Here is a 113718-nt window from a genome sequence, read left to right as displayed (position 1 = left end):
TTGCGCCGTTCCCGTAGTGGTCGCCGTCAATGGGTTCTGCGTGGGCGGCGGCATCGGACTCGTCGGCAACGCCGACGTGATCATCGCCTCCGACGACGCCGTCTTCGGGCTACCGGAAGTAGATCGCGGTGCACTCGGCGCCGCCACACACCTGGCGCGTCTCGTCCCACAACACATGATGCGCACGCTGTACTACACGGCGCAGAACGTCACGGCACAACAACTGCAGCACTTCGGCTCGGTCTACGACGTGGTCCCGCGCGCGAAACTCGACGCCGCCGCCCGCGACATCGCCGGCAAGATCGCCGCCAAGGACACCCGTGTGATCCGGTGCGCCAAGGAAGCGATCAACGGGATCGACCCCGTCGACGTGAAGAGCAGTTACCGCCTCGAACAGGGCTACACCTTCGAACTCAACCTGGTGGGGGTCGCCGACGAACATCGAGACGAGTTCGTCGAGAGCGGCAAGCCCCGCTCCAACTCGAACAACAGGGAAGGCTGATACATGGCCACCAAGCGGGACAAGAGGATGTCGCTGGACGACGTCGTCGGCGAACTGCGCAGCGGAATGACGATCGGCATCGGTGGCTGGGGTTCTAGGCGCAAACCGATGGCTTTGGTGCGCGCGTTGCTTCGCTCGGAGGTCACCGACCTCACCGTCGTCACCTACGGCGGCCCCGACCTCGGTCTGCTGTGCTCGGCGGGCAAGGTGAAGAAGGCGTACTACGGATTCGTCTCACTCGACTCGGCGCCGTTCTACGACCCGTGGTTCGCGAAGGCGCGCACGGGCGGTGAGATCGAGGTCCGCGAAATGGACGAGGGCATGGTCAAGTGCGGCCTCGAAGCCGCGGCGGCACGGTTGCCGTTTCTGCCGATCCGCGCGGGCCTCGGTTCCGACGTCCGAGGATTCTGGGGTGACGAACTACGCACCGTCACCTCCCCGTACCCCGACCACTCGGGCAGATCCGAGACACTCATCGCGATGCCCGCACTGAATCTCGATGCGGCGCTGGTACATCTGAGCCTCGGAGACAAACACGGTAACGCCGCCTACACCGGAGTCGACCCCTACTTCGACGACCTCTATTGTGCGGCGGCGGAGAGGCGGTACGTGTCGGTCGAACGAGTAGTGGAGACCGAAGAGCTGGTGAAATCCGTTCCCCTGCAGAACCTCGTCCTCAACCGCATGATGGTCGACGGCGTCGTCGAAGCACCCAATGGCGCCCACTTCACACTCGCCGGCGACAGCTACGGGCGCGACGAGAAATTCCAGCGGCACTACGCCGAATCGGCGAAGGATCCGGAGTCCTGGCAGAAGTTCGTCGACACCTACCTGTCGGGCGGCGAGGACGACTACCAGGCCGCCGTGAAGAAGTTTGGAGAAGACGCATGAGCGAGACCATCACCGAGGTGACTCGCGCCGAGTACTGCGCCATCGCCTGTGCCGAAATCTTCTCCGGCGCAGGTGAGATCATGGCCAGCCCCATGGCGACGCTGCCGCTCATCGGGGCCCGGCTCGCCCGGCTCACCACTGAACCCGACCTTCTGATCACCGACGGTGAAGCCCTGATCTTCGCCGACACCCCGGCGGTCGGCGCCAAGGCTCCGATCGAGGGCTGGATGCCGTTCCGGAAGGTGTTCGATGTCGTCGCGTCCGGACGGCGCCACGTGGTCATGGGCGCCAACCAGATCGACCGGCACGGCAACCAGAACCTCTCGGCGTTCGGTCCGCTGCAGCAGCCGACGCGCCAGATGTTCGGTGTCCGCGGCGCGCCTGGCAACACCATCAACCACCCCACCAGCTATTGGGTAGGCAAGCACTCGTCGCGGGTGTTCTGCGACAAGGTCGACATCGTCTCCGGGGTCGGCTACGACCAGATCGACCCCGAGAACCCCGCATACCGTTTCCTCCACCTGCACCGTGTGGTGAGCAACCTCGGCGTCTTCGACTTCGGCGGACCCGACCACACGTTCCGCGCGCTGAGCCTCCATCCGGGCGTCACCGCCGACCAGGTGGCGGAGAACACGTCGTTCGAGGTGGCAGGGTTGGACGAGGCCGGGGTGACCCGCGAACCCACCGAGGAAGAACTGCGGCTGATCCGCGAGGTCCTCGACCCCCGCAGCCTGCGCGACCGGGAGGTGTCGGTATGAGCAGTATCAGAACAGCGCTGACCGAGTTGGTCGGTATCGAACATCCGGTGGTCCAGACCGGGATGGGCTGGGTGGCCGGACCTCGACTCGTTGCCGGTACCTCGAACGCCGGTGGTCTCGGCATCCTGGCCTCGGCGACCATGACGTACGACGAACTCGCGGCGGCGATCGCCAAGACCAAGACGTTGACGGACAAGCCTTTCGGGGTCAATATCCGTGCCGATGCCACCGACGCCCCGCACCGCATCGACTTGCTGATCCGGGAGAAGGTGCGCGTCGCCTCGTTCGCGCTCGCCCCCAAGCAGGAGCTGATCGCGAAGCTCAAAGCGGCCGGGGTGGTAGTCATTCCGTCGATCGGCGCGGCCAAGCACGCGAAGAAAGTGGCGTCCTGGGGTGCCGACGCGGTGATCGTGCAGGGCGGCGAAGGCGGCGGACACACCGGCCCGGTCGCCACCACCCTGCTGTTGCCTTCGGTGCTCGACGCCGTCGACATCCCGGTCGTCGCGGCGGGCGGGTTCTACGACGGTCGGGGACTCGCGGCAGCGCTGGCGTACGGCGCCGCCGGGGTCGCAATGGGTACCCGGTTCCTGCTTACCCAGGAATCGACCGTGCCCGACTCGGTGAAGCAGGAGTATCTGGCCCGCGGATTGCAGGACACCACCGTCTCGCGGAAGGTCGACGGCATGCCTCACCGGGTGCTCAACACCGAACTGGTGAACAGCCTCGAGCACTCCGGAAGTGTGCGCGGACTCGTGGCCGCCGCCCGCAACGCGTCCAAGTTCAAGGCCATGACCGGAATGAAGTGGTCGACGCTCGTCAAGGACGGTCTCGCCATGAGGAAGTCCAGCGACCGCAGCTGGCAGCAGATCATCATGGCCGCCAACACCCCGATGCTGCTCAAGGCCGGGCTCGTCGACGGCGACACCGCCGCCGGTGTCCTGGCGTCGGGTCAGGTAGTGGGGCTGCTGGATGATCTGCCCACCTGCAAGGACCTCATCGACGGCATCGTCGCGGACGCCGTGAAACGCATCGACGCACTGGGCGCGCTACGTCACTGAGACCGGTGCGCGGCTGCCCGGACCCCTGCGCGAACGGGACGTTCGTTCGATCCAACGCAACGGACGTCCCGTTCGTACCTCGCGAATATCAGCTGGACGCGGCCTTCGCCTCGATCCGCGCCCGGACCTCCGGCCGTCGTAGCGGCGGGACGGTCTGGGGCGGCTGTTTCCGAGGTGGCAGCGCGGCCAGCAGTGTGGTGGTGGCCGCGGTGACAACCGCTACCGCCTCCTCGAACGGCTCACGGTTGGCGTCCGACACTTTCTGAATCCCGCTGACCTTACGTACGTATTGCCGCGCCGCCGCTTCGATCTCCTCGGCGGTGGCTGCCGGCTCGAGTCCGCGCAGTTCGGTGATGTTTCGGCACATAGCTCGACGATAACTCCCCTCTGGGGGCGAATCGCGACTAGGGCGCCGACAGAAACATTCTCCCGGGCTCGGCAGGCGCCGGTTCGACCGGGGCGACCGAGGTACGCGACCGCGCCGCCACGACTGCGGCGCAGAGGAGAACCACGCCGACGAGGCATTGTGAGCTCCCGACCACCTCACGCACTGCCGACTCCACCCATCCCGAAGACGAGGACTGGAGTACGAAGTTCGGACCGATCAGGAAGACGAGGGTTGCCGCGCCGACCACCGGCCGCCAGCTGCGGTACTGGGGAGCGACGAGGATCGGGATCAGAAGGATGCTGTACGCCCAGTGATGCGTGACAGCGAAGGGTGCCGCGAGCAGAGACGCCAACGCGACGATCGACAACGCAACCACGTGTTCCCCCGACCGGGTGAACCGTTGAGCCGACCACGCGGCGGCCGCGACCACGACGACGACGCACGCCATCCACACGACGCTGGCAAGCCGGCCCTCGACTCCCAGCCGGGCGATCAGACCCGTGAGGGCTTGGTTCCGAAAGAAGTCCGGCGGGCCCGCGCGGCCGGTCGCGAAGAATTCGGTGGTCCAGAACCACACCGACGACTGCGGCAGAAGCCAGAAGCCCAGGCCGATGGTGGCGAGAATCGCGGCGAAGGCACGCGCGATGGAGCGATAGTCCCGGCGGACGAGGAGCACCAGCAGAAACGCTGCGGGGGTGATCTTGACGGCGGCCGCCAGACCGATCGCGACGCCGCGGAATCGCCGAGGGATCACGCCGGTGCAATCGGCGACCACCAACGCCATCAGAATGATGTTGACCTGTCCGAAGCCGAAGTTGGAGCGCAACGGCTCGAGCAGCAGGACCGGCCCCAGCGACATCAGTGCGAGAAGTTCCGGACGGCGCATGTCGAGCTTGCCGAACACCACCCTCAGCATCCACCACACCAGTCCGATGTTCAGGGCGCACCACAACACCTGCAGAACGGCCGGGTCGAGTTCCGCCATCGGCGCGAAGAGGATGGCCGCAAAGGGCGCGTAGATGAATCGGAATCCGGAACTGCTCGGGAAGTCCGCGGAGTAGAGCGGAAGCCCGTTGACGAATGCGTATCCGGCGTCACGGAAGACGGAGAGATCCATCAGATAGCCCGTCGCCGCCTCGTACTCGCGGTAGGCCACCAGCGCCAGCGAGAAGACGGCCGCGAGGACCGCGACGGCGTGGAAGCCATATGTCCTGAACTTCGATTCACTTCGTAACAAGGATCTGTTCTCTCATGATCGGCGTCGTCGTCAATGTCCTACCGTAGCGGTCCGTGACCCAATCGTGACAAAGATGGGGTGACGGCGCCCGAATTGCCCGCTTCACCACGTGCGCGATTCGCTTCGGTCGGCAGAAACCCGCCCCTTGCGTTCCCGACCGGGAGCACACTGAATCGAGACCATCGAAGCTGGAGGGTGGGACTGTGACCGCGACACCTTCGACCGCCGGGCCACGACGGGTGTCGGCACCCCGCGGGCCGAAACTCACCACGCTCGGCTGGCAGCAGGAAGGCGCGTTGCGGATGCTCATGAACAACCTCGATCCCGAGGTTGCCGAGCACCCCGACTCTCTCGTCGTCTACGGCGGGACCGGCAAGGCCGCGCGCAACTGGGACGCATTCGACGCGATGGTCAGGACGTTGAAGACCCTGCAGTCGGACGAGACAATGCTGGTGCAATCGGGGAAACCCGTCGGGGTCTTCCGCACGCACGAGTGGGCTCCCCGGGTACTCCTCGCCAACTCCAACCTGGTGGGCGACTGGGCCAACTGGGAGGAGTTCCGGCGGCTCGAGGCGCTCGGACTGATGATGTACGGCCAGATGACGGCAGGTTCGTGGATCTACATCGGAACACAGGGCATTCTGCAGGGCACGTACGAAACGTTCGGCGCGGTCGCCCGCGCTCGCTTCGGCGGCACCCTCGCGGGAACGATCACCCTGACTGCGGGCCTCGGCGGGATGGGCGGCGCTCAACCCCTCGCGGTCACGATGAACGAGGGCGTCGCGATCTGCGTCGATTGCGACGTCACCCGTATCGATCGCCGGCTCGCGCTCGACTACCTCGACGTCAAGGCCGCCGACATCTCGGAGGCGCTGGCCCTCGCGATCGAAGCCCGCGACGCGAAGCGCCCACTGTCCATCGGACTCGAGGGCAACGCTGCCGGGGTGTTCCCCGAGTTGCTGGCCGGAAAAGCGCCCATCGACATCGTCACGGACCAGACCTCGGCGCACGACCCGCTGTCGTATCTGCCGCTCGGGGTCGAGTTCGGTGACATGGCGAGGATGGCGGAGAAGGACCCGGTGACGTTCACGGAGGATGCCCGAACGTCGATGGCCCGCCACGTGGCCGCGATGGTGGGTTTCCTCGATCGGGGCGCCGAGGTATTCGACTACGGCAACTCGATCCGGGACGAGGCGCGCAAGGCCGGTTACGACCGCGCGTTCGATTTCCCTGGTTTCGTTCCCGCGTATATCCGACCGCTGTTCGAGGAGGGCCGTGGACCGTTCCGCTGGGCGGCGTTGTCCGGTGATCCCGCGGATATCGCCGCCACCGACTCCGCGATCCTCGACCTCTTCCCGGACAACGAGCACCTGCGCCGCTGGATCACCCTGGCCGGTGAGCGAGTGGCCTTCCAGGGTCTTCCCGCACGCATCTGCTGGCTCGGGTACGGCGAGCGGCACCTCGCGGGCCTCCGGTTCAACGAGATGGTTGCTTCGGGTGCAGTGTCGGCGCCCATAGTGATCGGCCGCGACCACCTCGATTCGGGGTCGGTCGCCTCGCCGTACCGCGAGACCGAAGCGATGGCGGACGGCTCCGACGCCGTCGCCGACTGGCCTCTGCTCAACGCACTGCTCAACACCGCGTCCGGAGCGTCGTGGGTGTCGATCCACCAGGGCGGCGGAGTCGGGATGGGGCGTTCCATCCACGCCGGGCAGGTGTGTGTCGCGGACGGCACCGACCTCGCGGCGCAGAAACTGACGCGGGTGCTCACCAACGACCCCGGCACGGGAATCGTCCGGCACGTCGACGCCGGTTACGAGCACGCGGCCGACATCGCCCGGGAGCGCGGTGTGCGCATACCCATGTCCGAAGGGTGAGTGCGTCGTGACGGCGAACCCCACCCGCTCGACGATCCTCACCAACATCGGCACTCTGGTCACCAATGACCCGACCGTCGGCGCCGGTCCGCTCGGGCTGATCCGCGACGCCGCCGTCGTGTTCGACGGCGGCACGGTGGCGTGGGTGGGTTCTTCAGGAGCCGCCCCCAGCGCCGATGTGGGACACGATCTCGGTGGCAGGGCCGTCCTCCCTGGATTCGTCGAGAGCCACGCGCACCTCGTGTTCGGCGGGGAACGCGCGGAGGAGTTCGCCGCCCGCATGGCCGGGCAACCCTATGCCGCAGGCGGAATCCGCACCACGATCGATGCCACTCGCGCCGCGACGGACGAGGAACTGCAGTCGAATTCGCGGCGACTTCTCACCGAAGCGCTGCGGTCGGGCAGCACCACCGTCGAATGCAAGACCGGATACGGCCAGACGGTGGAGCACGAACTGCGCTGTACCAGGATCGCGGCGTCGATCACCGACGAGGTGACGTTGCTCGCCGCCCACGTGCTGCCGCCGGAATATGCGGGACGCACCGACGACTATGTCACCATGGTGTGCGCGGAGATGATCGGCGCGTGCGCAAGCCAGGCCAAGTGGATCGACGTCTTCTGCGAGAGAGGCGCTTTCGACCGGGACCAGGCGCACGCGGTCCTCACTGCGGGCGTGGCGAGAGGCCTGATCCCGCGGGTTCACGGCAATCAACTCGGGCACGGACCGGGGGTGCGATTGGCAGTGGAGTTGGGAGCCGCGTCCGTCGACCACGTCTGCTACACCGCGCAGCCCGACATCGAGGCTCTTGCCGAAAGTGCAACGGTAGCAACCCTTCTGCCTGCAGCGGACTTCTCGACCCGCAACAAGTACCCCGAGGCCCGCGCCCTGCTCGACGCTGGGGTGACGGTGGCACTCGGCGCGGACTGTAATCCCGGTACGAGCTACACCACCAGCCTGCCGTTCTGCATCGCCCTCGCGGTGCGCGATCTGCACATGACGCCGGACGAGGCGGTCTGGGCTGCCACTGCCGGGGGTGCCCGGGCACTGCGACGGGACGACGTCGGGGTGCTGTGTCCCGGCGCCCGCGCCGACGCCCTTGCGCTGGATGCGCCGTCGTATCTTCACCTCGCCTACCGCCCGGGCGTTCCCCTGATCACCGATGTGTGGCGCAGCGGCGTCCTCGCGTACTCCGCGGCACGGTAGTGAGGTGCTGGTCGTGAACCTACCGATTCCGGTGTCCACTCCCCCGCAGGGATGGTCCGGGCGAGTGGACGGCACCACGTCGAAGCATTTGCGCTGGCATCAGGCGGTCACACCGTTCGACCCCGCGGCCGAACCGGGCGCGACGGTGCTTCTCGGTTTCGCTTGTGACGAGGGCGTGGCGCGGAACAAGGGGCGCCGTGGGGCGGCGACCGGCCCGGACGCGTTGCGGTCCGCACTCGCGTCCATGGCGCTGCCTCATCCGATCCGAGCGCACGACGCCGGCACCATCGCAGTGGCCGGCGATCGGCTCGAGGCCGGTCAGGACACGCTCGCGGCGGCAGTCACGACGGTTCTCGACGCGGGCCACTTCCCGGTTGTCCTCGGCGGCGGACACGAAATGGCGTACGGGACGTATCTCGGTCTCGCGCGGTCCTCGCTGCGGACGCCGGATCGGCGGGTCGGAATCCTCAACGTCGACGCCCACTTCGATCTGCGCCCCGATCCGGTGGCGAGTTCGGGAACGCCGTTTCGTCAGATTCTCGAGCACGAAGGTGCCGCAGGAACCGCAGTGCAGTACTCGGTGATCGGCATCGCCCAGCCGAGTAACACGGCAGCGTTGTTCGACACCGCTCGGCGACTCGGTGTGCGCTATCTGTCGGACGACGACTCGTTCGACCGCACAGCCGTGCACACCTTCGTGGCCGGATTCTTGGCAGAGGTGGACCTTGTCTACCTGACCATCGATCTCGATGTTCTGCCCGCTGCAGTCGCACCGGGAGTGAGCGCCCCCGCTGCGTTCGGTGTACCCGTCGAGACGGTGCAGTTCATCTGCGATACCGTCTCCGCCAGTGGCAAACTCGCCGTTTGCGATGTGGCCGAACTCAACCCTGTCTACGACATCGATCAGCGCACTGCACGCACCGCGGCACGGCTGATCCATCGATTGGTGGTCGGTCAGTCGAAGTGACGCTGCAGGCGCCGGTGCCGGTGACCGAAGAGGGCGTGCAGCACGCGACCGATCACAGGTGCCATCCATGCCATCGGAATGCGTGGTTCGAACGTGATCCGGTCACGAATCCGGGTACGACCGTCGTCGCATGCCGTGAGGGTGCGTTCGTGTTCCCAACGACGCATGCTCAGCATCGTCGACTTCTCGTGGAACCGTCGTCCCCGATCGAGTTCGGCGATGGTCAGGGCGTCGTAGTCGAAGGGCAGAACGCCGAATAACCTGAGCCAGGCGCGGCCGAGGGGTTTACCCACGGGGACAGTGTCGACGGTGAACGACTCGGCGCCGCGGGGCAGGCTCATCGTCAACCACGGCCGCAACTCGTCGTTGATGCCCTCGGGGCTCACGACACGATCCCACACCCGGTCGATCGGCGCGTCGATGGTGGATTCCCGTTCGATGATCATGTGGTTCATCCGAGCCGCCCACCGAGCATGCCCGTCAGCGAGCGCAGACAGAGGTCCCGTAGTTCGCTTTCCCGGATGGACGGGTGATCGAGCCAATCCATGCACACCGCACGGACGAAGGCGATCCACCCGCGCACCGCGACGCCGATCAACTCACGCTCGCCTGCCGGTGGGTCGAGGGCGTCGACAATCCGGCGTTGTTGCGCCTCGAGTTCGCGCTCGACGATGGCCCGGATATCGGCGTCCGCCGACAGAGCGCCGAAGTTGACCGCCCGCACCCCGTGCCGATGGCTGGCTACGTGATCGAGATACGCGTCGAGGCCGGCCGCCACCTGCTCTTCGACGGGAAGCGACGGGTCGGGTGCAGTGGCCTCGAGTAGCCGTTCGGACTCGCGCTCCACAATTGCCGCGAAGAAGTCCCGTTTCGTCGGAAAATAGTGGTACATCAAGCCACGGGACACCTCGGCGAGTTCGGCGACCTCCTCGATCCAGACGTCCTCGTATGGCCGTTCGGCGAACAGGCGCGCGCCGATGTCGAGTAGCTGTGCCCGCCGCTGTTCGGGGCCGAGGCGGCGGCGAGCGCTGGTCATGCTGACTCACGCTACTACTTGACACCGATTCAGTAAGGCGTACCTTGCGTACTAGACACCAATTCAGTAGTGCACGACACACCGGGGGCGATATGAGCGTCGGATCACTTCGAGAGCACCAGGCCGCGACCATTCCGCATCCCCGCTGGCGGCTCCCGTTACTGGGTGATGTGCTCGGCATCAACATCCGCACCCCGCTGCAGAATTCGATGGAGATCGGAAAGACGCTCGGGCCCATCTTCGAACGCGACGTCCTCGGTAATCGCTTCGTGTTGGCTTCCGGCGCCGACATGGTGGCGGAACTGTCGGACGAGTCCCGTTTCGCCAAACACCTCGCTCCCGGTGTCGCCTCGTTACGCGAGCTGGGCGGAGATGGGTTGTTCACCGCCTACAACCATGAGCCCAACTGGAGCAAGGCGCACAACCTGCTCGCACCGGCCTTCACGAAATCCGCAATGCGCTCGTACCACCGCACGATGCTCGACGTCGCCGGCGAATTGACCGAGTACTGGGACCGCCGCACCGACGGTGCGCCAGTGGACGTGTCCTCGGACATGACCAAGCTGACCCTGGAAACGATCGGCCGCACGGGCTTCAGCTATTCGTTCGACTCCTTCGAGCGTCCGCGTCCGCATCCATTCGTGAAGGCAATGGTCGGTGCCCTCAGCCATTCACAGCGGACGACGTTCGTGAAGTCGTCCGCACTCGGGCGACTCCTGACGCGCCGGGCCGATCGCCGCAATGCGGAGAATCTGGCGTACCTGGCCGAAGTGGTCGACGAGGTGATCCGGGCCCGCCGGGACAGCGGTGAAACCGGCCCCGAGGACCTGCTCGAGCTGATGTTGCGGGCGGCCCGAGAAGACCACCCCGACAAGATCGACGAGCTGAACATCCGGCACCAGGTGGTCACCTTCCTCGTCGCAGGACACGAGACGACCTCTGGCGCCCTGTCGTTCGCCCTCTACTACCTCTCTCGCCACCCCGACGTGCTCGCGAAAGCCCGCGCTGAGGTCGACGAGGTCTGGGGCGAGAAGACACCGGCGTTCGAACAGATAGCCAAACTTCGGTATGTGCGACGAGTACTCGACGAATCATTGCGACTGTGGCCCACGGCGCCCGCCTACGGCCGGGAGGCCACGGTCGACACCACCCTCGTCGGCAAGTATCCGATGAAGGTCGGTGACTGGGTCCTCGTCCTCATCCCCGCGCTGCACCGCGACCCCGTGTGGGGGGACGATCCCGAGGCATTCGATCCCGACAACTTCCTGCCCGAGCGCATCCGGTCCCGGCCGGCGCATGTGTACAAGCCCTTCGGTACCGGCGAACGCGCCTGCATCGGAAGGCAATTCGCCATCCACGAGGCGGTCCTGGTTCTCGGCACGATCCTGCGTCGCTACGACATCGTTGGCGACCCGGACTATCGACTGAAGGTCGCCGAGCGCCTCACCCTCATGCCCGAGGGCTTCACTCTCCAGCTCCGCAGGCGCTAGACCCGGCGGGCCAGAACTTCCGTCACGACGTGTTCAGCAATGGCGAGGGACGACGTCGCACCCGGTGAGGGCGCGTTCCGGACGTGAACGACGCGTTCCGACCCGGTGATGACGAAGTCGTCCTCGAGGCTGCCGTCGGCGTTCATCGCCTGAGCGCGGATACCCCGGGGTCCGCGCGTGACGTCGGAGCGGCGCACGTCGGGCACGTACTTTTGCGCCTCCTTCACGAACTGGCCTGTGCTCAGGACGGTACGGGCCTCGCGGACCGCCGCCGCGGTGTTGTGCACGGCGAACCGCCAGAACCCGGGAAAGCCCACCGCCGACATCACGTCCGACGCCGACCATCCCCGACGGTCGTACGCCTCCCGCCCGAACGAGAGAAAGGCGTTCGGTCCGAGCATGATTCGCCCGTCGATCCGCTTGGTGAGGTGGACTCCGAGGAACGGGTAGCGCGGATCCGGAACCGGGTAGATCAACCCCTTCACGAGCGAGGACCGCTCGGGTTCGAGCAAGAAGTAGTCGCCGAAGAAGGGCACCACGCGAGGCGATCGCGGTTCACCCGACATCAGCGCCACCCGGTCGGACTGCAGTCCGGCGCACGTGACCACGAGGTCGAAGACCTCGCTGCCGTTCCGGGTGGTGACCACGGTTTCCGCGGTCCGGCTGTCCAGGCCCACGACCTCCCGGCCGAGCAGCACGCGTCCACCCGCGGCGGCGATGTCCGCGGCGAGAGCCTCCGCGACCGCCACGTAGTCGATGATCGCGGTGTGCGGCGAGTGCACGGCGGCGACTCCACGCGCGTGCGGTTCTATCTCGGGAATCTCCTCCCCCGGGACCTTGCGGATGCCGGGGACCCCGTTGGCGACCGCTCTGTCGAAGATGGCGTCCATCCGCGCCACTTCGGACGAGTCGTGGGCGACCACCACTTTCCCGCATTCCTCGTAGGCGACGCCCTTGCCCTCCGCGTACTGCTGCAGGAGGGTGACGCCACGGCGGCACAGGCGCGCTTTGAGGCTGCCCGGTGGGTAGTACAGGCCGGCGTGGACGACGCCGCTGTTGTGTCCGGTCTGGTGGGCCGCGACCCGGATCTCCTTTTCGAACAGCGTCACCTCGACGGCGTCCATCCGGTGCAGAAGTTCCCGGGCGACCGCCAGACCGATGATGCCGCCGCCGATGACTGCCGCACGAACCTTCGCCATGAGCACCCTCCGTATACCGTTTTCGAGATATCGTCGATGGTATGTCGACCACCCCTCGACGAACGTCTCGCAGTCGGCGGTGGCACGGCTCGAAGGCGGCGACGTCAATCCCCGCCTGTCGACGCTCGAACGGTATGCGGACGCCGTGGGCCGGAGGGTCGACGAGGCGCCCGACTACGGGTTGATCGACGCCGTCACCGGCGCACGCTCCGTCGACGGCGAGTAAACCGGCGGGCGCACTCCTTTTCGGCTCCCGCGCACGTTTTCGGGCGCAATTTCGGGTGCGCGAACCGAGAAAGGGTGCGTCTGTGCCGCCGGACGTCCACGGAAGAAGACCCTTGCGCCCGGGACCTCGACCGGAGAATCATCCGAGGATGACGGTCGAACGATCGCGCATCACGGTTCACGGGGTCGTGCAGGGCGTCGGCTTCCGCCCGTTCGTCTCCCGGCTCGCCGACGACCTCGGTGTCGGCGGCCACTGCGGCAACGACGACGTCAGCGTCTTCATCGAGGTGGAAGGTCCCGCCGCGTCGTTGTCGGAGTTCACACGCAGGCTCCGCGCGGACGCACCGCCGATGGCGGTCATCGTGGATGTGGCCGTCGAATCGGCACCGCTGCGGGGAGACGATTCGTTCCGGATCATCGACAGCCGGCACGTCGCCGGTGCGAGAACACTCGTATCACCCGACGTGGCTACCTGCGCCGATTGTCTTCGCGAACTGGCCGATCCGCACGATCGGCGGTTTCGCCACCCGTTCGTCAACTGCACCAACTGCGGGCCGCGGTTCACGGTGATCACCGACCTCCCCTACGACCGGCCCAACACCACGATGGCCGAGTTCCCGTTGTGCGAGCGCTGCCTGGCCGAGTACCGCGACCCCGGTGATCGCCGGTTTCATGCCCAGCCGGTGTGCTGCCCCGACTGCGGTCCGCACCTGTTCGCCGATGTGGACGGTGAGCGGCTGGTGGGCGACGACACCGTGCTGCTCGCCGTGCAGCGGGCGTTGCAGGACGGCAGGATCGTCGCGGTCAAGGGACTCGGCGGGTTCCATCTCGTGTGCGACGCCACCGACAGCTCGGCGGTGGCGACCCTGCGTAAGCGGAAGCATCGGCCGGACAAGCCCTTCGCGGTGATGGCGGCCGACCTCTCGGTGGCCCGGGAACTGTGCCGGATCTCCGAGTTCGAGGCCGCCGTGTTGCAGCATCCCGCCCGGCCGATCGTCTTACTGCGCAAGCACCATTCGACCTCCGTGTCGCCGGGTATCGCTCCCGGCATCGACGACCTCGGCGTGATGCTTCCCTACACCCCGCTGCACCATCTGCTGTTCGCGCACACACCGGGGGGCCGGGTGACGCCGCCGCGGACGCTGGTGATGACCTCCGGCAATCTCAGCGGTGAACCGCTGTGCTTCGACAACGACGATGCGCGCACCCGGCTCGGGAGCGTCGCGGACGTGTTCTTGATGCACGACCGCCGCATCGCCGTGCCGTGCGAGGATTCGGTGTTGTCGGTGCACGGTGACGCCGTCCTGCCGATCCGCCGCTCCCGGGGATATGCACCTCTGCCCGTCGTGCTACCGGCGCGCAGTCCCGAGGTGCTCGCCGTTGGCGCCGAGATCAAGAACACCTTCTGCCTTACCCGGCAGGACTACGCATTCTGCTCGGCCCACCTGGGCGACATGGGCAGCCTCGAAAGTCTGCGGGCGTTCGAGACGTCGGTACAGCAGTTGACGCACCTCCACGGCATCTCCCCTGAGGCGGTGATCGCCGATGCGCATCCCGGATACTCGACCCGTCACTGGGCGCAGCGTTACAGCGAGCGGACCGGCACGCCTCTGCACACCGTGCAGCACCATCACGCACACATCGCGTCACTGATCGCTGAACAGGGATTGCTGGGCACCACGGTGCTCGGTGTCGCCTTCGACGGCACCGGGTACGGCTGCGACGGCACGGTGTGGGGCGGTGAGCTCCTCCTCGTCGGCCCGGACGTCCTGACCACCCGGCGCCTGGGTCATCTGCAGCCCTTTTCCATTCCCGGCGGTGATGCTGCCGTCCGCAATCCGGCCCGGGTGGCCCTCGCCCTGCTGCACGAGGCCGGGATCGGTAACTTCGACGGACTCCCGTGCACGCAGGCGATCCCGGCGGCGGAACGTGCGGCGGTCGAGTCGCAACTGGTGTCGGGCCGGGGTTGCGTCAGAACGACCAGCGTAGGCCGCCTGTTCGACGGGGTCTCCTCCCTGCTCGGTGTTCGCCATCGCATCACGTACGAGGGGCAGGCCGCCATCGAACTCGAGGCGCTCGCCCGCACCGCCACCCGCCCCGCACCGCTGACGATGGACGTGGAAGGCGACCAGATCCGGCTGCATTCACTACTGTCCGGATTGATCGCGGGTGTCCGCGAGGGGACGTCTCCTGCGGACCTCGCGCTCGGCTTCCACCACGCTTTGGCCGAGGCCACCGCGACGCTCGTCGGCCTCGCTGTCGCCACTACCGGCACTACCACGATCGGACTGACCGGTGGAGTATTTCAAAACCGTTTATTCCTCGGTCTGTTGAGAGCACACTGGAAGAGCGGCGGTTATCGAGTCCTCACCCACCACCGGGTGCCTCCCAACGACGGAGGACTCTCCCTCGGCCAGGCGGTGATCGGTGCCGCGGCGACCATGCGCGGACCGTGACGTCGGTAGCCCCGACCGGCCGGCCCGGGGACGGGAGCGAAGTCAATGACGACCACCGAAGCGGGCGGCCACCTCGTCGACACGGACCTGTCGGCAGACCTTGCCGCCGCATCACTTGCCCTTGCGCGCAGATTCCACGACGGTGCGACGCTCTGGGTGATCTCGCCCCAATGGGAGCCACATGCCCATCACGTCGCGGTCGAATTCGTTCATCCCGTGATCATGGGCAAACGCGCGTTGCCGTCGGTTGCTCTCGTCGAGCCCGACCCCGTGGCGCAGTCCCGCGTCGCAAGCCGACCCGGTGACGTCTTGCTGGCGGTCGCGTCGGCCGGCGAACCTGCCGTCGTGGACGCGATGCGGCGCGCACCCGCGTGGGGCGTCGAGACGCTGTGGATCGGGGCGGGCCCCCGTCCACCCGCCGGAGCGGCGAATCACATCCTGTGGGTCGATTCCGACGACCCGATGGTCCCGGCCACCGGGCGATTCGTCCTGATGTACCACCTGCTGTGGGAACTCACCCATGTCTGCTTCGAGCATTCGGGCCTGCTGAAAGCCGACACCGAAGAGCGCACCGAGACCGGCTGCGTCACCTGCAGCGACGAGGGCCGCCTCGGCGAAGTGGTACTGGAGCCCGCCGACGCACTCGGACCCGCACTCGTGCGCACCGCCACCGGCGAGGAATGGGTGGACGTCAGCGTGTTACCCGACGTGCGGCCGAACGATCTGGTCCTCGTCCATGCGGGAGCGGCGATCACACGACTCGACGACGGCGAGCTCCCCCATGCAGAGCAGGAGAGGGAAGGATGACCACGCACGACTCCGAAAGCACCAGCTTTCTCTACCCCTTCATCGACTCCGAGGAGACGGACGCGAAGAGCCTCCTCGACGATCTGGCCGCCTCAGCTCGCGGTAAAGCAGCGGAAAGTGCACGGTTGCAACGTGCCTCGCTCGACGAGTACGGCGAGCCGTTGACGGCGGCCGGCATCGAGATGGCCGACAGGTTTCGTCGCGGCGGCCGCCTCTACACGTTCGGCAACGGTGGCAGCTCCACCGATGCCGCGACCCTGGCGACCCTCTTCAGTCGTCCTGCGCGCGGACGCCCCGTCGCGGCGTGGTCCCTCGCCGCCGACCAGGCGGTGGTGACGGCACTGGCCAACGATGTCGGATTCGACCTCATCTTCAAACGGCAGATCATCGCCCACGCCCGCGACCGGGATGTGGCCATTGCGCTGTCGACCTCCGGCAATTCCGACGACCTGATGACTGCGCTGACCGAGGCGAAGAGCAGGGGCCTCCTGACCATCGGATTCGCGGGGCACGAAGGCGGGCGGATGGCGGTTGCCGACTACCTGGACTTCTGTTTCACCGTCCACTCGCAGAGCATTCACCGCATTCAGGAGAGTCACGCGATGCTCGGGTACCGGTTGTGGTCCGTGGCCCAGGAGCACCTCGCGAGACCAGGAGCGTATGCATGAGCACCGAACCCGCCACCTCCGCTGAGCGCGAAGACCGCGTCCTCGAACGCATCGACAAGTTCCGTCAGCGTCGGCCGCGATTGCTGGACGAGGTGGTGACCCTCGCGCACGGTGCCGGCGGCAAGTCGTCGGCCGCACTCGTCGACGCCGTCTTCGTCGAGGCGTTCCGCAACGACGAACTCGAACAGCTCGGGGACGCCGCGGCCCTGGCACTGCCCTCCGGTGAGCGGATCGCCTTCTCGACCGACTCGTATGTGGTGCAGCCGCGGCGCTTTCCGGGTGGATCTATCGGTCACCTCGCCGTGCACGGCACGGTCAACGATCTCGCGGTCTCGGGTGCGCGGCCTCAGTGGCTGTCGGCGGCATTCGTCATCGAGGAGGGCTTTCCCATCGCGGAGTTGAAGGAGATCGTCGCCGACATGAGTGAGGCGGCGATCCTGTCGGGAGTGCAGATCGTCACCGGCGATACGAAGGTGGTCGGCAAGGGCGCAGCCGACGGCGTGTACATCTCCACCGCAGGCGTCGGTGTGATTCCCGAGGGTCGGCGCTTGTCGCCGGGCCTCGTCCGGCCCGGCGACAAGGTGGTGCTGTCCGGCACGATCGGGGAACACGGAATGGCGGTCATGCTGGCACGCGGTGACCTCGCGATCGAAGCCGACATCGCCTCGGACACCGCACCGGTGAACGGATTGGTGGAGACGCTTCTCGCAGCGGCGCCCTCGACACGATGGATGCGCGACGCCACCCGCGGCGGCGTCGGAACAGTCTGCAACGAACTGGCCAAGGCCGCCCAGGTCGCCGTCATCATCGACGAGGAAACCCTGCCGATCCAACCGCAGGTGCTGGGCGCGTGCGACATGCTCGGTATCGACCCCCTGTACGTCGCGAACGAAGGCAAGTTCGTCGCCATCGTCGCGGCGGACGAGGCCGAGGCCGCCGTGACGGCGATGCGGGCGCACCCCCACGGAGCAAATGCGGCGGTCGTGGGCGAGATTCTGGTGGAACCGCCAGGCATCGTCGCTCTGCGAACCTCGTTCGGCGGCAGCCGGATCGTCGACATGCTCGTCGGCGATCCGCTCCCCCGGATCTGCTGAGAACGCTCGGAGAGGAGAATCCCGATGTGCCTGGGAATACCCGGTCAGGTGGTCGACATCGTCGACGCCCAACAGCATCTGGCCAAGGTGGACGTGAACGGCGTCCAGAGAACGATCAGTGTGCGACTGCTCGCCGAAGACAACCTGGTGGTCGGTGACTGGGTGCTCGTGCACGTCGGGTTCGCGATGGCGAAGATCGACGAAATCGAGGCGCAACTCACCTTGAACCAGGTGCAGAAGATGGGCGCCGATTACGTGAACGAGATCGACGCGTTCAACTCGTCCGAGATCGCCTGAGAGTCAGAGGTAAGAGATGAAGTTCGTCGACGAATTTCGCGACCCTGCAGCGGCGAGGGCCCTGGTCAAGTCCATTACCGAGCTGGCGCGCGGTGACGAGTTCAAGTTCATGGAAGTGTGCGGCGGCCACACCCACACGATCTACCGTCACGGCATCGAGCACCTGCTGCCCGAATCGGTGGAGCTCGTGCACGGACCCGGGTGCCCGGTATGCGTCATCCCCATGGGTCGCGTCGACGACGCCATGTGGCTCGCGGAACAGCCCGGTGTCATCTTCACGACCTTCGGCGACATGATGCGCGTGCCGGGGTCGAAGGGCAATCTCATCGAGGCCAAGGCGCGGGGCGCGGACGTCCGGTTCGTGTACTCGCCGCTCGACGCTCTGAAGGTGGCCATCGACAACCCGGACAAGCAGGTGGTGTTCTTCGCCGTCGGCTTCGAGACCACCGCGCCGTCCACCGCCGTGACCTTGGTGCGGGCTCGTGCGCTCGGGGTGACGAACTTCAGCGTGTTCTGCAACCACGTCACGATCGTTCCGCCCATCAAGGCGATCCTGGAGTCGCCGGACCTACGGTTGTCCGGGTTCCTCGGTCCGGGTCACGTATCCACCGTGGTCGGACTGCGACCCTACCGCTTCGTGTCCGAGGTGTACGGCAAGCCGATGGTCGTCGCGGGCTTCGAACCCCTCGACATCCTTGCCTCGGTGCACATGCTGCTGCAGCAGATTCGGGAGGGACGCTGCGAGATCGAGAATCAGTACAAGCGGGTGGTGCGCCCGGAGGGCAACGTACAGGCGCTGAAGTTGATGGCCGAGACCTTCGAACTGCGACCACACTTCGAGTGGCGTGGTCTCGGATTCATCTCGCAGAGCGCACTGAAGGTGCACCGGAACTACGCGGAGTTCGATGCCGAGGAGAAGTTCTCGATGCCGGGCATCCGTGTGGCGGACCCGAAGGCATGCCAGTGCGGTGAGGTACTCAAGGGTGTCATCAAGCCCTGGGAGTGCAAGGTGTTCGGGACGGCCTGCACACCGGAGACGCCTATCGGGACCTGCATGGTCTCCCCGGAGGGCGCCTGCGCCGCCTACTACAACTTCGGCCGGTTGCACCGCGAGACGGCGCAGCTGCTCGGGCAGCGAGCCTGACAGTCATGGTGTCGCTCGAACATTCGGTGCTGCCCGGGCACCGCCTGTTCGCGCAGTACGCGCACGCCCCGAACGCGCTCGGTTACTGCGGTCCTCCGGGTTCGGAGCGACTGCAGGCGATCGCGTGCGGCCAGGCCACCGACGTCGACGTGCTCGCGATGGCACGGCAGTTCAGCGGCGCCTGGCCGTATCAACAGGTGATCGCGGAACTCACGGGCATTGCCGACCAGTTGGACGAGCGGGTGGTCCGTGCCTATTGGACGGCCGACGAGCTCACCGACCGCATCGACCGCGCCCAGTTCGGCGCCACCCTCCTCGCACGGCTGGCGTCGACGGCGGGGCACTACTGGAAACACCTCACCGGGGATCTCCTCGTCGAAGCAGCTCCGACTCACAACTTCCATGTCTTCGGCGTCTACCCGTGGTCGCGGCTACTGGGCACCGGGATGCCGCAACCGCTGCGCGTCCTCGAGGCGTGTCGCATCAGCTGGGGCGAGGTGGCGGGGTTCACCGCCGACCGGGCAGTGGTCCGTTCACGACTGCTGGTATTCGAACACGGGCAGCTCTCACTCGGACCCGAACGGGAGGCGCCCGCCGACTACACCGTCCCGGAGGGTGCCTTCGTTGCCGATCTCGCCGTCGGCGATCTTGTGGCCGTGCACTGGGATTTCGTCTGCGACCGACTCGACGCCGCCCAGGTCGACCGCCTCGCGCAGCAAACGGAATGGCAGTTGTCGCAGACCAACCGACGGCTCGGGTAGCGCTACGCATCGGGTGGTGGCATCGAATCGCCTAACATGTTGATAGCCAAGATTTTCGAACCATCTCGATAGATGTAGATCTGCGCCCCAGCGCGTACACGATCGCGACCTTCGATCACATCCGACAAGTTTTCCTATCGTCGCTGGCCATCACGACCACCCGTGATGGTCGACGACGAGCCGCCGCACCGCGTTCACCGTGCCGTCACCGGCAGCTGGTGTCGTTCAGCCAGAACGACGACGGACGTGAGGAGACGTGGGTGGCACGGATAAGACTGGACGGGGTATCCAAACGGTTCGGTACGACGCCGGTCGTGCAGGATGTAAATCTGGACATCGCCGACGGTGAATTCCTGGTCCTGCTCGGGCCCAGCGGGTGCGGCAAGTCGACGCTGTTGCGGATGATCGCCGGACTCGAGTCGCTGTCGGCGGGGCGGATCCTGCTCGATGATCTCGATGTCACCGCTACTCCGCCGCGGCAGCGGGACGTGGCGATGGTGTTCCAGAGCTACGCCCTGTATCCGCATCTGACCGTCGCGAAGAACATCGGCTTTCCGCTGCGCGCCAGAGGCCGCTCGCGGGAGCAGATCCGTAACAAGGTCACTGCCGTGGCGGCGGCCCTCGGTCTGGTCGAGCACCTCGACCGGCGGCCGGCGGCCCTCTCTGGCGGGCAGCGGCAGCGGGTCGCTCTCGCACGTGCGATCGTGCGCGAGCCGGGCGCATTCCTGATGGACGAGCCGCTGTCGAATCTCGATGCGGCGCTGCGCAGTGCCACCAGGACCGAGCTGACCGATCTTCACCGGCGGCTAGGAGCCACGTTTCTTTATGTCACCCATGATCAGGTCGAGGCGATGACCATGGCGTCGAGGATCGCTCTGCTCAACAGAGGCCGGATCGAACAGGTCGGCACCCCCTCGGAGTTGTACGACGCCCCGCGGTCGACCTTCGTTGCCGCATTCCTGGGGTCCCCACCGATGAATCTGTTCGACGCGACGATCGTCGACCGGGCGGGCGAGCTGCATGTCGTTTCGGACGGCCTCGACGCTCCGCTCGGGCTGCCGGCGAACGCGGCATCGGGGCCACGGGAGGTCACGGTCGGGATCCGACCCGAACGGCTGCACCTCGACAGCCCCGGCGCCCGCTTGCGCGGTGTCGTCACCGCAATCGAGAACCTCGGCGGTGAGGAAATCATGCACATCGGCGCGGGCGCCACCAATTTCTCGATGCGGGCTCCTCGGCCCGTGCCGGTGCGGACCGGCGACACTGTCGGGCTGCATGTCGAATCCCGCGACATTCACCTGTTCGAATCCGGCACGGGGCGCCGCCTGCTCTGGCGGCCCCCACATGAGCACGGAGCATCGGCCCCCGGTGCCTCCTCACTATCGGTGGCCTGAGCCGGCCACTCGATTCACTTCGCCTTCCACTAGTAACAGGAGAAATCAGTGAAGAAGACCCTGCCCGCGCTGGTCGCGCTCGTGACCAGTGCTGCGGTCCTTACCGCCTGCGGCGGCCTGGGCACCACCACCACGGAGTCGTCGCCGAGCAATTCCGGTCCGGTGCCCGACCTGGGACCGGACCAGAAGGTGTCCATCGTGTTCGAAAGCTACAACTACGGAATGGCAGGAGCGTGGACCGACACCTTCAACGCCCTGATCGCCGATTTCACCAAGCTGCACCCCAACATCAGCGTTACCGCCCAAAAGCCCCAGGGCAACAGCCCCAACCCGGCCACCGATACGATCTCGAGTATCCAGAGCCAGACGGTCGCGGGGACCCCGCCCGATGTCGCCCAGCTCGGTTTCAGTGACCTCGACTTCACGATTCATCAGTTGGGCGCGCAGTCGCTCGACGCCCTGGTGGGCGCAGAGACTGTCCAGAAGAACTTCGATGGCGCGAAGCACCCGTACGCGCCGACGGCGCGCACGCTCGGCGACTGGGACGGCGCTACCTACGGCGTCCCGTTCGTCTTCTCCACCCCGGTGTTCTACTACAACGCCACCCTGTTCGAGCAGGCCGGACTCGACCCCACCCACCCCCCGGCATCGTGGGAAGAGGTCGCCGATGCAGCGGAGGCCATCACTGCGAAGACCGGCAAGGGCGGGGTATACCTCGACTGCCTGACCAAGACCGCCAAGGATTGGTGTTTCCAGAGCCTGGTCCGCTCGAACGGCGGACAGGTGATCTCCGATGACCGCTCCACGCTGACCTTCGCCGACGACCCGTCCGTACAGGTGGCCACCATGGCGCAGAACCTGGTGCGTACCGGTGCCACCCCGAAACTGAGCCAACAGCAGGGCTACGAGGCCTTCGCGCGCGGCGACATCGGCATGATCCTCGAAAGCAGCGCGATCCAGGGCACATTCGTCAAGGGCGCCAAAGACAAGTGGGACCTGCGCGCTACCACGATGCCCGCCTTCACCGGCAAGACCACCGTGCCGACCAACTCCGGTGCCTCCCTGTTCACGTTCGCCTCCGACCCCGCGAAGCAGCGGGCATCGTGGGAGCTGATCAAGTACCTCACAAGTGAAGCGGCGTACACGAAGATCGCGCAGGGCATCGGCTACCTGCCACTGCGCACCGGGCTCGTCGACGATCCGGCCGGTCTGCAGGACTGGGCACAGAAGAGCCCATTGCTCGCTCCCAACCTCGCCCAACTCGGATCGATGGAGCCGTGGATCTCGATGCCTGGCAACAACTATTTGCAGATCCGCGACGGCATGATGGACGCGGTCGAGGCGATCGTCTACCAGGACGCCGACCCGAAATCCACCCTCGAGGCCGCCCAGAAGCAGGCCAGCGCGCTTCTGCCCGCCGAATGAGCACCGCCGCAGGAGGGTCCGGCGACGATCTCACGATCATCCAGCTGACTGACACCCATGTCACCGCCGCAGGAGCGCTCGTCCATGGCGCCGTGGACACCCTCGACACGCTACGGCGCACGCTCGACCGGATCGTCGGATCCCGGCAACGGGTCGACGCGCTGGTGCTGTCCGGTGACCTCAGCGACAACGGCGCACCGGAGGCTTACCGGCGACTGCGCGACGTCGTGGAGCCCGCAGCGACTGCACTCGATGCCGAAATCGTCTATGCTATGGGCAATCACGACGACCGCACGGCCTTCCACACCGAACTTCTGGGCCCCGGTTCGGGCGACCTCGCCGCACCGTACGACGCCGTGCGCGAGGTCCGCGGTCTGCGGATCATCGTTCTCGACAGCACCACCCCCGGCAGGCATGAGGGCTGGCTCACCGAGGAACAGCTGACGTGGCTCGGTGACCAACTCTCCCGACAGAGTGAGCGCGGCACTCTCCTCGTGCTGCATCATCCCCCGATTCAGTCTCCGGTCACGACCGTGAACTACCTGCGATTGCAGGAGCCGCACCGACTCGGCGCGGTCCTGGCAGGATCCGATGTGCGGATGGTTCTGTGCGGGCATGCGCATCTGACCGGTGCGGGTGCGGTGGCGGGAATTCCGGTCTGGGTGGGTCCGGCGTTGTCGTATCGGGTCGACCCGATGGCCCCGGTCGGTCGTCACCGCGGCCATGCCGGGTACGGATTCAGCCGGATCGATATCCTCGGCTCCGCTGTGGTCGCCACCGCGGTGGAGGCAACGCCTGCCGAACTGGTCTACGACATCCCCGAGCAGGACATGCTCGACCGGTTGCGCGCGCTCGCGCTCGAAGTGCGCTGAGGAGAACATCGTGTTCGTTGCCGTACCGGATCTCGCCCACGCGAGAATTCCCGAACAGGCACCGGTGGCGGTCCCGGTCGTCCGTGTCCACCCACTCCGGAGGATGGTTCGGACGGCCGAACCGTACCTGTATCTCGCACCGGCAGTTGCGCTGCTGATCGTGTGGACCTACCGACCACTGCTTCAGGCCGCCCAGCTGTCGACGTACTCCTGGAACCTGCTCCCCACGACCCCGATGGTCCCCGTCGGCGCCGACAATTACCGGCGGCTGCTCGAACTGCCGGCCGTCGGGGACTCGGTCTGGCGGACCGTCGTCCTCATCGTCGGTCTGCTTCCGTTCACCGTGGTGATGCCGGTGGTGGTCGCGTTCGCGACCCGCGGCATCCGCGGGCGCTCCCGCGCGCTCTACCAGAGCCTGATCTTCGCGCCGTTCCTCGTCGCCCCGGTGGCGAGTGCGGCCGTGTGGCAGTGGCTGCTGGATCCCGGCGCAGGCGTGGTGAACCGCATCCTGGGATCAGACACCAACTGGATCCGCGAGCCGGCCACTGCCCAGTGGGTGATCGTTCTCATCACCGGTTGGCACTTCATGGGGTTCGCTGTGCTGGTGGTCTCGGCGGGTATGGCCGGCATCAGCGGTCACTACGCCGAGGCGGCGCAGGTCGACGGCGCCACCCGGCGACAGATCGATTGGTGGATCACTCTGCCGCTGCTCACCCCCACCCTGGTGTTCCTCACTTTGATGACCATCCTTCTCAGCGCCCAATGGACGTTCCCGCTGATCGACACCTTGACGCAAGGCGGACCGTCCCAGGCCACCACCAACATCTACTACCTGTTGTGGGACCTCGGTTTCCATAGTTTCGACGCCGGGCTCAGCGCGGCTGCCGGAGTGCTGCTGTTCGTCGGATTCGGTGTCGTGGCCGGGATTCTCGTGTGGCTCTCGGAAAGGATCTCGTTCCATGACGACCACTGATCAGCCCACAGCCGAACCGCCGTGGCGCCGGGCACGCGGACATGCCGTCCTCATCGCCGTCGCCCTCGTCTGCGTGTTCCCCATTTACTGGCTGCTCGTCACCTCATTTCGCCGGCCCGAGGACGTCGGCTCGCTCTCCCCCGTTCCGTGGCCGCTGTCGATCGGCAACTACCTCGACGCCACGGAGAAGGTCGACGTCGCCGGTTTGCTGGCCAACACCTTCGCGGTGTCCCTCGCGTCCGCGGCCGGACAGCTGCTCGTTGCCCTGCTCGCGTCGTACGCATTCGCGATGTACACGTTCCGGTTCCAGCGGCTGCTCTATCTCGCGTTCGTCGGCACCTGGCTGGTGCCGTTCCAGGTGACGATGCTCCCGAACTACGTATTGCTGTACCAACTCGGTCTGATCAACACGCTCGTCGGGGTGATCGTGCCGACGCTGTGCTCGGCTCTCGGGGTGCTGATGCTTCGGCAGCACATGGCCAGCTTCCCCAAGGAACTGCTCGCGGCGGCGAAGATGGATGGCCGCTCGTCCTGGTCGATTCTGTGGACCGTTGTGGTACCAAATCTGCGTCCCGCCCTGGCGGCGCTGACGATTCTGCTGTTCATCAACGCCTGGAACGAGTACTTCTGGCCGGCGGTGGTCCTGCAGCGCAGCAACGCTGTCGTGCAGTTGGGGCTGCGGAGTTTCATGGGGACCGAGGGCAACGACTGGGGGCCGATGATGGCCGTGGCCGGGTTGGCCTGCCTTCCCGTCTTCGCACTGTACGTCGTTCTGCAGCGGCACATCGTCAATGCGTTCGTCCGGTCCGGACTGAAGTAGGTCCGGAAAAGACCGCGGGTCCGGACCCGTCACCAACCGGTTCCAGTCCTGAATCAAATAGCAACGAGCCTGTTTTCGATCCTCGACGACTGTTCGCCATGGCCGATACAGTCGAGAAAGGAGAACACCGCGGGATTGGTTTCCTCCGCGCGCCACACGGCATACAAGTCGATCGTGGGGATCGGGTCGAACAATTTCACTGCCACCGTGCTTGTGCCCATCGCGAGTAGCCCCCCGGAGGACGCGCGCGGCAGGGAAGCGAATCCCACCAAAGATTTGACCGACACCATGTGCGCCGTCGCTCCCGGATCGTCCGCCAGCTGAACGACGTTGAGCGAGATTTTACTGTCCGACGCGGCGCCGAAAATCGAGTCGTACATGGCCGGGCACTGCTCGCGAGTGAACAGAACGCAAGATTGGTCGGCGAGTTCGGCGAACGGTACACCAGGCCGCCCGGCCCAGCTGTGCCCTTCACCGACAACAGCAACCAGCGGAATATTGCGCAGCACGAGTCGGGACCGGAACTCCGCGGTGCGGTGATGTCCGTATACCAGGGCGATGTCGAGGCCGCCGTCTGCAAGATCGTCGAGTTGCGGCCCAGTACGCTTCTCCCACAAGGACACTACGACTTCGGAATGGGCCGCACTCATCCTCGCCAGAGCGGACGGCAGCACGTGCCGACTGGCGGGCATGTTGTATCCGACATTCAAGGTGCCGGAGCGTCCGTCCGCGGTCGCCTTGGCAATCTGTGCCGCCTTGTCCACCTGAGCGATGATCAAACGGGCCTGGGCCTCGAACTCCCTGCCCGCGGCCGTCAACTTGACCTCATGGGAAGTACGCGCCACCAAACGCACCCCGAGGGACTTCTCCAGTTTTTGCAGATGCGCACTGAGCGAAGGCTGGGTGAGATGTAACCGCGCTGCAGCGCGTCCGAAATGTAACTCCTCGGCGATTGCGATGAACGAGACGAGATGTCTGAATTCCACAGTCACTCCCCGATAGCTCCTGCCCGAAAGACTAGCGGCGTGCCATAACTCCACGTGAACTGTGCGCGCACGTGCCGAGCAGTGCTCATGAGCACTGCGTAAACCTGGCTCGTTCAACTAGCAGGCCGAGGACCGGATTTTTGCTGCTCACGTTTCCCCTGCCTGCGCGATCGACGAGCAGCCGACTACTGGATTGGCCGTTCGGTGCTCGCACGCCACGCGCGTCCGAACTCCCGCGTCATCAGCGGGTAGACGATCAGATACCGGAACGGCTTGATCGCTGCCATATAGGCGGTCCCGACCATTCCGTTCCGCTTCACCAGAATCGCCATCTGGCCGCGGTAGCCGCCCACCCCGTCGGGGACCCAGCTGAGGTGGAGAACCCCGTGGACTGTCCGGTTGACGGCCTCGAGTGCCCACTCGTCTTCGAGTTGGTACAACGAGGCGAAGGGGAGCGTGTCGGAGTCGGGGCCGGACGGACCCTCGCGCAGATCCGCCGGTAACCGATCGCTCAGAGACGGGGCCGACCCACTCGGACCCGTGCCCTGATCGTCCACCCCGAACAACCTTCCGAGCTGGAAGCGAATTGCGAACAATGCGCGCACGGGCCAAGGCCCTCGGCTCATCGGGTCGAACGACGCGACCACCTGCACCAGCCGAGGAAAGTCGTCCGGACCACCAGGCGTCGGTAACTCCCACACGTCCTCGAGCCGGAAGTCACGGGTGAGGTCGTGGATCCGCCACGACCGGGATGTGTGCTCGGTCTTCGGCAGCTTCATCTGCGAATCGTATGGCGCCCGGCAACGTCTGTATACGCGCGATGCGCGCCTAGCCGCCGTTCCTAGCCGCCGTGTGCCCCGGGGACAGACACTCCGCGCGATCCGAACCAGCCGACCGGATCGATCTTGGTGCCGTTGGCCGTCCACACCTCGTAGTGCAGGTGCGGTCCGGTCGACTGGCCGCGGTTGCCCATGGTGGCGATCTGGTCGCCTGCTCGGACCTGCTGTCCGACCGAGACGAGCGAAGTGTCGATGTGGCCGTACACGCCGATGGTGCCGTCGTCCTGCTTCAGGCGGACCCACAGCCCGAATCCCGAGGCGGGCCCGGACTCGATGACGGTGCCGTTGGTGACAGCCCTGATCGGGGTGCCGATGGAGCTGGCGATGTCGATGCCGTTGTGGTTCGTGCCCCACCGTGGGCCGAAGCCCGACGTGAACGCGCCATCGGCCGGGAACACGACGCCCGGTCGACGCGCCGCTTCCTCGGCCGCAGCTCGTTCAGCTGCCTCGCGAGCCAGCCGCTCGGCCTCGGCCTTCGCCTGCGCAATCCGCTCGACCTCACGCTGGGTGGCGCGCTGCAGTTCCTCGGTGAAGTCGGTGAGGCCCGTGCGCGGAACCTGCAGGACCTGGGGTGCGGTCGAGAGCGACACGCTCGCCTCCGACGCGGCAGGCGCTACGTCGGCGGATGCACTGCCGGCGGTCGCGGAGGCGATCGTGCCTCCGGCCACGAGCAATGCACTGGCGGCCAACGGGACCGCTATCAGTCGGCCACGAACGGTCTTCGTGGAACGGCCGCGCAGGGCGCGCCGGGATGGCGGGTCGATTTTCCGGTGTCGAGACAAACCAGATTCCTCTGTCGAGCGGCGGAGCCGGTAACGAATTGATCACGGTTTCGTCACAGGCTACTACGCGTTCGACAGATTCCGGCGCGTGGAGTTGACATACCCATCCAGACCAGGACTCGACAGCAGAAACTGCCCGAATCATTAGTCACATGGACACCACGGGCACAGATCGGCACCAGCTGTCACTGCAGGACGTGACCGACCTCACAGGTTTGGGTAACGGATCGACGTCGGTTCCGGCATCCGACCGGCGGGGAACAGAACGCTCCCCGCCCTCGGCGTCCGTAGAACGCGGTCAGATGCCGACGTAGGCCGCGAGGTGCTCGCCGGTGAGTGTGGAGCGGGCCGCAATGAGATCCGACGGCGTGCCCTCGAACACGATTGTGCCGCCGTCGTGGCCGGCGCCGGGACCGAGATCGATGATCCAGTCGGCGTGCGCCATGACCGCCTGGTGGTGCTCGATGACGATGACCGACTTGCCGGAGTCGACGAGCCGGTCGAGCAGGCCGAGCAACTGCTCGACGTCAGCGAGGTGGAGGCCGGCTGTCGGCTCGTCGAGGACGTACACGCCGCCCTTCTCGGCCAGGTGGGTGGCCAGCTTGAGTCGCTGCCGCTCGCCGCCCGACAGCGTCGTGAGCGGCTGGCCGAGGGCCAGGTAACCGAGCCCGACGTCGGCGAGCCGGACGAGGATCTTGTGCGCAGCCGGGTTCTTCGCCTCGCCGTCCCCGAAGAACTCCTCGGCCTCGGCCACCGACATCGCGAGCACTTCACTGATGTCGCGGCCACCGAGGTGGTAATCCAACACCGCTGCCTGGAACCGCTTCCCCTCGCACTCCTCGCAGGTGGTGGCAACACCGGCCATCATCGCCAGGTCGGTGAAGATGACGCCGGCACCGTTACAGGTGGGGCAGGCGCCCTCGGAGTTGGCGCTGAACAGGGCTGGCTTCACCCCGTTGGCCTTCGCGAACGCCTTACGGATCGGGTCGAGCAGTCCGGTGTACGTCGCCGGGTTGCTACGCCTCGAGCCGCGGATGGCGCCCTGGTCCACCGACACCACTCCGTCCCGTTTCGCCAACGAGCCGTGGATCAGTGAGCTCTTACCCGACCCGGCCACACCGGTCACCACCACCAGTACGCCGAGGGGTACGTCGACGTCGACGTTCTGCAGATTGTGCGAGTTGGCGCCACGGATCTCCAGCGAGTCGTCGGAAGTGCGCACCGACTTTTTCAGGGCGGCCCGGTCGTCGAAATGGCGGCCGGTGATGGTGTCGCTGGTTCGCAGCCCCTCGATGGTGCCCTCGAAGCAGACGTGGCCGCCCGCGGTACCGGCACCCGGTCCGAGGTCGACGACGTGATCGGCAATCACGATCGTCTCCGGCTTGTGCTCCACGACGAGGACCGTGTTGCCCTTGTCCCGTAGACGCAACAGCAGATCGTTCATGCGCGCGATGTCGTGGGGATGCAGGCCCGTGGTGGGCTCGTCGAAGACATAGGTGACGTCGGTCAGCGAGGACCCGAGATGGCGAATCATCTTGGTGCGCTGAGCTTCACCGCCCGACAGCGTGCCGGACGGACGATCCAGGCTCAGGTAGCCCAGCCCGATCTCCACGAACGAGTCGAGGGTTGCGCTCAACTTCTCGAGCAGCGGCGCCATCGACGGTTCCTTCAGCCCGCGCACCCACCCGGCGAGGTCACTGATCTGCATTGCGCACGCGTCGGCGATGTTGATGCCCTTGATCTTCGACGATCGAGCTGCCTCGCTGAGCCGGGTGCCGTCGCACTCGGGGCAAGTAGTGAACGTGATCGCCCGCTCCACGAACGCTCGAATGTGCGGCTGCATCGCGTCGACGTCCTTGGACAGGAACGACTTCTGTATCTGGGGGATCAGCCCCGTGTACGTCAGATTGATTCCCTCGACCTTGATCTTGGTCGGTTCCCTGTAGAGCAGGTCGTGCAGTTCCTTCTTGGTGTACTTGCGGATCGGCTTGTCGGGGTCGAAGTAGCCGCAGCCGCGGTAGATGCGGCCGTACCAGCCGTCCATGCTGTAGCCGGGGATCGTGAGCGCACCCTCGGCCAGGGACTTGCTGTCGTCGTAGAGCGCGGACAGATCGAAGTCGGTGACCGATCCCCTGCCCTCACAGCGCGGACACATGCCACCGGTGATGCTGAAGCTCCGCCGCTCCTTCGTCTGCTGGCCGCCGCGCTCGATGGTGACCGCGCCCGCGCCCGAGATCGAGGCGACATTGAAGGAGTACGCCTGCGCCGAGCCGATGTGCGGCTTTCCGAGCCGGCTGAAGAGGATTCGGAGCATCGCATTGGCGTCGGTGGCGGTTCCGACCGTGGAGCGGGGGTCGACGCCCATCCGCTGCTGGTCGACGATGATCGCGGTGGTCAGCCCATCGAGTACATCGACGTCGGGCCGGGCCAGCGTCGGCATGAAACCCTGCACGAAGGCGCTGTAGGTTTCGTTGATCATCCGTTGCGACTCCGCGGCGATCGTGCTGAACACCAGGGAGCTCTTGCCCGAGCCGGAGACACCGGTGAACACCGTCAGCCTGCGCTTCGGGATTTCGACGCTGATGTCTTGGAGGTTGTTCACGCGCGCACCCTGCACGCGGATCAGATCGTGGCTGTCGGCAAGATGCAGCGCGGGCGACTCCGGCTTTTCCCGTCGCTTCACTCGCCCCGGCGTGTCCGTCCTCGTGGCCGTGCTCATCGTGTCTCCCCTTGGTTCGGCGGGCCGCCGTCGCGGTCTCCGTCAGCGTCGTGCGCGGGCACCTACTCGGCACCGTCTGTGCAGGTCAGAGCGGCATCCAGGTCGCCGCGTGGAAGGAAGTGTGCGGAGATGGTGATGCCCATGGCAGTCACGTTAGCTGCGGCTCCGGGGCCGGCGCTTCTCGATTCCTGATCGGTCTGGTCACCTGTTTCACCACGCAGGACGGCATCCCCGCCGTCGTCTGCGCCGCATCGCGGCGATAGACACTGGGCGGAACACCGACCAACTCGGTGAAGCGAGTACTGAAGGTACCCAGCGACGCGCACCCGACCGCGAAACAGACGTCCGTGACGCTGAGGTCGCCACGACGCAGCAGTGCCATCGCGCGCTCGATACGCCGCGTCATCAGATAGGAATACGGCGACTCGCCGTAGGCCAGCCGGAACTGGCGGCTGAGGTGCCCGGCCGACATGTTCACGCCGCGGGCGAGCGCCTCGACGTCCAGCGGCTGCGCATACTCCCTGTCGATCCGGTCACGAACGCGGCGCAGCCGTGCGAGGTCTTGCAGGTGCTGCGCGGAGGCGGGTCTGCTGGTCACCTGCTCGATCGTGCCACGCCGCACCAGCGTTGCCCAGCACCGCCGATGTCCAAGCCGCGGCGATGCCGCACGAGTGGGCGAGTTCTCGGTAGTTCCGTCGGCTTCAGGGCCCACCACCCTCGAAGCACCGGAGGCGCCGGCAGCGGCACCGCCTCCTCGTCGACTCGTCGATCCGGCTGTCACACCGGTCCGATGGACATGCACGGCACGCGATCACCGCTGTAAATAGCTATGCTTGCGTCTCCGGTGGCCGGCAGCATCCGGCGCGGGAGATACGCCCCGGCGGCATGCCTTGACGCCGGGCCTTCGTTACGGAGGAACGTCATGTCCGCTGAAGTCGTCCCCACCACGCCGTCGCCTGCCACGCCCGAAACCGCCACCGGACACATCCGATTGACTTCGCACAGCGGCGGCATCGGGGCCCTGCCGATCCATTGGGGAGCACCCACGGCGGCCGAGCGCGGACCGGTGGTCGGCACCACCACCAACCGCGCCCACCGCAACGTGATCGGGACGCACAGCGGCTCCTACAGCATCTACCGGGCACTGGCGGTGGCTTCGGGCGCGCTGTCGCGAAACCACAAGGCCGACCTCACCAACACCGCGCCCACGAACATCATCGGCCCGTACCCGCAGTGGAGCGCGCCCGGCAAGATCGTGAGCCTGGACCCGTGGGGTGCCACGGTGGCGGAGGTCTTCGGCGCCGAACTGGCGGCCGGTCACGACATCCGTCCCAGCATCGCCGTCACCAAAGCTCACGTGATCCTGCCGGAGGTCATGGAGGCCATCCAGAAGGGCCGCCTGCGTCCGGACGGCCGCTTCCTGCTGCCGAGTGGCGCTGCGCTGGTCACCAAGGCGGCAATCGAACCCGTCTGGCACCTGCCGGGTGTGGCGGAGCGTTTTCACTGCAGCGAGACTGATCTGCGCCGCGTGCTGTTCGAGGAGACCGGCGGCATGTACCCCGAGCTCGTGACGCGCTCGGACCTCGAGGTGTTCCTGCCGCCGATCGGTGGGCAGACCGTGTACATCTTCGGTGACGCTCGCGATCTGGCCGATCCTGCGGTGGAGCTGACCGCGCGCGTGCACGACGAATGCAACGGCTCCGACGTGTTCGGCTCGGACATCTGCACCTGCCGCCCATACCTCACGCATGCGATCGAGGAGTGCATTGAGGGCGCGCAACGCGGCGGCGTGGGCTTGGTGTCCTACTCCCGCAAGGAGGGCCGCGCGCTGGGTGAGGTAACCAAGTTCCTGGTGTACAACGCCCGCAAACGCCAAGTGGGCGGTGATACCGCGGACCAGTACTTTGCCCGCACCGAGTGCGTGGCAGGCGTGCAGGACATGCGCTTTCAGGAAATGATGCCCGACGTGCTGCACTGGCTGGGCGTGCGAAAGATCCACCGCCTGGTTTCCATGAGCAACATGAAGTACGACGCCATCACCGGCTCGGGCATCGAGGTCGGGGAGCGAGTGGACCTCCCCGCGGATCTGATTCCAGCCGACGCGCGTGTGGAGATCGACGCCAAGATGGCGGCCGGTTACTTCACTCCCGGTGTGGTGCCGGACGCCGACGAGTTGGCGAAGGTCAAGGGCCGAGAGCTGGACGGATGAGCGTGATCGGCATCGGCCCCCACCTCGACACCCGGCGGGCCGAGGATGCGGCCGCGGTTCTGCGCACCACGTCCGCCGTGCGGGAGCGCGCGCAACTGCTGTTGTCCCGTGCGCGCGAGGGCGATTCGCACTGGTTCAGTGTGCACGACGATGCGTTGCAGACGGCCGCGACCGAGGTCGTGGATGTGACACGTGCGCGTTATCCCGACCTCGCAATCCCGTACCACAGCCGCTGGCGCCATTTCGAGGCCGGCGGTGTAAACCGCAAGGCCGAGCTCGATGCACGGCTGTCGGGTCTGGACACTCAGGACCGCGCCCGCGCGATGATCGACCTGGCCGTGGTCAGCGTGCTGCTCGACGCCGGGGCAGGTCCCGACTGGCACTACGACGAGGCGGCCAGCGGGCAGCGCTTCGCCCGTTCCGAGGGGCTGGGCGTCGCGAGCTGGCACGCGTTTCTCGGTGGCCTGTTCTCGAGCGACGCGGAACACTCGCTGCAGGTCGATGCAGCCGCACTGCGCGGCCTGGTCACGGACCGGCTGGCCGAGTTCTTCCAGGCCGGCTCGTCCAATCCGTTGGTAGGCCTCGAAGGTCGCGTGCTCCTGCTGCGCCGACTGGGCGAAGCGCTCTCCGCGCAGCCCGAGGTGTTCGGCCCCCGCGGGCGGCCGGGAAGCCTCTTCGACGTGCTGGTTGCGCAGCGGGGTGCGGGCACTGCGACAGTCGCGGCACATGACATTTTGTCGCACGTTCTGGTGTCGCTGTCGGGCATCTGGCCGGCTGGCAACACCATCGGGACCCAACCCCTGGGCGACTGCTGGCGCCACGAGGCGGTGGTCGGCCCGGGCCTGACCCGAGGCTGGGTTCCGTTCCACAAGCTGTCGCAGTGGCTGACGTATTCGCTGCTCGAGCCCTTCGAGTGGGCAGGCGTGCGGGTCGTCGGGCTGGACGCGCTGACCGGCTTGCCCGAATACCGGAACGGCGGTCTCCTGCTCGATACCGGGGTACTACGTCTGCACGATCCGGCCTGGGCCGCGCGTCGCTGGACGGCGGGTGACGAAGTGGTGGTGGAGTGGCGCGCGCTCACGGTAGCCCTCCTCGACGAACTGGCCCCCCTGGTGCGCGAGAGACTCGGCGCGAACGCGGAACAGATGCCGCTGGCCTGCGTACTGGAAGGCGGCACCTGGGCTGCGGGTCGCAGTTTGTCGCAGCGCACGAGAGGTGGGCTGCCACCGCTGTCCATCGTCAGCGACGGCACGGTCTTCTGAAGCGAAACGAGGACGGATACATGGGCACAGTACACGTGATCGATCACCCACTGGTGCAGCACAAGCTCACGATGATGCGCCGTAAGGATGCCTCCACCAACAGCTTTCGTCGACTGGCGAATGAGATCTCCGCGTTGATGACCTATGAGGTTCTTCGCGATATCCCGATGCAGGACATCGAAATAGAGACGCCGATGGAAATTACGACCGGCAAGGTCATCGACGGTAAGAAACTGGTCTTCGTCTCCATCCTGCGCGCGGGCACCGGCATCCTGGACGGCATGCTGACCATTGTGCCGGGCGCGCGCGTGGGCCATATCGGTCTGTACCGCGATCCCAAAACCCTCGGAGCCGTGGAGTACTACTTCAAGATGCCCAGCGACCTGCACGAGCGCGACGTGGTGATCGTCGACCCGTTGCTGGCCACCGGCAACTCCGCCGTGGCGGCGGTGGAGCGGCTGAAGGAATGCAGCCCCAAAACGATCAAGTTCGTCTGCCTGGTGACCTGCCCCGAAGGCATTGCCGTCCTGCAGAATGCCCACCCCGACGTCCCGATTTACACCGCCTCCGTCGACCGCCAGCTCGACGAACACGGATACATCCTCCCCGGGATCGGGGATGCAGGCGACCGCATCTTCGGCACCAAGTAGCGGCCACGCCACGTGCCCGGTCGGAGCACTAGCGTTGCCCTCGAGCGCTGACTTGCGCCGCCGCGGCATCCGCTTGCGCAAACGAGTTCTAATCCTGCCGCTGCTTTCGTGCCCGCAGGGGGATGATTCCGCGCGCGTTTCGGATGATGATTGTTTTATCGAAACGAAACACCGAAGAGTGGGGGAAGCCCAGTATCACCGAACCGGTCTGGGGAAGCCGGCAAAATTGGACCAGAGGTGGATCTAGAGATGAACACTTTTGTACTGCGCACGGTTATTGCGGCGGCCTCGATTACTGTCGCACTCGGCACCGGCGTCGCATCGGCGGGACCTACCCTTCACGGAGACCCACACAATCCCGGCACGCAACTGAACGTCCACTCGAACGATCAGAATAGTTACTCGTGTGGGACCATCGGGGTCGCCGGCGCCGGAGTCGGAACGGCACCCCCGAACGGCAGCGGACAATCCAACGGTGTCTATTTCGGCAGCGGCCCGGTTCAGGGAGGTTGCGTAGGTAGCGATGGATCTGTCCACTTCCCATCCGGTCATGCCCATTGACACTCGATCGGTACACAAGCGCCACCTCCCTCTGATCCTCCGATAGAACGCTGGGTCGGTCACGGTCTCGTCCCGCACCGTGGTCCCGTCTGAGACCCGTCGATTGTGCGTCACCATCGACGGGTACTCGCTTACCGAGAAACAGACGGAGGATTATGAACCCTGAGGTCCATCATGAGCCCAGTGAAGTCAGTTACGACGAGCAGTTCTACCCAGCACGACCACGACCATTACGTCCGTCCGTGCGACGCAGCCCACGCGTGGACACCCAGTCCGGTGACGCGCACCCGTCCAATCCAGCTTATGTCGATTGGCTGATCAGACAGTCCATCCTCCACGACGCAACCAAGATCGCCGAGCAACTGTCCGGTAAGGGCAGCATGTGGCAGAACCCGTATGCGGATCCGAACCCGCGAGCGGCTGTCGAGCGTGCTCCTGTCTGGTTCACCGCGTATCCCATCTCGATCATCACTGCTCCCGGCGCCAGCTTCTTGGCCTCCCTCGGCGATGAAGCACTTTGGCAAGCCTTTTCGCAGATCGGGGTCACCGCAGTCCATACCGGCCCCGTCAAGCAGGCCGGCGGAATCAACGGTTGGCAATCCACCCCGTCGGTGGACGGCCATTTCGACAGAATAAGCATGCAGATCGACGCCGCCTTCGGAACCGAGGAAGAGTTCCGGCGCCTCTGTGTCGTCGCCGCAGCGTATGACGGCACCGTCATCGACGACATCGTCCCGGGCCACACCGGCAAAGGTGCTGACTTCCGCCTGGCAGAGATGGCGTATGCCGACTATCCGGGGATCTACCACATGATCGAGATCGAGCCCCCGGATTGGCATCTGCTCCCCCGCGTGCCGGAGGGCCGGGATTCGGTCAACATCGACGCCGAAACCGAAGCCCAGCTGGCGCGTGCCGGCTACATCATCGGCCAACTTCAACGCGTCATCTTCTACGAACTCGGTGTCAAGGAAACGAACTGGAGCGTCACCCCGGTGGTCACCGGAGTAGACGGTACCGACCGGCGGTGGGTGTACTTGCACTACTTCAAGGCCGGGCAACCCTCCATCAACTGGCTCGATCCTTCTTTCGCGGGTATGCGCCTGGTGATCGGAGACGCCTGCCATTCACTGGCCGACCTCGGGGCGGGCGCCCTGCGGCTCGACGCCAACGGCTTCCTCGGGGTCGAACGGCGAACAGAGGGACCTGGATGGTCGGAAGGGCATCCACTGTCGGAAGCGGCCAACCATCTGATCGCGAGCATCGTTCGCAAAATGGGCGGTTTCACCTTCCAAGAGTTGAACCTCACCATCGACGACATCAAGGAGATGGGGACCAGCGGCGCCGATCTGTCGTACGACTTCATCAACCGGCCCGCCTATCACCATGCGCTCGTCATGGGCAACACCGAGTTTCTGCGCTTGACCATGAATCTCGCGCGCGATCACGGCGTCGATACCGCATCACTCGTCCATGCGCTGCAAAACCACGACGAGTTGACGTTCGAACTGGTGCACTTCGCCACCCTCCACAAAGACGATGAATTCGTCTACGGCGGCGAACCGATCAAGGGATCCCATCTCGGCGACCGCATCCGCAGAGATTTGTGCGAGCGTCTCACCGGACGTTGGGCGCCGTACAACCGGACCTTCACTACCAACGGAATTGCCTGCACCACAGCCAGTGTCATCACGGCCACGCTCGGAATCCGGGACCTCGACCGCATGACTGCCGATGACATCACCATGGTCAAGCGCGCTCACTTACTGCTCGCGATGTACAACGCCTTACAGCCCGGGGTGTTCGCGTTGTCCGGCTGGGATCTGTGCGGACTGCTCCCGGTACCGGTCGACGAAGTGGCCGACCTCGTGCGCGAAGGGGACACGAGGTGGATCAACCGCGGCGCCCACGACCTCATGGGTGTCAATCCGGAAGCCACCCGATCGGACCCCGGGATTCCGCGCGCCACCAGCCTCTACGGCACCCTGCCCGAGCAATTGGGCGACCGGGAATCGTTCGCTTGCAAGCTGTCTCAGATCATCGATGTCCGCAACCGCTTCGGAATAGCGACAGCCGTTCAGATCGATGTACCCACGGTCTCACACAAGGGGTTGCTGGTCATGGTGCACCAGCTCGCTGACATGAGCACGCAGGTGACGGTCTTGAACTTCACCTCCGAGGAAATAACCGCAACTGTCCAATCGCAGTATCTACCCGCCGGCGCGGCCGCGTACAACCTCTTCACCGACGAAGCTGTAGGAACCGTCGACGAACTCCACAGCTTCCCGGTGACGTTGCATGCCTACGAGGGAGTCCCCGTCATCCTGAAGGGTCCTCGAAGCGACGACACACTGATGCAATGACACCGGAAGAGGAGGTCTTTTACTTCTGGCCGGCGTCGGCGGTCCGGGCTCGCCCCATCAGCTCGAGTCCGGCCATCGCCTTCTCGGCGCCGGCTTCGTCGACCTTTTCCATGGCGAACCCCATGTGGATCACGATCCAGTCGCCTGGCCCCAGGTGCACATCGTCGTCGAGCATGCCGATGTTCACGCGCCGCTCCTCACCGACCACATCGACGAGAGCCAACTGGTTGCCGTACCCCTCGAGCATGCGCACCACACGGCCGGGAATACCGAGACACATGATTCAACCCTCCTTCCCCTCCGCTTGCAGGGCGGCACCGACGTTCAGTAGTTGGTCCACAACGTCGAACACCGCGTCGACGGCAGGCCCCACGGCGGCTTGGACAGGTGCCGACAGTCCGATGCCCTCCTCGGTGTTCTCGACCTGACAACCGAGCACCACCGTGCGCGGGAGGGCGCCGCCCAGCGCATGCAGGCTCGCGAAGACGGCGCCGGGATCCATGCTGTGCGCGTCGAGGGGGGCAGCCGGAACCGAGTCGGCCTGCACTTCGACGGCACTCAGCGCGCCGGGAGCACCGCGATTCGGAACGGCATCGACGAGGAGTAGAGCACCCCACCCGTCGAGCAGTTCGTAGGCCAGATGCGTTCCCCGAATGCCGAAGTCGACAGCGCGGACACCCGGCGGCAATGACCTGGCCGCGACACCACGCAGCACTTCGGGGCCGAACCCGTCGTCTCCGAAGAAGATATTGCCCACCCCGGCAACAAGAACTCGCCTGTCCACCGTCATGGAACACCTACATCTGCCGGATACGCATATACCGCTTGATGTCAGGTAGCGAGACAACCGCCGCCACGACGCCGGCAACCGCCAGCATCGCCAACGCGGCCGTGGTGACCTCTCCGAGAACCTTCATGACTGTTCATCCTTTCCGGTGTCCGTCGATATGGGCTCCACCTCATCGGGGGCGAAGTACAGATACCGTCCGTACCACTCGTGCATGTCCGACGCCGGGTCGTCCTGCAGCACGACGCCGATATGGGTGTCACCGTCCACGTCGGCGTGGACGGTCACGACCCGGGCGAGTTGCCCGGCGAAGAACAAATCCTGGGCGTCGGCGCGACGCGACGGGTGGAGACGCACCACGCTGCCGTTGGTGACCCGCACGCCGTCGACGATCACCCCGTCGACGTCCGGCCGGACCGCGGTATCCGCCTCCGGATCCCACCATGGCACGTCATCGGTCAGTTCCGGGACGAGACCCATGTCCGGCAGATGCGGATTCCGCAGGATGCCGTGCATCTGTGCGAGCGTCGACGGCGACATCTCGTCGCAGCGGTCGATGATCTGCGCCGCCAGCGGGTCGGTGGCCCGGGCCTGTCGCTTCTCTTCCTCGGTGAGAGTCATGATGCGGAGAGTGAGGATCTCGTCGATCTCGGTGGCATCGAACAGCGCACCGTCACTCTGTTCCGCAATCTCCGGGTGGTCGTACAAGATGATCGGTGACGCCAGCACGAGGTCTGTTTCACCCGGGAGGCCGGCGAGTACGGGATAGCACCGGTGCTGTTCGCATGCGGACGCCAGGTGCTCGGCCTCAGCCGGGGGTTCGAGTAGCGACACGAACTCCGTGCCCTCTGCCGCGAGTATCAGATGAGCACCGATCAGCGACTGCCGGATGGCGCAGTCCCGGTTCAGACCGGACTCGGTGGCAGTGACGTTCTCCACCTCGAGCCGAAGCCGGGTGAACCCGTCACTGTCCTCGCACTTCACCGTCACGACGGCGTGCGCCGGCCACCGGGTACGCACCACTCGACCTGCGAGCGACCCGTCCGCAGCACGAAGCTCCTCCACCGCGGAACCCCCATCGACCTGGACGTCGAGACGGCGGCCACCCGCACTCTCGCCGAGACCCACTGCGCCCAGGTCGAATTCACGCTCTACGGCCTCGTCCCAACTGATCCAACTGGTCCCGTCGACCGTCAGTTCGTCGACGGGAGAAAACTCGGCTCCCGCTGCATCCGTTACCCGCTCCACGCCCCGCACCTGAAGCTGCAGGAACCGAAGGGTGATGCCGACGGCCGCATCCCCGGCCGCCCGCAACAACGTCGAACAGGACATCGTAGATTCCTCGCCGACGCCGGCGTCCACCGCTCCCGGTGGGCCCACTACCCCGAATTGCCATCGAGACTGGTTCTTCGACGAACTCGCACGATACGGGTAGAGCAGGTAGCCCTCGTAGAGCACTGCGTCCGCGACGGCACGCACGCGCTGCAGGGACGCCGGGGAGATCACGCGATCACCTCCCCGGCTCCCTGCAGCAGGTCCGAGACGGCGACGTCCATCCCGATCAGACCGTGCGCCGACTTGTACCGTGCGAGCGCCGCAAGCGTGTCCTGGTCGAGGCGTAGCCAGCCCGTGTTCGGGTAATGCGCCTGGACGAGGTCCCGCCAGACGGTCACCGGCAGTTCGTAGGTGGCCTCCCGGTCCCAGGGAATCCGCTCCACACCGAATCCGGCAACTCCCCGGGTGAAAACGGTGCCGCTGAACAAGAACGTCATCGGGATCGGCGATCCTGCGTCCTCGAGAGCGTGTAGGTACTTCGATGCCGTCACCTCGAAGTCGTAGGTACACGGAAGAGGAAGGTCCACCACGGTCGACCCGGTGAAACCCTGGGCCACCGTGCTGGTCTCCATCCACTGGAAGGGCTTCAAGGTGGTTGTCCACCGCGCCCGCGGACCGAACAGGTCGAGCAACCCTTCGGCCTCCTTGTCGGTGTACCGGCGGCGCTGCGGATCGAGACGCACTTGACACCGGACGGCCATGGCATGCACGACGGCACCCGTCGTCTCCGCCACCCGCAGGCGCGCAGTGAGATTGGGGACTACGGCGTACGGTTCGGGGAGCACCTCCACGACGTCGAACGACAGCTCGGTCACGACGGCTCCTTCGCGACGCGACTACGCGCCCGCACCGTGTCGAAGAACGTCTCGATGGCGCGGCGGGCATCCTGCCCGCCGTCGAAACCTCGCCACAGCCGCCGAAGCTCCCCCACCAGTTGGTAGCAGGCGTCGATCGGGACGAGAAAACACTCGGGCTCGCCGCCGCGCTCTGGTACTCGCAACAACAGCGCCTCGGTATCGGCCGAAAGCTGGGTGAGCGCCGGGTTGGCGGCGAGCACGTCGTCCCAGGCGGCGAGAGGAAGTTCCGATTCGGTCGCTCCGGCCGGTCCGGGATAGAACGCGATCGTCCTGCCCAGGGCGGAGTTCCGGAACACGAATGCGAGCCCCACCGGAATCTCCAGTTCGTCCCAGCGACCCGGTGCCAGTGCGAAGTTCGGGAAGGACAGATAGCGATCGGGGACCGCACGGAAACGTAGCTCCGCCGCTTCGTCGGTGAACAGCAGATAGCATCCACGGCACACGCACATCAGGTGTCGTTCCGCCACATTCACCACGTGCTGGTGCGCGTCGGCGATCGGGACGGCGCACATGTCACACCGTTCGCCTTCCATGATCCGCGGACGTTCGGAGGCGATGCGCTGCAGAATTCTCAACCCTTTTCCGGACGCACCCATCACGCCACCTCCGCGGCTGGTACCGCCACGGAGACCACGCCGTCGCGTACCAGAACCGGCAATGGAGCGAGGGATTCGGCCTCGGGGTCACCGTCGAGTCGCCTTCCTGCGCCCCGGGGATCGAAATGTGCTCGGCACGTGGGGCAGCGGAGCACGGCGTCTCCGACCTTGCCGCCGGCGCGCCGCTGCAGGGTGGCCCCGGCCAGCGAGTTGGTGCATGCCGCGCAGCGGTCACGGAACGCGAACAGCTGCTCCCCGATCCGGCAGACCAGCACCGGCAACCCCGCGAGCGAGAACCCGCCGACCTCCCCCGACGCGAGGTCAGCGATGTCGGGCGCCGACACCCACGCCCCGGTTCCCGACTCCTGAGCATGAACGTGCGAGAACAACGACTCCGTCGCGATCAGCCCGGACCCGGCCTCGGGTTTCGCGCCGACCACTTCGATGTCGACCGTCTCGGGCGCGGCGGCGAACACGGCATCCTTGACGGCGAGTTCCAAAGTCACCGCTGAAGACGGGCAGCTCTGGCAACTGCCCGTCAAACGCAACTGCACCACTCCCTCGGCGACACCGAGCAATTCGACATCACCGCCGTGCGAACCGAGATACGGACGCACACTGTCCAGCGCTGTGGCCACCCTCGTCTCGACGTCGTGAGGGTGCAGACCGTTGACCAACAGCAGGCTGGCGACGAGTTCGTCGGCGGCGAGCCGGTCGACCAGTGCGCCGTCCTGCTGGGCGACGATCTCGAGCACCCGCTGCAGGCCGGCGCCGTACAGCTCGACGACCTCCCGGACGAGTTGCTCGGCACGTTCTCGGGCAACCGCGCCACCCGCCGAACTGGCATCCAGGAGGGCGTCGATCCTTTCGCCGGCGCTCCGCCAACGATCGGGGCCGTCTACTCCACCCTCCTCCATGCCTGCCTCGTCACTCGCCGGTCACGGACTGGGTGGGCGAATGCAACTTCTCCAGCGTCTTTCCCTCACCCAGGTACATGTGAACACCACACGGCAGGCACGGATCGAAACTGCGGACGGTCCGCATGATGTCGATGCCTTTGAAGTGGTCCCGGTCGTTCTCCTCGAAGATGGGCGACTTCTGCACCGCATCCTCGTAGGGTCCGGGCGTTCCGTAGCTGTCCCGGGGATTGGCGTTCCACGGTGTCGGGGGATACGGATGGTAGTTCGCGATCTTGCCGTCACGAATCACCATGTGGTGTGAGAGAACTCCGCGCACGGCCTCCGTGAATCCACATCCGATTCCCTCGTCGGGGACGTCGAACTTCTCCCAGGTCTTGGTGTGCCCGGCCCGGATCTCGGCCAGTGCCTTCTCGGCGAAATGCAAGGCACACGCCGCCGCGTAAGCCTGGAAGTAGCTCCTTGCACGGTTCCGTTCGATCGTGTTACTGCCGTGCCGCGGAATGTGCCACTCCAGCTCGACCGGGCCCTTCAGGGCAGTCTTCGGCAGGTTGATCTTCACGCTGTGGCCCGTCGACTGCACGTAGCCGACATCCACCAACTGTGCCAGAGCGGTACTCCAGAGTCGGGCCAACGGACCGCCACCGGTGTCGAGGGCCAGATAGTCCTTGCCGTCGTACCATCGCGGCGACATCACCCAGCTGTACTTCTCGTCCATGTCCCGCTTCTGCGGATGCGGGTTGGTGTGCTGGTTCCACGGATGCCTGCGGTCGACCGGGTTCCCGAGCGGATCGTTCTTCACGAACATCTCCTGGTCGGTCCAGTCGTCGTAGTACGAACTGCCCAGGAGGATGCGGATACCGAGGTTGATGTCCACGAGCGAGGTCGTCACCAGTTTGCCGTCCACCACGACGCCCGGTGTGACGAACATGGACCGGCCCCAACTCTCCATGTCCTTGTACTCGAAATTGCACACCGCCGGATCCTGGAACGAGCCCCAACAGCCGAGCAGGGTGCGACGGAGTCCGACGTTCTCGTATCCCGGAATCGCCTCGTAGAAGAAGTCGAACAGGTCGTCATGCATGGGGACGACCTTCTTCATGAATTCGACGTAGCGCATCAGGCGAGACATGTAGTCGGTCATCAACTGGACCGTCGCCGACGTGCCCACACCACCCGGATACAGCGTGGACGGGTGAACGTGCCGGCCTTCCATCAGGCAGAACATTTCCCGCGTCCAGCGGCTGACCTGGAGCGCCTCCCGGTAGAACTCGCCGGTGAACGGGTTGAGCGATCGCATGATATCGGCGATGGTCCGGTAACCGTGGTCGCCGGCGTGCGGCGCCGGAGTGTTCTCCGCCTGCGCGAGCACCCCGGGATTCGTCTCCGAGACCATCTTCTCGCAGAAGTCCACACCGACCAGGTTTTCCTGGAAGATGTTGTGGTCGAACATGTATTCCGCTGCTTCACCGAGATTGACGATCCACTCGCCGATATGCGGCGGCTGCACCCCGTACGCCATGTTCTGGGCATAACACGAACACGTGGCGTGGTTGTCGCCGCAGATACCGCAGATGCGGCTGGTGATGAAGTGGGCGTCGCGCGGATCTTTTCCCTTCATGAAGATCGAGTAGCCACGGAAAATCGAAGACGTGCTGTGGCACTCCACGACTTCCTTCTGCTTGAAGTCGATCTTCGTGTAGATACCCAGGCTGCCGACGATGCGTGTGATCGGATCCCACGCCATCTCCACCAGGCCATCGGTTTCCGTCTTGTGCGAAGGATCCGGAATGATCGTTGTCATCGACGTACCTCTCAGAGGCCCGAACTGGGCTACCAGGTGCGAGTGGCGCCTGTGGTCAATTTCGTGCCGCGGCTACGCCACTGCGGCTCTTTGTCCAAGGTGTTCTTGGTAATTCTGCGCAGACTGCGGATCGCGGAGCCGTACAGACCGGATGCGGTCGTGGACAGTCTTCCGCCGGGCGGCTCGTCCATGAACGGCATGAACTTGTCCGGGAATCCCGGCATCGTGCACCCGATGCAGATTCCGCCCACGTTCGGGCAGCCACCCACACCGTTGATCCACCCACGCTTGGGAACGTTGCACTTGACGACAGGGCCCCAGCAGCCGAGCTTGACGATGCACTTGGGCGAGCCGTACTCCGTTGCGAAGTCGCCCTGCTCGTAGTACCCGGCCCGGTCACAGCCTTCGTGGACCGTCATTCCGAACAGCCACTGCGGCCGCAAGGCGTCGTCGAGCGGAATCATCGGCGCCTGTTCGGTGGCCATGTACAGCAGATAGGTCAACGTCTCGGACAAATTGTCCGGTTGGATCGGGCAACCGGGTACACACACGATCGGAATACCCGCCTTCGATTTCCAATCCCAGCCGAGGTAATCGGGGACGCCCATGGCACCCGTCGGGTTGCCGGCCATCGCGTGGATACCGCCGTACGTCGCGCACGTACCGGCAGCCACGATCGCCGTCGCCTTGGGGGCCAGCTTGTCGAGCCACTCACTCGTCGTGACGGGCTGACCGGTCTCCGGGTTGTTTCCGAAGCCGCACCAATACCCCTCGTCGTGAAGTTGCTCGTTGGGGATGGAGCCCTCGACGACCAGCACGAAGGGTTCCAGCTCGCCGCGGTCGGCCTTCCAGAACCACTCGATGAAATCGTCGGCGCCACCCTCGGGCCCACATTCGAAGTCGATCAGCGGCCAGTGCACGGCCACCTTCGGCAGGCCCGGCAGCGCGCCCAGCGCGATCTCCTCGACACTGGGCTGAGTGGCAGCGGTCAATGCCACCGAATCCCCGTCGCAGCTGAGTCCCGCGTTGATCCACAACACGTGAATCAGGGTTTCCTCGGCGTTGATTGCTTCCTGTGTCGGCATAGCAGGTCGCTTTCCGGAACCGAACACGGCTCCTGTCGCCACCGGGGTCGACCGTCGGCCCACCTGTGTGACGCTAATCACTATTTAGCGCCTTTCGGCGTTCGTGTGTCAACGCCGCTCAGACACCTCGGGCCAGTCGCGCACCGGGCGTTACTGCGCCGCGATCCAGTCGTACCACTGCCGCATGCCCTGTCCCGTGGTCGCGGACAGAGCGATCGCCTCGAGATGGGGGTTCACCGATCGCGCATACTTCGTGCAGAGATCCACGTCGAAGTCGACGTACGGCAACAAGTCCGACTTGTTCACGATCACCAGGTTCGCCGCCGCGAACATGTGCGGGTACTTCAGCGGCTTATCGGTGCCCTCGGTCACGGAAATCACCACCACCCGGGACTGCTCCCCGAGGTCGAACAGGGCGGGGCACACCAGGTTTCCCACGTTCTCGATGAACAACAAGGAGTTCGGACCGGGATCGAGTGCCGACAGCGCATCGCGCATCATCTCCGCGTCCAGGTGACATCCGGCACCCGTGTTCACCTGCACGACAGAGCAACCCGTCGCCTCGATTCGCTTGGCGTCGAGCATCGTCTCCTGATCTCCCTCGATCACCGAGACCGGTCGGTCGCCTCCGATGTCGGCGATGGTCCGCTCGAGCAATGTTGTCTTGCCGGACCCCGGCGAGCTCATAATGTTCAGCGCGAGCACGCCCCGTTCGGCCAGCCAACCCCGGTTGCGCTCGGCCGTCAGGTCGTTCTTGGCCAGCACCTTCTGCTCGAGTGTCACCGTCTCGTGCTCATGGGTGTGCGGGTGCTCATGGGTGTGCGGGTGGTCGTGTTCGTGCGGGTGCTCATGGGTATGGGGCCGGCTGACCCTGGTACCGGTGTCGTCGCCGCATCCGCAGGTGGCACACATATGCGTCAACTCACTTCCATCGAGAGGATACGTAACTCGCGACCCGAGGTGACCTCGACATCCGCACTCCCACACGGACACAGCAACACCAGGTCGGTGAGCGAGAAGGTCTCGCCGCACTGGCGGCAGTGCGCGCTGCCCGGCGACTGGTCGATGTCGAGCCGGGCACCATGCGCCACAGTTCCTTCGGTGACCAACTCGAAACAGAACTGCATCGAATCGGCGACCACCGCGGTCAACGCGCCCACCTGAACCCGCACACTGTGGACGGTCCGTCCACCCGCTTTCTCGCAGACGGCATCGACGACGCTCTGAGTGATTGCAAGTTCGTGCATCACGACCCCGCTTACGGACTCGTCACCTGTGGATACGAGGGTAGTCCTCGCGCCCCTCCCCCGTGAGCACTTGTCAACCGAGGGCGGTCAACAATCACTCACAGCCGTTCGATGATGGTGGCGTTGGCGGTGCCGCCGCCCTCGCAAATGGTCTGCAGACCGTAGCGGCCGCCAGTGCGCTCGAGTTCGTTGAGCAGCGTTGCCATCAATTTGGTGCCAGTCGCGCCCAGCGGATGTCCCAGAGCGATCGCGCCGCCGTTCACGTTGACCTTCGCCGGATCGGCCCCGATCTCCTTGTTCCACGCGAGGACGACCGGCGCAAAGGCCTCGTTGATCTCGACCAGGTCGATGTCGTCGATGCTCAGTCCCGTCTTCTCCAACGCGTGGCGCGTGGCCGGAATGGGCGCACTCAACATGAAGATCGGGTCGGCGCCGCGGGCACTGAGGTGATGGATGCGGGCGCGTGGCGTCAGACCGTAGCGTTCGACCGCTTCAGGGGACGCGAGCAGGACCGCGCTCGCGCCGTCGGAGATCTGGCTTGCGACTGCGGCCGTCAACCGGCCACCCTCGGTGAGCGTCTTCAACGACGCCATCTTCTCGAGGCTCGTCTCACGCGGACCCTCGTCCGTCGTCACCTCCCCGATCGGGACGATCTCGCGGTCGAAGCGGCCCTCCGCGATCGCCGTCCTCGCGCGCTCGTGGCTCTGCAACGCCCAGCGCTCGAGTTCCTCCCGGCTGATGTCCCACTTGTCCGCGATCAACTCCGCGCCGTGGAACTGCGACACCTCCTGATCGCCGTAGCGCTCCGCCCATCCCGTCGATCCGGCAAACGGGGTGTCGAATCCATATTGCTGACCCACTACCATCGCCGACGCGATAGGGATCTGACTCATGTTCTGCACGCCGCCGGCGAGAATCAGATCGGCGGTGCCACTGAGGATCGCCTGCGCGCCGAAGTGCACCGCCTGCTGGCTCGAGCCGCACTGACGGTCGACGGTGACCCCGGGGACCTCCTCTGGATAGCCGGCCGCCAACCATGCCGTCCGTGCGATGTTGCCCGCCTGGCCGCCGATCGCGTCGACGCACCCGAAGACGACGTCGTCGACGCCGGCCGGGTCGATGCCCGTGCGGGCGACGATCGCCTCGATCACGTGCGCACCCAGATCTGCGGGGTGCACGCCGGACAGGCCACCGTTCTTCTTGCCGATCGGTGTCCGAACGGCGTCGACGATGTATGCCTCGGTCATGGAGAACTCCTAGTCGATGATTCTGGGGCTCGCGAGTCCGTCGAGGACGATCGAGAGGTACTGCTTGGCGACCGTGTCGACGGTCAGGGAGCCACCGGGCCGGTACCAGCGCACGGCAACCCAGGCGGTGTCGCGCATGAAGCGGAACGCGAGCTCGATGTCGATGTCGGGGCGGAAACTGCCGTCCCGCACACCCGCCTCGAGCACCCCGACCCACAGCTCGCGGAATTCGGTGTTCAGTTCCGCCAGATAGGCGAAGCGTTCGTTGGCGACGAGGTGCTTCACCTCGTCCTGGTAGATCGCGACCGCGGAATGCGACGCGTCGATCGCCTCGTACGACGTGGTGACCAGCGCTTCGAGGGTCGCGCGGCTGTCGAGTCCGGACGCGACGATCTCGCGGTACTTGCCGAACAGGTCGTCGAGGAAGCCCCGTAGGATCTCGTCGACCATCGACTCCTTGGAGTCGAAGTGGTGGTAGAGGCTGCCCGACAAGATGCCCGCTGCGTCGGCGATATCACGGACGGTAGTGGCCCGCAGACCACGTTCCGCGAACAGCCGGGCCGCGATCTCGAGCAGCTCGGCCCGGCGTCCGGTCTTGGACGTCTCGTCGATTCGGGGTGCAGTCATCAATCCATCCTATCAACCAAGCGCTTGCTAGGGCCTTCGGCCCCGTGCGCGGTCAAGGAGTCCAGACGCTCGCTAACCGCGCACGGGGCGGCTACGCCCTCTGCGACGAAATCGACACGACCTCACCGGTGAGATACGTGGTGTAGTCGCTGGCGAGCATCGCGATGGTGGCGGCGATCTCCCACACCTCGGCGGCCCGCCCGAACGCCTCTCCCGACGCCAGCCTGTCGAGGAGTTCTTCGCTGGTGACCTTCGCGAGGAAAGCGTGCCGCGCGATAGACGGCGCGACGGCGTTGATCCGGACGCCGTACTCGGCGGCCTCGATCGCGCTGCAGCGGGTCAGGGCCATGACGCCGGCCTTCGCGGCCGCGTAGTGCGCCTGCGAGTGCTGGGCCCGCCACCCGAGGACCGACGCATTGTTGACCAGTACACCGTTGTGCGGGACCTCCTTGAAGTAGCGCAGCGCGGCGCGGGTGGCGCGGAACGTTCCGTTGAGCGTGATATCGAGGACGCGGTCCCACTCCTCGTCGGTCATGTCGACGAGTGGTGTCTCGCCGCCCAGTCCGGCGTTGTTGACGAGGACGTCGATCCGGCCGAGTCGTTCGGCGGCGCCGGCGATCAGCGCATTCACCTGCTCCGTGCTGGACACGTCACACGTCAGCGCCTCGACCACCTGGCCCGGGAATTCGGCGGCGAGCTTTTCCTGGGTCTCGCCGAGCCGTCGTTCGTGCCAGTCGGACACCAGCACGTCGGCGCCCTCGAGCAGGGCGCGTCGCGCGGACGCGTAACCGATGCCGGTGCCCGCTGCGGCGGTGACGACGACCTTCTTGTCTTTCAGCAGGTCGTGTCCCGGAGTCTCGACGGGCGCGGTGGCGAGTGGGGATGTCTGTGCCACCGGGCGGGGGGTGGGCTGTGTCACCGGGCGGGGGGTGGGCTGTGTCACCGGGCGGGGGGTGGGCTGTGTCACCGGGCGGGGGGTGGGCTGTGTCACGGTCGTGCCTCTCGGGGGAGTCCGAGCACGCGCTCGGAGATGATGTTGCGCTGGATCTCGTTGGATCCGCCGTAGATCGTGTCGGCGCGGGTGAAGAGGAACAGCCGCTGCCAGTCGCCCAGTTCCAGATGTTCGGGGTCCGTGACGTCCGACGACGGCCCGGTCGGGGCGAGTAGCGACGCCGCACCCTGCACGTCCATGGCCAGCTGACCGAGGTCGCGGTGCCAGTTGGCCCACAACAGCTTCGCAACGGACGCCTCCGCCCCGGAAGTCCCTGCGTCGACCGCTTCCAGGGTGCGCAGGGCATGCGCCCGCATCACCCGAAGCCCCACCCATGCGCGGGCGATCTTCTCGCGAATGTTCGGATCGGACGCTGCGCCGTTGGCACGCGCGAGGTCGACGATTTCCTGCAGTTCGCGGGCGAAACCGATCTGCTGTCCGAGCGTGGAGACGCCGCGTTCGAAGGTCAGCAGTCCCATCGCGACCCGCCAGCCCTCGCCCGGCTCCCCGACCACCAGATCCGCGTCGGTAGCGGCGTCGTCGAAGAACACCTCGTTGAACTCGGAGGTGCCGGTGAGTTGCTGGATCGGGCGCACGGTGACGCCCGGTTGATCGAGGGGGACGAGGAGGAAGCTGAGTCCCTGGTGTCGTTTCGAACCCGGCTCGGTGCGGCACAACACGAACGCCCACTGCGCCACGTGCGCGAGCGAGGTCCACACCTTCTGCCCGTTGAGCACCCACTTTCCGTCCTCGAGCCGAGCAGTGGTGGCGACGTTGGCGAGGTCGGAACCGGCGCCCGGCTCGGAGTAACCCTGCGCCCACAGTTCGGTGACCGTGTTGATTCCGGGCAGGAAGCGACGCTTCTGTTCCTCGGTGCCGAAGGCGATCAGCGTCGGGCCGAGCAGTTCCTCGCCCACGTGGCTGACCCTGGCCGGTGCCCGCGACTTCGCGTACTCCTGGTGGAACGTCACCTGCTGGGCCAGCGTGGCCCCGCGTCCGCCGTATTCCGCCGGCCAGCCGAGGCAGGTCCACCCCGCGGCGGCGAGGTGGCGGTCCCAGGCAAGCCGTTCCTCGAAGAACTCGTGCTCACTGCCGGGCCCACCCTTGCCTTTGAGGCGTGCGAAGTCGCCGGTCAGGTTCTCCGTCAGCCAGGTTCTCACGGTCTGTGCGAAGTCGTCGTCGGTGATCAGCCCATCCGGGCTCTCGCTCTGGTCCACGTCTGTAAGATAACCTACCAAGCACTTGCTAGGTAGGTAGGGAGCGAAGTGACCGCACAACCGACAACCACTCCGGCCGCCGTCATCGCGGCCGCCCACGACTTCGGTGAACGCGAAGCCGTGGCGGACGGCGACGTCCGTCTGACCTTCACACAGCTTCACGACCGTGTTCGCGATTTCGCCGCCGCACTGTGCTCACAGGACGTGCGACCCGGCGATCACGTCGCGGTGTGGTCGCCCAACACGTATCACTGGGTGGTCTCGGCGCTCGGCATCCACTACGCCGGTGCGACTCTCGTCCCGATCAACACCCGGTATACGGCTACCGAGGCCCTCGACATTCTCGAGCGCACCAAGACCACCGCACTGGTGGTCGCGGGCAACTTCCTCGGGACCGACCGGTACGCCTCGCTACGCGACGAGTCGAGCACCCTCGACCTACCGACCGTCGTCCGGGTTCCGGTCGACGGCGGCGACGTCGAGTTGCCCGGCGTCTTCGACTTCGACGACTTCCTCGCCCTCGCCGACGAGGACACCCGCGCCGAGGCCGACGCCCGCGCGGCCGCCGTATCCCCCGACGACGTCTCCGACGTCATGTTCACGTCGGGCACTACGGGCCGTAGCAAGGGTGTGATGAGTGCGCACCGGCAGTCGGTGGGCATCGCGCAGGTGTGGGGTGAGTGCGCCGAGGTGACCTCCGACGACAACTACCTCGTCATCAACCCCTTCTTCCACACCTTCGGGTACAAGGCAGGGTTCCTGGTGTGCCTGCTGAACGGCGCGACGGTGGTGCCGATGGCCGTGTTCGACGTGCCCAAGGTGATGGCGACCGTGCACGACGAGCAGATCACTGTGCTGCCCGGCGCCCCCACGATCTTCCAGTCGATCCTCGACCACCCCGACCGTCCCGAATACGACTTCTCGAGCCTGCGCGTCGCGGTGACCGGTGCGGCCGCGGTGCCGGTCGCCCTCGTCGAGCGGATGCAATCCGAGCTGACCTTCGAAGCAGTTCTCACTGCGTACGGCCAGACCGAAGCGGTAGTGATCACCATGTGCCGCACCGACGACGATCCCGTCACCGTCTCGACCACGTCGGGTCGGGCCATTCCGGGTATGGAAGTGCGAATCGGCGAGCGAGGCGAAATTCTCGTGCGCGGCAAGAACGTCATGCTCGGCTATCTCGACGACCCCGAGGCCACGGCTCACACCATCGAACCGGACGGCTGGTTGCACACCGGTGACGTCGGCACCCTCGACGAGCGCGGGTACCTGGACATCACCGACCGGTTGAAGGACATGTACATCTCCGGCGGATTCAACGTGTACCCCGCCGAGGTGGAGAACGCGCTGGCACGCCTCGACGGTGTGGCCGAGTCCGCGGTGATCGGTGTACCCGACGCGCGCATGGGCGAGGTCGGCCGGGCGTACGTCGTAACGAAAGCCGGTGCGTCCCTGAGCGAGGACGACGTGATCGCCTTCGGCAAGAAGCACCTCGCAGGATTCAAGGTCCCGCGCACGGTGCAATTCGTCGACTCCCTGCCCCGGAACCCCTCCGGGAAAGTAATGAAGAACATTTTGCGTGAGGAGAAATCATCATGACGGTCCCCGACGAGGGTGACGTCGTCACCTACGAGGTGCGTGACGGTGTCGCGTTCGTGACGCTCAACCGCCCCGACTACCGCAACGCCCAGAACTCGGTGATGACGTACGCGCTCGATGCCGCGTTCGAGCGGGCGGTCGAGGACGACGATGTGAAGGTGATCGTCCTCGCGGGCAACGGTAAGCACTTCAGCGCAGGGCACGACATCGGCACACCGGGCCGCGACCATCACGTCCACTACGAGAACAAGGCCGTGATGTGGTGGGACCACGTCGACAAGCCGGGCGGCGACCAGCGGTACGCCCGCGAGATGGAGGTCTATCTCGGGATGTGCCGCCGTTGGCGTGAGATCCCGAAGCCCACCATTGCGATGGTGCAGGGGGCGTGCATCGCGGGCGGCCTGATGCTGGCGTGGGTGTGCGACCTGATCGTGGCGTCCGACGACGCGTTCTTCTCCGATCCAGTCGTACGTATGGGCATTCCCGGAGTCGAATACTTCGCACATCCGTGGATGCTGAATCCGCGGTTCGCGAAGGAAATCCTCTACACCGGTGATCGATTTCCCGCTCAACGCGCCTACGAGGTAGGCATGATCAACCGCGTCGTTCCCCGCGAAGACCTCGAGAAGGAAACTCTCGCGATCGCCGGACGCATCTCGGCCATGCCGCGATTCGGGCTCGCGCTCACCAAGAAGGCCGTCAATCAATGCGAGGACCAGATGGGCATGCGGAACGGCATGGACTCCGTCTTCGGTCTGCACCACTTCGCCCATGCGCACAACGCCGAGATCGACACCGACCCCCTCGGTGGCATGGATGCCAAGTCGATGGCGGCCAGCGCCCGTAACTCGAACGAGGGGAAGAAGTAGGTGGATCTCGACTTCGACGACGCCACCATCGCCTTCCGCGACGAGGTCCGCACCTTCCTGCGCGAGAACGTGCCGTCGCGTCCCCTGCCGTCGATGGACACGGCCGAGGGATTCGAGGCTCACCGGCAGTGGGAACGCACGCTCGCCGACGCCAGGCTGTCGGTGGTGTCGTGGCCGGAGGAGCTCGGCGGCCGCGGCGCCTCGCTCCTGGAGTGGGTCGTGTTCGAGGAGGAGTACTATCGCTCCGGCGCACCGGGGCGCGTCAGCCAGAACGGCATCTTCCTGTTGGCGCCCACACTGTTCGAGCACGCCAACGCGGAGCAGCTCGGAAAAATCATGCCGCGCATGGCCCGCGCCGACGACATCTGGGCACAGGCCTGGTCGGAGCCGGAGTCGGGCAGTGACCTGGCCTCACTGCGTTCCACGGCCCGCCGCGTCGACGGCGGCTGGGTACTCAACGGACAGAAGACGTGGAGTTCGCGGGCGAGCTTCGCGGACTGGGGCTTCGGACTGTTCCGGTCCGACCCGGATGCCCAGCGGCACAAGGGCATTACGTATTTCATGTTCGACCTGCGCTCGAAGGGTGTGACCGTGCGGCCGATCGATCAGCTGGACGGTGAACCCGGTTTCGCGGAGATCTTCCTCGAGGACGTGTTCGTCCCGGACGACCCCGCGAACCCCGGCGAGTCCGGAGTGATCGGCGGCGTGAACGAGGGCTGGCGCGTGGCGATGAGCACCGCGTCCAACGAACGCGGACTGTCGCTGCGCAGCCCGGGCCGTTTCCTCGCGACGGTCGATCGGCTGGTCGATCTGTTCCGGGACAGCGGACGCACCGACGACACGGCCCTGCGAAACCAGGTCGCCGACGCCTGGATCGGCGCCCGCGCCTACCAGCTGAACACGTTCGGCACCGTCACGCGACTGGCCGACGGCGGGCAGCTGGGCGCCGAATCGTCGATCAACAAGGTGTTCTGGTCGGAGTGGGACATCGCCACCCACGAGACCGCACTCGAATTACAGGGCGCCTCGGCGGAGCTCGCGGACAACTGGATGGACGGTTACCTGTTCTCCCTGTCAGGCCCGATCTACGCCGGCACGAACGAGATTCAGAAGAACGTGATCGCCGAGCGGCTGCTCGGCCTACCCAAGGCGGATAAATGAGGTTCGCGCTCGACTCCTCCCACCAGGACTTCGCATCCAGTATCGATGCGTTGCTGTCGAAGTCCGACATGCCGTCGGTGATCCGGTCCTGGAACCGCGGCGACACCGATCCCGGATTGAAGCTGTGGCAGCGTCTGGCCGAGACCGGGGTCAATGGGTTGCTGATCGGTGAGGAGCACAACGGTCTGGGCGCCGACGCCGTCGATCTCGTCGTCGCCGTGGAACAACTGGGACGCCATGCCGTGCCGGGTCCGGTGGCCGAGACCATCGCCGTGGCACCGCAGTTACTGGCACAGGCCGCACCCGGGCGCCTGTCCGCCCTCGCCGAAGGCTCGCTGGTCACTGTGGCAGCTCCCCCGCGTGTACCGTTCGCCGTCGATGCGGACACCGCGGACCTCGTACTGCTCGCCGAGGATTCGTCACTTCATATCGGTGATCCGGGAGTGGTACAGGATTCCGTCGACCAGTCCCGCCGTCTCTTTCCGGTGACCGCCGGCGAACACCTGGGCGGGATCGACAGCGCACCCGCGTTCGACCTGGGCGCGCTCGCGACCGCGGCGCAGCTGCAGGGCCTCGGACAGACCCTTCTCGACGTCACCACCGACTACGCCAAGCAGCGCAAGCAGTTCGGCAAGGTGATCGGGCAGTTCCAGGCCATCAAACATCACCTGGCCGAGGTGGCTGTCGGCCTCGAGATGTCCCGGCCGCTTCTGCACGGAGCGGCGCTGTCGGTTCGGGACGGTTCCACGGACGCCCCTCGTGACGTCTCCGCCGCGAAGGTGGCCTGTGGTGACGCCGCCTACCGTGCGGCGCGCGCGGCACTACAGGTGCACGGCGCAATCGGGTACACCCAGGAACATGACCTGTCGCTGTGGCTCACCAAGGTTCGAGCACTCGTCACCGCCTGGGGTACACCGTCTTTCCACCGCGGTCGCGTCGTCGAGTCCCTCGTGGGTGCGTCATGAGCTTCGACAACGACGAACGGGCAGACCTCCGGGCGTCCGTGCGCGACCTGCTGTCCAAGCATTCCGACTCCCGCGCCGTCCGCCGCGCAATCACCACCGAGCACGGTTACGACGAGAGCCTCTGGAGAAGACTGTGCGAGCAGATCGGCGTCGCAGCACTTGCGATCCCGGAGAAGTACGACGGCGTCGGCGCCTCCCTGCTCGAAGTGCATGTAGTGCAGGAAGAACTGGGTCGCACACTCACGCCGTCACCGATGCTGGGCAGCGCAGTCCTCGCTGGGCAGACCCTGCTGCTGTCCGGTGACGACGACGCCTGCGCCCGACTACTTCCAGATATCGCCGCGGGTCCGCAGGCCGCGCTGTGCTGGGCAGGGCCCGACGGCTGGTCCCATTTCGGGGTCACCGCGGCGGGCGAGACTCTTTCGGGGACAGCACACTACGTCCTCAGCGGTGATGTCGCCGACCTGCTGCTCGTCCTCACCGACGACGGCCTGTTCGAAGTCGCGGCGAGAGCGGACGGCGTGACCCGTCGTCGGGTGCCCGCGATGGATCCGACGCGAACGCTGTCCGAGGTGAGCTTCGCCGACGTAACCGCACGCCGACTGGTGTCGACTCCTGATCTCGTCGAACGTATCCGTGCCGTCGCGCTGATCGCGTTGTCGGCGGAACAGGTCGGCGCGGCCTCCGCGGCATTGGAGCAGACGGTCGAATACGCGAAGTCGCGCAAGCAGTTCGGCCGGGCCATCGGGTCGTTCCAGGCGCTCAAGCACCGCATGGCCGACATGTACGCCTTGGTAGAGACCGCCAGGTCGATGTCGTACGCCGCGGCGCTGTCGGGTACGTACGAGGACGCTGTCATCGCCAAGGTGTACTGCTCCGAAGCGCTGCAGTCGGTGGCAGCCGAGGCCATCCAACTCCACGGCGGTATCGCGATCACCTGGGAGCACGACACCCAGCTCTACTTCAAACGCGCCCACGGCAGCGCCCAGCTCTTCGGGCAGCCTCGGGAGTACCTACACCAGCTCGCCCAGGCGGCTTCGCCGCCCGTGCGTGGTTGACGAGTCTCTGGACTCGCTAACCACTCACGGGGGCGAAGCGCCTACCAGCTCCTCCAGGTACGTCGCGACTGCGTCCTCGTCGTTGCTCGGCAGGACCCGGCCGGCCAGCGCCCGGACCTCGGCAATGGCGTTCGACGGGCACAGCGCCGTCCCGGCCCAGGCCAACATGGGCAGGTCGTTGATCGCGTCGCCCACGACGGCCACCTCGGAAGCTCCGATTCCGTCGAGGGCACACAGTTCGGCGAGTGCACTGGCCTTGGACACACCCGATGCAGCCATCTCCACGTACGGCGCACCGGAGTGTGTCAGCTCGACACCGTCGACACCGGCGGCCAGCGCCGCGCGGTACAAGTCCGAACTCGACACCTCCGGGTGCCGGGCGACAATCTTGACCATCGGCTCGTCCAGGTCGGGCAAGAGCTCCGACAGCGACATTTCGTGGGGGTGCCGGTGATGGTCGGCGAAGTCGCACAGCGCGGCATACGCCGGCTCGGCAACGAAACGGGTGGGCCCGACGTTTGCGAACACGACGCCCGGCAGCAGCAGCCGCACCCTGCTCATCGCGGCCGAGGCCGAAGCCATCGCGATCGACGTCGTGGCCGTCACCACCGGGGTGCCGTCGGCGAGGTCGAGGACCACGGCCCCGTTGGCGCAGATTGCCCGGCCCCGAAACCCACACGACTGCGCCAGTTCGTGCACCGAATGACGGGCCCTGGCGGTTGCCCACACGACCTCGATACCGAACTGCCGCGCCTTTTCCATCGCTTGTGCGGTGCGGGACGAGATCACCCGGTCCGAGCGCAACAGGGTGCCGTCGAGGTCGGTCGCGAGGAGCCGGATTTGCGTCACCTCCGCATGATGCCAGGCCGGCTCGTTGCGCCCTGCACACCATCACAGTCGATAACCTGGACACCATGAGTCCTCGAGTACCGCACATCGTGCTGAATTCCGGAACCACCATCCCGCAACTCGGCCTGGGAGTGTGGCAGGCCACCAACGACGAGACCGAACACGCTGTCCGGTTCGCCATCGACGAGGCGGGATACCGACACATCGACACTGCCGCCGCATACGGCAACGAGGAGGGGGTCGGGCGCGGCATCTCCAACTCGGGCGTCGACCGGGAGGACATCTTCCTCACCACCAAGCTGTGGAATTCCGACCAGGGTTATGAGCCGGCGTTGAAGGCTTTCGACGCCAGCCGGAGCCGGCTCGGCGTCGACTACGTCGACCTCTACCTCATCCACTGGCCGCTGCAGGACGACGACCGCATTCTTCGCACCTGGGACGCGATGGAGAAGATCGCGGCGTCCGGGAAGGCCAAGGCAATCGGGGTGTGCAACTTCGAGCCACGGCACCTGCAGTTGCTGGCCGATCGGGGAGGCGTCGTACCGGCCGTCGACCAGGTGGAACTGCACCCTCATCTGGCGCAGCAGGAGATCCGCAAGTACGGCGCCGAACACGGCATCGCGGTGGAGTCGTGGAGCCCGCTGGGCGGCACCAGCAACTCCGGTTGGGGCAGGGACTCGAAACCCAACACGTTGCTCACCGACCCGATCATCACCCGTATCGGCGACCGGCACAGCAAGACCGCGGCACAGGTGCTGATCCGCTGGCATCTGCAAAACGGGCTGATCGTCATCCCGAAGTCGGTGCACGACGCACGCATCGCCGAGAACATCGACGTCTTCGACTTCGAGCTCACCGAGCAGGACCTCAGCGAGATCGAGACGATGGACGACGGCACACGCGTCGGCGCCCACCCGGACGAGCTGAACATCGGCGCCCCGGAGTAGGCGGCTCCGCCGCCCGTGAGTGGTTAACGAGTCCAGAGACTCGCTAACCACTCACGGGTGCGAAGCGCCTCACCACTTCACCGGCATCTCCTCCAGCCCGGACACGAAGTTGGCGGGGCGGCGGCGCAGCGGCCCGTCGTCGACGAGCATCATGTCGGGCAGCCTCGACAGCAGCTGTTCAAACATGATCTTCGCTTCGAGCCGGGCGAGTTGGTTGCCGAGGCAGAAGTGGGTGCCGAAGCCGAACGCGACGTGCGGGTTCGGTGACCTCGAGATGTCGAAGCGGTTCGGGTCGTCGAATATTGACTCGTCGAAGTTCGCCGATTCGAACAGCAACATCATCTTCTCGCCCTGCCGCAGTTGCGTGCCGAAGAAGTCGACGTCGCGAGTGACGGTGCGGCACATGTTCTTGATGGGCGAGGACCATCGGAGCATTTCTTCGATGGCCGCCGGAATGCCGTCCGGGTCGCGGACCAGACTCGCCTGCTGGTCGGGATGACGCATCAGCTGTTCCATCCCCCCGCTCAGGACGTGCCGCGTGGTTTCGTCGCCGCCGATCAGGATCAGCAGGGTTTCGCCCACGATGTCCTCGTCGCTGAGGCGGTGTCCGTCTATTTCGCTGTGCACGAGGATGCTGGTGAGGTCGTCGGTCGGATTCTTCCGGCGGTCGGCGATCGTGCGGTGGGTGAATTCGGTGAATGCCAGGTAGGCGTTCAGCTGGGCCTGCAGGCTTTCTTCGGTGACGTTGCTGCCGAGTGCATTCATGAGATCGTCGGACCATTGCAGGAAGGTGTCGCGTTCTTCGGGGCGCACACCGAGCATGTCGCCGACCACGGCCATGGGTAGCGGTGCCGCCAGATCACGGACGAAGTCCGCCTCGCCCTTGTCGCACACCGCATCGATCAACTGGTCGCAGATTTCGCGGATCCGGCCGATTTTGGCCTCCACCTTCTTGCGGGTGAAGCCCGCATTGACCAGGCGACGATGCTGCAAGTGCTGCGGGTCGTCCATGTCGATCATCTGCGGCAGCGGACCGACTCCGGGCCTGATCCCGCCCGCGTTGGAGAACAGATCCGGATCGCGCTCCGCGGTGAGCACCGCTTCGTAGCTGGCCGCCCCGAGGATGCCGTCTGCGCGGTACACCGGTTCGTGGGCGCGCATCCAGGCGTAAGCCGCCCGCGGATCTCCGAGTTCGCCCGAATAGAACCGCCCGTCGATCAGATCGAATTCCGGCCTGTTCCCCATCGACGTGCTCCTCAGCATTGAATCCTGCGAACCGTGCCCCGATAATAGAACGTGTTCTTACTATGAGACAGGGGTATAGCGGCAAGTTCTCGCTGATCGGTGCCTCAGAATTGACACGAGTTCTCACAACTGGAGGTCGGCACGTGGGTAACAACGACGGCGACAGCGGACTCGCCAAGATGTCGGTGCTCGTCACCGGCGGCGGAAGCGGCATCGGGTTGGGCATCGCCACCGCGCTGGCGGCGGCCGGTGGCCACATCACGATCTGTGGGCGCAATGAGGAGAAGCTCTCCGCCGCCGCAGCCGGGATCGAGGCCGACAACCCGTCCGGGACCGTCGTCACCGTCGTCGCCGACGTCACCGCCGAGGACGACGTCGTCCGCGCGGTCGCGAAGGCAAGCGAGCGCACCGGACGGCTGGACGGTGTCGTGGCCTGCGCCGGCGGGAACGAAACCGTGGGACCGGTGACGCAGCTCGACGTCGACGCGTGGCGACGGACGGTGGATCTGAACGTCACCGGGACAATGCTGACGATCAAGCATTCCGCACGGGCGCTCGTTGACGCGGGCGGTGGTTCCATCGTGACGATCTCCTCGATCGCCAGCAGTAACACGCACCGATGGTTCGGCGCCTACGGCCCGTCGAAGGCCGGAGTCGATCACCTGACCCGGCTTGCCGCGGACGAACTGGGTGCATCCAATGTCCGCGTCAACTGCATCCGCCCTGGGCTCACCCGCACCGACCTGGTCGCGCTCATCACCGACGGCGGTCCCGTTCTGGACGACTATATGGCCAACACCCCCATCGCCCGAGTCGGCGAAGTCACCGACATCGCCGCGCTCGCGAAGTTTCTCCTCGGGCCTGAGTCGTCGTGGATCACCGGCCAGGTCATCAACGTCGACGGCGGGCAGATGTTGCGCCGCGGACCCGACTTCCGCTCGATGTTCGAGCCCATGTTCGGCGCGGATGCACTGCGGGGAGTGGTCGCACCGTGACCTCTCATCAGGTGCTGGGCAAGCAGGTGGACATGCCGGTCGAGATTCGGCAAGCCTCGGCTTTCACGGCGATGTACTCGGTGCCGACCGGTGCCGCGCAGTCGTTGATCGACTACACGGGACTCGAGATCCTGCAGTTCCGGCCCGGCCGCGGCATCTGCGCGCTGGTGTTCGTCGACTACGTGGACGGCGATCTCGGGCCCTACAACGAATTCGGCGTGATCTTCCTCGTCCGCGATCATCGAACCGACAGCACCTCGGTTCCGCAAGATCTGAAGGCATTGGCGAGGGGACGAGCCGGCGCTGTGATTCATCAGCTACCCGTCGACGGCGACTTCACCCTCGCCGCCGGGAGGGGCATCTGGGGTTTCCCGAAGGTGCTGGCCGACTTCGACGTCGATCATGTCAGCTCCGTCAAGAGGGCGTCGGTCTCTCAGGATGGCCGGTTGATAGCTCAGCTCAGCGTCAAACAAGGCATATCGCTTCCCGGTTCGGGTGCCAACGCCTCCCTCGCGGCGTACTCACACCTCGACGGGGTGACCCGGTTCACCACCTGGGATATGAACCCGAGTGGTGTCCGTTCCCGACCGGGCGGCGCGGCACTCAAACTGGGCAGCCATCCGATTGCCGACGAACTGCGGACCCTCGGCCTCCCGAAGCGAGCGTTGGTCACGTCGTCCATCCCCAAACTCCGGATGACATTCGGAGACGCCCAGCCTGTCTGACCCCAGAGGTTGCTCAGCACACGAGCACGATTTCGTTACCCGTGTTTCGGTGTCGCGGCGAGTTCGGCAGGCGTTGCTAGACCGACACTGTCGACAGTTCTTCATCCCGCACCGGGGCGCGACGGTCGAGCACGGTGGCGAGAACGAGAACGACGAGGGCACCTCCGGTCAGTGCGGCGCCCATCCAGATCGGCGAGGTGAATCCGAGACCCGCTGCAATGGTGATGCCACCGAGCCACGCACCGAGAGCGTTGCCTACGTTGAACGCCGCAATGTTCGCTCCGGACGCCATCGTGGGAGCTTCCTTGGCATAGTTCATGATTCGCATCTGCAGGCCCGGGACGGTCGCAAACCCGAACGCGCCCATCAGGAACAGTGCCACGATGGTCATCGGCTTGCTCCCGGCAGTGAGAGCGAACACTACGAGGACGACGGCCAGCACCGCCAGGATGGTGATCAGGGTGCGGGTCAGCGCCTTGTCCGCGGCACGCCCGCCGAGGAAGTTGCCGACGAACAAGCCGCCGCCGAAGAGGACGAGCAACCACGGAACACTGGTGGATGCGAATCCACCGACCTCGGTGAGGGTGAAGGCGATGTACGTGAAGGCACCGAACATGCCGCCGAACCCGAGGACCGTGACGGCGATCGAAAACCACACTTGCGGGGAGCGGAATGCGCGCAGTTCTCCGCGTAGTCCGGCCGAGGCGGGATCGCTCGCACGAGCGAGCACCGGCACCAGCGTCGCAATTCCGATCAGAGCGATCACGCCGATAACGGTGATGGCCCAGAACGTCGAACGCCATCCGAACTGCTGACCGAGGAAGGTGCCGAACGGAACTCCGAGGACGTTGGCGATGGTGAGTCCGGCGAACATCATCGCAATGGCACCCGCCTTCTTGCTTGCGGGGACCAGATCTGCCGCGAGCACGGAACCGATGCCGAAGAACGCACCGTGGCACAGGGCCGCAAGGATGCGCCCGGCCATCATGACCTCGTAGGTAGGCGCCAGCGCCGACAGCAGATTTCCGCCGATGAACAGCACCATCAAGAATTCGAGGACACGCTTGCGGTCGAAGCGCGTGACGGCGGCGGTGATGACGATGGCTCCGACGGCCACAGACAAGGCATAGCCGGAGATGAGGTAGCCGGCCACAGACTCGCTCACCCGGAAATCGGCCGACACCTCTGGCAGCAATCCCATGATGACGAATTCGGTGAGACCGATTCCGAAGCCGCCCATGGCGAGGGCGAGCAGACCCAGTGGCATCGCAGCCACTCCTTTCGTACAGATCGGGAGATAAAACCACTAGCTCGAATACCGCGCCTGCATTAGTTGCAGGCGCGGTATAAATAGTTGCATACGCCTGCTATGTGCGCAAGCTGGTATTCTGGTTCCGGCAGTCGTATTCCCAGGAGGTGGCCCATGGCAGTCGCTGATGACGCCGTCGAGATCCGGTCGCAAGGCTGGCGCACACTCGCCGCCCTGCACGGACTACTCGAGGCAGAACTCGAGCGCGCCTTGCAGCGCGGACACGATCTCTCCGTAGTGGAATACACGGTGCTCGACGCCCTCAGCCGCCAGGACGGCTGGCACATGCGCATGGCGCAACTCGCCCGCGCGGCGGCGCTGAGCAGCAGCGCCACCACCAGGCTGGTGAACCGTCTGGAAAACCGCGGACTGCTCACCCGCATCCTGTGCGACGACGACCGCCGCGGCATCTACACCGAGCTCACCCCCGCGGGCCGGGCAGCGTTGGACCAGGCGCGTCCCACCCACGACACCACGCTGGAAGCGGCGCTCGATCAGGCTGCCGAGGTTCCCGAACTCGCCCACCTCGCCCGCATACTGCACGAACTCCCTGTATAGGTGGGCTGCGCAGCGCGCCAGGGCACGCTGCGCCACTCGCTCAGGACAGCGGCGTGAAGTCGCGCGACGCGATGTACTCCGGCCGCGGACGCGCCGCGGCGAACGGCTCTACAAGTGTGTTCTCGACGCTGTTGAACACGAGGAAGATGTTCGACCGCGGGAACGGTGTGATGTTGTTGCCCGACCCGTGCATGACATTCGAGTCGAACCACAGCGCGGTTCCCGCGGCGCCGGTGAACTGCTCGATCCCGTACTCCGCTGCCATGCGGGTGACATCCTCCCGCCGGGGAACCCCGACTTCCTGAGAGACCAGCGAGGACGCGTAGTTGTTCTCAGGTGTAGCACCCACACACTGGACGAAACTGTTGTGCGATCCGGGCATCACCATCAGCGACCCGTTGAACGGGAAGTTCTCGGTGAGCGTGATCGAACAGCTGACCGTCCGGGGAATCGGGAGGCCGTCCTCGGCGTGCCAGGTCTCGAAGTCGGAATGCCAGTAGAAACCGGTGCCCTTGAAACCGGGCATCGAGTTGATCCGGCTTTGATGGATGTACACGTCGGAGCCGAGGAGCTGCCGCGCGCGGTCGAGGATTCTGCCGTCGCGGACGAGTTCGGCGACCAGCGCACTGCACCGGTGGACGTCGAAGACGGAGCGGACCTCGTCTGTGCCGCGTTCGGTGATGACCCGCCCGCTCTCACGCATCTGCGCATCGTGGGACAGTCGGGCGAGCTCCTCCCGGAAGACCACGACCTCGTCCGCGCCCAGCAGGTTCTCGACGATGGTGAAGCCTCGGGCCTCGTGACGCTCGAGGGCGGCGGCGTCGAAGGGTCCGTCGGACGGGCATCCCCACACAGCAGGTTCGTTCCGCGCAAGCGTCGAGGGCTCCGCGCTGATCCGAGTCGGGTAGTGATCGGGGCTGTTCGTCTGTTCCTGGACCTGAGCTACCTGAGTCATGTGCCCTCCTCGGCGCGTTCCTTCTCTTCAGTGTTCTACGAGGACAAAGTCCTCTGATCGGCGCGCAGGCGCTGAACGGCATCGTCGAGATGCTCAGCCAGCAATTCCTGCACCCCTTCACGTGTACCCGTTCTGATCGCCGCTCGCAGCTCGTCGTGTTCTCGGGCTTGCTCTCGAATGTCCTCGTAGGTGGTCTGAAGTGCGCCGAGACACATCCGAGTTTCGATCAGCAAGGTCCGTGCTGCACGCACCAGCCGGGGACTCGCCGCGCTCTCCACCAGAATCTGATGAAACAGCTGGTCGGCGTCCGATACAGCAGCGGCGTCACCGCGCTCCGCGGCCGCCTTCATTGCGATGACCGGTGGTTCGAGAGCGCGGTAGACGTCCTCCCTGAGCCCGTCGTCGAAGATCATCTCGAGTGCACCCCGTTCGATCACCGACCGGCTGCGATACACGTCGACGACGTCGTCGAGGGTCAGCTCGATCACGAAGATGCCTCGATGACGGATGCTGTGGAGGATTCCCTCGGAGACCAGCCTCTGCATGGCCTCCCGCAGCGGCCCGCGCGACACCTGGAAGTGCGCGGCCAGTTCCGCCTCCCCCAGCTGTGTGCCGGGCTCGAGTGCGCCCTTCATGATCGCATCCCGCAGTCGATCTGCGATGAACTCGGCAGTCGATTGACGACTGACGGGTTCCAGGTCAGTCAGAGCCATGACTGTGGCCTTTCTCGAACAAGGTTCCTAACGACGGATGCACCGCCGTGTGGCCGGCGAGGCGCAGGCCTTCCCAGATGGTCACCTGGTTTGCCGTGAGCACCGGCTTGCCGAGGCGCTGCTCGAGCGTACTCAGCGCGCCCAGCGTCCTCATGGCCGTATCGGGGACGAGGAGGGCTTCCGCATCCGGGTGATCGTTCTCGACCGCGAGCGCGACCACTTCTTCCGGCGTGAGCAACCCGACCTCGGATGCGGTGTCGATGCCGGCACTCGACATGGACAGCACCTCGATACCGGCGGCAGCGAGGAACTCGACGAACAATGTCGCGACGTCCTCGGGGTAACTCGCCGCAACCGCGACGCGGGTGATGCCGAGGGCGTGCAGTGCGTTGACGAACGCAAAACTGGTGCTCGAAGTAGGAACACCGGTCGCAGCGGCGAGAGCCTCCGCCTGCCGGCGCGCTCCGTCGGGTCCGTAGACGAAGCTTCCCGAGGTGCAGGCCCATACGACGGAGTCCGGTGCGCTGCCTGCAAGGAGGGCGGCGCCGCCGGCGAGCTTCTCGGGACTGCCGAGTTCCAGCAGTTCCGGTACCGCATGCAGGTCGGTGCCGTAGATGTGCACGACCGGCAGGTCCACCCCGAGCATGTCGGCAGCGAACGGGTAGTCGTCCTCGGCTGCGTGGTCCGGGTAGATAAATCCCACGGTCGGTGCCTGCAGGCTGGTCATGCGTTCTCCTCTGTCGGTGTCGTGAGGTCCGGTCAGAAAACGTTGCGGAGCCATTTGCCGGGTCCTGACATCGGGAGTTTCATCCGGCCGAGGCATGCCCAGATCGTGAGCTGATTGGCGGTGAGGACGGGTTTGCCGAGTTCCGCCTCGAGCGGGGCGATCACGTCGTAGGTGGGGAGGTTGGTGCAGCTGACGAAGATGGCTTCCGATTCCGGGTCGTCGGCGGCGATGATGCGTTCGGCGATGGTCCGATAGTTGACCTTCCAGATTCCGCCGCCGAGTCCGAGGTGATCGGACCGCACCACTTCTGTTCCCGCTTCGTGGAGAAAGCTGTGCAGCCGTTCGGTCAGTGCTGCGTCGTAGGGGGTGATCACCGACACCTTGCTCAGCTCGAGGTGTTCGATCGCTTCGAGGAGGGCGCCCGACGTCGTGATCGCATGCTGGGCGCCTGCCTCACAGATGGCGTCGCACAGCTTCCGTTCGTGCTGGATACCTTTGATGAAACTCCCGGACGTGCAGAGGTAGGCAACGACTTCGGGTTCCACGTGCATCACATCACGGGTTGCCGTCATGAGGTGCCGACGCTCGGACACGAGTTCTGCCATCTCCAGGCTCACCGGAACCGGCTCGTACGGAGTGCGCGCCAAATGCAGGCTCACCTCCAGCGGAGCCCATCGCCACAGCTCGCGTTCGAGCGCGAGATCGAACGGGGCGATGATGCCGATCCCCCGTTGCGCGATTGGCCCTTCGAATTCGGGAATGTTCAGTTCCAATACCGGGCCTCACCTTCGCTTCGGCAACGCCTGAGCCTTTGCAGATTGTTGACAATCATACGAGCTACTCATACGGTGTCAACGTGAGTCGGAAACCGATCGTCGCGGTGCTACATGCCCAGGTCCTGCCGAGTGACGAACTCATGGCGCCGGTCAATTCTCGCGCCGAGGTTCGCTACACGGACGAGGCCGGGTTGGCCCGTGCGCTCGACGGCGCCGACGTCTTGTTCCTCTACGACTTCTTGACCGACGCCGTCCCGGGCGCATGGCACGCCGCCGCCTCACTGCAGTGGCTCCACATCGCCGCCGCCGGGGTGGACCCGGTGATGTTTCCCGAGGCCCGGGACAGCGACGTCACCATCACCAATTCACGGGGCGTATTCGACGGCGCCATCGCCGAGTACGTACTGGCACAGATCCTCTCGTTCGCCAAGGACCTCCCGGAATCGCTGCGGCTGCAGCAGTCTCACACGTGGAAACACCGGGAGTCCGAACGCATCGCCGGGCGCACCGCGCTGATCGTCGGCACCGGACCCATCGGACGTGCAGTGGCCCGGCTTCTCCATGCGGTCGGCATGAACGTCCGCGGGTCGGGGCGCCTGGCGCGCGAAACCGATCCCGACTTCGGCGTCGTCACGTCGGCGGATGACCTGCCCGAACAGCTAGCCGACGCCGACTATGTCATCGCCGTGGCACCCCTCACCGAACAGACTCGTCACATGTTCTGTGCCGAGACGTTCGCGGCGATGAAGCCGGGTGCCCGGTTCGTCAACGTCGGCCGCGGCGAACTCGTCCGCACCGACGACCTGGTGGAGGCACTGCGGTCGGGGACGATCGCCGGCGCCGCACTCGACGTGTTCGACACCGAACCGCTGTCAGCGGATCACCCGTTGTGGGACATGCCGAACGTCTCGATTACGCCACACAATTCGGGTGACTTCGCCGGATGGCGCGATGCGCTGATTACCGTGTTCACCGACAACTTCGAACGTTGGGTTGCTGGGCACCCCCTCGAAAACGTCGTAGACAAGCATCTCGGGTACGTACCGAGCCGATGAAGCAGGGGCCGACCGTCCAGGCTGAAGGAGTCTCTATGAATCCCACCGACATGACCGCCGTCGAACTAGTCACGGCCTACTCGTCCGGAGAGCTGTCGCCCGTAGAGGCAACGCAGGCGATTCTCGACGCCATCACCGAGCGTGACCGCGACATCAATTCATACTGCCTCGTCGACGCCGAACGAGCACTGGCCCAGGCGAAGAAGTCGGAGGAGCGCTGGAATACCGGTTACTCCAAGGGCTTGCTCGACGGCGTACCGATTTCCATCAAGGACATCTTCCTCACCGACGGATGGCCGACGCTCCGCGGTTCACAGGCGATCGACGAGGATCAACCGTGGGACGTCGACAGCCCGGTCGCCGCAAGGCTTCGCGAAGACGGGATGGTCTTCCTCGGCAAGACCACCACTCCCGAGATTGCGTGGAAGGCGGTCACGGACAGCGCCCTGTGCGGTGTTACCCGCAACCCTGCCGACCCGACCAAGACGGCCGGTGGTTCCTCCGGCGGAAGCGCGGCCGCTGTAGCAGCAGGTCTGGGCCCGTGCTCGGTGGGCACCGACGGCGGCGGCAGCGTGCGGATCCCGGCATCTTTCTGCGGGGTCGTCGGCTTCAAACCCACGCACGGTCGTATTCCCCTGTTCCCGGCGAGCCCATTCGGGCCGTTGGCGCACGCCGGTCCCCTCACCCGGACGGTGGAGGACGCCGCACTGCTGATGGACATCATGTCTCTGCCCGACCCCCGCGATCCCACGTCACTCGCCCCCTTCCCCACCACCTTTCGCGGTGAAATCGGCCGTGATGTCGTCGGACTCGGTGTCGCCTACTCGCCGACACTCGGCTACGTCACCGTCGATCCGGAAGTGCGGGCGATCGTCGACCGGGCGGTCCGGTACCTCGACTCGGCCGGTCTGCCGGTCACGGTCGCCGACCCCGGATTCACCGACCCCCTGGACGCTTTCGAGCTCCTGTGGGCGACCGGTGCGGCCGCGATGTTGAAAAACTTCCCCGAAGGGGCGCGTGACAAGGTCGATCCCGGTCTGGCCCAGGTGTGGGAGCGCGGCGACACGTTCAGCGCCGTCGACTATCTCGACGCACGGGCGGTTGCTGCGGACATCGGCATCACGATGGGCAAGTTCCACTTCACGCACAACGTCTTGCTGACGCCCACGGTCCCCATTCCCGCGTTCGAGGCCGGCTACGACGTTCCGCCGGGCAGCGATTTCACCAGCTGGCCGCAGTGGACCCCGTTCTCCTACCCGTTCAACCTGACGCAGCAGCCGGCGATCAGCATCCCCGTGGGCAGGACCGCAGCGGGACTGCCCGTCGGACTCCAGATCGTCGGACCGCGACACTCGGACGACCTGGTACTCGCTGTCGCGCGCTTCGCCGAGCACGTGCTGGCCTGAAACAGAGGCGGAGTCGATCCGCAGACCTTCGCAGCGCGTCGCACCCCCGTCACCCGGCGCGACACGTACGGAAGGTCTGCGGATCGATACCCTGACCGTCCCGAACGCGGTATCCGCGACGTCAGGCCCGGGCGAAGCTCATCGTCTCGCCCTCGACTCCGCGCATCCAGAGGTCGTTGCATGCGGCCGCCAGTTCGGGGAGGCCCTCTTCGATGGCGGCGAATACGTTGCCAGGCACCCAGCCGACGTCGCCGTTGAGCAGCAGGTTGTTGCGGCCGTAGAAGATCGCAAGGTCGGTGGCACCCTGTTCGGCATGTGCCTCGGAGCCGGGTTCGTACCCGTAGGCGGAGTTGCCGATCTCCCAGGGTTCGAAGTCGAAGAGGCACACGTCGCCGGGAATCGGTGTGACGGTGGGATTCTCGCGGTGCGGTGCCGCGGTGATGCGCGGGATCAGGGTGTACACCTCGTTGCGGGCATACTTGGCGTGGTACGCGTCCCCACTCTGCGGGAGCGCGTTCCACACCGCGTCGCAGGTGAGCGGTGCGTCGTCGTCGAGAAGACGGGCGCGGCAGGTCACGCCGCGCTTGTCCAGGCTGATGGTGATGTAGCGAGCCACGATTCCTCCTTGCTATCGCCCACGAGTGCGGGTCAGATCTCGTCGAGTACTTCGGACCAGATTTTCAGGGCGTCCTCGATCTGTTCCGCCGTCACGATGAGCGGTGGAATCATCCGTACCACGTTCATGTGGGCGCCGCAGGTCAAGAGCAGCAGGCCCTTCTTCGCGGCGAGCTGCTGCGCCGCAGACGCTTTCGTCCGGTCCGCGCTGCCGTCGGCGGCCGTGAACTCGCTGCCCACGAGCAGTCCGAGACCACGGACGTCGCCGATCCCGTCGATGGCGCGGGCGCGCGCACCGTCGAGCAACTGGACTCCCCGCGCGGCGGCGTTGGCCACGAGGTCTTCCTTCTCGATCACCTCGAGCGTCGCGACCGCGGCCGCGCAGGAGACGGCGTTGCCGCCGTAGGTTCCGCCCTGCGAACCCGGCCAACCCTTGGCCATCAGCTCCTCGGACGCCGCGATCCCCGACAGCGGGAAACCGCTGGCCAGACCCTTGGCGATGGTGATGATGTCGGGCCGGACGTCGAAGTGCTGGTGCCCGAAGAACTTGCCGGTGCGGCCGAACCCGGTCTGGATTTCGTCGATGACGAGCAGGATGCCGTACCGGTCGGCGCGCTCGCGGAGCCCCTGGAAGAACGCGGTGTTGCCGGGCACATACCCGCCCTCACCGAGGACGGGCTCGACGACGAACGCCGCCGTCTCGTTCGGCGCGGTGAGGGTCGCGAAGATGTAGTCGAGTTCCTTCAGCGCGAACGCGGTCGCCTCCTCCTCGGACCAGCCGTAGCGGTAGGCGTTGGGGAACGGTGCCACATGCACGCCGCCCATCAGCGGGCTGAAGCCGGCCGAGAACCGGGTGCCGGACGTGGTCATCGTCGCCGTCGCCACCGTGCGGCCGTGGAAGCCGCCGTGGAAGACGATGACGTTCGGCCGGCCGGTCGACTGGCGGGCGAGGCGCAGCGACGCCTCTACTGCCTCACTTCCCGAGTTCGCGAAGAACAGCGAGTCCAGGTTTTCGGGCAGCACCGATCCCAGCCGATCGACCAGCTCGAGCATCGGCTGGTGCATGACCGTCGTGTACTGGCCGTGAATCAGGGACCCGACCTGCCTGCGCGCGGCTTCCACGACGTGCGGATGGCAGTGTCCGGTGCTGGTCACCCCGATTCCCGCGGTGAAGTCGAGATACCGATGACCGTCGGTGCCGTAGAGGTAGCACCCCTCACCGTGGTCGACCGTCACGGGTGTGGCTTGTGCGAGCAGCGGAGATAGCCGAGTCACGAGAACCCTCCCACACGTAGATGCCGCCGGTCGTGCCGCAGCAATTGCATTGTCAGATTGTTGACAATCTGTATAACATGGACGGCGTCACTTCGGCAACGGAGAATGGGGAGAAACCATGCTCGAGGAAGCAGCAATCGCATCGGTGCCGACCGGCCTGTTTATCGGCGGCAAGTGGCGCGACAGCGCTCGCACCATGCCGGTCCATGATCCGTCCACGGGGCAGATCCTGTGCACGGTCGCCGACGCCGACGCCGCGGAGGCCCGCGAGGCGCTCGACGCGGCGGTGGCGGCGCAACCGTCCTGGGCGGCCACGACACCCCGCGAACGCAGCACCATCCTCATGAACGCGCACCGACTGCTGCTCGAGAACGTCGACCGGCTGGCGCTGGTCATGACGCTCGAGATGGGCAAGCCCCTCACCGAGGCTCGGGGCGAAATCGCCTACGCCGCAGAGTTCTTCCGCTGGTTCGCGGAGGAGGCCGTCCGCATCGACGGCGGCTACATGACGGCGCCCGGCGGCGGGTCGCGGTTCCTCGTGACCCGCCAGCCCGTGGGGCCGAGCCTGCTCATCACCCCGTGGAACTTCCCGATGGCGATGGGCACCCGGAAGATCGGGCCCGCGATCGCCGCCGGGTGCACGTCCGTCATCAAGCCGGCGGCCCAGACGCCGCTGTCGATCCTGGCGCTCGCCGACATCCTCACCGAGGCCGGGCTGCCCGACGGCGTCGCCAACGTCGTCACCACGTCCAGCCCCGACGAGGTCATCACTCCCCTCATCCTCGACGGCAGGGCCCGCAAGCTCTCGTTCACCGGTTCGACCAAGGTCGGGAAGCACCTGCTCGAACTGTGCGCCCGCACGGTCATGCGCACCTCCATGGAACTCGGCGGCAACGCGCCGTTCCTCGTCTTCGACGACGCGAATCTCGACGACGCGGTCGACGGGGCGATGGCGGCGAAGATGCGCAACATCGGCCAGGCCTGCACGGCCGCCAACCGAATCCTCGTGCACAGTTCGGTTGCCGAGGAATTCACGCGCAAATTCACGCAGCGGATGGAGGCCCTGCCCGTCGGGCGCGGCACGGAGGACGGCGTCGTGGTCGGGCCGTTGATCGACGAGGACGCCGTGTGCAAGGTCAGCAGTCTCGTCGCGGACGCGATCGAGCGCGGCGCCTCGGTGCTCACCGGCGGCGAGGCACTCGACCGCCCGGGCAACTTCTACCCGGCGACGGTCCTGACGGGTGTGCCCGACGACGCCGAGATGTGCCACAACGAAATCTTCGGCCCCGTGGCCGCGATCAGCACCTTCGACACCGAGGCGGAAGCGATCGAGCGGGCCAATGACACCCCGTACGGGCTGGTCGCCTACGTGTACACCGAAAGCCTCAAGCGCGGCATCCGCGTGTGCGAAGCGCTCGAGTCGGGCATGGTCGGACTCAACCAGGGAGTGGTGTCCAACCCGGCCGCGCCGTTCGGCGGCGTGAAGGAATCCGGGCTCGGGCGCGAAGGCGGGACCACCGGCATCGACGAATTCCTCGAGACCAAATACATCGGCGTCGCCGTCTAGAAAAGCTAGAGCCAGGTGTCTTCCGACGACGTCGTGAGGAAAGCCTCGAGGTCGTCGCGCCACGGCGCAGGCACCGTCTTGTCCGGCTCGATGCCGGTGTACTGCCCGCGGTAGAACAGCAGCGGTCGCTCCTCCCTGATCTCACTCAGGGAGGAGACCCGGCCGAACGCGACCCAGTGGTCGCCGCCGTCGTGCACGCTCTCGAGCGAGCAGTCGATGTGGGCCAGCGAACCGGTGAGGATGGGCGAGCCCAGCGGCGACTCCGTCCAGTCGATCCCGGCGAACTTGTCCGGGTCGCGGGAACCGAAGCGGGCGCACGTCGACTGTTGTTCCTCGGCGAGCACGTTGACGCAGAAGATGCCACTGCGCTCGATCGCCGCCCACGACCGCGACGTCTTGGTCGGGCAGAACAGCACGAGCGGCGGTTCGAGCGACAGCGCGGCGAACGACTGGCACGCGAACCCCACCGGCACGCCGTCGTCGATCGTCGTGATGATGGTGACGCCGGTGCAGAACTGGCCGAGCACCGTCCGGAACCGTCGCGGATCGATCGCCTCGGCCGCGACGGCCCCGTCCCCGGTCACCTCACTCACGGCTGCATCCCGACGCTGAAGTCGTGACCCCACAGGCTGACGGCCGTACTCTCCCTCGCGATCCAGCTCTCGTCCTCCACCTGACGTCCCTCGCAACCGAATTCGATGTCGAAGCCGCCGGGAGTCTTCATGTAGAACGACAGCATCAGGTCGTTGACGTGGCGGCCGAGCGTGGCCGACATCTTGACCTTCTTGCGGAGCGCGCGGTCGAGGCACAATCCGACGTCGTCGGAGTTCTCGACCTCGATCATCAGGTGCACGATGCCGCTCGGCGTCGGCATCGGCAGGAACGCGAGACTGTGATGCCGCGGGTTGCAGCCGAAGAACCGCAACCACGCCGGCTTGCCGTCCGCGGGCCGCCCGACCATCTGCGGGGGCAACCGCATCGAGTCGCGCAGTCGGAAGCCGAGGACGTCGCGGTAGAAGCGCAGCGACGCCTCGTCGTCCGTGGTCGAGAGGACGACGTGGCCAAGGCCCTGCTCAGCGGTGACGAACTTGTGCCCGTACGGGCTGACGACGCGCCGGTGTTCGAGGGCCGCGCCGTGAAAGGCTTCCAGAGTGTTGCCCGAGGGGTCCTCGAAGGTGATCAGTTCGTCGACCCGGCGGTCCTGCAGCTGCTCGGCTGTCCCCTCCTTGAAAGCCACACCCGCCGCCGACAGGTTGTCGCGAACCTCCTGCAGCTCCGCTGCATCGGCCGTCTCCCAGCCCGACACCGACAGCCGGTCCTGCGCCCCGGGGAAGATCACGAGGCGCGCCGGGAAGTCGTCCATCCGCAGATACAGCGCGTCCGGGTTGCTGCCTTTCCCCTCCACCATCCCCAGAACCTTGAGACCGTACTCGCGCCACGCGGCCATGTCGGTGGCCTCGATGCGCATGTACGCCAGTGAACGAATACTCATCACTTACCCCCGTCCAGGAGGAAATCGGCTGCCAAACGGTTGAATTCGTCGAACTTCTCGAGCTGCGCCCAGTGACCGCACCCACCGAAGACGTGCAGTTGCGCCCGCGGAATCATTTTCAGCGCCACCAGGGCACCGTCGAGTGGATTGACGCGGTCCTCCCGTCCCCAGATCAAAAGGACCCGCTGACAAAGCTTGTACGCCTCCCGCCACAGCATGCCCTTCTCGAAGTCCCCGGAAGAGAACGACTTCCCCATCGCCTTCGCCGCCGCGAGGGACTCCGGAGTACTCGCCGCAGCGAAGCGCTCCTCGATCAACTCGGGGGTGATCAATTTCTGGTCGAACACCATGATGCGCAGGAACGCCTCGAGATTCTCACGGGTGGGCTCATAGCCGAATTTTCCGAGGTTCCGCACGCCCTCGGTGGGGTCGGGGGCGAACAGGTTGACGCTCAACCCACCCGGACCCATCAGGACGAGCCGGCCCGCGCGATCGGGATAGTCGAGAGCGAACCGCACCGCCGCGCCACCGCCCAGCGAGTTTCCCAGCAGATGTACACGCCCGGTGATGTCGAGGGTGTCGAGCAGATCGTTCAACGCAGAGGCGCTGTGCACGAAGTACTGCGGGTGCTCGGTGGGCTTGTCCGACAACCCATATCCGGGTTGATCGACCGCGAGTACGTGGAACTTCTCCGCGAGAACCGGGATGTTCTTCGCGAAGTTCGACCATGACGAAGCACCGGGTCCACCGCCATGCAGGAGCACGATAGTGGTGCCGTTACCGACGCCCGCCTCGTGATAGTGCAGTGTGAGGTCGGGTCGCACCTGCGCGAACTTCGACGTGGACTCGAACGTGATGGCTTCCTCGGTCGTCGTCACGTGTTCTCCTAAACCATTGTGTCGGTGATCGGCAAACCGAATTCACCGGTGCCGTACATCACGTAGGCCCGCTCGGGATCATTCGCCGCGTGCACTCGACCGGCATGAGCGTCCCGCCAGAATCGTTGCAACGGTGTACCATTGGCCAGCGCCGTGGCACCGGAGCTCTCGAACAGCTTGTCGATCGACGAGATGGCCCGGCCCGTGGCACGCACCTGATCGCGCCGCGCGCGGAGGCGGAGTTCGAACGGAACGTCCCGGCCTTCGAGAAGGCACGCGTACTCGTCGGCGACGTTGCCCGACAGCTGCCGCCAGGCCGCGTCGATGTCGCTGGATGCCTCGGCGATCCGGACCTTGGCGAACGGATCGTCCTTCGCCTTCTCCCCGGCGAACGCCGCGCGGACGCGCTTGCCCTGGTGTTCGACGTGCGCGTCGTACGCACCGTAGGCCATTCCGACGATAGGAGCGGAGATCGTCGTCGGATGAATTGTTCCCCAGGGCATCTTGTATACCGGGGCGGTATTTCGTTCGAGCCCAGGGGCCGTCAGGTCGCTCATCGACTTGAAACTCAGGAAGCGGTGACGAGGAACGAACACGTCCTTCACGACAACCGTGTTACTGCCGGTTCCCCTCAGTCCTACGACATTCCACACGTCGTCGATGCGGTAGTCCTCGCGAGGAATGAGGAAGCTGCCGAAGTCGACTGGCCGCCCGTCCTTGATGACGGGACCACCGAGCACCGCCCAACTGGCGTGATCACACCCGGACGACCATGCCCAGGAGCCGTTCACCGTGTAACCACCGTCGACCACCTCGCCCGCACCCATCGGAGCGTAGGAGGACGAGATCCGCACATCTGTGTCCTGGCCCCACACATCTTCCTGCGCCTGTTGCGTGAAGAGGCCGAGATGCCAGTTGTGCACTCCGATGATCGACGAGACCCATCCGGTGGAGCCGCAGGCACTCGCGATCTTCCGCACCGCGGAGTAGAACTGCACCGGATCCGCCTGGTAGCCACCCCACTGCTCCGGTTGAAGCAGTTTGAAGAAGCCGGACTCCTGTAGTGCCTTGATCGATTCGTCGGGGATGCGACGTAGATCTTCGGTCTCCTGCGCACGCTCACGCAGCGTCGGCAGTAGCGCGTCGAGCCGCCGCATCACCTCGTGACTGTCATGGTCACCCACAGGACGCTCCTGTCTCGTTCGATGGTTCACTCACTCTCTGAGACTAGAACACGTTCCCATTTCTGTCGAGACATCGACAAAGCCGCTGTTCGACGCCTTAGTACTCGAAGAAGGCCGCTCGAAATCTGGCGGATCGTGGTGAACTTCTATAACGTGTTCTACTGACAGCATGAAGGGATGTGAGGGCACAATGGCGCAGATTCGCGAGATCGATGTAGGTACTGTCCAGACCCGCTTCGCGCGCGGTTGGCACTGCCTCGGCTTGACCAAGACATTCAAGGACGGCAATCCGCATTCGGTCCCGGCTTTCGGCACCAAGCTCGTCGTTTTCGCCGACAGCAAAGGCGAACTGAAAGTTCTGGACGCCTACTGCCGGCACATGGGCGGCGATCTCTCCCAGGGCTCGGTCAAGGGTGATTCCGTGGCGTGCCCGTTCCACGATTGGCGCTGGGGCGGCAACGGCAAATGCACGAGCATTCCCTACGCACGCCGGGTGCCGCCCATCGCACGCACACGCTCGTGGACCACGCTGGAACAAAATGGGCAGCTCTTCGTCTGGAACGATCCGGAGGGCAATCCGCCGCCCGACGAGGTGACGATCCCCCGGATCGAAGGCGCGTACAGCGACGAATGGACCGACTGGACTTGGAATTCGATGCTGATCGAGGGCGCCAACTGCCGCGAGATCATCGACAACGTGGTCGACATGGCGCACTTCTTCTACATCCACTACGCCTTCCCGACGTACTTCAAGAACGTCTTCGAGGGTCACATTGCGACGCAGTACCTCAACACGAAGGGGCGCCCCGACGTCGGGATGGCGACGCAGTACGGCATGGAGTCGCTGCTGCGCTCGGAGGCCGCATACTACGGGCCGTCCTACATGATCAATCCGCTGTGGAACAGCTACGGGGGGTACGAGGTCGAGAGCGTCCTCATCAACTGCCACTATCCGGTGACGAACAATTCCTTCGTGCTCCAATACGGTGTCACAGTCAAGAAGCCGACCGGCATCGACGACGAAACAGCCGACAAGCTGGCGGCAAAGTTCACCGAGGGCATCGCCGAGGGCTTCTTGCAGGATGTCGAGATCTGGAAGAACAAGACCAAGATCGACAACCCCCTGCTGTGCGAAGAAGACGGTCCGGTCTACCAGCTACGACGGTGGTACGACCAGTTCTATGTCGACGTCGCCGACGTCACCGAGAAGATGACGCAGCGATTCGAGTTCGAGGTCGACACCACCAAGGCCAACGAGGCCTGGCAACACGAGGTGGAAGAGAACCTGGCCCGGCAGAAGGCCGAGCGAGAGGCCGCGGAAGCGACAGTGACCGCCGGAGCCGAGAGCAAGGAAGCGCAGGTCTGATGATGAGTGCCTCGACCGAATGGGCAAAAGCTCCCGACTACGCCGGGCAACCTGCTCGGCTCGAGGCCATTCATGCGCAGACGATGGCCGACAAGGCCAACTACCTCGACGACGGAATGAACGAAGTCGAGTGCCGCACCTGCGGCACCTGCGTCCTGGTACGCAAGAACAGCCTGAAACACACCAGCGTCCAGTGGACGAGTGACCCGGCGAAGACGTGCCCCACGTTTCGCGACCGGGTGGCGGAGGGGCAGCCCACCGCCCTGCAGGACGGCTGCCCACGTCTGTGGGACAGCATCAACCACGCGGTGATGGAGGGGTTCATCGACGTGCGAGATCACCTCGAGTAGCCGTCCGGCCCCACCCCGCTCTCGCCCGATGTGACATTCGTGCAGCTCGACTGCACCGATGTCGCATCGGGCGAAGCTGTGTGTACCCCTTTCGCCTGCGAAACCGGCGACTTAGGCTGAAAAGTGCCGTCGGACACGGCGGTTTCCGCCGAGCCGGAGGCATCCCATGACAGGTCGAATCGTGCACTTCGAGATCCCCTACGACGACGGCGATCGCGCTCGCGCGTTCTACCGCGACGCGTTCGGCTGGGCCATCGCCGAGATCCCCGAGATGGACTACAGCATGGTCACCACCGGACCCGTGGGTGAGAGCGGGATGCCCGACGAGCCCGGTTACATCAACGGCGGCATGATGCAGCGCGACGAAGTGACTTCTCCCCTGGTCACCGTCGACGTCGAGAGCATCGACGCCGCATTGGCGAAGATCGAATCCCTCGGTGGAAAGACCGTGACCGGTCGAACCCCGGTCGGCAACATGGGTTTTGCCGCCTACTTCACCGACCCCGAGGGAAACGTCGTCGGGCTCTGGGAAACCGCTCACCCGTGAGCACTTATTGACCGCCCGACGTCAAGAAATGCTCACAGGCGCTCTTTTTGCAGCTCCAGGGCGATGTCGATGAGCTGATCTTCCTGCCCACCGACCAGCTTGCGCTTGCCCGCGCGGACGAGGAGTTCTGCGGGCGAGACGCCGTACCGCTCGGCCTGACGTTCGGCGTGCTTGAGGAAGCTCGAGTACACACCTGCGTAACCCATCATCAGCGCCTGGCGGTCGAGAAGACATTCGGCAGGCATCGCCGGCCGGACCACGTCCTCGGCGGCGTCGGCGATCGCGAAGAAGTCGATGCCGGTCTTGACGCCGATCTTGTCGCACACGCCCACGAACGCCTCGACGGGGGCGTTGCCGGCACCGGCACCGAACCGTCTCGTGCTGCCGTCGATCTGTTTGGCTCCCGCGCGCACCGCGGCGATCGAGTTGGCCACGCCGAGACCGAGGTTTTCGTGGCCGTGGAATCCCACCTGCGCGTCCGACCCCAGCTCCTGCACCAGAGCCTCGACACGGTCGGACACCTGCTCGAGGACGAGCGCACCGGCCGAATCCACGACGTAGACGCACTGGCATCCGGCATCCGCCATGATCCGCGCCTGCTCGGCGAGCTTCTCCGGCGGAATGGAATGAGCCATCATGAGGAAGCCGACGGTTTCGAGTCCGCGCTCGCGGGCCAGGCCGAAGTGCTGGATCGATACATCTGCCTCGGTGCAATGGGTCGCGATGCGGCAGATCGACGCGCCGTTGTCCTGAGCCACGATGATGTCGTCCTTGATTCCCAGCCCCGGCAGCATCAGGAAGGCGATCTTCGCGTTCTTCGCCGTGTCGACGGCAATGGAGATGAGTTCCTGCTCGGGAACCTTCGAGAAACCATAGTTGAACGACGAACCGCCCAGCCCGTCACCGTGAGTGACCTCGATGACCGGCACTCCCGCATTGTCGAGGGCGCCGACAATTGCCCGCACCTCCTCACCGGTGAACTGGTGGCGCTTGTGGTGCGAACCGTCGCGCAGCGACGTGTCGGTAACGCGGATGTCCCAGCTGGGGTCGAAGTGGACCATTGTGCTCATGCCTCCACACTCAGGAGCTTCTGGGCGATCTCTTCGCCCACCTTCGTCGCCGCAGCGGTCATGATGTCGAGATTCCCGGCGTACGGCGGCAGGAAGTCGCCTGCGCCCTCGACCTCGACGAACGTGGTGACGGTTGCCTGCCCGCCGGAGACGACGCTGGGGTCGTCGAACTGCGGTTCGTTCAGTAGCCGGTAGCCAGGAACATATTGCTGGATGTCTGCGACGACCCGGTGGATCGAGTCGGTGATGGCGTCGCGGTCGGCATCTTCCGGGATTGCGCAGAAAATCGTGTCGCGCATGATCATCGGTGGGTCGGCCGGATTGAGGATGATGATGGCTTTGCCGCGACGGGCGCCACCGATGGTTTCGATTCCGCGGCTGGTGGTCTTGGTGAACTCGTCGATGTTGGCGCGGGTGCCCGGACCGGCCGACACGGACGCCACCGAGGCAACGATCTCGGCGTAGGGCACGGCCACGACCCGGGACACGGCGTACACGATCGGGATGGTGGCCTGCCCCCCGCAGGTGATCATGTTGACGTTGGGGGCACCGAGGTGCTCACACAGGTTCGCGGGCGGAACGACGGCAGGGCCGACGGCAGCCGGTGTCAGGTCCACCGCGCGGATGCCTGCTGCCTCGTATCGGGGGGCTGCCTCACGATGCACGTAGGCAGACGTTGCCTCGAAGACCAGGTCCGGCTTCTCCGGCTGGTTCAGCAACCAGTCGACACCCTCGGCGGACGTTTCCAAGCCCAGCTTGCGCGCCCGGGCGAGGCCCTCGCTCTCGGGGTCGATCCCGATCATCCACCGCGGCTCGAGCCACTCGGATCGCTGCAGTTTGTAGAGCAGGTCGGTACTGATGTTGCCCGAACCGACGATCGCCACACTTGCCTTCGTCATGAACAAACTCCTACTTGAACTGCAGGGATACGGTTCCGAGTCCACTGAACTCGGCACGGAAGTGATCGCCCGGACGAGCGTCGATGGCGCGGGTGCACGAACCGGGCAGCACGATGTCGCCGGCCTTCAACCGGACGCCGAAGCTGTCGACCTTCTGCGCCAGCCAGGCGACGGCCGTCACCGGATTGCCGAGCACCGCGTCGCTGCGCCCTTCGGCGATGCGCTCACCGTTGCGGGTCAGGACCGCGTCGATGGTCTTGATGTCGATGTCGGACGGGCGCACTCGATTGATGCCGAGCACGAAGCCTGCGGAGGACGCGTTGTCGGCGATGGTGTCGGCCAGCCCGATTCTCCAGTCCCTGATGCGGCTGTCGATCAGTTCGATGGACGGCGCGAACGCCACCGTGGCATCGAGGACGTCCTGCTCGGTGCAGTCGGCTCCGGGGAGGTCGGCGCCGAGCACGAAACCCACCTCCACCTCGACCCGCGGGTAGCAGAACCGGGCTGTGTCGACGGGTTGATCCTCGAAGACCTCCATGTCGGCGAGCAGATGCCCGTAGTCGGGTTCGTCGACACCCATCATCTGCTGCATGGCGAGGGAGGACAGCCCGACCTTGTGGCCGACGACCCTCGCACCGTTCTGCAGTCGGCGACGGATATTGATCAGTTGGATTTCGTACGCGTCGACGACGTCGATGTCATGGGCGGCGGTCAGGGGCCCGATGGGAGCCCGACTGCGCTCCGCGGTGTCGAGCTGATCGGCCAACTCGGTGCGTAGTTGGTTCGAAAGCATGTTCTGAGCCTTCCCTGAAAGTTCGACTGGATGCGCACGCCCACCGGTCGCCACTGCAACGTGTTCGTTCTCGCCTGCCATCGGCCTCGACACTTCCTGGCTGTGAGGATGGACCGACAACCCCATCATTCTATAACGTGTTCTACATGAGCAAGCACGAATCCGACACGGTTGTCGTCGTTCGTGGTGTGGGCGGAATGACCGCCTCGCTGACGGCGGCGCGCCCGGCCGTTCTCGATACTCCCGGCACACCTGTCCACACCGTTCCTCCCACCACACGTACCGGAGACGCCACGAATGCCCATTGACCCGAATATCGCCATCGGCGCGGAACTGCCCACGCTGGAGTTCTCCTGGACCGCTTCCGACGTGCAGCACTATCATCTCGCGCTCGGTGCCGGTTCCCGTCCCTTGGACGAGAAAGAGTTGCGCTACCTCACAGACCGCACCCCTCAGGTCCTTCCGACTTTCGCGACGGTCGCAGCCAATTTCCATGCCACCGACGCTCCCCGCGTGTCCTTCCCCGGTGTCGAGATCGATCTCGCGAGCGTGGTGCACGGTAGCCAGGAAGTGACCGTGCACCGGCCACTCCCGCCGGAGGGCAAGGCCCGCACCACAACCCGCATCGCGGAGGTGTGGGACAAGGGAAAGGCTGCGGTCATCGTCCAGGAGTCGGCCACCACCGACGTGGACGGAGTGCCCCTCTGGACGAGCCGCTCGTCCATCTTCGCCCGCGGTGAGGGCGGATTCGGCGGCGAACGCGGGCCTTCCCAGGCCGTCGAGTTGCCCGGCCGTGCGGCCGACGCCGAGGTCGACATTCCCGTGCTACCACAACAGGCGTTGATGTACCGGATGTGTGGTGATCGCAATCCGTTGCATTCCGATCCCCAGTTCGCCGCCGCCGCTGGATTTCCGGCGCCGATTCTCCACGGACTGTGCACCTACGGGATTGTGTGCAAGGCAGTGGTCGACACGATGCTGGACTCCGACGCGTCGCTGGTGGCGGGGTTCAAGGCACGGTTCGCAGGTGTGGTGTTTCCCGGTGAAACGTTACACGTGCGCATCTGGAAAGAGGCCGGCCTTCTGCTGATCTCGGCCACGATTCCCGAGCGCGATAACGCCCCTGCCCTGGCCGACGTGGTGCTGACCATCGCTGGACGGTGACGGGAAAGACACTTCACCTCGCCGTGCTTCGGCGCGGATATCGGCAAACGCCAGGCACACTCGCGCGGTACTTTGTACGCTTCCCGTGACGTCACATGGGCGCGTACCACCGGGGGAACAGGTGGTGCACGCCTTCCACGGAGCAGTAGCGAACGAAGGGGGACTCCGTGTTCCAGCGCAGGCATCTTCCTGTACGACGCGCGGTGGTAGCTGGAGCATTGGCGTTCAGCGCCGCAGCTCTGACGGCGTTTCCGTCGAACGCGGCACCGGTTGCCGGGAGCGCCGACAGTGGAAGCACGGCGGGCAGTTCCAGTGGATCTGCCGTCCTTCCCACACCGATCCCCACTCCCACCGGTCTCGCCGCGCTGGCGGCCGCGGTCACCCAGACCGGTAAGCCCTACCTCTGGGGCGGAACGGGTCCCGACGCCTGGGATTGTTCGGGCCTGGTGCAGTGGGCATTTCGACAGGCCGGGGTGAGGTTACCGCGCACCACGTGGGAGCAGGCCGAGGTAGGCGCTCGGATTCCGCTATGGGCATTGGCACCCGGCGACATCGTCGTTCTCAATCCGGACGCGTCACACATCGGTATCTATGCGGGTTTCGGGCAGGTTTTCAACGCCTACGGACGCGGAGTGCCTGTGGGCCTCGCCCCGCTGTCGCAGTTCCACATCTACAGCATCCGCCGGTTCTGAGTGGTGCTGCGTTTCCGGGCGTAGGGAGCCACGGCGATGCAGAACAGCACCACCACCGCAACCGGTCCGAGCAACGACCACCAACGCGGACCCACCGGGAGTGTGGTCACGAGGTAGGCAGTAGAGCCCGCTACCGCCGCGCACAGCATCAGCGTCAAGAATCCGGGAGCCGGCCCGGTGAACGCGACGAGAAGCAACGCGGTTGCCGCGACCCCGGCCGCCGCGGCCGCCAGAGCGGACGCATTGCCCACCAGGAGCGCGACCATCGCTCCCTGCACCGCGAGAACTGCCGCCCACCTCACCGGGCCACCCCCATGGGCCGCTGGGCTCGTTCTGCAAGACTGAGGGCGAGATCCAGCGCCGAATCGTCCTCCCAGGCAACCACGGGGACACCGAGCACACCCATGTTCCGGTACATGTTCCGTCGCTCGAGCTTCCACATCCGGGCGGACATCTGATCGAGTTCGACCTCGAACGGCGGTCCACGGAGTACGTCGACGGCGACGACGACGTGGCCGCGGCGGCGCAGCTCGAGCAGCGACAGCGCGAAGTTGGTGTCGAGCATGGTGGAGAAGGCGACAACCACGGCAGTGGGTGGTAGTGCGGCCCGCGGAACGAGGGTGCCACCGGACGCACCACCGGCGTCTAGAACTGTGTCGAGGATGCGATAGAACTGGCGGCGCCCGATGTCGGCACCGAGCCATCGCAGTCGCAGACCGCTGACCACGACTCCGGCCCGGTCACCACGCTGAAGGGCCGACTGCACCACTTGGGTTGCGCCTCGGACGGTGCGCTGCAGACTCTCCGCTGCAGGGCCGGGCGCCTGCGGCGTGGTGTCGAGCACGGCGACGACGTCCGCTGCCCGGTCCATGATCCGCTCCGTCACGTGCAGTCGCCCACGCCGGGCACTCACCCGCCAATTGATGCTTCGCAGTGGATCTCCCGGTGCGTGCGGCCGGATGTCACCGAACTCGACACCGGACCCGTATCGGCGCGTGCGGTGCGCTCCGATCCGGTCGGGCAGCGCGCGATGTGGGAGTGGGGTCGGTAAAGGCGGCGCCAGCGGAAACACTCGAAGTTCGGTGACGGTCACCTCCAGTGCTGCGCTGAGCAAACCTCCGCACGCACGCGCCGTGATGTGCAGTGCGGGTTCGTAACGACCCCATCGGTGGGCGGTGATTCGATACCCGTCGCCGACGTCGTCGATCGTGTAGCCGTCGGAGACTGCCGGCGACACGTCGAGCCGCGCGGCGCCGCCCACCGTCGTCACGTCGGCGGCGCACTGCACCGATTCCGATTCGAAACACCGCAACGCTGGGCTGTCCGAACGGATGCGGACTCCAGTTGCCCGCGGAGGCAACCACACCACGGCGCCGAGGGCTCCGAGCATGGGTGCCGCGAACGCGATCAGCTCCCACCAGCGGCCCACCACTGCGACCGTGAGCGCGACGGCCGCACACGTCGCGAGGGTGCGCGCCGCGGAAGACGCCCGCCAGGTCAGGTCGTACTCGGTCATCGTGCCCTCGGCACGGGGAGTCGCCGGAGCAATTCCGTCACTACGTCCTCGCTCCGGACACGCCGCACCCACATCTCAGGGCGCAGACTGATCCGATGCGCAACCGCCGGAACTGCCAGCGCCTTGATGTCCTCCGGAATCACGAAGTCGCGCCCTGCGAGGAGCGCACGCGCCCGCGCCAGCTGCACCAAGTCCAGCTCGGCGCGTGGGCTGGCCCCTACTTCTACCTGCGGGTGCTGCCGGGTGGCAGTCGCGAGGGCCACGACATAGCCGAGGACGTCGCGATGGACACTCACCTCCTCGAGCGATTCGCGCATCGCCTGGAGATCGGCGGCGTCGACCACTTGCCGGACCACCACGGGAGCTGATCCCCGGTCGAGACGGCGCTGCAGCATCTCCTGCTCGTCCTTTTCCGCCAGATACCCGAGCCGCAACCGCAGGGCGAAGCGATCCAGTTGAGCCTCGGGCAACGGATACGTGCCCTCGTATTCGATGGGGTTGTCGGTGGCCAGCACGATGAAGGGGCGCGGAAGGATCCGCGTCGTGCCGTCGACACTCACCTGCCCCTCTGCCATCGCCTCGAGCAGAGCAGCCTGGGTTTTCGGCGGGGTGCGGTTGATCTCGTCGGCCAGGAGAAGGTTGGTGAAGATGGGTCCGGGGCGGAACTCGAACCGCCCTGACGGCATGTCGTAGATGGTGGCACCGAGCAGGTCGGCAGGCAATAGGTCCGGAGTGAACTGCACGCGGGTGAAGTCGAGCCCGAGTGCAGCCGCGAACGACCGAGCCACCAAAGTCTTTCCCAGCCCCGGCAGATCTTCGATCAGTACGTGTCCACCCGCGAGGACCGCAAGCAGTATCGACGTCAGTTCGTCGTGTTTTCCGACCACGGCCCGCTCGACTTCCGCCAGAACGGCCTGAGCGCGGGCGGTTGTCATCTGGGCAGGGAGAGTCATAGCAACTCCAACCGTTGAAGTATCCGGTCGAGCACGTCGCGACCTGGGCCGGGTTCGGCCCGGTCCGAACGACGGACGTCGTCGGGATCCACCCACTGCCACAGGTCACCGAAGAACACTCGTCCGGCGGCGGCAGTCCCGGCAGGATCGACGCCCTTCCGCTGCCCGGTGGATTGTTGAAATTCGCGGGCGAGCAGGGGACGCAGATGGTGATCCCAATCGCCGCGGGTGCCGTCCGCCCAGCCGATCAGCGCCTCCGTCCGCGACAGCCATCGGACCATCGCCTCGGCTCGATCGGCCTCCGGACCAGGCGCCACATCGCCGCCGTCCTCACGCCACATCTGCCGCCGAACCTCGAAGAGCACCAGGGCGGCCACCGCGCCGGCCACCACCACGGCAAGGATGTCCCGGCCCGCCACAACCAGCGGAATCTCCACGGCGAGAACTGCCCCGATCCCGATTACGGCAACGGCGAGCACGTGTTGCTCCCCACATCGTCCAGTACGCACTCGAGCAGGTCGACCGCCTCGGCGCGGTGACGTTCGTCCATCGGATGCCGGCTGAACCGTGCCTCCGCGAACAGGCGCACCAATGGCGCTGCCGCCTCCGAGTGCAACACACCGAGTTGCACTGCACGAGCGAGCACTTCCGACGGTGTATCCGAATCACGCGGTTCGGCTCCCGGAGCCCGCCGAAGGGCGTCTTCCATGGCGGCGTAACTGGCGATGATCGCCTCCCGCGGTGGCATCTGAGTGGTGACGACGGTCGCGAGACCTACTTCCGCCGCACGTACCAGCGACTGCGCCGCGTCCGACGCTGTGTCGGTACCGACGGGGATCGGTGTTTCGCTCCCTACCATCACGGGTCGACGTGCCGCCGCACCCAGAATAAGCAAGGCGACCAGGACGGGACCGACAACGGCTGCGGCAGTCCACAACTCGGCCTGATTTCGGCGCGCCTCCCCCGTGTCGGACGGGGGCGGTAACTCAGTAGGTGGTGCGATTTCGGTCGGTGAGTCGGAGTTGCCCTCGGACTCGGTGACAGCCGGAGCCTCCCGGGCCGGGGGGTCGTCTACACCCGCGGAGCCGAGAAGATATGCCGCGATCACGAGAACACAGGCGCCGGCGGTCCACGCGATGATCTGCCTGCGCGACTTCGCAGAGAGGGAGCCCTCGACCGCACCGGCCGCGGGCACGTCGGGGGCAACACGAGGTCGCCCGTCTTGCAGAGCAGCCGCGAGCGCGATCGCCACGATGACGACAGCGATTGCAGCGATGACGAGCAGTGCCCGAGTGGCACCCGTTCCCGGCTCGGGCGGGCTTCCTCCCGCATCCGACGCGGGAACCACGCGCACGGCGAGCGTGACTGTCGCCACGGCCGCCAGCAGTGCGGCCGTGTAGATCAACGCACGCGTCACACGGCGGTTCGACATACCCCATCACTCCCGAAGTGCCCTTCCATCGTCGCACGCAGCAGTCGGAACTTCAGCCGTTCTGAACCGTCACCCGCCCGGAACCGGCGCAGCCCGTGTCACCGACGGCCGACGGCCGAGTCATCCAGATCGTGAACTTGCCGCGAGGCGGTCTCGTAGCAGCGGACAATGGGTTGTGTCCGAAACCCACGGAAGGTGCCGACATGTCCGAGAATGTCCGAGTCGAACAAAATAGACCCCATCAGGGGTTTTCCGCAGGAACATCCATCGCCGCCGCGATCGTTCTGATCACGGTGGGCATCCTGCAGCTGCTGCAGGGCATCGCCGCAGTGGCGGAGAACGAGGTCTTCGTCGTCGGCATCGAATACGCCTACAAATTCGACTTCACCACGTGGGGTTGGATTCACATTGTTCTCGGTGTGATCATCGCCCTTGTGGGTATCGCACTGCTCACCGGCGCGACGTGGGCGCGAGTAGTTGCGATCGCCATCGCGGCCCTGTCGATCGTCGCCAACTTCCTGTGGTTGCCCTACTACCCGTGGTGGTCGGTACTCATCATTGCGCTCAACGTCGTCGCCATCTGGGCAATCGCGACCTGGAACCCGCGGCCGAACTACTGAACGACCCTCAGCGCGAGGGTATTTGCCTGGCGTGATCTGCAAATTCTGCGATGCAAAGGATCGACTCATGATTCGATTTCTCCTCCGCGCCGTCGTCTTCCTCGGATCGGCCGCGATCGGTCTTCTGGCAGCAGTGTGGTTTCTGCCCGAGGTATCGATCACTGTCGCAGGATTCATCGTCACGGTGGTGCTGTTCGCGCTCGCGCAGTGTGTCCTCGCGCCGTTCATCACCAAGGTGGCAGAACGGAACGCTCCTGCCTTCCTCGGCGGGATCGGCTTGGTATCCACCTTCGTCTCGCTGGTGCTGGTCAACCTGTTCGGTGCCATGACCATCACCGGGTGGGAGTCGTGGATTCTCGCCACACTGATCGTGTGGCTCGTTACCGCTATCGCGACGCTCGTCCTCCCGCTGTTGGTCTTTCGCAACAGAACCAAGGCCACGAAGCGCTAGTGTGACGACGCATCACGCTCGGCGCCGCTGCGGTCGGCGAGTGCGGGGCGGGCGAGCAGTTCCATCGCCAGTAGGGCCATGACCGTGACGAGCACGGTGACCACCACGACCACACCAGAAGGGTAATTCCAGAACACCAGGACCATCACCGCGATCGCCACGATAACCACCCGCAGCGGAACACGGAACTGCGCGGTGGCGGACTCGATCGGATGCGGGGACCGGTCGCCCTTCGGCGCTCGCGCCGCGTCCACCACCTTGCCGTACGCACGGCGTGCTGCGGCCGCGGAACCTGATGATCCCGTGAGGTATCCGACGGTCGCGACGACCAGAGCCAGGACGAACACCGCCCGTAACGTAATTTTCAGGGGCTGAACGAGGGTGTCGATCAGCACCGCCGCCGCCTGCGGTGACAGCGCCTCCGCAGGCACTGCGTCCAGATACAGCGCGCGGCCGATACTGATCGCCACGGCCAGCAGCGCCATGGCCACCGCCAAGCTGACCCCGACCAGGGCGAATGCCCGCCGGCGTGCGCCCCTCGGAGCCGCCCACACGGCACAGGCGGCCGCGAGCAGGGTCAGCCACGGGAGCACGTCGGAGGCCTTGTCCAGGGCCGAGGTCATGCGCTGCGCCTTCACCAGATCAGGAGACTCGAACAGCACGAATGACTTGTCGACAGTCGGAATCTTCTCCGCGAATGCGAATCCGCGGTCGGTCAGCCGAGCACGGACCTTGTCGAAGATCGGGGCGAGGGACATGCTGACGGTGCCCTGGTCACTGATCTGCACGGCGGCCCTCGTGTTGCCGGTGAGCACCGCTACCAGCCCTTGGTGGGCTTCCCGATTGGCTTGGATCCACATCGTCTCGAATTCGTCGGAGGACACCAACGATGTGACCGTTTCGTGTACGAACGACTGGGCCTGCTCGGTGATTACCGGTGCCAGTCCGACCACAGCCGGTGGGACCCGGGGAGCGTTCTCCGTGATCGACCTGAGTGCCTGCTCGGTCACATTCTCGACATCGAGGCGAGTCATGAGTTCGGTGGTGATGCGGTCGGCGAGTTCGGCCTGTAGCACCGGGTTCGATCCCAGCGGGGTGACTGTCTCGACGTAACGGTCGGTGTCGAGGACCTCGCTGCGCGTGAACCGTGCCAGCACCGAGGAGAAGCCCAGGACGGCGACCACGACCAACAGCAGGGCAACGGCAGTCCAGCGCAGTCCCCGACGTTCGGTCGATGCTGGTGGCCCAGCCGCGGGGGGCGGAGGGCCGGGTTCGCCTCGTAGCTGCGCCAACTCGCGGCGCAGGCGCACGAGTTCGTCGCGTTCGGCAGCGTCGAGCGGTCTTTCACCTACAGATGCCACCATCGGCTCTCACCTTCGGTCGGGACGCCGTGCATGCCGCAGTGGCCGGAAAGCCTGCCGCGATCTCAGCCTGCGCAGCAGCGACGCCGCTCGCATCCTCCGAAACGGGTGAACCCAGACAACCCGGGGCGAAGAATGACTCGCGCGCCATCACGCTTGAACCGTCGGAAACGGTGAACAAGAGCCGGTCTTCGTGCGATTTCGAGTCGTGAGTGGGACCATGGATCATGGCCCTTCACATTCTGCTCGCCAAAGCTGCCTCCACCGTGGTCACCGGCGCCGTCGGTGTCGCCGCCTACAACGCGGCCCGCAAAGCGGTCGCGAAAGCGCCCTTCCACGAGACTGCAGTCACAGTGACCGCGTGGGGACTGCGCGGGACCCGGAAGGCGGAGGAGGGCGCGGAGTCGGCGCGGTTGAAGGTGGCCGACGTGATTGCCGAGGCCAAGGGCCGGATCGGCGAGGAAGTTCCCCCGCCGGCCGAGCCCGACACCGGTCACGGCCACACCCACTGACATGTCCGCCGAGCCCGCGCCCCGCTTCCTGAACGGTGGCGTAGTCCTGTCGGAGGCGGCGGGCAGGATCCGCGTGCATCTGCCGTGGCTCCGTGCGAGCCTGGGACGGGCCGTGGCCCTGGAGGATGCGATAGAAAAGCTCGCCGGGGTGCGTGCGGTGCACGCCTATCCGCGGACAGCGTCGGTGGTGGTCTGGTATTCGCCGAAACGGCTCGATCGCACCGAGTTGCTCGACACGATCGCCGCCGGCGAAGAGACCCCCTGGGCACTGGTCCCGGACCGCTCCCCCCGCTCGGCCGATGTCGGAAACGCCGACATCGTACGGATGGCCATCGGCGGCGCCGCCCTGTTCGTGCTCGGTGTCCGCCGTTACGGTGTGCGCCGCGCGCCGTTGCTCGGCCCGACCAGCCGCCTCTTCGCCACCGGCGCGACCATCTTCACCGGGTACCCCTTCCTCAAAGGGGCGCTACGCTCGCTGACCGGAAGCCGCACGGCAGGCACTGACGCCCTCGTCTCCGCCGCAACCGTGGCCAGTCTGGTGCTCCGCGAAAACGTGGTGGCGTTGACCGTGCTGTGGCTGCTCAACATCGGCGAGTATCTCCAAGAACTCACGCTGCGCCGCACCCGGCGCGCGATCTCCGACCTTCTGAAGGGCACTCAGGACACAGCGTGGATTCGCCTGGGCGACGGCACCGAGGTCGCGGTGGACATCGACTCCCTGCAGGTAGGGGACGAGATCGTGGTGCACGATCACGTCGCCATACCCGTGGACGGGGTGGTGGTGAACGGTGAAGCGGTCGTCGACCAGTCTGCGATCACCGGCGAAACACTGCCGATCGCCACCTCCACCGACCACCTCGTTCACGCGGGTTCGGTGGTGTTGCGCGGACGGCTCGTCGTCCGGGCCGTCGCAGTGGGCAACGAAACCACGATCGGCCGCATCATCTCTCAGGTCGAGCAGGCACAGGATCACCGCGCCCCGATCCAGACCGTCGGCGAGAACTTCTCCCGGCGTTTCGTGCCGGCGTCGTTCGCGTTGTCCGCGCTTACCCTCGTCCTCACCCGCGACGTGCGCCGTGCCATGACGATGCTGCTGATCGCCTGCCCCTGCGCGGTCGGGTTGTCCACCCCGACCGCGATCAGCGCCGCCATCGGCAACGGAGCCCGGCGCGGCATCCTGATCAAGGGCGGATCCCATCTCGAGCAGGCTGGGTGCGTCGACGCGATGGTGTTCGACAAGACCGGCACCCTGACCATCGGTCGCCCCGTCGTCACGAATGTGGTTGCCTTTGCCAGAGATTGGGAACCCGAACGAGTCCTTGCCTATGCGGCGAGCTCGGAGATCCACTCGCGGCATCCGCTCGCGGAGGCAGTGATCCGCTCGACCGAGGAACGGCACATCGTGATCCCGCCACACGAAGAGTGCGAGGTCCTCGTCGGGCTCGGCATGCGCACGTGGGCGGATGGACGGACGCTGCTCTTGGGCAGCGAGGGATTGCTGCGCGAGGAGAACGTGCGCGTGTCGAAGCGGGCCGCCGACTGGGTGCGCAGGCTCCAGAAGCGGGCCGAGACGCCGCTGCTGCTGGCGGTCGACGGCAAGCTGGTGGGGCTGATCAGTCTCCGTGACGAGGTACGGCCCGAAGCCCTCGAAGTGTTGTCGCGATTGCGGGCCGATGGTATCCGGAGAATCGTAATGCTCACCGGCGACCATCCCATGACGGCCGCGGCGGTGGCCTCGGAGCTGGGCATCGACGAGTGGCAGGCCGAGGTGATGCCGGAAGACAAACTCGATGCGGTCCGGCGTTTACAGGACAGTGGATACACCGTCGCGATGGTCGGGGACGGCACCAACGACGCGCCGGCGCTAGCCGCCGCGGACATCGGCATCGCCATGGGCCTGGCCGGTACCGACGTGGCAGTCGAAACCGCCGACGTCGCCCTCGCGAGCGACGACCTGCGCCGCCTCCTCGATGTTCGCGACCTCGGTGCCCATGCGGTCGCGTTAATCCAGCAGAACTACGCGATGTCCATCGCGGTGAACGCGATTGGCCTACTCGTCAGCGCCGGCGGCGCTTTGTCCCCCGTCCTCGCCGCCATCCTGCACAACGCCTCCTCCGTCGCCGTCGTCGCCAACAGCTCCCGTCTGATCACCTACGAGCTGCAACAACCGCCCCGTCCCCGAGTCGGCAGCAAGTCCGCCTCCTGACCACGCGAAACCACGTGCGCCCGGGGCAAAATTGCTGCCACACCCCCTTGCCCCGCGCTAGAGCATTTGCTACAACGAATCTACAGCTTTTGCTTTAGGTAACCTGTCCCAACGAGGGTTCCCGGAGGATCGACGCAATGTTGTGCAGCGAATGCCGATGGTGCGATCTCGACTACGACCTGTCGGTCGCCGACTCCGATCGCCTTCTCGCCGAGGCGCTTACCCCTCGCGCCGTGGTGTCGCTGATACGAGTCGCGACCCCCGCCGATCGCGGTTCCACTCCAGCCGGAATACTCACTACGCGAACCAAATTGTCCCCGCAGGCTACCGGAGCGGAAGTCGACGCGACGCAGCGCTCCCCTCCGGGTGGATGATCACCCGCTCGACGAGAAGGGAACACAGAGACGAAAGGAAGGTGATGCCCCAGCGTGAACTCCCTATCCGAGGGCGTTGCTGCCCCGCCCGCAGTTTTCTTCGCATCCGGCCGGCGCCTGAAGCGGAATGAACGCCGCAACAATCCGCCCTGCCACCACTGTGGCGACGACGATAAGCGGGCCGTGCAGCAACCGACCCTCCGGTCGAAATCCTTCACTGTCACCGAACCCCGGCCGTTTCCCCTGGGCCGGGGTTCTCGGGGTGTAGGGAGTTCGGGTCGGCTCCACTCCTCACGACGCCGCGGTTTCTGCCAAGATCGTGCTGTGAACCCCCAGTACCTCAGCCGGCTCCCGGACAGCGGCTTCGACCGCGTCGACGCCATCCTGGGCCCCGTCGACTCCTCGCTCGCACAACACTTTCCGGGCGATCGTCCACAGTCCCAGCCCATCCACACCGTCTATGTGAGTGCGGCGGACGCCCGCCCCGACACGCCGCGACGCTGGTCCGAACAGGCGGTCAGCCTGCTGGACCACTACGCCGATGCGCTCGAAGCGATCAGCGTCACCGGCGCGCTGCCCGACGTCCGTACCGTACTGCAGAACCGTCCGGTCATGGATGTGCGCATCGACTTCGAAGACGGCTACGGATGGCGTAGCGACGACGTCGAAGACGCCGACGCACTCGAGGCAGGGCGGACACTGCGCCTACTCTCTTCCGACCCCGACGGCCCCCGGTCGCTCGGAATCCGCGCCAAAGGATTGGCGCCCCACGAGCGCCGACGCGGCATCCGCACTCTCGAGCTCGTCCTCGAGGGCGCGGGTGGGGTTCCGGACGGTTTCGTGTTCACCGTCCCCAAACTGCGCGCTGCTGAGCAGGTCACCGCTGTCGTTGCCTTGTGCGAGGAACTCGAGCGCGCCTACGGGTTGCCGGACAGGTCACTGCTCTTCGAGTTGCAGATCGAGAGCCCCCAGGCCGTCATCGGCCCGGACGGCACCGTCACCGTCACCAAGGCAATTCATCTCGCCGAGGGGCGCTGCACCGGATTACACTACGGCACTTACGACTACAGCGCGGCCTGCGGCATCGCGTCCCGATTTCAATCGCTCGAGCATCCGGTGGCCGATCACGCGAAGTCCGTGATGCTGGTGGCAGCGGCCCAGACCGGGGTGTGGGTGTGTGACGGATCGACGCAGGTCGTCCCGCACGGCAGCGACGACGACGTCCGCGCGGCACTGGCCCGGCACTACCGGCTCGTCACCCGGTCGCTCGAGCGCGGTTACTACCAGGGCTGGGACATGCATCCCGGGCACCTGATCACCCGCTGGCTCGCCACCTTCGACTTCTACCGAGGCGCATTACCCGCCGCGGCCACCCGCCTGCAGGCCTACCTCGACCGGCAGGGCGGCGGCGTGATGGACGAACCGGCAACGGCACAAGCCCTCGCCACCGTCGTTCTCCGCGGGCTGGCCTGCGGCGCGTTCGGCGAGGACACGGTACGAGCGCAGGCCCCCGGATGCACGGTCGACGTCCTCCGCGATCTCCTTTCCCGTTCGGTGGTCCCGGACACCTGAGCCACCGGACCCGTTCGTCGACGATCCGCGCGGGCATCGTCGACGCCCTACACTTGCTCCACGCCCGATCAGGAGGTACCCGCACATCGTGACCCCGAATACCCTGACCCCGCCCAGCTTCCGCAGTCTTCCGGACTTGGCCGTACGCACGCTCGGCGGCTCCGTCGTGTGGGCCAACGACGAACTGTTCGCCGAGCGCGAGAATCTGATCCGCCCGACAGCGGCCGTGTACCAGCCCGCCACGTTCGGTCACAAGGGCCAGATCTACGACGGGTGGGAGACGCGCCGGCGCCGCGCCGCGGGCACCGACGAGGCCATCGTGCGCCTGGGGGTTCCCGGTGTGATCCGGGGCGTCGTGGTGGACACCGCATGGTTCAAGGGCAACTATCCACCGGAGATCTCGGTCGAAGCAACGGCGATCGACGGGTACCCGTCGGCCGACGAATTGGTCGGCGCACAGTGGGCCACCATCGTCGACCGCAGTCCCGTTCAGGGAGACACCGAGAATCCCTTTCCGGTGGACTCGGACCAGCGGTGGACGCACGTCAAGCTCACCATGTACCCGGACGGTGGGGTGGCCCGGCTCCGCGTGCACGGCGAAGGTCGTCCCGACCTTCGTTTCCTGGACGCCGGACCGGTCGATCTCGCGGCCCTGGAGAACGGGGCGCGAGTGACGTCCTGCTCCAACATGTTCTACGGCTCCCCGCAGAACATGCTGCTGCCCGGGTTGGCGCGCGTCATGGGCGACGGCTGGGAAACGTCGCGGCGGCGAGACGACAACAACGACTGGGTGGAGATTCTGCTCGCCGCCCAAGGCACGGTGTCGCTGGCCGAACTCGACACCGCGTACTTCCTCGGCAATGCGCCCGGTGAGGCGAGTATCCGGGGACGCGACGGCGACGGCGACTGGGTGGAACTCCTCCCCCGAACACGTCTGCAGCCGGACACGAGGCATCGATTCGTCATCGACAACGATCGGCCCGTCACGCAGGCCCGGCTCGACATCTTCCCGGACGGTGGCATGGCACGGTTGCGGCTGTGGGGTTCCCTGACCGAAGCCGGTCGGGCAAGGTTGCAGTCATGACTCGCGGTTTCGACTCCGATTACCCACGTGACCTGGTCGGATACGGGCCGAACCCACCTGACCCGCAGTGGCCGGGCGGCGCGAAGATCGCCGTCCAGTTCGTCCTCAACTACGAGGAGGGCGCCGAGAACAACGTCCTCCACGGGGACGCGGCGTCGGAGACGTTCCTGTCCGAGATGGTCGGGGCACAGCCTTTCCCGAACAGGCACATGAGCATGGAATCGATCTACGAATACGGCTCCCGCGCCGGGCTGTGGCGAGTGCTTCGGGTGTTCGAGCGGCGAAGACTCCCGCTGACAATCTTCGCGGTGGCCAAGGCCCTGCAGCGAAACCCCGACGCCGTCAGCGCCTTTCGCGAACTCGGCCACGAGATCGCCAGCCACGGTCTGTGGTGGAAGTCGTACCAACTCTCCGACGAGGACGCCGAACGCAAGGACCTGGCCGAGGCGGTCGACATCCTGCGGGACCTCACCGGTGAGGCGCCGCTGGGCTGGTACACCGGCCGCGACTCCCCTCGCACCCGGGAACTGGTGGTCGAGCACACCGGATTCCTCTACGACTCCGACTCGTACGCCGACGACCTCCCGTACTGGGTGAAGGTGGCCGCGCCGGGCAAGGGTCTCGTCGACCACCTCGTGGTGCCGTACACCCTCGACACCAACGACATGCGGTTCGCTTCACCGGGAGGTTTTCCCAGCGGAGAGCAGTTCTTCGCCCATCTTCGGGACGCCTTCGACGTGCTCTACGCAGAAGGCATCGCAGGCGCGCCGAAAATGCTGTCCGTGGGGCTGCACTGCCGCATAGTCGGCAGGCCCGCGCGCACCGCCGCCCTGGAACGCTTCCTCGACCACGTGCAGTCCCATGATCAGGTCTGGGTGGCCAGGCGGATCGAGATCGCCCGCCACTGGCACGACACGCACCCCGTCTGACCAGGAGAGAACGATGTCGCAGCGCCGCCCCTCGGTGTTGGTCGCCAACCTGGCCAGCCGGGACCCCGGTAGTTCCCAGACGGTGATCCTCGAGGAGCTGCGGCGCGTCATCCTCAGCGGTGGTGCTCCTCCGGGCACGGCCATCCCGGTGGACGAGGTCGCCGACCATTTCGGTGTCAGCCGCATCCCGATCCGCGAATCCCTGAAGACGCTGATCGGTGAGGGACTCGTGGATCATCGGGCCAATGCCGGGTACACCGTGGCACGCCTGACGGTCGACGAACTCGAGGAGCTGTACCTGGTGCGCGGCGTGCTCGAGGCGGCCGCGCACTCGGTCGGCATCGTCCTCGCCGACGAGTCCGATCACGAGCGCGCCAGGGCCGCCTATGCCGCGCTCGATCGTTCCGTCCTCGAAGACGACCGGGCCGCCTACCACCGCGAAAGCCGCAACTTTCATCTCTCGCTGGCGGTCCCGTGCCGGATGCAGCGGTTGCTGCACATGTTCGAGTCGGCTTGGAACATCACCGAGCCCGTCCAACCGATGTCGCAGGTGGCGACCACAGCGCGACTGCGGCTGCATCTGGACCACCGCGACATGCTCGCTGCGTTCCTCGCTCGGGATGCCGATGCGCTGAAGGCGGCCACCGACCGCCACAACAAACAACTCGGTGCGGTCATCGCCGCGCTGCCGACGGACACCGGCATCTTCCGGGACACACCCGGGGACGGTCGCTGAGCAGAATATATTCTGCTCCCGTCGGCGGCGCGGGAGAATATATCTTGGGCGTCATCGCAGGGAAATATCCGAAAACTACGTTTGCCCTTACACGTCGGCGCCTAGCGTCGAAATCAGCCACAGATGGACTGGCAACAGGGAGCAGACGATGACTCAAACAGTGCCTTCCGCTCCTGCGGATACCGTTTCGGGTGAGCACCTTGCGGGCGCCGGCCTGATCAAGCCGGGGTACCACCCCCGTCTCACCAATGACGATCTGGCGCCGCTGAAAACGCAATCGTGGTCGTCGTACAACATCTTCGCCTTCTGGATGTCGGACGTGCACAGCGTCGGTGGATACGTCACCGCAGGTAGCTTGTTCGCGCTCGGTCTGACCAGCTGGCAGGTCCTCGTTGCCCTCGTGGTCGGCATTGCGATCGTCAACGTCTTCGCCAATCTGGTGGCCAAGCCCAGTCAGGTCACCGGTGTCCCGTATCCGGTGATGTGCCGCAGCGCTTTCGGCGTTCTCGGTGCCAACGTTCCCGCCATCATCCGCGGTCTGATCGCGGTTGCCTGGTACGGCATCCAGACATATCTGGCATCTCACGCGTTCGTGATCCTGGGACTGAAGATCTGGCCGGGGCTGGCTGCGTGGGCCGACGTGGACCAGCACGGGTTCCTCGGTCTCTCTGCACTCGGCTGGGCCGGTTTCATGACCATGTGGGTGCTGCAGGCGCTGGTGTTCTGGCGGGGCATGGAGAGCATCCGCAAATTCATCGACTTCTGCGGTCCCGCGGTCTACGTCGTGATGCTCATGCTCGCGATCTACCTCATCAGCGAGGCGGGATGGTCGAACATCAGCCTCAACCTCGGTGAAGTGAACTACACCGGATGGTCCGCCGTGCCCGTGGTGCTGGGAGCGATTGCCCTTGTCGTGTCGTACTTCTCGGGGCCGATGCTCAACTTCGGCGACTTCTCCCGTTACGGAAAGTCGTTCGGGGCCGTCAAGCTTGGCAATTTCCTGGGCCTTCCACTGAATTTCCTCTTCTTCTCGGTACTCACCGTGGTTACGGCCTCCGCGACACTTCCGGTGTACGGACGACTGATCACCGACCCGGTGGAAACCGTCGCCCAGATGGACAACCTGTTCGCGGTGGTCCTCGGCCTGCTCACGTTCATCGTCGCGACCATCGGCATCAACATCGTCGCCAACTTCGTATCGCCGGCGTTCGACTTCTCCCATGTCAGTCCGCAGCGAATCAGCTGGCGCACAGGCGGAATGATCGCCGCCATCGGTTCCGTTCTCATTACCCCGTGGAACCTCTACAACAATCCCGAAGTGATCCACTACACCTTGGAGACGCTGGGCGCGTTCATCGGACCGCTGTTCGGCATCCTTATCGCGGACTACTACCTGGTGCGCAAGCAGCGAGTGGTACTCGACGACATGTTCACCATGTCCGAAGGCGGAACCTACTGGTACAAGAAGGGTTACAACCCGGCTGCCATCATCGCCACCGTGATCGGCGCGCTGGTCGCCGTCATTCCCGTGATCCTGAAGGCCCAGCCGTTCGGACTCGACGTGGGGGGCATGGCTGGTGCCGCACAGTACTCGTGGTTTCTCGGCATGGGCGTCGGGTTCGCTTGTTACCTTGTGTTGTCCGCAGGCACCCGTCGCGCGAATTCGCCGGCCCCCGTCCAAGCATAGGTTCCGAACGTGCTCATCAAGATCGTCAATCCGAACACCACGCACTCGATGACCGCCAAGATCGGGGACTGCGCCCGATCGGTCGCCGGTCCGGGCACCGTCGTGGAGGCGGTGAACCCCGAGATGGGGCCGGCCTCCATCGAAAGTCACTACGACGAGGCCTTGAGCGTTCCCGGTCTGCTCCAGGAGATCGCGCGCGGCGAGGAGGCAGGTGTCGACGGTTACGTGATCGCATGCTTCGGCGATCCGGGGCTGGACGCCGCCCGTGAACTCGCATCGGGTCCCGTCCTCGGAATCGCCGAGGCAGCGATGCACACCGCCAGCTTCCTCGGCAGAGGCTTCAGCGTGGTCACCACACTGGGGCGGACCCGGGGGCGCGCCTGGGAACTCGCGGAACGATATGGAATGCAACGCTTCTGCCTCGGGGTACACGCCTGCGAGATCGCTGTGCTGGACCTCGAGCGGGACCCGGATGCCGTGAAGGTCATCACGGAGGCGTGCCGCGTCGCCCTCGAGGAGGACGGTTCGGACGCGATCGTTCTGGGATGCGCGGGCATGGCGGATCTCTGCGCGCTCATCTCCTCGGAACTCGAAGTTCCGGTCGTGGACGGTGTCGCCGCGGCCACCCTGACCGTCCAGTCTCTCGTGACGCTCGGACTCCGGACCGGTGCGCGCGGCGAGTTCGCTCGCCCCCTGCCCAAGAGGTACACCGGGCGGCTCCAGGACTTCGGCTCGCAGTAACGCTCAGAAGGACGGCGGCAAGCTCGGCTGCGCGAAGTTGACCGCCACCTGTGCGCCTTTGTGGTAGCCAGAGGTACCACAAAGGCGCACGAGAGCGAGGAGAACTGATGACCGAACCGCCCGGCCTGACCACGTTCAACGCAGCGAACGACGAGCAAGCCGTCGTGATCCTTACCGAGTGTTGTTCGTCGACGGTGTGGGCCCACCGGGTGGCGGCCGCGCGTCCGTTCCGCACCGCCGACGAGCTCTACACCCGCTCCGACGAGGCTCTCGCCGAACTCACCGAAGCCGAGATCGACAACGCCCTCGCCGGGCATCCGCGGATCGGGGACCGCCCGGACAACGCGTCGTCGGTGCGCGAGCAGTCCGCAGTCGCCGCCGCCGACGACGGGCTGCGGGCGAAACTCCGCGCGGGCAACGAGGCATACGAAAAGAAGTTCGGGCACGTCTACCTCGTGTGCGCGTCCGGACGATCCGCGCAGGAACTGCTCGACGTGCTGCACCGACGCCTCGGCAACGACAGCAACACCGAGCGCAAGAATGTGCGGATGGAACTCGCCGCGATCAACCGGCTGCGTCTCGCACGGTTGCTGCACGACATCCCTGTAGGAGGACGTTGATGGCCAAGATTCTCAGCACGCACGTGCTGGACGCCACGACCGGTGATCCGGCAGCAGGACTGCACGTCCGGCTCGAATCCATCGAGGGTCAACCGATCGCTTCCGCGATGACCGACGCCGACGGCCGCATCCCCGAGATCGCACCCGAGGGTCTGATCGCCGCCACGTATTGCCTCGTTTTCTTCACAGGTGAATATTACGACCAGCGCGGCCAAGACACTTTCTACCCGGTGGTGACCGTCACCTTCGAGCTGAAAGACCCCCAGCGCGGTTACCACGTCCCACTGTTGTTGTCCCCCTTCGCCTATTCCACCTATCGCGGGAGCTGAACGTGAGCAATTCGAACAACGGTCCCCACCTCGACGGCAAGATAGTCCTGGGTAAGAACCAGTATGGGAAGGCCGAGAACCGGATCGTCCGGATCTACCGCGACACCCCGCGCCACGAAATCCGGGACGTGAGCGTCTCCACCTGTCTTCGAGGCGACTTCTCCGCCGCCCACCTCGAGGGCGACCAGAGTGCGGTGCTGCCCACCGACACGCAGAAGCAGACGGCGTTCTCCTACGCGAAGGAGAAAGGGCTCGACTCCATCGAGGAGTACGGGCTGGCGTTGGCGCGACATTTCGTCGACGACATCGAACCGGTCGAGGGCGCACGCATCGAGATCGAGGAGTACTCCTGGGCGCGGGCTGTGGTCGAGGGTGCCGAACACGATCACACCTGGGTCCGGAAGGGCGAGGAGGTACGTACCGCGGCTGTCACGGTCGACGCCGACGGAACGTGGGTGGTCGGTGGCCTGAAGGATCTGGTGATTCTGAAATCCACGGGCAGCGAGTTCTTCGGTTTCCTGAAGGACGAGTACACCGTCCTCGAGGAGACCCACGACCGGGTGATGGCCACGTCACTCGTCGTGCAATGGCGGTTCGTCACCACCGGCGTCGACTGGAACAGCGTGTACACCGACATCAAGGAACAGATCGTGTCCACGTTCGCGACGGTGCATTCGCTGGCCCTGCAGCAGACACTCTACGAAATCGGCAAGGCCGTCCTCGAACGCTGTCCCCTGATCGCGGAAGTACGTCTGTCCGCTCCCAACAAGCATCACTTCGCGCACGACCTCGGGCGCTTCGGTGTGGAGAACGACAACGAAGTGTTCTACGCCGCCGACCGCCCCTACGGTCTGATCCAGGCGACGGTCGAGCGTTCCGATGCCCCGGACGCCGGGCCGGCATGGTCCGCCTACGCAGGTTGGCTGAGTTGACGTCCCCCCATACGGACACGGTGGTCGTCGACGGGCGCACGGTGGTCGAGCGTGGGAGAGTGATCACTGTGGACGAGGACGTCGTTGCGGCGGAGGTCGAGAGGGCCCACCGCGCTCTGGTGCGCCAGGCGGGGTGACACCATGGACCTGTCGTTCGTCACCGACATCACCACACCGCGTACCCGCGCGGAACTCCCCGCGCCGGAACCGGGATCGGCCTACCTGGCCGGCGGCACGTGGTTGTACTCGGAACCGCAACCGGGTCTCACCCGCCTGGTCGATCTCACCACCTTGGGCTGGCCGGCAGTCACGGTACACCCCGAAGAACTCGAGGTTGCCGCCACCTGCACCATCGAAACACTCTGCAACACAGATTATCCCGCGCAATGGACCGGAACGAGCCTGTTCCGACCCTGTGCCGAAGCGCTCGTCGCGTCGTGGAAGATCTGGCACACCGCCACCGTCGGGGGAAATCTCGCGCTTGCACTCCCCGCCGGCGCCATGATCACCGCGTGCTGTGCGCTGGAGGCCGAGGTGCTTGTGTGGGCGGCCGACGGGGGCGAACGGCGGATTCCGGCGGTCGAGTTCGTCACCGGTTCCGGGTGCACAGTATTGCAACCGGGCGAACTGATCCGCAGCATTCACTTCCCGGGATCGGCCCTCCGGAGTCGCACGACACTACGCAAGATCGCCTATTCGCCGCTCGGCCGGTCCGGCGCACTCCTGGCTGCACGACTCGGGCCGGAGGGTTTCGCGCTCACCGTCACCGCGTCGACCCACCGTCCTTTCGTTTTGCGGTTCCCCGACGTACCCGACTCACGCACCCTTGGTAGTGCACTGGCGGAGAGCATTCCGCCCGATGCCTACTTGACGGACGCGCACGGTGTCGCCGACTGGCGCCGCCACGTCAGCGCCGTCCTCGCTGAGGAGATCAGGGAGGAACTGGCATGAGGTTCACCGTCGACGGGCAGTCGGTCAACGCCCACCCGCGGCCCGGCCAGTGTCTGCGCACGCTGTTGCGGGACCACGAGATTTTCGCGGTCAAGAAGGGGTGTGATGCCGGCGATTGCGGCGCCTGCACGGTGTTGCTCGACGGCCACCCCGTGCATGCGTGTGTCGTTCCGGCGCACCGCGCCGAGGACCGCGAGGTGACCACGGCCGCTGGCCTGGGCAGCCCCGATCGACTACATCCCGTCCAGCAGCAGTTCGTCGCTGCCGCCGGCTTCCAGTGCGGGTTCTGCACTCCCGGAATGGTGGTCACCGCCTCCGCGCTCACCCCCGATCAGCGCGCCGATCTCCCGCACGCTCTGAAGGGAAACCTGTGCCGCTGCACGGGTTACCGCGCAATCCGCGATGCTGTCGGCGGCGTCCGCACCACCGAGGACGACTGCAGCGGTGATTCCTCGGGCCGCTCGATTCCCGCCCCCGCCGCCACCCGGGTGGTATGCGGCGCCGAACCGTACACGCTCGACATCCGGGTCGAAGGCTTACTCCACGTCCAGGTCCTCGGCAGCCCACACGCCCACGCGCGGATCACCCGCATCGACACCGCCGCGGCGGAGGAAGTACCCGGCGTCCACGCGGTTCTCACGCACCGCGACAGCCCGGACTTCGCCTTCTCCACCGCACGCCACGAACTCCGCACCGACGACCCGGACGACACCTACGTCTTCGACACCGTGCTGCGATTCGTCGGGCAGCGTGTCGCGGCGGTGGTCGCCGACTCGGTCGACATCGCGCGTCGTGCAATGGAAGTGATCGACGTCGACTACGAGGTGCTGGAGCCTGTTTTCGACCCGGAACTAGCGCACCGGGCGGGCGCACCCCAGCTCCACGCAGGCAAGGGCGCCGAGTCACGTATCGCGGACCCCACCCGAAACTTGGTGGCAGAGTTGCACGGTGAGGTCGGCGACATCGAATCAGGACTCGAGGCGGCCCGGGCGTTCGGCGCGGTGGTCGAGGGAACGTGGCAGACGCAGCGCGTGCAACACGTCCATCTGGAAACGCATTCCGCGATCGGCTGGCTGGACGACGAGGGCCGACTGACCCTCCGGAGCAGCACTCAGGTTCCCTTTCTCGTACGCGACGAACTGGCACGACTCTTCGCGCTGGACCGTTCCCGGGTCCGGGTGTTCACCGCCCGCGTCGGCGGCGGGTTCGGCGCCAAGCAGGAAATGCTCGTGGAAGACCTCGTGGCACTTGCGGTCTTGCGCACCGGTAAGCCCGTGCAGTATGAGTTCACCCGCTCGGACCAGTTCACCACCGCGCCGTGCCGGCATCCCATGCGGATCTCGGTGAGGGCGGGCGCCGATGGAGACGGAAGGCTGACTGCGCTCGCCGTGGATGTACTCTCGGACGCCGGAGCCTACGGGAATCATTCTGCGGGGGTGATGTTCCACAGCTGCGGAGAGTCCGTCGCGTTGTACCGCTCCCCCAACAAGCGGGTGGATGCCCGGGCCGTCTACACCAACAACCTGCCCTCCGGCGCCTTCCGCGGATACGGGCTGGGACAAGTCATTTTCGGTATCGAATCGGCGCTCGACGAACTTGCCGGAAAGCTGGGGATCGACCCCTTCGAATTCCGCCGACGCAACGTGATCGTCCCGGGCGACGACTTCGTCGAAGGTGAGGTCGCCCACGACGACCTCACCTATGGGAGCTATGGGCTCGACCAATGCCTCGACCTCGCCGAGACGGCACTGCGGCGTGGCAACGGAGTTACCCCGCCGAAGGGATCGCAGTGGCGAGTGGGCGAGGGCATGGCGGCATCCATGATCGCTACTATCCCGCCGCGTGGTCACTTTTCCGAGGCGTCGTGCACCCTCGTCGAGGGCGGCCGATACGAATTGCGGGTGGGGACCGCCGAGTTCGGCAACGGGACGACGACCGTGCACACGCAGTTGGCAGCGACCGCACTCGGAACCACCGCGGATCGGATCATCGTCCGCCAGTCCGACACCGACATCACCGGGCACGACACGGGAGCGTTCGGGTCGGCCGGAAGTGTGGTAGCCGGAAAAGCAGTCAATCAGGCGTGCAACAGTTTGCGCGCACTTCTGTTCGATACCGCGCGCCGCATCGCCGGCGTTGCTGACGACGCAGAATGCTCGGTGACACCGGCGGGTGTCCGAATCGGCACCCGGGTGATCGAGTTGGACAAGCTGGTAGCCGAGGGTGAGCTCCGAGCCGAAGGTCGGCACGACGGCACTCCCCGCTCGGTGGTCTTCAATGTGCATGCGTTTCGGGTCGCCGTCGACACGGTCACCGGTGAGGTACGAATCTTGCAGTCGATCCAGTCTGCCGATGCGGGGACCGTCCTCAACCCGCAGCAGTGCCGGGGGCAGGTCGAGGGTGGCGTGGCTCAGGCGATCGGCAGCGCGCTGTATGAAGAGATCCGCCTCGACGGCGCCGGGACAGTACTGGGACCCCAACTGAGGAACTACCACATCCCTCAATTGGTCGATGTCCCCGAGACCGAGGTGTACTTCGCGGACACCTACGACGAACTGGGACCGCTGGGCGCCAAATCGATGAGCGAGTCGCCGTACAACCCTGTGGCTCCGGCCTTGGCCAATGCCATCGCCGATGCCACCGGCGTACGCATGCGACGGCTACCGATGACTCCGGCACGGGTGTGGCGGGAAATGACCACGGCCCGGGTTCATCGCATCGAGCTCTCGTAACTCGTGCGGTTGTGCACTCACACCTGCTCATACGGCCGGGCACTGGGCCCGTTCCGCCGCGAACCGGCTCTGATCGGTGGCATTGTTGAATACGGGCCGCTACTGGACGGGAGTTCATCACATGGCAACGCACATCCACCTCGGGCACATTTACCACATCGCAGGCGCACCAAAAGTAACCGAAGCCGCGGCCGCCCTGGTATCGATTCCCGACGGCGCTCTGGTCCTGGACGACGCCGGGCGAATCGTGTTCTGCGGTGACCGCGCCGAGATCCCGCCGGAATACGAGTCCGGCACCGTGCACGACCACCGGCCCGGTTTTCTCCTGCCGGGGTTCGTCGACACCCACATCCACTTTCCGCAGACCTACGCCGGCGACTCCTACGGCGGTGGCCAGCTCCTGGAGTGGCTGACCCTGTGCATGTTCCCGTCGGAGGCGAAGTTCGCCGACCCAGCGTTCGCACAGCAGGCAGCCGTCGAGTTCACGAATCGGCGCATCACGTCGGGCACCACGGCCGCCATGGTGTTCGGGTCGGCATTCCCGCACGCACAGGACGCGTTGTTCACCGAGACGAAAAAGGCCGGTCTGCGCATCGTCAGCGGCCGCGGAATTCAGACCGTCGGTGGCGACTCCGCTCAGCCGCTGATGACCTCCGAAGAAGACGCCATCCGGCTCACCCGCGAAGAGATCGACAAATGGCACGGCGCCGACACCGGCGATGTCGCCACCGCATTGCTGCACGTAGCGATCATTCCGCGGTTCTCGTTGTCGGTGACCATCGAGACCCTGAAGAACCTCGGGGAACTGTACGACGAGGTGCGGGACCGCGGTGTGTACGTGCACTCGCATCTCAACGAGAACAATCGCCCCGGCACCGGCGAGGTCGACTCGACCAAAGAGACCTATCAAGTGAACTCATACCTGGACACCTATGACGGGAAGTTCCTGCCCGGGTCGGCGGTCGGCGGCAAGAGCCTGCTGGGACGGCGCACCATCCTCGCGCACTGCGTGCACTGCCAGGACGTCGAGCTGGAGCGGATGGCCGAGACCGGTACGTCCGTCTCACACTGCCCGATCTCGCAGCTGTTCCTGGGCTCTGGAACGATGCCGTGGAAGCGTACGGTCGCCTCGGGTGTCAACATTTCTGCGGGAACCGATTTCGGCGGCGGCGACGAATGGCTGATCCCGCGGGTGCTCGGCGACGCGTTCAAAGTGCACATCACCGAACCCGGGGACGACGGGGTGTCGATGCATCCGGCGGAGATGCTGTTCATCGGTACCCTCGGCGGTGCCAGAGCCCTGGACATGGAGAATCGGTTCGGCAACTTCGATGTCGGTAAGGAAGCCGACTTCGTCGTCGTCGACCCGTCCGGCACACCGGCGCTCGACGGACCGCTGCGCAACGCCGTCCGCGCCGCCGACCCCGACCTGGCCCGCGATCAGACCTTGTTTGCGCTGCTGATGGGGATACGCGAAACGTCCATCGCCGAGGTCTATGTCGCGGGCCGGCGGGCCGGGTCGCCCTGAGTTCTAGGCCGCTCTGTCCAACTCGTTCGACTCGGCTGGTTCGATCTCCTGCGCGTAGTGGAAGTGCGGGCGCCGATGGCCGAGGAACGATCCACACCACGACATCACCGCGACGTACCGATTCCGGAATCCGACCAGGTAGACGAGGTGTACAGCGAGCCACAGGAACCAGGCGAGCACACCGGTCAACTCGATCTTGCCGACGCGGGTGATTGCGCGGAACCGGTTGATGATCGCCATGCTGCCCTTGTCCCGATAGGTGAAGGGCGTTCCTGCCGCACGCTTTCCGTTGATGATTGCCGCGACGTGACGGCCACCCTGCATCGCGAACGGCGACTGAGCGGGCAGATTGTTCAGCGAGGCCATGTCGCCGATGGCATAAATGTCGTCGTAGCGGCCCACGGTGAGATCCTCGTCGACCAGCAGTCGACCGCCGCGACCGGTCTCACACCCGGTCCGCTCCGCAAGCACCGCCGCGAAGTCGTTGGCCTGAATGCCGGCCGACCAGATGATCGTCTCGGCCGTCAGACGCTTATCGAACCCGTTACCGGGCGAAGACAGAGTGGCACCGTGCTCGTCGATGTCGGTCACCATCGTGCCCAGCACCACCTCGACCCCTGCACGCTCGAGGGAGTCCTGCGTGTACTTGCTGAGCTTGCCGCCGAACACCGGCAGCGTCTCCTCCGCGCCCTCGACCAGGGTCACGGTGACGTCCTCGGCGGTGATGTCCCGCAGCGACTTCTCGAAGTAGCGGCCGGCCAATTCCTTGATCTGACCTGCCAATTCGACGCCGGTGGGCCCCGCACCGATCACGATGAAGTGCAGCAGGTCCCTGCGACGTTCCGGATCGGCAGTGGTATGCGCCTCCTCGAAGCAGCGGACGATCTGGCGGCGCAACCGGTCGGCGTCGGCGACGGTCTTGAGCGCGTACGTGACCTCGGCGAACTCGTCGTGGCCGAAGTACGCCTGACGAGCACCCGTCGCGGCGATCAAGCTGTCGTAGCCGAGCGTGTTGCGGATCCCGCCGGCCTCGTAGACCACCTCGCGTTTGTCCGGGTCGACGTCGACGACACGGCCGAGCCGGACGTCACCGCTGGGATACTTGGAGAGGATGGCGCGGATGGACGGCGCAATCTCGCCGGGCGAGAGCACTCCCGTGGCCACCTGGTACAGCAGTGGCTGGAACAGATGCTCGGTGGTCTCGGAAATCAGCACGAACGGCGTGCCGGCCTTACCGAGCTTCTTCGCCGCCGCGAGGGCACCGAATCCCGATCCCACGATGACGACCTGTGTGCGATCCACCGAAAACCTCCTCTGCCAGCGTTCTCTGCTTAGCGTTGCGTATGAGCCCACCTTATGGATTTGATGAGGCCGATTGCCAGTAACCTGGGGAAATCGAAATTGTGTTATCTCGATCGCTCATAAATGCTCGTCGGCGCTGTAGCCTGGGGTCATGGAGTTCCGGCAATTGCGCTACTTCCTGGCGGTCGGTGAAGAAGGAAGTTTCTCCCGCGCAGCGGGGCGCTGTTTCATCTCGCAGTCGGCGATCAGCCACCAGATAGCCAAGCTCGAGCACGAACTGGGCACGGCCCTGCTCGAACGGTCCACCCGCGCGACGCGACTGACCGCGGCCGGCGAACGCCTCATGCCGATCGCGGCAGAAATGATGAGCCTGGAGGCGCGCGCACTGTCGGTGGGCCTCGACCCCCGCAATCGGCTGCGAATCAGCGCCAGCATGAGTTTCGCAACCCAAAGCCTCGAGGCGATTTCCCTTGTCCGCGAGGAGTTCCCACAGCTCGATATCGAATTCGTCATCAAGGACTTCGCCGACCGCATGACCGCGGTGGCGTCAGGTGATGCAGACCTGGCCTTGATCCGCGGCGGCGTCGATCGACCGGGCCTCGAAACAGTCGAGTTCGGCCTCGAGGATTTGGTGATCGTCACGTCCACTCAACATCCGCTGGCCGAATTCTCCACCGTCGACCTCAGCGAACTGGCGCCCTACCCGCTACTACTGCCGCCGCGTAGCAGTCAGGTGCTGATCCACACGGTGGTCGAGGACGCCTTCCGGCAGGTCGGGCAGCGTGTCAAGCTCGGACCGTCCATTCCCAGCGACCATACGGCCACCCTCGACGTCCTCACCACTCCCCGATCGTGGACCGTGTTGTACGCCGACACCGCCGACGCGACCCCGCGGCGCGGGCTCAGTTTCATGCGTGAGTCGCACGACCTCCTGCGCATCCCCGTATGTGGGGTGGTCCGTAGCGGCACGGCAACCCGCCCCGAGCTGACTCACTTGTTCCGCGCCCTCGCGCAGTCGATCGCGGGATCACGGGGAGCCGCCGGCGCCGACGCCCCGGCCGACACCTAGGCGTCGACGAGTCCGTGCCTGTCGATCCAGGTCAGCACGTGATCGAGTACCGCCTCCGGCGTCTCGAGCTGGGGGGTGTGCCCGACGCCGGGCAGCACGACGCTGTCCCACCGCGGGTTGTCGGCCGCCGCTTTGCGTGCCGCAGCCACCGGAACCAGGCGGTCGCGGTCACCGTGAATGAGGAGAACCGGTTGTTCGAGGCCGCGCATGGCCTGCAGGTATCGCTGCGGACGAGCCATCACCCGCATCAGTGACCGACTGGCCTGCAGGAACGCGGCATCTTGCGTGGGCTGCTCGCGCCGAAACTTCGCCAACTCCGTCGCTGCCTCGAGGACGTCTTCGGAGGCACGGGCGGGGTCGGCGAAGCACAGGTCGATGACCCGCTCGACCAGCTGCCGGTCGGTCATCCGCCGGCTCGAATACCGGAGGTAGCGCTCCCCGACGAAGGGCGTCATGTACATCGCGAACTGCGCGGCGATCCGTGGATGCGGCATCCTTTGCGCCGCAGGAAGAGCCGGGTCGACAAGGACGAGGGCAGCGACAGATTCGGGGTGGGCCGACGCCTCGAACATCGAAATCATGCCACCCATGGAATTGCCCATCAAGATGACCGGTCCACCGACGACCTCCGTGAGGAATCGGTGGAGCACCGCGACGTTGGCGGGAATCCCCGTCTGACGCCTCCCCGCCGGGCTGAGCCCGAAACCTGGGAGATCCACCGTCAGAACCCGCGTGCGTTCCGCCAATGCCGGGGCCACGCCGACCCAGTTGAGATGGGACCCACCGAGACCATGCACCATCACCACCGGCAGCGACCCTGCTTCCGAATCGCCGTACTCGACCGAGTGGACCGGTCCGTCGATATCGATGACGCTGCCGGAGCCGCCCCACGGCCGCGCGAACGCCTGACCTGCCGGCGAGCCGACTCGTCTCGGATCAAGCATGCGTCCATCCCCTTCGATTCGTCAGTATCCCGCCTCTCGCTATCCGGGAGGCCGGTGCCGGTCAGTCTACGACCGGCGCTCGCGCGACCACACCCGCCCGAACAGTTTACATGCAATCTGAGGCTCACCACTGAGCTCCACTCGTACGCCGATGTTCGCGTCCCATCAGGGATGATCCGTAACTCAGATGTCAGACCGTCGACCCCTGCCGACACCTTTCGATCGGAATAGTGACCCGTGACAGAGAAGATTGCATGTAATCAACCTCCCCGAAGGGCACGTCACCATGGCAATTCTGAATCGGCGAAGCGCCTCGATCCCCAAAACCGACGTCCATCCCGTCGACCGCGTGCTACCGCTCCCCACCCTGGGACTCTTCGGGCTACAACACATCCTCGTGATGTACGCGAGCACCGTCACCGTTCCCGTAGTCGTTGCAGCCGGGCTGGGACTACCCCAACAGGATCTGATCTACCTGGTGGCGGCCGACTTGATGCTGTGCGGTCTCGGCACCTTGCTGCAGTCCCTCGGCATCTGGAACGTGGGCGTGAAGCTGCCCATGGTGATCGGTGCCTCCTACACCGGCATCGCCCCGATGCTCGTCATCGGGCAGGGCAGCGATATCCAGACGATGTACGGCGCAATCCTGGTGGCGGGCCTGTTCACCATCGCCGTGGCACCGCTGGTGTCGAGACTCATGAGGTACTTCCCACCGGTCGTGATCGGCACCGCCATCGTTCTGATCGGTATCCAGCTCGTCCCCGCGGGCGGCAAGATGATTGTCGGTTCCAAGCCCGACGCCCCCGACTTCGGAAGCATGTCCTTCCTGCTCCTCGCCCTGGCGACCGCGTCCGCGATTCTGATCTGCTATCGATTTCTCCCCCTCGCGATGCGGCCCGTCTCAGTACTCCTCGGCATTGTCGTCGGCGTCGGCGTTGCGGCCCTCGGTGGACTGGTCGACGCGTCACCGCTCGGCAACGGACCGCTGGTGGCGGTGCCCGATCTCATGCACTTCGGTGTCCCCCGCTTCGACCTGGTGGCATGCCTGTCGCTCGTCCTCATCCAGATCATTCTCATCGTCGAACTGGCCGGGCAGGTAAAGGCCGCAGGCGAAGTGGTGAACAAGCCGGTGCCGGATACCGACCTCGCGAAGGCCGTCCGCGCAGACGGCGTGATCAACGCAGTCGGCGGCGGACTCGTCCAGTCGTTCATGTACGTGACCTTTGCCCAGAACGTCGGGATACTTTCCATCACCAAGGTTTTCAGCCGTTTCGTAACGGCCGCGGCAGGCGTGCTACTACTCGCGTTGAGCTTCTTTCCGGTAATGGGTCAGGTGGTGGCGATGGTGCCGCGGCCGGTTCTCGGAGCAGCAGCCGTCATCATGTTCGGCACGATCATCGTGGTTGGAATACAGATCCTCGCGAAGGTGGACTTCTCACAGATCTCCAATCTCGTCATCGTCGCCACAGGACTGGGAATCGGGTTGCTGCCCAACATGATCAGTGGCTTCTACGGCCAGGTACCCGAGCAACTGCGACCCATCCTCAGCAGTGGAGTCGCCGCGGGACTGTTTGCGGCAGTACTGCTCAACCTCCTGTTCCACCACGTGCCGGAGCGCAGGAAGAAAGGTGCCGACACCACGCACTGACGCCCGTCCAGAACTCACATGCACACTCATGAGCAGGAGCCTCATCGAATGACCGTCACCCACACCCTGACCGAACTCAATAAGGAATCCCGCATGGGCGGCCTCGGAACCGAAACCACCGCCCGCGACATTCGTCGAATCGATCTCTCCGAGTTCGAGACCAGGCGATCCGAGATCACCGACCAATTGTGGGACGCCGCAATCGACGTCGGATTCTTCCAGGTCTACAACCACGGAATCGACATCGCCGACGTCCGGCGCGCGTTCGCGATGTCCGAGCGCTTCTTCGCACTCGACGATCCGGTCAAAGCCCGATACCCGCTGAAGAAGGGCTTCAACTCCGGGTGGGAGAGCAAGACCCAGGTTCGTCCCTCCATCGGCGTCCCGGACGAGAAGGAGTCATATCAGATCACCCGGCCGCACATGGATGATTTGTGGCCCACCGAGGACGAGCTGGCCGGCTTCCGGGACACCATGCTCGGATTCGAGGCGCAGTGCTGGGAGGTGGCGATGCAGTTGCTGTCCTGCGTCGCCGACAAGCTCGGGTTCGAGCGTGCCTTCTTCACGCGGGCCCACGACCCGTCCGTGGCCAGCTACCAGAGCACCCTCCGGATGCTGCACTACTTCGCCATTCCCGAGCACCTGCACGGCGACCTCGGCCTGTGGCGTGCCGGCGCTCACACCGACTTCGACTGCCTGACGCTGCTGTTCCAGATGGAGGGGCAGGGCGGACTGCAGGTGTTGCCCGGCAAGGAAATGGACACCGAGGAGTGGACGCCGATCGAGCCGTCCGAGGACGCCATCACCTGCAACATCGGTGACATGCTCATGCGGTGGAGCGACGACCGGCTGCCGTCCAACTTCCACCGCGTGAAGAACCCCGGACCGGGCGGCGACCATGGCGACCGCTACAGCCTCGCGTTCTTCGCCCAGGCCAACCGTGACGTCGTCATCTCCGGGCCGGCAGGCAAGTATCCGGACATCACCGCCGAGGACTACCTGTACCAACGCGTCAATGCCAACTTCTCCAAGGAGAAGTAGCGTGAGCGCATGCAGTACGGACCGGTGAGCTCTCGATGACGTCGACCACCGACCCGACCTCAGTGTCGATGGCCGATCGCGCGTACTCGGAGCTCCACAGCGCCATCCTCGACGGGCGCCTTCCACCGGGAACCCCCTTGAGCGTTCCCGCCCTGGCGGGGCGCCTCGGGATCAGCCGGAGCCCGGTCCGGGAGGCCGTGCAACGGCTGATCCACGAGGGCCTCGCCACCCACGTGCTCCACCGTGGGGCCGAGGTGGTGCGGGTGGATCCGGTCGAACTGCTCGACATCTACCGAGTGAAGGCGCCGCTCGAGGGTCTGGCCGCGCGACTGGCCACCACCCGGATGACGGGCACCGACGTCGAGGCACTCCGGGCCCAGCTGGGCGAGCAGGACGCCACCCTCGACACCGGCGCCGAGGCGTCCGAGTTCATCCGGCTCGACATGGAGTTCCACCGTCGCATCAGGACTGCCGCCGGAAGCGACACCCTCGTTCGGACACTCGCGCAGTTCGACAGCAGGACCCATCTGGCCGTCCCGAATTTGTGGAGCGACGACGCCGCCGCGGCGCTGTCGGTGGCCGAGCATCACGAGATCTTCCGAGGTCTCGAGTCCGGTGATCCCGAAAGCGCCGAACGTGCCGCAGTCGCCCACGCCACCTGTGTGCGCGTCCGGTTGTCTCGCCTGCACGGCGTTCCGGTCGACGGGCCGTGACGATCGGGGGCGTGCTGCTCGCTGCGGGCGGTGGCTCGCGGATGGGTATGCCCAAGGCTCTCGTCGTGGGTGCCGACGGGGAACCGTGGCTCCAGCGTGGCGCACGCGTTCTCACGGAGGCGGGGTGCAGTCCCGTCGTCGTGGTCCTCGGCGCCCGCGCCGACGAGGCCGAGACGCTGCTGCCCGACGGCCTGCGGGTGGTTGTGGGTGTCGCAGAGGACTGGCGGCAAGGCATGTCGGCCTCGCTACGGCGAGGGCTGGAGGTTGCGGCGACGTTCGACGACGTCGACGCTGTCGTGATCACCCTCGTCGATCTCCCGGACCTGGGCGCCGACGCGGTGCGCCGCATCGCGTCCGTTCCGCCGGGCACCATACGGGCAGCTCTGCGACAAGCTCGATACGCAGACGCACCCGGGCACCCCGTGCTGATCGGCCGCGACCACTGGAACGCTCTGCGGCAGAGTCTTACCGGTGACACCGGTGCCAGGCAGTACCTCTCCGCTCACGGCGCCGAGTTGGTTAACTGCTCAGACCTCGGAACCGGCCGGGACGTCGACTTCCGCCACTAGCTGCAGTCCCGCTGCTCCTGCCACATCCCTGCGCAGCCCTTGGCCCAACGGGACGTTCGTTCGATCCAACGCAACGAGCGTCCCGTTCGCGCAGCAGCAGTGGGGGACCAGCGGTCAGCGGCTGACCGCCTTCTTGTAGCGCCGGATCGCGAACGGAACGAAAATCACGAGGAGAAGCGCGGTCCACGCCAGCGAGGCGATCACGGGATGCTGCAACGGCCAGGCGTCGGGGACGGCCATGGAGGGGTTCGTGTTTCCGAACAATTCGCGCACGGCCTGGGTGAGTGCGGACACTGGGTTCCACTCTGCGATCACCTTGAGAGGCCCTGGCAGGTTGGTGGTCTCGACGAATGTGTTCGCGACGAAGGACAGCGGAAAAATGACGATGAAGCTGGCGTTGTTGAATACCTCGGGCGTACGGATCCACAGCCCCACCACGGCCATCACCCACGACAACGCGTAGGCGAACAGGAGCAGGAGCAGGTAGCCGAGAACGGCTTCACCGAGACTGGAGTGGATGCGCCACCCGATGACGAGGCCTGTCAGCGACATCACCACGAGACTGACGATGTTGATCAGCACGTCGGTGGACGTCCGGCCCAGGAGGACCGCCGACGGCGCCATGGGCAGCGAGCGGAACCGGTCGATGATCCCCTTCTGCAGATCCTCGACCATGCCGAGTCCGGTCCACGTGGCCCCGAAGATGACCGTCTGGGTGAAGATTCCGGCGATGAGGAATTC

General features: G+C 65.7%; 116 protein-coding genes (2 of these 116 cut by a window edge). 66 read left to right on the top strand and 50 right to left on the bottom strand.

The window, feature by feature from the left end; translation table 11 throughout:
- The 4 genes in view from echA20 to ipdC are tightly spaced (at most 3 nt apart) and all read left to right on the top strand, a layout consistent with a single transcriptional unit that may run on beyond the window.
- Nucleotides 1-502, top strand: partial view of a (7aS)-7a-methyl-1,5-dioxo-2,3,5,6,7,7a-hexahydro-1H-indene-carboxyl-CoA hydrolase gene (echA20, locus tag NOF53_RS00870; protein ID WP_255965081.1) — the 3' portion only. The gene continues 275 nt to the left of window position 1, outside the view; the window shows 502 of its 777 coding nt (coding positions 276-777); its start codon lies off the left edge, out of view; the stop codon is at nt 500-502.
- Nucleotides 503-505: 3 nt separating this feature from the next.
- Entirely contained in the window at nt 506-1393 is an 888-nt protein-coding gene (gene ipdA, locus NOF53_RS00865; RefSeq protein WP_255965080.1) for a cholesterol ring-cleaving hydrolase subunit IpdA, read from the top strand.
- Nucleotides 1390-2151: a cholesterol ring-cleaving hydrolase subunit IpdB gene (ipdB, locus tag NOF53_RS00860; RefSeq protein ID WP_255965079.1), complete on the top strand. Its 762-nt coding sequence runs from the start codon at nt 1390-1392 to the stop codon at nt 2149-2151. The genes ipdA and ipdB overlap by 4 nt, the downstream gene beginning before the upstream one ends.
- Nucleotides 2148-3209 (top strand): (3aS,4S,5R,7aS)-5-hydroxy-7a-methyl-1-oxo-octahydro-1H-indene-4-carboxyl-CoA dehydrogenase, encoded by a 1062-nt coding sequence (gene ipdC / locus NOF53_RS00855; protein WP_255965078.1) that lies wholly within the window; start codon nt 2148-2150, stop codon nt 3207-3209. Before ipdB ends, ipdC begins: the two co-directional genes overlap by 4 nt.
- Before the next feature lie 88 nt (nt 3210-3297).
- Here the strand turns inward: ipdC and NOF53_RS00850 are convergent, their stop codons facing one another.
- Nucleotides 3298-3576 carry a DUF2277 family protein gene (locus NOF53_RS00850; protein ID WP_255965077.1) on the bottom strand — a complete coding sequence of 93 codons (279 nt, stop codon included), beginning with the start codon at nt 3574-3576 and terminating at the stop codon, nt 3298-3300.
- Nucleotides 3577-3613: 37 nt separating this feature from the next.
- The gene (locus NOF53_RS00845) at nt 3614-4834 is read right to left on the bottom strand and encodes a glycosyltransferase family 87 protein (protein WP_255965076.1); all 1221 of its coding nucleotides are present in this window, start codon (nt 4832-4834) and stop codon (nt 3614-3616) included.
- Between the two features lie 203 nt (nt 4835-5037).
- On the opposite strand from NOF53_RS00845, the gene hutU reads away from it, so the two are divergent.
- Genes hutU through hutG form a run of 3 tightly spaced genes read left to right on the top strand, consistent with a single transcriptional unit; the run spans nt 5038 to nt 8882 of the window.
- Nucleotides 5038-6711, top strand: a complete 1674-nt coding sequence (gene hutU / locus NOF53_RS00840) for a urocanate hydratase (protein WP_255965075.1) — start codon at nt 5038-5040, stop codon at nt 6709-6711.
- Between the two features lie 7 nt (nt 6712-6718).
- Nucleotides 6719-7915, top strand: a complete 1197-nt coding sequence (hutI, locus tag NOF53_RS00835) for an imidazolonepropionase (RefSeq protein ID WP_255965074.1) — start codon at nt 6719-6721, stop codon at nt 7913-7915.
- Between the two features lie 13 nt (nt 7916-7928).
- On the top strand, nt 7929-8882 hold the full coding sequence (gene hutG, locus NOF53_RS00830; RefSeq protein ID WP_255965073.1) for a formimidoylglutamase: 954 nt from the start codon (nt 7929-7931) through the stop codon (nt 8880-8882).
- Here hutG and NOF53_RS00825 read toward each other — a convergent pair.
- Entirely contained in the window at nt 8870-9328 is a 459-nt protein-coding gene (locus NOF53_RS00825) for an Rv1443c family protein (RefSeq protein ID WP_255965072.1), read from the bottom strand. The two genes, hutG and NOF53_RS00825, sit on opposite strands and share 13 nt — an antisense overlap.
- 5 nt (nt 9329-9333) lie before the next feature.
- Nucleotides 9334-9918, bottom strand: coding sequence for a TetR/AcrR family transcriptional regulator (locus NOF53_RS00820; protein WP_255965071.1), 585 nt, complete (start codon nt 9916-9918; stop codon nt 9334-9336).
- A gap of 92 nt (nt 9919-10010) precedes the next feature.
- On the opposite strand from NOF53_RS00820, the gene NOF53_RS00815 reads away from it, so the two are divergent.
- The gene (locus NOF53_RS00815; RefSeq protein ID WP_255965070.1) at nt 10011-11408 is read left to right on the top strand and encodes a cytochrome P450; all 1398 of its coding nucleotides are present in this window, start codon (nt 10011-10013) and stop codon (nt 11406-11408) included.
- Here NOF53_RS00815 and lhgD read toward each other — a convergent pair.
- Nucleotides 11405-12607: an L-2-hydroxyglutarate dehydrogenase gene (gene lhgD / locus NOF53_RS00810; protein ID WP_255965069.1), complete on the bottom strand. Its 1203-nt coding sequence runs from the start codon at nt 12605-12607 to the stop codon at nt 11405-11407. The genes NOF53_RS00815 and lhgD overlap by 4 nt on opposite strands.
- A gap of 79 nt (nt 12608-12686) precedes the next feature.
- Between lhgD and NOF53_RS00805 the strand changes: the two genes are divergently transcribed.
- From NOF53_RS00805 to NOF53_RS00745, 13 genes are all read left to right on the top strand, one after another.
- Entirely contained in the window at nt 12687-12833 is a 147-nt protein-coding gene (locus NOF53_RS00805; RefSeq protein WP_255965068.1) for a helix-turn-helix domain-containing protein, read from the top strand.
- A 148-nt stretch (nt 12834-12981) separates the two neighbouring features.
- A complete protein-coding gene (gene hypF / locus NOF53_RS00800) occupies nt 12982-15288 on the top strand; it encodes a carbamoyltransferase HypF (protein WP_255965067.1) in 2307 nt (768 codons plus the stop codon).
- Nucleotides 15289-15333: 45 nt separating this feature from the next.
- Nucleotides 15334-16095 carry a HypC/HybG/HupF family hydrogenase formation chaperone gene (locus NOF53_RS00795; protein WP_255965066.1) on the top strand — a complete coding sequence of 254 codons (762 nt, stop codon included), beginning with the start codon at nt 15334-15336 and terminating at the stop codon, nt 16093-16095.
- Nucleotides 16092-16763, top strand: a complete 672-nt coding sequence (locus NOF53_RS00790) for a D-sedoheptulose-7-phosphate isomerase (protein ID WP_255965065.1) — start codon at nt 16092-16094, stop codon at nt 16761-16763. Before NOF53_RS00795 ends, NOF53_RS00790 begins: the two co-directional genes overlap by 4 nt.
- Nucleotides 16760-17857, top strand: coding sequence for a hydrogenase expression/formation protein HypE (gene hypE / locus NOF53_RS00785; RefSeq protein WP_255965064.1), 1098 nt, complete (start codon nt 16760-16762; stop codon nt 17855-17857). The genes NOF53_RS00790 and hypE overlap by 4 nt, the downstream gene beginning before the upstream one ends.
- A gap of 24 nt (nt 17858-17881) precedes the next feature.
- The gene (locus tag NOF53_RS00780) at nt 17882-18154 is read left to right on the top strand and encodes a HypC/HybG/HupF family hydrogenase formation chaperone (RefSeq protein ID WP_255965063.1); all 273 of its coding nucleotides are present in this window, start codon (nt 17882-17884) and stop codon (nt 18152-18154) included.
- Between the two features lie 16 nt (nt 18155-18170).
- Entirely contained in the window at nt 18171-19298 is a 1128-nt protein-coding gene (gene hypD, locus NOF53_RS00775) for a hydrogenase formation protein HypD (RefSeq protein WP_109326808.1), read from the top strand.
- A gap of 5 nt (nt 19299-19303) precedes the next feature.
- Nucleotides 19304-20059, top strand: a complete 756-nt coding sequence (locus tag NOF53_RS00770; protein ID WP_255965062.1) for a DUF6390 family protein — start codon at nt 19304-19306, stop codon at nt 20057-20059.
- A 260-nt stretch (nt 20060-20319) separates the two neighbouring features.
- Entirely contained in the window at nt 20320-21453 is a 1134-nt protein-coding gene (locus NOF53_RS00765; protein ID WP_255965417.1) for an ABC transporter ATP-binding protein, read from the top strand.
- A 48-nt stretch (nt 21454-21501) separates the two neighbouring features.
- Complete coding sequence (locus tag NOF53_RS00760) at nt 21502-22878, top strand: ABC transporter substrate-binding protein (protein ID WP_255965061.1); 1377 nt, start codon at nt 21502-21504, stop codon at nt 22876-22878.
- Nucleotides 22875-23750, top strand: coding sequence for a metallophosphoesterase (locus NOF53_RS00755; RefSeq protein WP_255965060.1), 876 nt, complete (start codon nt 22875-22877; stop codon nt 23748-23750). Before NOF53_RS00760 ends, NOF53_RS00755 begins: the two co-directional genes overlap by 4 nt.
- Nucleotides 23751-23760: 10 nt before the next feature.
- Entirely contained in the window at nt 23761-24723 is a 963-nt protein-coding gene (locus tag NOF53_RS00750; protein ID WP_255965059.1) for a carbohydrate ABC transporter permease, read from the top strand.
- Nucleotides 24710-25543, top strand: a complete 834-nt coding sequence (locus NOF53_RS00745) for a carbohydrate ABC transporter permease (RefSeq protein ID WP_255965058.1) — start codon at nt 24710-24712, stop codon at nt 25541-25543. Before NOF53_RS00750 ends, NOF53_RS00745 begins: the two co-directional genes overlap by 14 nt.
- A 53-nt stretch (nt 25544-25596) precedes the next feature.
- On the opposite strand, the gene NOF53_RS00740 is transcribed toward NOF53_RS00745, so the two are convergent.
- The 5 genes from NOF53_RS00740 to NOF53_RS00720 form a co-directional block, all read right to left on the bottom strand.
- Complete coding sequence (locus NOF53_RS00740) at nt 25597-26529, bottom strand: LysR family transcriptional regulator (RefSeq protein ID WP_255965416.1); 933 nt, start codon at nt 26527-26529, stop codon at nt 25597-25599.
- Nucleotides 26530-26714: 185 nt separating this feature from the next.
- Nucleotides 26715-27308 (bottom strand): DUF2867 domain-containing protein, encoded by a 594-nt coding sequence (locus NOF53_RS00735; protein WP_255965057.1) that lies wholly within the window; start codon nt 27306-27308, stop codon nt 26715-26717.
- Between the two features lie 62 nt (nt 27309-27370).
- Nucleotides 27371-28150 (bottom strand): M23 family metallopeptidase, encoded by a 780-nt coding sequence (locus NOF53_RS00730; protein WP_374212552.1) that lies wholly within the window; start codon nt 28148-28150, stop codon nt 27371-27373.
- Between the two features lie 298 nt (nt 28151-28448).
- The gene (locus NOF53_RS00725) at nt 28449-30869 is read right to left on the bottom strand and encodes an ATP-binding cassette domain-containing protein (RefSeq protein WP_255965056.1); all 2421 of its coding nucleotides are present in this window, start codon (nt 30867-30869) and stop codon (nt 28449-28451) included.
- A gap of 148 nt (nt 30870-31017) precedes the next feature.
- On the bottom strand, nt 31018-31467 hold the full coding sequence (locus NOF53_RS00720; RefSeq protein ID WP_255965055.1) for a helix-turn-helix transcriptional regulator: 450 nt from the start codon (nt 31465-31467) through the stop codon (nt 31018-31020).
- A gap of 324 nt (nt 31468-31791) precedes the next feature.
- On the opposite strand from NOF53_RS00720, the gene NOF53_RS00715 reads away from it, so the two are divergent.
- From NOF53_RS00715 to treS, 4 genes are all read left to right on the top strand, one after another.
- Complete coding sequence (locus tag NOF53_RS00715; RefSeq protein WP_255965054.1) at nt 31792-33078, top strand: GTP cyclohydrolase II; 1287 nt, start codon at nt 31792-31794, stop codon at nt 33076-33078.
- The gene (locus NOF53_RS00710) at nt 33075-34340 is read left to right on the top strand and encodes a URC4/urg3 family protein (RefSeq protein WP_255965053.1); all 1266 of its coding nucleotides are present in this window, start codon (nt 33075-33077) and stop codon (nt 34338-34340) included. Before NOF53_RS00715 ends, NOF53_RS00710 begins: the two co-directional genes overlap by 4 nt.
- Nucleotides 34341-34360: 20 nt before the next feature.
- The gene (upp, locus tag NOF53_RS00705) at nt 34361-34990 is read left to right on the top strand and encodes a uracil phosphoribosyltransferase (RefSeq protein ID WP_255965052.1); all 630 of its coding nucleotides are present in this window, start codon (nt 34361-34363) and stop codon (nt 34988-34990) included.
- Between the two features lie 716 nt (nt 34991-35706).
- The gene (gene treS / locus NOF53_RS00700; RefSeq protein WP_255965051.1) at nt 35707-37911 is read left to right on the top strand and encodes a maltose alpha-D-glucosyltransferase; all 2205 of its coding nucleotides are present in this window, start codon (nt 35707-35709) and stop codon (nt 37909-37911) included.
- Between the two features lie 19 nt (nt 37912-37930).
- On the opposite strand, the gene NOF53_RS00695 is transcribed toward treS, so the two are convergent.
- The 15 genes from NOF53_RS00695 to NOF53_RS00630 all read right to left on the bottom strand — a co-directional run bounded on the left by NOF53_RS00695 (nt 37931) and on the right by NOF53_RS00630 (nt 50621).
- Nucleotides 37931-38191, bottom strand: a complete 261-nt coding sequence (locus tag NOF53_RS00695) for a HypC/HybG/HupF family hydrogenase formation chaperone (protein WP_255965050.1) — start codon at nt 38189-38191, stop codon at nt 37931-37933.
- Nucleotides 38192-38194: 3 nt separating this feature from the next.
- The gene (locus NOF53_RS00690; protein WP_255965049.1) at nt 38195-38701 is read right to left on the bottom strand and encodes a hydrogenase maturation protease; all 507 of its coding nucleotides are present in this window, start codon (nt 38699-38701) and stop codon (nt 38195-38197) included.
- 7 nt (nt 38702-38708) lie between these two features.
- Nucleotides 38709-38828, bottom strand: coding sequence for a DUF6893 family small protein (locus tag NOF53_RS27845; protein WP_374212551.1), 120 nt, complete (start codon nt 38826-38828; stop codon nt 38709-38711).
- A complete protein-coding gene (locus NOF53_RS00685) occupies nt 38825-40204 on the bottom strand; it encodes a hypothetical protein (RefSeq protein ID WP_255965048.1) in 1380 nt (459 codons plus the stop codon). Before NOF53_RS00685 ends, NOF53_RS27845 begins: the two co-directional genes overlap by 4 nt.
- The gene (locus NOF53_RS00680) at nt 40201-40848 is read right to left on the bottom strand and encodes a DUF6084 family protein (protein ID WP_255965047.1); all 648 of its coding nucleotides are present in this window, start codon (nt 40846-40848) and stop codon (nt 40201-40203) included. The genes NOF53_RS00685 and NOF53_RS00680 overlap by 4 nt, the downstream gene beginning before the upstream one ends.
- On the bottom strand, nt 40845-41486 hold the full coding sequence (locus NOF53_RS00675; RefSeq protein ID WP_255965046.1) for a DUF5947 family protein: 642 nt from the start codon (nt 41484-41486) through the stop codon (nt 40845-40847). The genes NOF53_RS00680 and NOF53_RS00675 overlap by 4 nt, the downstream gene beginning before the upstream one ends.
- Entirely contained in the window at nt 41486-42403 is a 918-nt protein-coding gene (locus NOF53_RS00670; protein ID WP_255965045.1) for a NifU-related iron-sulfur-binding protein, read from the bottom strand. Before NOF53_RS00670 ends, NOF53_RS00675 begins: the two co-directional genes overlap by 1 nt.
- A gap of 10 nt (nt 42404-42413) precedes the next feature.
- Entirely contained in the window at nt 42414-44207 is a 1794-nt protein-coding gene (locus NOF53_RS00665; RefSeq protein WP_255965044.1) for a nickel-dependent hydrogenase large subunit, read from the bottom strand.
- A 29-nt stretch (nt 44208-44236) separates the two neighbouring features.
- Nucleotides 44237-45292: an NADH-quinone oxidoreductase subunit B family protein gene (locus NOF53_RS00660; protein ID WP_255965043.1), complete on the bottom strand. Its 1056-nt coding sequence runs from the start codon at nt 45290-45292 to the stop codon at nt 44237-44239.
- Nucleotides 45293-45442: 150 nt separating this feature from the next.
- On the bottom strand, nt 45443-46204 hold the full coding sequence (gene hypB / locus NOF53_RS00655; RefSeq protein ID WP_255965042.1) for a hydrogenase nickel incorporation protein HypB: 762 nt from the start codon (nt 46202-46204) through the stop codon (nt 45443-45445).
- Between the two features lie 5 nt (nt 46205-46209).
- On the bottom strand, nt 46210-46539 hold the full coding sequence (gene hypA / locus NOF53_RS00650) for a hydrogenase maturation nickel metallochaperone HypA (protein WP_255965041.1): 330 nt from the start codon (nt 46537-46539) through the stop codon (nt 46210-46212).
- Between the two features lie 98 nt (nt 46540-46637).
- The gene (locus NOF53_RS00645; RefSeq protein ID WP_255965040.1) at nt 46638-47786 is read right to left on the bottom strand and encodes an acetyl-CoA C-acetyltransferase; all 1149 of its coding nucleotides are present in this window, start codon (nt 47784-47786) and stop codon (nt 46638-46640) included.
- Between the two features lie 9 nt (nt 47787-47795).
- Nucleotides 47796-48413, bottom strand: a complete 618-nt coding sequence (locus tag NOF53_RS00640; RefSeq protein ID WP_255965039.1) for a TetR/AcrR family transcriptional regulator — start codon at nt 48411-48413, stop codon at nt 47796-47798.
- A 91-nt stretch (nt 48414-48504) separates the two neighbouring features.
- A complete protein-coding gene (locus NOF53_RS00635) occupies nt 48505-49308 on the bottom strand; it encodes an SDR family oxidoreductase (protein ID WP_255965038.1) in 804 nt (267 codons plus the stop codon).
- Between the two features lie 92 nt (nt 49309-49400).
- The gene (locus tag NOF53_RS00630; RefSeq protein WP_255965037.1) at nt 49401-50621 is read right to left on the bottom strand and encodes an acyl-CoA dehydrogenase family protein; all 1221 of its coding nucleotides are present in this window, start codon (nt 50619-50621) and stop codon (nt 49401-49403) included.
- A gap of 48 nt (nt 50622-50669) precedes the next feature.
- Between NOF53_RS00630 and fadD3 the strand changes: the two genes are divergently transcribed.
- Genes fadD3 through NOF53_RS00605 form a run of 5 tightly spaced genes read left to right on the top strand, consistent with a single transcriptional unit; the run spans nt 50670 to nt 56273 of the window.
- The gene (gene fadD3, locus NOF53_RS00625; protein ID WP_255965036.1) at nt 50670-52220 is read left to right on the top strand and encodes a 3-[(3aS,4S,7aS)-7a-methyl-1,5-dioxo-octahydro-1H-inden-4-yl]propanoyl:CoA ligase; all 1551 of its coding nucleotides are present in this window, start codon (nt 50670-50672) and stop codon (nt 52218-52220) included.
- The gene (locus tag NOF53_RS00620; RefSeq protein WP_255965035.1) at nt 52217-53089 is read left to right on the top strand and encodes an enoyl-CoA hydratase; all 873 of its coding nucleotides are present in this window, start codon (nt 52217-52219) and stop codon (nt 53087-53089) included. The genes fadD3 and NOF53_RS00620 overlap by 4 nt, the downstream gene beginning before the upstream one ends.
- Entirely contained in the window at nt 53090-54250 is a 1161-nt protein-coding gene (locus NOF53_RS00615; protein ID WP_255965034.1) for an acyl-CoA dehydrogenase family protein, read from the top strand. It begins immediately after the preceding gene.
- Nucleotides 54247-55215 carry an acyl-CoA dehydrogenase family protein gene (locus NOF53_RS00610; protein ID WP_255965033.1) on the top strand — a complete coding sequence of 323 codons (969 nt, stop codon included), beginning with the start codon at nt 54247-54249 and terminating at the stop codon, nt 55213-55215. The genes NOF53_RS00615 and NOF53_RS00610 overlap by 4 nt, the downstream gene beginning before the upstream one ends.
- Nucleotides 55212-56273: an acyl-CoA dehydrogenase family protein gene (locus NOF53_RS00605; RefSeq protein ID WP_255965032.1), complete on the top strand. Its 1062-nt coding sequence runs from the start codon at nt 55212-55214 to the stop codon at nt 56271-56273. Before NOF53_RS00610 ends, NOF53_RS00605 begins: the two co-directional genes overlap by 4 nt.
- Nucleotides 56274-56297: 24 nt before the next feature.
- Here the strand turns inward: NOF53_RS00605 and NOF53_RS00600 are convergent, their stop codons facing one another.
- The gene (locus NOF53_RS00600; RefSeq protein WP_255965031.1) at nt 56298-57122 is read right to left on the bottom strand and encodes an HAD family hydrolase; all 825 of its coding nucleotides are present in this window, start codon (nt 57120-57122) and stop codon (nt 56298-56300) included.
- Between the two features lie 65 nt (nt 57123-57187).
- Between NOF53_RS00600 and NOF53_RS00595 the strand changes: the two genes are divergently transcribed.
- Complete coding sequence (locus NOF53_RS00595; RefSeq protein WP_255965030.1) at nt 57188-58069, top strand: aldo/keto reductase; 882 nt, start codon at nt 57188-57190, stop codon at nt 58067-58069.
- Between the two features lie 69 nt (nt 58070-58138).
- Here the strand turns inward: NOF53_RS00595 and NOF53_RS00590 are convergent, their stop codons facing one another.
- A complete protein-coding gene (locus NOF53_RS00590) occupies nt 58139-59314 on the bottom strand; it encodes a cytochrome P450 (RefSeq protein ID WP_255965029.1) in 1176 nt (391 codons plus the stop codon).
- 143 nt (nt 59315-59457) lie between these two features.
- On the opposite strand from NOF53_RS00590, the gene NOF53_RS00585 reads away from it, so the two are divergent.
- Both NOF53_RS00585 and NOF53_RS00580 read left to right on the top strand, forming a co-directional pair.
- On the top strand, nt 59458-60309 hold the full coding sequence (locus NOF53_RS00585) for an SDR family oxidoreductase (protein ID WP_255965028.1): 852 nt from the start codon (nt 59458-59460) through the stop codon (nt 60307-60309).
- Nucleotides 60306-61034, top strand: a complete 729-nt coding sequence (locus NOF53_RS00580; protein WP_255965027.1) for an acetoacetate decarboxylase family protein — start codon at nt 60306-60308, stop codon at nt 61032-61034. The genes NOF53_RS00585 and NOF53_RS00580 overlap by 4 nt, the downstream gene beginning before the upstream one ends.
- 76 nt (nt 61035-61110) lie before the next feature.
- Here NOF53_RS00580 and NOF53_RS00575 read toward each other — a convergent pair whose 3' ends face one another.
- Complete coding sequence (locus NOF53_RS00575; RefSeq protein ID WP_255965026.1) at nt 61111-62301, bottom strand: MFS transporter; 1191 nt, start codon at nt 62299-62301, stop codon at nt 61111-61113.
- Nucleotides 62302-62457: 156 nt separating this feature from the next.
- On the opposite strand from NOF53_RS00575, the gene NOF53_RS00570 reads away from it, so the two are divergent.
- A complete protein-coding gene (locus NOF53_RS00570; protein WP_255965025.1) occupies nt 62458-62901 on the top strand; it encodes a MarR family winged helix-turn-helix transcriptional regulator in 444 nt (147 codons plus the stop codon).
- Nucleotides 62902-62941: 40 nt separating this feature from the next.
- Here the strand turns inward: NOF53_RS00570 and thpD are convergent, their stop codons facing one another.
- From thpD to NOF53_RS00550, 4 genes are read right to left on the bottom strand one after another with little or no spacing between them, the layout of a single operon-like run.
- Nucleotides 62942-63856 (bottom strand): ectoine hydroxylase, encoded by a 915-nt coding sequence (thpD, locus tag NOF53_RS00565; protein ID WP_255965024.1) that lies wholly within the window; start codon nt 63854-63856, stop codon nt 62942-62944.
- Nucleotides 63857-63891: 35 nt separating this feature from the next.
- On the bottom strand, nt 63892-64569 hold the full coding sequence (locus NOF53_RS00560; protein ID WP_255965023.1) for a GntR family transcriptional regulator: 678 nt from the start codon (nt 64567-64569) through the stop codon (nt 63892-63894).
- Nucleotides 64556-65296 carry a maleate cis-trans isomerase family protein gene (locus tag NOF53_RS00555; protein WP_255965022.1) on the bottom strand — a complete coding sequence of 247 codons (741 nt, stop codon included), beginning with the start codon at nt 65294-65296 and terminating at the stop codon, nt 64556-64558. Before NOF53_RS00555 ends, NOF53_RS00560 begins: the two co-directional genes overlap by 14 nt.
- Nucleotides 65297-65328: 32 nt before the next feature.
- Nucleotides 65329-66069 (bottom strand): maleate cis-trans isomerase family protein, encoded by a 741-nt coding sequence (locus NOF53_RS00550; protein ID WP_255965021.1) that lies wholly within the window; start codon nt 66067-66069, stop codon nt 65329-65331.
- Nucleotides 66070-66152: 83 nt separating this feature from the next.
- Between NOF53_RS00550 and NOF53_RS00545 the strand changes: the two genes are divergently transcribed.
- Both NOF53_RS00545 and NOF53_RS00540 read left to right on the top strand, forming a co-directional pair.
- The gene (locus tag NOF53_RS00545; RefSeq protein ID WP_255965020.1) at nt 66153-67127 is read left to right on the top strand and encodes a D-2-hydroxyacid dehydrogenase; all 975 of its coding nucleotides are present in this window, start codon (nt 66153-66155) and stop codon (nt 67125-67127) included.
- A 35-nt stretch (nt 67128-67162) separates the two neighbouring features.
- Nucleotides 67163-68533, top strand: a complete 1371-nt coding sequence (locus NOF53_RS00540; protein WP_255965019.1) for an amidase — start codon at nt 67163-67165, stop codon at nt 68531-68533.
- Nucleotides 68534-68654: 121 nt separating this feature from the next.
- On the opposite strand, the gene NOF53_RS00535 is transcribed toward NOF53_RS00540, so the two are convergent.
- Complete coding sequence (locus NOF53_RS00535) at nt 68655-69149, bottom strand: DUF3830 family protein (RefSeq protein WP_255965018.1); 495 nt, start codon at nt 69147-69149, stop codon at nt 68655-68657.
- A gap of 32 nt (nt 69150-69181) precedes the next feature.
- Nucleotides 69182-70423, bottom strand: coding sequence for an aspartate aminotransferase family protein (locus NOF53_RS00530; RefSeq protein ID WP_255965017.1), 1242 nt, complete (start codon nt 70421-70423; stop codon nt 69182-69184).
- A gap of 118 nt (nt 70424-70541) precedes the next feature.
- On the opposite strand from NOF53_RS00530, the gene NOF53_RS00525 reads away from it, so the two are divergent.
- On the top strand, nt 70542-71990 hold the full coding sequence (locus tag NOF53_RS00525) for an NAD-dependent succinate-semialdehyde dehydrogenase (protein ID WP_255965016.1): 1449 nt from the start codon (nt 70542-70544) through the stop codon (nt 71988-71990).
- Nucleotides 71991-71995: 5 nt separating this feature from the next.
- Here the strand turns inward: NOF53_RS00525 and hsaB are convergent, their stop codons facing one another.
- From hsaB to hsaA, 4 genes are read right to left on the bottom strand one after another with little or no spacing between them, the layout of a single operon-like run.
- Nucleotides 71996-72583, bottom strand: coding sequence for a 3-hydroxy-9,10-secoandrosta-1,3,5(10)-triene-9,17-dione monooxygenase reductase subunit (gene hsaB, locus NOF53_RS00520; RefSeq protein WP_005244804.1), 588 nt, complete (start codon nt 72581-72583; stop codon nt 71996-71998).
- A complete protein-coding gene (hsaC, locus tag NOF53_RS00515; RefSeq protein ID WP_255965015.1) occupies nt 72580-73482 on the bottom strand; it encodes an iron-dependent extradiol dioxygenase HsaC in 903 nt (300 codons plus the stop codon). Before hsaC ends, hsaB begins: the two co-directional genes overlap by 4 nt.
- Complete coding sequence (gene hsaD / locus NOF53_RS00510) at nt 73482-74360, bottom strand: 4,5:9,10-diseco-3-hydroxy-5,9,17-trioxoandrosta-1(10),2-diene-4-oate hydrolase (RefSeq protein WP_255965014.1); 879 nt, start codon at nt 74358-74360, stop codon at nt 73482-73484. The genes hsaC and hsaD overlap by 1 nt, the downstream gene beginning before the upstream one ends.
- 8 nt (nt 74361-74368) lie before the next feature.
- Nucleotides 74369-75544 (bottom strand): 3-hydroxy-9,10-secoandrosta-1,3,5(10)-triene-9,17-dione monooxygenase oxygenase subunit, encoded by a 1176-nt coding sequence (hsaA, locus tag NOF53_RS00505; protein ID WP_308213769.1) that lies wholly within the window; start codon nt 75542-75544, stop codon nt 74369-74371.
- A 190-nt stretch (nt 75545-75734) separates the two neighbouring features.
- Between hsaA and NOF53_RS00500 the strand changes: the two genes are divergently transcribed.
- The 3 genes from NOF53_RS00500 (at nt 75735) to NOF53_RS00490 (ending at nt 77807) form a co-directional block, all read left to right on the top strand.
- On the top strand, nt 75735-76910 hold the full coding sequence (locus NOF53_RS00500) for a 3-ketosteroid-9-alpha-monooxygenase, oxygenase component (protein WP_255965013.1): 1176 nt from the start codon (nt 75735-75737) through the stop codon (nt 76908-76910).
- A gap of 2 nt (nt 76911-76912) precedes the next feature.
- Complete coding sequence (locus NOF53_RS00495; protein ID WP_255965413.1) at nt 76913-77260, top strand: hypothetical protein; 348 nt, start codon at nt 76913-76915, stop codon at nt 77258-77260.
- 166 nt (nt 77261-77426) lie between these two features.
- Nucleotides 77427-77807 (top strand): VOC family protein, encoded by a 381-nt coding sequence (locus tag NOF53_RS00490; RefSeq protein WP_255965012.1) that lies wholly within the window; start codon nt 77427-77429, stop codon nt 77805-77807.
- 32 nt (nt 77808-77839) lie between these two features.
- Here the strand turns inward: NOF53_RS00490 and dmpG are convergent, their stop codons facing one another.
- The 3 genes from dmpG to NOF53_RS00475 are packed head-to-tail and all read right to left on the bottom strand — an operon-like array spanning nt 77840 to nt 80569.
- Nucleotides 77840-78877 carry a 4-hydroxy-2-oxovalerate aldolase gene (gene dmpG / locus NOF53_RS00485; protein ID WP_255965011.1) on the bottom strand — a complete coding sequence of 346 codons (1038 nt, stop codon included), beginning with the start codon at nt 78875-78877 and terminating at the stop codon, nt 77840-77842.
- A complete protein-coding gene (locus NOF53_RS00480; RefSeq protein ID WP_255965010.1) occupies nt 78874-79776 on the bottom strand; it encodes an acetaldehyde dehydrogenase (acetylating) in 903 nt (300 codons plus the stop codon). The genes dmpG and NOF53_RS00480 overlap by 4 nt, the downstream gene beginning before the upstream one ends.
- A gap of 10 nt (nt 79777-79786) precedes the next feature.
- A complete protein-coding gene (locus NOF53_RS00475; RefSeq protein ID WP_255965009.1) occupies nt 79787-80569 on the bottom strand; it encodes a 2-keto-4-pentenoate hydratase in 783 nt (260 codons plus the stop codon).
- A 146-nt stretch (nt 80570-80715) separates the two neighbouring features.
- Between NOF53_RS00475 and NOF53_RS00470 the strand changes: the two genes are divergently transcribed.
- From NOF53_RS00470 to NOF53_RS00460, 3 genes are all read left to right on the top strand, one after another.
- Entirely contained in the window at nt 80716-80877 is a 162-nt protein-coding gene (locus NOF53_RS00470; protein WP_255965008.1) for a hypothetical protein, read from the top strand.
- A complete protein-coding gene (gene chsH3, locus NOF53_RS00465; protein WP_255965007.1) occupies nt 80867-81733 on the top strand; it encodes an enoyl-CoA hydratase ChsH3 in 867 nt (288 codons plus the stop codon). The genes NOF53_RS00470 and chsH3 overlap by 11 nt, the downstream gene beginning before the upstream one ends.
- Before the next feature lie 167 nt (nt 81734-81900).
- Nucleotides 81901-82425 carry an NlpC/P60 family protein gene (locus tag NOF53_RS00460; RefSeq protein WP_255965006.1) on the top strand — a complete coding sequence of 175 codons (525 nt, stop codon included), beginning with the start codon at nt 81901-81903 and terminating at the stop codon, nt 82423-82425.
- Here the strand turns inward: NOF53_RS00460 and NOF53_RS00455 are convergent.
- Genes NOF53_RS00455 through NOF53_RS00435 form a run of 5 tightly spaced genes read right to left on the bottom strand, consistent with a single transcriptional unit; the run spans nt 82404 to nt 86326 of the window.
- Nucleotides 82404-82727: a hypothetical protein gene (locus NOF53_RS00455; RefSeq protein ID WP_255965005.1), complete on the bottom strand. Its 324-nt coding sequence runs from the start codon at nt 82725-82727 to the stop codon at nt 82404-82406. The two genes, NOF53_RS00460 and NOF53_RS00455, sit on opposite strands and share 22 nt — an antisense overlap.
- On the bottom strand, nt 82724-83941 hold the full coding sequence (locus tag NOF53_RS00450; RefSeq protein ID WP_255965004.1) for a DUF58 domain-containing protein: 1218 nt from the start codon (nt 83939-83941) through the stop codon (nt 82724-82726). Before NOF53_RS00450 ends, NOF53_RS00455 begins: the two co-directional genes overlap by 4 nt.
- A complete protein-coding gene (locus tag NOF53_RS00445; RefSeq protein ID WP_255965003.1) occupies nt 83938-84894 on the bottom strand; it encodes an AAA family ATPase in 957 nt (318 codons plus the stop codon). The genes NOF53_RS00450 and NOF53_RS00445 overlap by 4 nt, the downstream gene beginning before the upstream one ends.
- Complete coding sequence (locus NOF53_RS00440) at nt 84891-85373, bottom strand: hypothetical protein (RefSeq protein WP_255965002.1); 483 nt, start codon at nt 85371-85373, stop codon at nt 84891-84893. The genes NOF53_RS00445 and NOF53_RS00440 overlap by 4 nt, the downstream gene beginning before the upstream one ends.
- A complete protein-coding gene (locus NOF53_RS00435) occupies nt 85355-86326 on the bottom strand; it encodes a DUF4129 domain-containing protein (protein ID WP_255965001.1) in 972 nt (323 codons plus the stop codon). Before NOF53_RS00435 ends, NOF53_RS00440 begins: the two co-directional genes overlap by 19 nt.
- A gap of 203 nt (nt 86327-86529) precedes the next feature.
- Here NOF53_RS00435 and NOF53_RS00430 point away from each other — a divergent pair, with 203 nt between their 5' ends.
- Both NOF53_RS00430 and NOF53_RS00425 read left to right on the top strand, forming a co-directional pair.
- Nucleotides 86530-86946: a DUF7144 family membrane protein gene (locus tag NOF53_RS00430; protein ID WP_255965000.1), complete on the top strand. Its 417-nt coding sequence runs from the start codon at nt 86530-86532 to the stop codon at nt 86944-86946.
- Nucleotides 86947-87013: 67 nt separating this feature from the next.
- Entirely contained in the window at nt 87014-87397 is a 384-nt protein-coding gene (locus tag NOF53_RS00425; RefSeq protein ID WP_255964999.1) for a hypothetical protein, read from the top strand.
- Here the strand turns inward: NOF53_RS00425 and NOF53_RS00420 are convergent.
- Nucleotides 87394-88761, bottom strand: coding sequence for a hypothetical protein (locus tag NOF53_RS00420; protein ID WP_255964998.1), 1368 nt, complete (start codon nt 88759-88761; stop codon nt 87394-87396). The genes NOF53_RS00425 and NOF53_RS00420 overlap by 4 nt on opposite strands.
- Nucleotides 88762-88985: 224 nt before the next feature.
- Here NOF53_RS00420 and NOF53_RS00415 point away from each other — a divergent pair, with 224 nt between their 5' ends.
- The 16 genes from NOF53_RS00415 to NOF53_RS00340 all read left to right on the top strand — a co-directional run bounded on the left by NOF53_RS00415 (nt 88986) and on the right by NOF53_RS00340 (nt 105691).
- Nucleotides 88986-89270: a DUF1490 family protein gene (locus NOF53_RS00415; RefSeq protein WP_159919087.1), complete on the top strand. Its 285-nt coding sequence runs from the start codon at nt 88986-88988 to the stop codon at nt 89268-89270.
- 1 nt (nt 89271) lies between these two features.
- Nucleotides 89272-91476 carry a heavy metal translocating P-type ATPase gene (locus NOF53_RS00410; protein WP_255964997.1) on the top strand — a complete coding sequence of 735 codons (2205 nt, stop codon included), beginning with the start codon at nt 89272-89274 and terminating at the stop codon, nt 91474-91476.
- Nucleotides 91477-91613: 137 nt separating this feature from the next.
- Entirely contained in the window at nt 91614-91850 is a 237-nt protein-coding gene (locus NOF53_RS00405; RefSeq protein ID WP_255964996.1) for a hypothetical protein, read from the top strand.
- A gap of 324 nt (nt 91851-92174) precedes the next feature.
- Nucleotides 92175-93422 carry a DUF6986 family protein gene (locus NOF53_RS00400; RefSeq protein WP_255964995.1) on the top strand — a complete coding sequence of 416 codons (1248 nt, stop codon included), beginning with the start codon at nt 92175-92177 and terminating at the stop codon, nt 93420-93422.
- Nucleotides 93423-93510: 88 nt separating this feature from the next.
- Nucleotides 93511-94506, top strand: coding sequence for an allantoicase (gene alc, locus NOF53_RS00395; protein ID WP_255964994.1), 996 nt, complete (start codon nt 93511-93513; stop codon nt 94504-94506).
- On the top strand, nt 94503-95435 hold the full coding sequence (puuE, locus tag NOF53_RS00390; RefSeq protein ID WP_255964993.1) for an allantoinase PuuE: 933 nt from the start codon (nt 94503-94505) through the stop codon (nt 95433-95435). Before alc ends, puuE begins: the two co-directional genes overlap by 4 nt.
- A 13-nt stretch (nt 95436-95448) precedes the next feature.
- A complete protein-coding gene (locus NOF53_RS00385; protein WP_255964992.1) occupies nt 95449-96171 on the top strand; it encodes a GntR family transcriptional regulator in 723 nt (240 codons plus the stop codon).
- 148 nt (nt 96172-96319) lie between these two features.
- Nucleotides 96320-97858: an NCS1 family nucleobase:cation symporter-1 gene (locus NOF53_RS00380; protein ID WP_255964991.1), complete on the top strand. Its 1539-nt coding sequence runs from the start codon at nt 96320-96322 to the stop codon at nt 97856-97858.
- Nucleotides 97859-97867: 9 nt separating this feature from the next.
- The gene (locus tag NOF53_RS00375) at nt 97868-98599 is read left to right on the top strand and encodes an aspartate/glutamate racemase family protein (RefSeq protein WP_255964990.1); all 732 of its coding nucleotides are present in this window, start codon (nt 97868-97870) and stop codon (nt 98597-98599) included.
- Between the two features lie 107 nt (nt 98600-98706).
- Nucleotides 98707-99219 carry a 2-oxo-4-hydroxy-4-carboxy-5-ureidoimidazoline decarboxylase gene (gene uraD / locus NOF53_RS00370; protein WP_255964989.1) on the top strand — a complete coding sequence of 171 codons (513 nt, stop codon included), beginning with the start codon at nt 98707-98709 and terminating at the stop codon, nt 99217-99219.
- Nucleotides 99219-99548, top strand: a complete 330-nt coding sequence (gene uraH / locus NOF53_RS00365) for a hydroxyisourate hydrolase (protein WP_255964988.1) — start codon at nt 99219-99221, stop codon at nt 99546-99548. Before uraD ends, uraH begins: the two co-directional genes overlap by 1 nt.
- Nucleotides 99549-99550: 2 nt before the next feature.
- Entirely contained in the window at nt 99551-100480 is a 930-nt protein-coding gene (gene pucL, locus NOF53_RS00360) for a factor-independent urate hydroxylase (protein ID WP_374212550.1), read from the top strand.
- The gene (locus NOF53_RS00355) at nt 100477-100617 is read left to right on the top strand and encodes a hypothetical protein (RefSeq protein WP_255964987.1); all 141 of its coding nucleotides are present in this window, start codon (nt 100477-100479) and stop codon (nt 100615-100617) included. The genes pucL and NOF53_RS00355 overlap by 4 nt, the downstream gene beginning before the upstream one ends.
- Nucleotides 100618-100621: 4 nt before the next feature.
- Entirely contained in the window at nt 100622-101431 is an 810-nt protein-coding gene (locus tag NOF53_RS00350) for an FAD binding domain-containing protein (protein ID WP_255964986.1), read from the top strand.
- Nucleotides 101428-104163, top strand: a complete 2736-nt coding sequence (locus NOF53_RS00345) for a molybdopterin-dependent oxidoreductase (RefSeq protein ID WP_255964985.1) — start codon at nt 101428-101430, stop codon at nt 104161-104163. The genes NOF53_RS00350 and NOF53_RS00345 overlap by 4 nt, the downstream gene beginning before the upstream one ends.
- A 121-nt stretch (nt 104164-104284) precedes the next feature.
- Entirely contained in the window at nt 104285-105691 is a 1407-nt protein-coding gene (locus NOF53_RS00340) for an amidohydrolase family protein (RefSeq protein ID WP_255964984.1), read from the top strand.
- Nucleotides 105692-105694: 3 nt separating this feature from the next.
- Here NOF53_RS00340 and NOF53_RS00335 read toward each other — a convergent pair whose 3' ends face one another.
- A complete protein-coding gene (locus tag NOF53_RS00335; protein ID WP_255964983.1) occupies nt 105695-106993 on the bottom strand; it encodes an NAD(P)/FAD-dependent oxidoreductase in 1299 nt (432 codons plus the stop codon).
- A gap of 151 nt (nt 106994-107144) precedes the next feature.
- On the opposite strand from NOF53_RS00335, the gene NOF53_RS00330 reads away from it, so the two are divergent.
- On the top strand, nt 107145-108062 hold the full coding sequence (locus tag NOF53_RS00330) for a LysR family transcriptional regulator (protein WP_255964982.1): 918 nt from the start codon (nt 107145-107147) through the stop codon (nt 108060-108062).
- Here the strand turns inward: NOF53_RS00330 and NOF53_RS00325 are convergent.
- Nucleotides 108059-109006: an alpha/beta fold hydrolase gene (locus NOF53_RS00325; RefSeq protein WP_255964981.1), complete on the bottom strand. Its 948-nt coding sequence runs from the start codon at nt 109004-109006 to the stop codon at nt 108059-108061. The genes NOF53_RS00330 and NOF53_RS00325 overlap by 4 nt on opposite strands.
- A 286-nt stretch (nt 109007-109292) precedes the next feature.
- On the opposite strand from NOF53_RS00325, the gene NOF53_RS00320 reads away from it, so the two are divergent.
- The 4 genes from NOF53_RS00320 to NOF53_RS00305 are packed head-to-tail and all read left to right on the top strand — an operon-like array spanning nt 109293 to nt 112977.
- Nucleotides 109293-110654 (top strand): nucleobase:cation symporter-2 family protein, encoded by a 1362-nt coding sequence (locus NOF53_RS00320; RefSeq protein ID WP_255964980.1) that lies wholly within the window; start codon nt 109293-109295, stop codon nt 110652-110654.
- A 48-nt stretch (nt 110655-110702) separates the two neighbouring features.
- Nucleotides 110703-111695, top strand: coding sequence for an isopenicillin N synthase family dioxygenase (locus tag NOF53_RS00315; protein WP_255964979.1), 993 nt, complete (start codon nt 110703-110705; stop codon nt 111693-111695).
- 35 nt (nt 111696-111730) lie between these two features.
- A complete protein-coding gene (locus NOF53_RS00310; protein ID WP_255964978.1) occupies nt 111731-112408 on the top strand; it encodes a GntR family transcriptional regulator in 678 nt (225 codons plus the stop codon).
- Nucleotides 112405-112977 carry a nucleotidyltransferase family protein gene (locus NOF53_RS00305; protein WP_255964977.1) on the top strand — a complete coding sequence of 191 codons (573 nt, stop codon included), beginning with the start codon at nt 112405-112407 and terminating at the stop codon, nt 112975-112977. Before NOF53_RS00310 ends, NOF53_RS00305 begins: the two co-directional genes overlap by 4 nt.
- Before the next feature lie 114 nt (nt 112978-113091).
- On the opposite strand, the gene NOF53_RS00300 is transcribed toward NOF53_RS00305, so the two are convergent.
- A protein-coding gene (locus tag NOF53_RS00300) for an ABC transporter permease (protein ID WP_255964976.1) crosses the window boundary here: on the bottom strand, nt 113092-113718 show its 3' portion. 195 nt of this gene lie beyond the right edge of the window; the window shows 627 of its 822 coding nt (coding positions 196-822); the start codon falls outside the window, past its right edge; it ends in the stop codon at nt 113092-113094.

This window comes from Rhodococcus tibetensis (genome assembly GCF_024438035.1).
Taxonomy (GTDB): domain Bacteria; phylum Actinomycetota; class Actinomycetes; order Mycobacteriales; family Mycobacteriaceae; genus Rhodococcus_F; species Rhodococcus_F tibetensis.
This window is presented reverse-complemented; position numbering and strand designations above follow the sequence as displayed.

Bases quoted from the DNA above. Each gene is read 5' to 3' on its own strand.
- ipdA (WP_255965080.1), top strand. From the start codon at position 506: ATGGCCACCAAGCGGGACAAGAGGATGTCGCTGGACGACGTCGTCGGC.
- ipdB (WP_255965079.1), top strand. From the start codon at position 1,390: ATGAGCGAGACCATCACCGAGGTGACTCGCGCCGAGTACTGCGCCATC.
- ipdC (WP_255965078.1), top strand. From the start codon at position 2,148: ATGAGCAGTATCAGAACAGCGCTGACCGAGTTGGTCGGTATCGAACAT.
- NOF53_RS00850 (WP_255965077.1), bottom strand. From the start codon at position 3,576: ATGTGCCGAAACATCACCGAACTGCGCGGACTCGAGCCGGCAGCCACC.
- NOF53_RS00825 (WP_255965072.1), bottom strand. From the start codon at position 9,328: ATGATCATCGAACGGGAATCCACCATCGACGCGCCGATCGACCGGGTG.
- NOF53_RS00820 (WP_255965071.1), bottom strand. From the start codon at position 9,918: ATGACCAGCGCTCGCCGCCGCCTCGGCCCCGAACAGCGGCGGGCACAG.
- NOF53_RS00815 (WP_255965070.1), top strand. From the start codon at position 10,011: ATGAGCGTCGGATCACTTCGAGAGCACCAGGCCGCGACCATTCCGCAT.
- lhgD (WP_255965069.1), bottom strand. From the start codon at position 12,607: ATGGCGAAGGTTCGTGCGGCAGTCATCGGCGGCGGCATCATCGGTCTG.
- hypF (WP_255965067.1), top strand. From the start codon at position 12,982: ATGACGGTCGAACGATCGCGCATCACGGTTCACGGGGTCGTGCAGGGC.
- NOF53_RS00795 (WP_255965066.1), top strand. From the start codon at position 15,334: ATGACGACCACCGAAGCGGGCGGCCACCTCGTCGACACGGACCTGTCG.
- NOF53_RS00790 (WP_255965065.1), top strand. From the start codon at position 16,092: ATGACCACGCACGACTCCGAAAGCACCAGCTTTCTCTACCCCTTCATC.
- hypE (WP_255965064.1), top strand. From the start codon at position 16,760: ATGAGCACCGAACCCGCCACCTCCGCTGAGCGCGAAGACCGCGTCCTC.
- NOF53_RS00780 (WP_255965063.1), top strand. From the start codon at position 17,882: ATGTGCCTGGGAATACCCGGTCAGGTGGTCGACATCGTCGACGCCCAA.
- hypD (WP_109326808.1), top strand. From the start codon at position 18,171: ATGAAGTTCGTCGACGAATTTCGCGACCCTGCAGCGGCGAGGGCCCTG.
- NOF53_RS00770 (WP_255965062.1), top strand. From the start codon at position 19,304: ATGGTGTCGCTCGAACATTCGGTGCTGCCCGGGCACCGCCTGTTCGCG.
- NOF53_RS00755 (WP_255965060.1), top strand. From the start codon at position 22,875: ATGAGCACCGCCGCAGGAGGGTCCGGCGACGATCTCACGATCATCCAG.
- NOF53_RS00745 (WP_255965058.1), top strand. From the start codon at position 24,710: ATGACGACCACTGATCAGCCCACAGCCGAACCGCCGTGGCGCCGGGCA.
- NOF53_RS00735 (WP_255965057.1), bottom strand. From the start codon at position 27,308: ATGAAGCTGCCGAAGACCGAGCACACATCCCGGTCGTGGCGGATCCAC.
- NOF53_RS00725 (WP_255965056.1), bottom strand. From the start codon at position 30,869: ATGAGCACGGCCACGAGGACGGACACGCCGGGGCGAGTGAAGCGACGG.
- NOF53_RS00715 (WP_255965054.1), top strand. From the start codon at position 31,792: ATGTCCGCTGAAGTCGTCCCCACCACGCCGTCGCCTGCCACGCCCGAA.
- NOF53_RS00710 (WP_255965053.1), top strand. From the start codon at position 33,075: ATGAGCGTGATCGGCATCGGCCCCCACCTCGACACCCGGCGGGCCGAG.
- upp (WP_255965052.1), top strand. From the start codon at position 34,361: ATGGGCACAGTACACGTGATCGATCACCCACTGGTGCAGCACAAGCTC.
- treS (WP_255965051.1), top strand. From the start codon at position 35,707: ATGAACCCTGAGGTCCATCATGAGCCCAGTGAAGTCAGTTACGACGAG.
- NOF53_RS00695 (WP_255965050.1), bottom strand. From the start codon at position 38,191: ATGTGTCTCGGTATTCCCGGCCGTGTGGTGCGCATGCTCGAGGGGTAC.
- NOF53_RS00690 (WP_255965049.1), bottom strand. From the start codon at position 38,701: ATGACGGTGGACAGGCGAGTTCTTGTTGCCGGGGTGGGCAATATCTTC.
- NOF53_RS27845 (WP_374212551.1), bottom strand. From the start codon at position 38,828: ATGAAGGTTCTCGGAGAGGTCACCACGGCCGCGTTGGCGATGCTGGCG.
- NOF53_RS00675 (WP_255965046.1), bottom strand. From the start codon at position 41,486: ATGGGTGCGTCCGGAAAAGGGTTGAGAATTCTGCAGCGCATCGCCTCC.
- NOF53_RS00670 (WP_255965045.1), bottom strand. From the start codon at position 42,403: ATGGAGGAGGGTGGAGTAGACGGCCCCGATCGTTGGCGGAGCGCCGGC.
- NOF53_RS00665 (WP_255965044.1), bottom strand. From the start codon at position 44,207: ATGACAACGATCATTCCGGATCCTTCGCACAAGACGGAAACCGATGGC.
- NOF53_RS00660 (WP_255965043.1), bottom strand. From the start codon at position 45,292: ATGCCGACACAGGAAGCAATCAACGCCGAGGAAACCCTGATTCACGTG.
- hypB (WP_255965042.1), bottom strand. From the start codon at position 46,204: ATGTGTGCCACCTGCGGATGCGGCGACGACACCGGTACCAGGGTCAGC.
- hypA (WP_255965041.1), bottom strand. From the start codon at position 46,539: ATGCACGAACTTGCAATCACTCAGAGCGTCGTCGATGCCGTCTGCGAG.
- NOF53_RS00645 (WP_255965040.1), bottom strand. From the start codon at position 47,786: ATGACCGAGGCATACATCGTCGACGCCGTTCGGACACCGATCGGCAAG.
- NOF53_RS00640 (WP_255965039.1), bottom strand. From the start codon at position 48,413: ATGACTGCACCCCGAATCGACGAGACGTCCAAGACCGGACGCCGGGCC.
- NOF53_RS00620 (WP_255965035.1), top strand. From the start codon at position 52,217: ATGACGGTCCCCGACGAGGGTGACGTCGTCACCTACGAGGTGCGTGAC.
- NOF53_RS00610 (WP_255965033.1), top strand. From the start codon at position 54,247: ATGAGGTTCGCGCTCGACTCCTCCCACCAGGACTTCGCATCCAGTATC.
- NOF53_RS00605 (WP_255965032.1), top strand. From the start codon at position 55,212: ATGAGCTTCGACAACGACGAACGGGCAGACCTCCGGGCGTCCGTGCGC.
- NOF53_RS00595 (WP_255965030.1), top strand. From the start codon at position 57,188: ATGAGTCCTCGAGTACCGCACATCGTGCTGAATTCCGGAACCACCATC.
- NOF53_RS00590 (WP_255965029.1), bottom strand. From the start codon at position 59,314: ATGGGGAACAGGCCGGAATTCGATCTGATCGACGGGCGGTTCTATTCG.
- NOF53_RS00575 (WP_255965026.1), bottom strand. From the start codon at position 62,301: ATGCCACTGGGTCTGCTCGCCCTCGCCATGGGCGGCTTCGGAATCGGT.
- NOF53_RS00570 (WP_255965025.1), top strand. From the start codon at position 62,458: ATGGCAGTCGCTGATGACGCCGTCGAGATCCGGTCGCAAGGCTGGCGC.
- thpD (WP_255965024.1), bottom strand. From the start codon at position 63,856: ATGACTCAGGTAGCTCAGGTCCAGGAACAGACGAACAGCCCCGATCAC.
- NOF53_RS00560 (WP_255965023.1), bottom strand. From the start codon at position 64,569: ATGGCTCTGACTGACCTGGAACCCGTCAGTCGTCAATCGACTGCCGAG.
- NOF53_RS00555 (WP_255965022.1), bottom strand. From the start codon at position 65,296: ATGACCAGCCTGCAGGCACCGACCGTGGGATTTATCTACCCGGACCAC.
- NOF53_RS00540 (WP_255965019.1), top strand. From the start codon at position 67,163: ATGAATCCCACCGACATGACCGCCGTCGAACTAGTCACGGCCTACTCG.
- NOF53_RS00525 (WP_255965016.1), top strand. From the start codon at position 70,542: ATGCTCGAGGAAGCAGCAATCGCATCGGTGCCGACCGGCCTGTTTATC.
- hsaC (WP_255965015.1), bottom strand. From the start codon at position 73,482: ATGAGTATTCGTTCACTGGCGTACATGCGCATCGAGGCCACCGACATG.
- NOF53_RS00500 (WP_255965013.1), top strand. From the start codon at position 75,735: ATGGCGCAGATTCGCGAGATCGATGTAGGTACTGTCCAGACCCGCTTC.
- NOF53_RS00495 (WP_255965413.1), top strand. From the start codon at position 76,913: ATGAGTGCCTCGACCGAATGGGCAAAAGCTCCCGACTACGCCGGGCAA.
- NOF53_RS00490 (WP_255965012.1), top strand. From the start codon at position 77,427: ATGACAGGTCGAATCGTGCACTTCGAGATCCCCTACGACGACGGCGAT.
- dmpG (WP_255965011.1), bottom strand. From the start codon at position 78,877: ATGAGCACAATGGTCCACTTCGACCCCAGCTGGGACATCCGCGTTACC.
- NOF53_RS00480 (WP_255965010.1), bottom strand. From the start codon at position 79,776: ATGACGAAGGCAAGTGTGGCGATCGTCGGTTCGGGCAACATCAGTACC.
- NOF53_RS00475 (WP_255965009.1), bottom strand. From the start codon at position 80,569: ATGCTTTCGAACCAACTACGCACCGAGTTGGCCGATCAGCTCGACACC.
- NOF53_RS00470 (WP_255965008.1), top strand. From the start codon at position 80,716: ATGAGCAAGCACGAATCCGACACGGTTGTCGTCGTTCGTGGTGTGGGC.
- chsH3 (WP_255965007.1), top strand. From the start codon at position 80,867: ATGCCCATTGACCCGAATATCGCCATCGGCGCGGAACTGCCCACGCTG.
- NOF53_RS00450 (WP_255965004.1), bottom strand. From the start codon at position 83,941: ATGACCGAGTACGACCTGACCTGGCGGGCGTCTTCCGCGGCGCGCACC.
- NOF53_RS00445 (WP_255965003.1), bottom strand. From the start codon at position 84,894: ATGACTCTCCCTGCCCAGATGACAACCGCCCGCGCTCAGGCCGTTCTG.
- NOF53_RS00435 (WP_255965001.1), bottom strand. From the start codon at position 86,326: ATGTCGAACCGCCGTGTGACGCGTGCGTTGATCTACACGGCCGCACTG.
- NOF53_RS00430 (WP_255965000.1), top strand. From the start codon at position 86,530: ATGTCCGAGAATGTCCGAGTCGAACAAAATAGACCCCATCAGGGGTTT.
- NOF53_RS00425 (WP_255964999.1), top strand. From the start codon at position 87,014: ATGATTCGATTTCTCCTCCGCGCCGTCGTCTTCCTCGGATCGGCCGCG.
- NOF53_RS00420 (WP_255964998.1), bottom strand. From the start codon at position 88,761: ATGGTGGCATCTGTAGGTGAAAGACCGCTCGACGCTGCCGAACGCGAC.
- NOF53_RS00415 (WP_159919087.1), top strand. From the start codon at position 88,986: ATGGCCCTTCACATTCTGCTCGCCAAAGCTGCCTCCACCGTGGTCACC.
- NOF53_RS00410 (WP_255964997.1), top strand. From the start codon at position 89,272: ATGTCCGCCGAGCCCGCGCCCCGCTTCCTGAACGGTGGCGTAGTCCTG.
- NOF53_RS00405 (WP_255964996.1), top strand. From the start codon at position 91,614: ATGTTGTGCAGCGAATGCCGATGGTGCGATCTCGACTACGACCTGTCG.
- puuE (WP_255964993.1), top strand. From the start codon at position 94,503: ATGACTCGCGGTTTCGACTCCGATTACCCACGTGACCTGGTCGGATAC.
- NOF53_RS00385 (WP_255964992.1), top strand. From the start codon at position 95,449: ATGTCGCAGCGCCGCCCCTCGGTGTTGGTCGCCAACCTGGCCAGCCGG.
- NOF53_RS00380 (WP_255964991.1), top strand. From the start codon at position 96,320: ATGACTCAAACAGTGCCTTCCGCTCCTGCGGATACCGTTTCGGGTGAG.
- uraD (WP_255964989.1), top strand. From the start codon at position 98,707: ATGACCGAACCGCCCGGCCTGACCACGTTCAACGCAGCGAACGACGAG.
- uraH (WP_255964988.1), top strand. From the start codon at position 99,219: ATGGCCAAGATTCTCAGCACGCACGTGCTGGACGCCACGACCGGTGAT.
- NOF53_RS00350 (WP_255964986.1), top strand. From the start codon at position 100,622: ATGGACCTGTCGTTCGTCACCGACATCACCACACCGCGTACCCGCGCG.
- NOF53_RS00345 (WP_255964985.1), top strand. From the start codon at position 101,428: ATGAGGTTCACCGTCGACGGGCAGTCGGTCAACGCCCACCCGCGGCCC.
- NOF53_RS00340 (WP_255964984.1), top strand. From the start codon at position 104,285: ATGGCAACGCACATCCACCTCGGGCACATTTACCACATCGCAGGCGCA.
- NOF53_RS00330 (WP_255964982.1), top strand. From the start codon at position 107,145: ATGGAGTTCCGGCAATTGCGCTACTTCCTGGCGGTCGGTGAAGAAGGA.
- NOF53_RS00325 (WP_255964981.1), bottom strand. From the start codon at position 109,006: ATGCTTGATCCGAGACGAGTCGGCTCGCCGGCAGGTCAGGCGTTCGCG.
- NOF53_RS00320 (WP_255964980.1), top strand. From the start codon at position 109,293: ATGGCAATTCTGAATCGGCGAAGCGCCTCGATCCCCAAAACCGACGTC.
- NOF53_RS00315 (WP_255964979.1), top strand. From the start codon at position 110,703: ATGACCGTCACCCACACCCTGACCGAACTCAATAAGGAATCCCGCATG.
- NOF53_RS00310 (WP_255964978.1), top strand. From the start codon at position 111,731: ATGACGTCGACCACCGACCCGACCTCAGTGTCGATGGCCGATCGCGCG.